Below are 114010 nucleotides of genomic sequence, written 5' to 3' on the forward strand. Positions count from 1 at the left end.
ATGCGGTTGGCTGGTGCGGTTGCCTGAGGCGCGCGGTGCGCGTCAGACGGCGAGCGCCTGAGCCCGGCGCTTCACCTCCGTGCCGCGATTCTCGCGCAGCGCCTGCGCCGGGGTGCCCGGCAGGGTGTCATCGGCGGTGAAGAGCCACTCCAGCATCTCGTCGTCGGCGAAGCCGTCGTCCCGGAGCAGCGTCAGCGTCCCGACGAGCCCCTTGACGACCTTGCCGTCCTGGATGAATTCGGCGGGCACCTGAAGCACCCTGTTCTCGCCACGGCGCACCGCGATCAGCTGGCCCTCCTTGACCAGCTGCCGGACGCGGGTCACCTCGACGCCGAGCTTTTCGGCGATGTCGGGGAGGGTGAGCCAGGCGGGGACGAGTCCATCGATGTTTGCGTCAATCTCGGTCACAGGACAAGCGTGCCACCTCCCACTGACAGCCGGTAGCCGGGCCTCGCCATCAGGGGCCCGCGGCACACCGGCGGGTGACCGGCCGGCCCAGGACCTGTCCGACCGGTCAGGGGCGGACGGGCCCTACCGCTCCGCGGACTTGAGGGGTAGGGACGCGTCCGCCGCCCGCTCCCGGTCGAGCAGCGCGCCCCGCTCGATGAGCTTGCGTCCCTGGGCCAGGTCCCGCGGGCGGCCGACCGCCAGCAATGCCACCAGCCGCCCGCCCCGCAGCCAGATCACCGACCAGGCGGCGCCGGCCGGATCGCCGCGCCACACCAGTTCGTCGGCGTCCACGTGGTGGCCCGCGTACTGCACGAACCGCCCGAACTGCTCGGACCAGAAGTACGGGACCGGGTCGTAGACCACGCCCTCCGCCTCTCCCAGGACGATGTTCTCGGCGACCGTGCGGGGCCCCTGGAGGGCATTGTCCCAGTGGTGGACCAGCAGCCGGGTGCCGTAGCGGGCCGACGGGAAGGAGGCACAGTCGCCGACCGCGTACACGTCGGGGACGGAGGTCCGCAGCTGCTCGTCGGCGAGGACGGAGCCGTCCGCGGGCGACAGGGCGACGCCGGAACCGGCCAGCCAGGCGGTGGCGGGGCGGGCGCCGATCCCGATGACGACGGCGTCGGCGGGCAGCACCGTGCCGTCCTCAAGGGCCACCTCGCCGGGGGCGACGGACGCGACCCGCGCGCCGGTGCGCAGCTCGGCCCCGGCGTCCGCGTACCAGTCGGTCATGTACGCGGCGACCTCGGCGGGCAGCGCGCCCGCCAGCGGGCGGTCGGCGGCCTCGACGACGGTGACCTCGCAGCCCGCCTCACGGGCCGCGGTGGCGAACTCGGCGCCGATCCAGCCCGCCCCGACGACCACGATCCGGTGCTGGGCGGCGAGCACCGGCCGCAGCCGCTCGGCGTCGTCCAGGGTGCGCAGCAGGTGGACGCCGGGCAGGTCCTCGCTGCCGGGCAGCGTGATCGGCTCGGCGCCGGTCGCGATCACCGCGTAGTCGTACGGGACCGGCCCCTCGGCGGTGTCGACCTCGTGGGCGTCCGGGCGCAGGTCGCGGACCGGGCTGCTGAGACGGAGGTCGATGCCGAGGGCGGCGAAGTCGACGTCGAAGGCGGAGCCGTCGGCCTTGCCGAGGAGCACCGCCTTGGACAGCGGCGGGCGGTCGTAGGGCGGGTGGGGCTCGTCGCCGAGGAGCGTGATCGCGCCGCGCCAGCCTTGTTCGCGCAGGGCTACGGCGGTCTGCACACCCGCGATTCCCGCACCGGCGATCACTACGCGCGGCGTGCGGTCAGGGGCCTGGGAAGACTTGCTCTGCTCGCTCACCCGATCACTCTAGGACGGCGGATGACGCGGCTCGCAGCAGCGCGCAAGGAGATCTCTGACACAGCGTCACAGACGGTCACGCGGGAGCCCGCCCTCCGGGACGGCGCCCGGCAGCGCCCGGCGGCGGCCCGCGACAGACCAGGACGCTCCCTTACGGGGCATCGCGACCCGTACTAGGGTGGCGGCTACACGCACTCGCGGGAGCCCGGACGGACCGGGCTGAGAGGGAGGCTGGCCGGCCTCCGACCGTACGAACCTGATCCGGGTCATGCCGGCGAAGGGAGGGGCTGGACGCCCATGCATCCATCTGCCACACCACCGAAACCGCCCGCGGCGCCTGCCGGGCACCCCGATGTCCTGGTCATCGGGGGCGGCATCATCGGGCTGGTCACCGCCTGGCGGGCGGCCGGCCGCGGTCTGCGGGTCGCGGTGGCCGACCCCGCGCCCGGCGGCGGCACGGCCCGCGTCGCGGGCGGCATGCTCGCCGCGGTCACCGAGCTGCACTACGGCGAGCAGACCCTGCTGGGCCTCAACCTCGCCTCGGCGCAACGCTATCCGCGCTTCACGGAGGAGCTGGAGGAGGCCGCCGGGCAGCGGATCGGCTACCGGCGCTGCGGCACCGTGGTCGTCGCACTGGACACCGACGACCGCGCCCACCTGCGCGAACTGCACGCCCTCCAGACCCGTTCGGGACTGGACTCGCAGTGGCTGACGGGGCGCGAGTGCCGCCGTCTGGAGCCGATGCTCGCCCCGGGGGTGCGCGGCGGCCTCCGGGTGGACGGCGACCACCAGGTCGATCCGCGGCGGCTGCTGAGCGCACTGATGGCCGCCTGCGAGCGCGCCGGGGTGGTCTTCCACCGCGACCGGGCGGTGCGGCTGACGACCGGCGACGGACGCGCCTCGGGGGCCGAACTCGCCGACGGGACACGGCTGTCGGCCGGCCAGGTCGTCCTGGCCGGGGGCAGCCACAGCGGCCGGCTCGCCGGGGTCCCCGCGTCCGTCCTGCCGCCGGTGCGGCCGGTAAAGGGGCAGGTGCTGCGGCTGCGGATGCCGGACGCGCTCCCGGGTGGCGCGGCGTTCCTGGCACGCACCGTACGGGCCGTCGTACGGGGCAACCCCGTCTACCTGGTGCCGCGGGAGAGCGGGGAACTGGTCCTCGGCGCCACCAGCGAGGAGCTCGGCTGGGACACCACCGTCACCGCGGGCGGGGTCTACGAGCTGCTGCGGGACGCCCATGAACTGGTGCCCGGGATCACCGAGCTGCCGTTGATCGAGAGCTGCGCCGGGCTGCGCCCCACCTCCCCCGACAACGCGCCGCTGCTCGGACCGACCGAGCTGCCCGGTCTCCACCTGGCCACCGGCCACTTCCGCAACGGCGTGCTGCTGACGCCGGTCACCGGTGAGGCGATGGCCGAGGTCCTGGCCACCGGGAGCCTCCCGGACGTGGCCCGCCCCTTCTCCCCCGCGCGCTTTCGCCCCACCGCCGAGGGCCCCGAGCGCGCCCGCGCCCTTGAGGAGCAGCCCGTATGACTGCCACAGGTGCCCCTGACACACCCGACGGCCCGGACACCCGCCAGGCCCCCGATGCCGCCACCGTTTCCGTGTCCATCAACGGTGAGGTCCGCCGGATTCCCGGCGGACTGACCCTCGACCGGCTGGTCGCGACGCTCTCCCGGGCCACCGGCGGAGTGGCCGCCGCGGTCAACGAGACCGTGGTGCCGCGCGACCGGTGGGCCGGCACCGCGCTCGGTGACGGCGACCGCGTCGAAGTCCTCACCGCCGTCCAGGGAGGCTGACCGTGGCCGACGACACCCTCACCATCGCCGGCACCGCCTTCCAGTCGCGCCTGATCATGGGGACCGGCGGAGCGCCCAGCCTCGACGTCCTGGAGCGCGCGCTGCTCGCCTCCGGTACGGAGCTGACCACGGTCGCCATGCGGCGGCTCGACCCGACCGTGCAGGGCTCGGTGCTGTCCGTGCTGGAGCGGCACCGCATCCGGGTGCTGCCGAACACCGCGGGCTGCTTCACCGCGGGCGAGGCGGTGCTCACCGCGCGGCTGGCCCGGGAGGCGCTGGGCACCGACTGGGTCAAGCTCGAAGTCGTCGCGGACGAACGTACCTTGCTGCCCGACCCGGTCGAGCTGCTGGACGCCGCCGAGATCCTCGTCGACGACGGCTTCACCGTGCTGCCCTACACCAACGACGACCCGGTGCTCGCCCGCAAACTGGAGGACGTCGGGTGCGCGGCGATCATGCCGCTCGGTTCGCCGATCGGCTCCGGGCTCGGCATCCGCAATCCGCACAACTTCCAGCTGATCACCGAACGGGCCGGCGTCCCGGTCATCCTGGACGCCGGCGCGGGCACCGCCTCGGACGCCGCGCTGGCCATGGAGCTGGGCTGCGCGGCGGTGATGCTGGCGTCCGCGGTGACCCGTGCGCAGGAGCCGGAGCTGATGGCGGCGGCGATGCGGCACGCGGTCGAGGCCGGCCGGCTGGCGCACCGCGCGGGCCGGATCCCGCGCCGGCACTTCGCCCACGCCTCCTCGCCCACGGACGGCGTGGCGGAGCTGGATCCGGAGCGGCCGGCGTTCTGACCAGCGGCTGCGCCGCTCAGGGGACCGGGTGGGCCGCCCCCACCCGGTCGGCGAACTCCCGCGGGGCGGCCGTGATCACCTGGTCGAGCAGGTCCCGGGACGCGATCAGCGCCTCGATGGACCCGGTGATCCGGTCGCGCTCCCGGTGGAGCTCGCCGACGAGGTCGGGGCAGGTCGGCACCAGCCGGCCGTCGCCCTCGTCGCGCAGGCAGGGCAGCACCTGCGCGATCGTCGCGGTGTTCAGTCCCGAGGTGAGCAGCGTGCGGATACGGCGGACCTGCGCCACGTCGGACTCCCGGTAGACGCGGTAGCCGCTGGGCAGCCGGTCGGGGCTGAGCAGGCCCTGCTCCTCGTAGTAGCGCAGCAGCCGCTCGGGGGTGGCCGTCCGCCGGGCCAGCTCACCGATCCGCAGCGTCGCCATCCGGCGTCCCCCTTCGTCCCGTTCCATCGCATGTGAACGCGTTCGAGCGCTTCTTCTCGCGGTGCGTTGCCGTCGCCCTCCTGGAGAGCAGACGGTGCCCCGCGCCCGTTTATTCCGGTGGTCCCTGCCGTTCCGGCCGAGCCTGCCCGCACCGCCGGCCCGGTCGCCGTTCCGCTGCGGTGCGCCGGGGCGGCGGCCGGGGCATTCGCGGTGTCCGTACTTGCTCGTAGACTCGTCTGCCGTGGATACGACGCTTCAGGACCCTTCCCCGGCCTACGGCGGGGGAGACCCCGTGGTGGGCCAGCTGCTCGACGGCCGCTATCGCGTCCAGGCGCGCATCGCCGCCGGGGGGATGGCGACCGTCTACCGGGCCTTGGACACCCGGCTCGACCGCGTGCTGGCGCTGAAGGTGATGCACCCGAGCCTGGCCGTGGACGGGGCGTTCGTCGACCGCTTCATCCGGGAGGCCAAGTCCGTCGCCCGGCTGTCGCACCCGAACGTGGTGGGCGTCTTCGACCAGGGCACCGACGGGACGTACGTCTACCTGGCGATGGAGTACGTCGCCGGCTGCACCCTGCGCGACGTGCTGCGCGAGCGCGGCGCCCTCCAGCCGCGGGCCGCGCTGGACATCCTGGAGCCGATCCTCGCCGCCCTGGGGGCCGCGCACCGCGCCGGCCTGGTGCACCGCGACATGAAGCCGGAGAACGTGCTCATCGGCGACGACGGCCGGGTCAAGGTCGCCGACTTCGGCCTGGTCCGCGCGGTCGACACGCACACCACCGCCTCCACGGGCTCGGTCCTGGGGACGGTCTCGTATCTCGCCCCCGAGCAGATGGAGCACGGCACCGCGGACGAGCGGGTGGATGTCTACGCCTGCGGTGTGGTGCTCTACGAGATGCTCACCGGCAGCAAGCCCCACACGGGCGGCTCCGCGGCGCAGATCCTCTACAGCCATCTGCACGACGACATCACCCCGCCCTCCGAGCTCGTGCCCGGCCTGGCACCCGAGCTGGACGACCTGGTCGCGCTGGCCGCCGCCCGCGAGCCGCAGGACCGCCCGCAGGACGCGGTGGCGCTGCTGTCCCGGTCGCGGTCGGCCCGCTCCCGGCTGACCGACGAGCAGCTGGATCTCGTACCGCCGCAGGCCAGGGACGTGCCCGCGGGCGGCAGCGACTCCGAGCCCACGAACGTGATACCGCGCCCCGCGGGTGTGCAGCTGGCGCTGCCCGCCGAGGGGGAGGCGGAGCTGAACCGCACCAGCCGGCTGGAGATGCCGCCGCCGGACGCGGCGCCGCCCGCCGAGCGGACCACGCGGCTGCGCCCGCCGCCCGCGCCGGCCCCGCGCACGGACCGGCTCCAGCGGCGCCGGATCCTCACGGTGCTCGCGGCCGTGCTGCTGGTCCTCGGCGTGGGCACGGGTGTCTGGTACATCAACTCCGGCCAGTTCACGACCGTTCCGGCGGTGCTGGACATGCCGCAGGCCAAGGCCGAGCAGACGCTCCGCGACGAGGGCCTGCGGGTGAAAGTGGTGCGCGGCTTCAGCCCGAACGTGCAGCGCGGCCACGTCATGGCCACGGACCCGGCGACCGGCCAGCGGATCCGCGGTACCGGCACGGTCACCGTCACCGTCTCCCGGGGCCCCGACAGCGTCGCGATCCCCGATCTGGCCGGCACCCCGGTCGCCGACGCCAAGCGCAAGCTGCGCGACCTCGGCCTGGTGCCGGGCACGGAGACACGGGAGTTCAGCGACGAGGTCGCCAAGGGGTCGGTGATCCGTACGGACCCGGCGGCGGGCAGCCAGCGGCGCCCCGACACGGCCGTGGGGATCACGATCAGCCGGGGCTCACCGGTGGACGTGCCCAAGGTGATCGGCAGCGCGCAGGCGGACGCCGAGGCGGCGCTGCAACAGGCCGGTTTCCGGGTGAAGATCGCCGACCAGCCGGTCTTCTCGCCGCAGGACCAGGGCACCGTCGCCCAGCAGTCGCCCGGCGCGGGCGCCACCCTGGGCAAGGGCGAGACGGTCACCCTCACCCTCTCCAAGGGGCCGGAGATGATCGCCGTCCCGGACGTCGGCGGCAAGAGCACCGCGGACGCCACCCGGCAGCTGACCGCCCTCGGCTTCAAGGTCGAGGTGCACAAGCCGCTGCTGTTCCCCCAGGACAGCGTCGACTCGCAGTCGGTCGCCCCCGGGGACAAGGCGCCCAAGGGCAGCACGATCACGATCCGGCTCAAGGGCGCGCTGTAGCGACCGGCCGCCGGACCGGGTGCCCCGCGGACGCCCGCGGGGCACCTGGCACCCTGGGAGGGTGAGTACTCCCCTGTCCCCCGAGGCCGCCGCCGGGCGCGCCCGCGCACGCAATCCGGTCGGCGGCCATGTGCCGGTGGCCGGCGGCCTGGCCAAGGTCGGCCTTCCGTACGCCCGTCAGATGGGCGGCGAGACCGTCCAGGTCTTCGTCGCCAACCCGCGCGGCTGGGCGACCCCGCCGGGCAGCCCCGAGCAGGACGAGGCGTTCCGCGCCGGCTGCGAACGGGAGGGGATTCCGGCGTACGTCCATGCGCCGTATCTGATCAACTTCGGCTCGCACACCGAGGCGACGGTCGACAAGTCCGTGGCGTCGCTGCGGCATTCGCTGCGCCGCGGCCGGGAGATCGGTGCGCTCGGCGTGGTCGTGCACACCGGCTCGGCGACCGGCGGCCGGCCGCGCGAGACGGCGCTGGCGCAGGTACGGGAGCGGATGCGCCCGCTGCTGGACGAGCTGACGCACGACGACGACCCCTGGCTGCTGCTGGAGCCGACGGCCGGTCAGGGCGCCTCGCTGTGCGCGCTGGCCGAGGACCTCGGCCCGTACTTCGACGCGCTGGACCGGCATCCGCGGCTCGGCGTCTGCCTCGACACCTGCCACGCCTTCGCGGCCGGGCACGACATGGCGGCCCCGGGCGGGATGAAGGCGCTGCTGGACGAGCTGGTGCAGGTCACCGGCGAGGGCCGGCTCAGACTGATCCACGCCAACGACTCCAAGGACGTGGTCGGCGCCCACAAGGACCGGCACGCCAACATCGGTGCCGGCCACATCGGCGCGGAGCCGTTCGCCGAGCTGTTCGGCCACCCCGCGACCAGCGGCGTCCCCCTGGTGATCGAGACCCCGGGCGGTCCGGAGGGGCATGCGGCGGACGTGGCCCGCCTCAAGGAGCTGCGCGGGCACTGACCCGCCGCCCGGTCCGCGCCGGCGCGGACCGGGGCCGGGGTCCGGGGCTCAGAGCTCCGGGCCCTCGCCCGGCTCCTCCTGGTACGAGTAGCGCTGCTCCCGCCACGGGTCGCCCAGGTTGTGGTAGCCGCGCTCCTCCCAGAAGCCGCGGCGGTCCGCCGTCATGTACTCGATGCCGCGGACCCACTTGGGGCCCTTCCAGGCGTACAGATGCGGCACGATCAGCCGGACCGGGAAGCCGTGTTCGGCGGTGAGCAGCTCCCCGGAGCGGTGGGTGGCGAAGATGCAGTCGTCCGCGGCGAAGTCCGCCAGCCGCAGGTTCGAGCTGAAGCCGTACTCGGCCCACACCATCACATGGGTGACGTCGGGCGCGGGCGGCGCCAGCTCCAGGATCGTGCGGGTCAGCACCCCGCCCCACTCGGCGCCCAGCATGCTGAACTTCGTCACGCAGTGCATGTCGGCGACGACGGTGGTATACGGCAGTGCCGTGAACTCCTCGTGGGTCCAGCAGTGCTTGGCGCCGTCCGCGGTGGCGCCGAAGGCCCGGAACTCCCAGCGTTCGGGGCGGAACTTCGGGACCGGACCGTAGTGCGTCACCGGCCACCCCCGCTGCAGCCGCTGCCCCGGAGGGAGCACAGGCTCCTCTTCGTGGCGTTCCGGCTGACCCATGCCCCCATGGTGTCAGACCCTGGAGGGTGCCGATGACCAGGAGGGACAGATTCGGGCATCTCCTACTAAGCGTGAACTTACTGGACTCTCCGCTCCGCGCGGTGCGAGGATGCGCGGCACCTTCCCAGTTCCCGCGCGAAAGGGGCCCGCAGCCATGCAGGGCGACCCCGAGGTCATCGAATTCCTCAACGAGCAGCTGACCGCCGAGCTGACCGCGATCAACCAGTACTTCCTGCACGCCAAGATGCAGGAGAACTTCGGCTGGCCCAAGCTCGCGAAGTACACCCGCGCCGAGTCCTTCGACGAGATGAAGCACGCGGAGATCCTGACCGACCGGATCCTCTTCCTCGAAGGGCTGCCCAACTACCAGCGGCTGTTCCACGTACGCGTCGGCCAGACCGTCACCGAGATGTTCCAGGCGGACCGGCAGGTCGAGGTCGAGGCCATCGACCGGCTCAAGCGCGGGATCGAGATCATGCGCGCCAAGGGCGACATCACCTCGGCGAACATCTTCGAGGACATCCTCGCCGACGAGGAGCACCACATCGACTACCTCGACACCCAGCTGGAGCTGGTCGAGAAGCTCGGCGAAGCGCTCTACATCTCCCAGCTGATCGAGCAGCCGAGCTGAGGCCCCGGCGCCATGCGCACCGGCCGGCCGACCCTGAGGGCTACGCGACCGCCCGGAGGCCCCCGGGCACCGGTGCGCCCGCCGCCGCGGCCGGCGGCGCACTCGCCGCGAGCAGCACGTCGGGCGCCTGACGCGGCGGCCCGGACTCCGCACGCAGCGCGTCGGGCACCGAACCCAGCGGCTCGGGCTCCGCTCCCAGCGCGTCGGGGGCGCCGTTGTCGATCAGCTCGCGCCGGGGGCACGCACCGCGGCCCAGGAGCGACTGGATGCGGCGCACACAGCTGCCGCAGTCGGTGCCGGCCTTGCAGGCGGAGGCGACCTGGCGGGGCGTGCAGGCGCCCCGCTCCGCGTGTTCGCGGACCTGCTGCTCGGTGATGCCGAAGCAAGAGCAGACGTACACGCGGTTTCACCTCCGTAAGGGCGGCCCACCCGATCCAGCTGATCTTGAGTGAGGTTACCCTTACCTTACCTGCGACCGCGCGGGCTGGACAACGCGACGCAACGCAGTGGGGGGGGGGGGGGGGGGGGGGGGGGGGGGGGGGGGGGGGGGGGGGGGGGGGGGGGGGGGGGGGGGGGGGGGGGGGGGGGGGGGGGGGGGGGGGGGGGGGGGGGGGGGGGGGGGGGGGGGGGGGGGGGGGGGGGGGGGGGGGGGGGGGGGGGGGGGGGGGGGGGGGGGGGGGGGGGGGGGGGGGGGGGGGGGGGGGGGGGGGGGGGGGGGGGGGGGGGNGCCAGGTCCAGCGACTGGCTGCGGTTGAGCCGCGGGTCGCAGGCGGTCTCGTAGCGCTGGTGCAGGTCGTCGACGAAGATCTCGTCGCCGCCGCCCACGCACTCGGTGACGTCGTCACCGGTCAGCTCGACGTGGATGCCGCCCGGGTGCGTGCCCAGGCTCTTGTGAACCTCGAAGAAGCCCTTGACCTCGTCCAGCACGTCGTCGAAGCGGCGGGTCTTGTGGCCCGAGGCCGCCTCGAAGGTGTTGCCGTGCATCGGGTCGCAGATCCACACGACCTGCGCGCCGGACGCGGTGACCTTCTCCACCAGGTCGGGCAGCTTGTCGCGGATCTTGTCCGCGCCCATCCGTGTGATGAAGGTGAGCCGGCCGGGCTCGCGGTGCGGGTCGAGCCGGTCGATGAGGGTGAGCGCGTCCTGCGGGGTCGTCGTCGGGCCGAGCTTCACGCCGATCGGGTTGCGGATCCGGGACGCGAACTCGATGTGCGCGCCGTCCAGTTGGCGGGTGCGCTCGCCGATCCAGACCATGTGGCCGGAGACGTCGTAGAGGTTGCCGGTCCGCGAGTCGACGCGGGTCAGCGCCGACTCGTAGTCCAGGATCAGCGCCTCGTGCGACGAGTAGAACTCGACGGTCCGGAACTCCTCCGGGTCCACCCCGCAGGCGTTCATGAAGTTCATCGCCCGGTCGATCTCGCGGGCCAGCGCCTCGTAGCGCTGCCCGGAGGGCGAGGACTTCACGAAGTCCTGGTTCCAGGCGTGCACCTGCCGCAGGTCGGCGTAGCCGCCGGTGGTGAAGGCCCGGACGAGGTTCAGCGTCGCCGCGGAGGCGTGGTACATCCGCTGGAGCCGCCGCGGGTCCGGGATTCGGGCCTCGGAGGTGAACTCGAAGCCGTTGACGGAGTCGCCGCGGTAGGTCGGCAGGGTCACGCCGTCGCGGGTCTCGGTCGGCTTGGAGCGCGGCTTGCTGTACTGGCCGGCGATCCGGCCGACCTTGACCACCGGGACGGACCCGGCGTAGGTCAGCACGGCGCCCATCTGGAGGAGCGTCTTGAGCTTGTTGCGGATGTGCTCGGCGGAGACGGCGTCGAACGCCTCCGCGCAGTCGCCGCCCTGGAGGAGGAACGCCTCACCCCGGGCGACCGCTCCCAGGCGCTCGCGCAGCTGGTCGCACTCGCCCGCGAAGACGAGCGGCGGATAGGACTCGAGCTCCGCGATCACATCGCGCAGAGCCTCTTGGTCCGGCCAGTCGGGCTGCTGCGCCGCGGGCAGGTCTCGCCAGGTGTTGCCACCGGCGTGGGTTTCAGCGTTCACGGTCACATCCCCCACATTACGGGGTCCCGCGGGGGTGTCCGTCCGGCATCCGGACTGTGAGACACCGTGTCCGGGACGTTCCGGTAGGGTTCCCGGCATGTGCACGCGACCGGCGATGAACCAGGACTGGTGGTGGACCGCTCATCCGGCGGCCCACTGATTCGCGCGCACATCCCACGATTTCGCGAAGGCCGCCCGAGGGGCGGCCTTCGGTGTTCCCACGGCCGTTCCCTCCGTACCGGAAGCACTCCCGGAAGGAACCGCCATGCACCCCGAGCCCCAGACCCGGCCCGCTGCCGCCGCGCTGGTCCAGCGGCTGCTGGACCCCGCCTGCCCGCCGTTCGCCCTCCTGCGCCGCCTCGCCCCCGGGCGGGACGGCACCGTCGTCGAGGCGCTGATCGGCGAGGTGACCGAGGTCGAGCGGCTGGCCGACATCCCGCTGGGAGAGGGGGTGCCGGACGCGCCGGTGACCGACGCGCTGGCGCTGGTCCCGTTCCGGCAGATCCGCGAGCGCGGCTTCCGGGCGCACGACGACGGCACCCCGCTCGCCGTGCTGCGCCCCGCCGAGTGCCACGAGCTGCCGCTGGAGGAGCTGCTGGCGGCGCTCCCGGCGCACGCCGTACGGGTCGAGGGCGGGGCGTTCGACGTGGCCGACGAGGCGTACGCGGAGATCGTCGAGCGGGTGGTGCGCGACGAGATCGGCACCGGCGAGGGCGCGAACTTCGTCATCCGCCGCACGTTCGAGGGCGAGATCCCGGACTTCTCGGCGGCGGACGCGCTGGCGCTGTTCCGGCGGCTGCTGGCCGGCGAGCGCGGGGCGTACTGGACGTTCGTGGTGCACCGGCCGGGGGTGCGCACACTGGTCGGCGCCAGCCCCGAGGTGCACGTACGGATGACCGGCTCGACGGTCGTGATGAACCCGATCAGCGGGACCTACCGCTACCCGGCGCAGGGGCCGACCCCGGAGGGCCTGCTGGCGTTCCTCGGCGACCGCAAGGAGGCCGAGGAGCTGTCGATGGTGGTGGACGAGGAACTGAAGATGATGTGCACCGTCGGCGACCGGGGCGGGGTGGTGGTCGGGCCCCGGCTCAAGGAGATGGCGCATCTCGCGCACACCGAGTACGAGCTGCGCGGGCGCTCCACCCTGGACGTACGGGAGGTCCTCAAGGAGACGATGTTCGCGGCGACGGTCACCGGTTCGCCGGTGCAGAACGCCTGCCGGGTCATCGAGCGGCACGAGCCGGTGGGCCCCGACGGGCACGGCCGCGGCTACTACGCGGGCGCGCTGGCGCTCATCGGGCGCGCCCCGGGGGACGGTGGCGCGGGGAGCCGGACGCTGGACTCGCCGATCCTGATCCGGACCGCCGACATCACCGGGGGAGGCCGGCTGCGGGTGCCGGTCGGCGCCACCCTGGTGCGCGCCTCGGACCCGCACGGGGAGGTCGCCGAGACGCATGCGAAGGCGGCGGGCGTGCTCACCGCGCTGGGGGTGCGGCAGGCGCCGGCACGCCCGGCGGACGGGGGCCGGCCGCCGCGGCTGGCCGACGACCCGCGGGTGCGGGCCGCGCTGGACGCCCGGCGTGCCGGGCTGGCGCCCTTCTGGCTCCGGATGCGGCCCGCCGCGCCGACCGCCGAGCTGCGCGGCCATGCCCTGGTCGTCGACGCCGAGGACACCTTCACCGCGATGCTGGCGCACCTGCTGCGCACCTCGGGGCTGACGGTGACGGTGCGCCGCTACGACGAGCCGGGGCTGCGCGAGGCGGCCCTCGCCCACCAGGGCCCGGTCGTGCTGGGCCCGGGGCCGGGCGACCCGTCCGACGCCGCCGACCCCAAGATGCGCTTCCTGCGCGCGCTGACCGCCGAGTTGCTCGCCGGACACCGCCAGGGTCTCCTCGGTGTCTGCCTCGGCCACGAACTCATCGCCGCCGAGCTGGGGTTGGAGATCGTCCGCAAGGAAGTCCCGTTCCAGGGCGCGCAGGAGCGGATCGACTTCTTCGGGCGGCCGGAGACGGTGGGCTTCTACAACACCTTCACGGCCCGCTGCGACGACCGTACCGCGGCCGAACTCGCCATGCACCGCGTCGAGTTGAGCCGGGACGAGGCGACCGGTGAGGTGCACGCGCTGCGCGGTCCGGGCTTCGCCGGGGTGCAGTTCCACCCCGAGTCGGTGCTGACCCTGGACGGCGCCTCGGTCACCGCGCAGCTGCTGGCAGCTGTCCTCGTGTGACCAGCATGTGCTCGCTGGTGCGGCCGGCCAGATGGTCCTCGACGTTGGCCACCGTGGTCTCGATGATCTGGCCGACCGCCTCTTCGGTGAAGTACGCCTGGTGCGAGGTGACCAGCACGTTCGCGAAGGTCATCAGGCGGGCGAGGGTGTCGTCGTTGATGACGTCCAGGGACTTGTCGAAGAAGAAGAGCCCGGCCTCCTCCTCGTAGACGTCCAGGCCGACGCCGGTGAGCCGGCCGGCCTTCAGCGTCTCGACCAGGGCCGCGGTGTCGACCAGCCCGCCCCGGCTGGAGTTGATCAGGATCGCGTCGTCTTTCATGGCGGCCAGCGCCGCCGCGTCGACGAGGTGCCGGGTGTCGCCGACCAGCGGGACGTGCAGGGTGATCAGGTCCGCCTCGGCGAACAGCCGCTCCCGGGGGACGTAGCGCATGCCGAGCGCCACGCACTCCGGGTTCTCGACGAGGTCCCAGCCGAGCAGGTTCATCCCGAAGCCGTGCGCGATCCGGGTGAACGCCTCGCCGATCCTGCCGGTGCCGGCCACGCCCGCGGTACGGCCGCGCAGATCGCGCCCCATCAGGCCGTCCAGCCGGAAGTCGAAGTTCCGGGTGCGGTTGGCAGCCCGTACGAGCCGCCGGTTCACTGCCAGCGCCAGTGCCCAGGCGAATTCGGCGACCGCGTAGGGCGAATACGAGGAGACCCGGCCGATGGTCAGGCCCAGATCGGCCGCAGCCTCCAGATCGATGTTGTTGAAGCCCGTGGAGCGCTGGGCGACCATCTTCGTGCCGCCGGCCGCGAGGGTCTGCAGCACCTCGGCGCTCAGATCGGCGTTGACGTTGGTGCTGACGACCTCGTATCCGTGGGCGATGGGGGCGGTGTCGCGGTTGAGGAAGACGTCCAGGCAGCGGACCTGGTGGTGGCCGTCGAACGCCTTCTCCAGCAGTGGCCGCTCGTCCGCCTGCACGCCGAATGCGACGATCTCCACGTTCCCTCCCGCCGGTGCGTGGTGTGCGGAAGCCAGAGCCCCGTAGAAGCAATGGGCCGGATATGTCGCGCATGGCGAATATGTCGCGTATGGCGAATATACGGCCCCTCGCCCGACGGTGCCGCCCGGGGGGAGAACGGCCCGGCTCTCAGCCGAAGAAAACCCCGACCTCGGCGTACAGCGCCGGGTCGACCGTCTTCAGCCTGGCGGTGGCGTCCGAGATCGGCACCCGGACGATGTCGGTGCCGCGCAGCGCGACCATCTTGCCGTAGTCGGCGTCCCGCACCGCGTCGATGGCGTGCAGCCCGAAGCGGGTGGCCAGCCAGCGGTCGAAGGCGCTCGGGGTGCCGCCGCGCTGGGTGTGCCCGAGGACGGTGGTCCGCGCCTCCTTGCCGGTGCGCACCTCGATCTCCTTGGCCAGCCACTCCCCCACACCGGACAGCCGGACGTGCCCGAAGGAGTCGGTGCTGCCGTCCTTGAGGACCATGTCGCCGTCCTTGGGCATCGCGCCCTCGGCGACCACCACGATCGGGGCGTAACTGGCCTTGAAGCGGGAGTCGATCCAGGCGCAGACCTGGCCGACGTCGAAGCGCTGCTCCGGGATGAGGATGACGTTGGCACCGCCGGCCAGGCCGGAGTGCAGGGCGATCCAGCCGGCGTGCCGGCCCATCACCTCGACGACCAGGACCCGCATATGGGACTCGGCGGTGGTGTGCAGCCGGTCGATGGCCTCGGTGGCGACGCCGACGGCGGTGTCGAAGCCGAAGGTGTAGTCCGTGGCCGAGAGGTCGTTGTCGATGGTCTTGGGCACGCCGACGCAGGGGATGCCGTGCTCCTCGTAGAGCCGGGCGGCGACGCCGAGGGTGTCCTCGCCACCGATCGCGATCAGCGCCTCGGCCTCCTGCTTGGCCAGCGTCTCCTTGATCCGGCGGACACCGTCCTCCTGCTTGAAGGGGTTGGTCCGCGACGAGCCGAGGATCGTGCCGCCCCGGGGCAGGATGCCGCGCACCGCCGGGATGTCCAGCGGGAGCGTGTTGCCCTCCAGCGGTCCGCGCCAGCCGTCCCGGAAGCCGACGAAGTCATACCCGTACTCCTGGGTGCCCTTGCGGACGATGCCCCTGATCACTGCGTTCAGACCCGGGCAGTCGCCGCCACCGGTCAGTACTCCGACCCGCATCGCTTCACCTACGTCCCGTCCATGGCCGCGCACGGCCGTCAATGAGCCAACCCTCGTCACGCTAATGGTGAGCTGGGTCACTCCGGGATGGGTGAGTCGCGGATTCCGCTTGTTCTCAAGGGAGTTGACGCGAGGCGTTCACCCGTACGAGCGGAAGCGGTCACCGCCGGGCGCCCGGGACGGCCGCCTCACACCCCGTCGAGGCCGCGCTCTATCGCGTACCGCACCAGCTCCACGCGGTTGTGCAACTGGAGCTTGCCGAGGGTGTTCTGGACGTGGTTCTGCACCGTGCGGTGCGAGATCACCAGCCGCTCGGCGATCTGCTTGTACGAGAGGCCCTTGGCGACCAGGCGCAGCACCTCGGTCTCACGGTCCGTCAACTGCGGGGCGCCCGGCTCGTCGGCGGTCGCCGGGACCGGCTCGGTGGCCAGCCGGCGGTACTCGCCGAGCACCAGGCCGGCCAGCCCCGGCGTGAACACCGGGTCGCCGGCGGCGGTGTGCCGCACCGCGTCCAGCAGTTCCTCCGTGCTCGCCGACTTCAGCAGATAGCCGGTCGCGCCGGACTTCACCGCCTCCAGGACATCGGCGTGCTCACCGCTCGCGGAGAGCACCAGCACCCGCAGCGACGGGTCGGCGCCGACCAGTTGCTTGCACACCTGGACGCCGGGCAGCCCCGGCAGGTTCAGGTCCAGGACCAGCACATCGGGCGCCACCGCCTGGGCCCGGCGCACCGCCTGGAGACCGTCACCGGCCGTCGCCACCACGTCGCACCCGGCCTGCGCCAGATCCCGGGCGACCGCGTCCCGCCACATCGGATGGTCGTCGACCACCATGACCCGCAGGGCCGTCTCTTCGCTCACACTCATGCCGAGACCTCGCTTCGCCCGCCCCCGCATTCCCGAGGCGCGCACCCCCTGATGACTCTCCCCCAGCCTTCGGCCGGGCGGACCCCCACGCTGCGCTCGCTCATGACTTCCCCCGTCGTTCTCCCCCGGGCGCGGCGCCCTTGGGAACCTTCAGCTCCACTTCCGTGCCCTGGCCGGGGACCGAGACCCACTCCGCGCTGCCGCCGAGGTCCCGCAGCCGGCCGCGGATCGACAGCGCCACCCCGAGGCGGCCCTCGCGCTCGGCGTCCGCGAGCCGCCCCTCGGGAATGCCGGGTCCGTCGTCGCGGACCGTCACGATCACCGCGTCCGGTTCGTCCTCCACCAGGATCCACGCGCGGGCATCGGCCCCCACGTGCACCCGTACATTGTCCAGGGCGGCACCGACAGCGGCGGCCAGCTCCGTCGCCGCGGCGGCCGGCAGCTCGACCGCCGTGCCGGGCCCGGAGAGCGTCACCCCGGCACCGGCGTACGGGGCGAGCAGCACCTGGAGGTCGCAGGGGCCGCCGGCGACAGGCGCCGTCGGCGGCGCGGTACGCAGTGCGCCGGCCGCGTCCGCGGTGGCCGCACCGGTCTGCGGGACCGCGCGCTGTGCCGGCACCAGCCCGCCGGAGACCAGGGTGCGCAGCGCCACCTCCTGCTCGCCGGCCATCCGCCCCAACTCGGCCGCCTCGCCGCCGATCGCGGCGCCGCGCCGCTGCACCATGGCCAGCACCTGGAGCACGCTGTCGTGGATGTCACGGGCCAGCCGCTCCCGCTCGCGGGTGGCGGCGTCGATCTGGAGCGCGCGGGCGAGGGTGCGCTCACTGGCGCGGGCCACCTCGACGACATAGCCGATGGCGACGCTGGCCACCCACACCAGCACCACGTTGTGGACGGTGTCCCGGGCCAGCTGCTCGCGCTCGACGAGGTTGGCCACCGCGACGATGCTGGAGGCCACCGCGGCCCACCGCCAGCCGCCCCTGATCGCGAAGCCCAGCACCGCGCCCGCCGTCCATATGGAGGGCAGCGTCGCCGCGCCGCCCATGATGCGGGCGTGGGTGTCGACCACCGAGGTCAGCAGGATGCCGCCGACCGCGAAGCAGAGGTCGGCGACCAGGAAGCGCCGGCTGCAGCGCTCCGGGGAGGTCGTACGGCGCCAGGTCAGCGCCGTCCACAGGGTGATCGCGCCCATGTAGGCGGCGGCACCCAGCGGGTGGGCGTACTTGCCGTACGACAGCGCGAACAGGCACAGGGCGTAGCCGAGGGTCAGGATGCGGTAGCCGGTGATCGCCCGCCACAGCGGGAGTTCGACGGACATCCGCAGCACCTTCGGGGGCCTTGTGCCCCTGGCTTCCCGGCCACCGGCCGCCGCGCCGGCCACGCCGCCGTCGACCGTCCGTATGTCGGCATCCGTCATTCCGGCCCCCACCCCTCGCCGGGGGCCACGCTGCCCCCGGCCTCGGCTCCGCCCGTCGGTCCCGTCTGTCCTGGCTATTCGGCGCCGGCCTGCGCGGCCCGCTCCGCATCGGCCTTCTTCTTCGCCTCCGCGGCCTTGGCCGCCTCGGCGATCTGCCGCTTGGCCGCCGTCGCGTAGATGTCGACGTACTCCTGGCCGGACAGCTTCATGATCTCGTACATCACCTCGTCGGTGACCGAGCGCAGGATGAAGCGGTCGTTCTCCATGCCCTGGTAGCGGCTGAAGTCCAGCGGCTTGCCGATGCGGATGCCCGGCCGGACCATCTTGGGCAGGATCTTGCCGGGCGGCTGCACCTTCTCGGTGTCGATCATCGCCACGGGGATGACCGGCGCCCCGGTGGCCAGCGCCACCCGTGCCAGGCCGCCCGGCTTGCCGCGGTAGAGGCGGCCGTCCGGGGAGCGGGTGCCCTCCGGGTAGATGCCGAAGAGCTCACCGCGCTCCAGCACCTCGATGCCGCTCTTGATCGCCGCCTCGCCCGCGCCGCGGGCGCCCGAGCGGTCGACCGGGAGCTGGCCCACGCCCTTGAAGAACGCGGCCGTCAGCTTGCCCTTCACCCCCGGGGAGGTGAAGTACTCGGCCTTCGCGATGAAGGTGACCTTGCGGTCCAGCACCGCGGGCAGGAAGAAGGAGTCCGAGAAGGACAGGTGGTTGCTCGCGAGGATCGCCGGACCCTCGGCGGGAACGTTCTCGATGCCTTCCACCCACGGACGGAACGCAAGCCTCAGCGGCCCGCCGATGGAAAACTTCATTGCGCCGTAGATCAACCGACTGCCTCCTGTGTGTGACGCAAAGACCTTAACCCCCTCGTGGGGCACCGCTCGCCGCGACCGGGCTACGAGGGGACGTCCCGGCCCGCCGGCGACCGCGCGGGCGTCCCGCAAGCACCGCCCACCGGTCCCCCGACCTGCCCCAGCGGCCGCGCAGGGCCTACCCCGTCGCGGTCACTCCGCGTACGCTGAGGTAACCCGCCAGCCCCTTATCGATCGGAGTTCCCCGGTGCCGCTCCTTCCCGGAGCCGAGCCGTTCCGCCGTGACGGCGGAGAGGTCGGCGTCCTCGTATGTCACGGCTTCACCGGTTCCCCCCAGTCCGTGCGCCCCTGGGCGGAATACCTTGCCGACCAGGGACTGAGCGTCACCGTCCCGCTGCTGCCCGGCCACGGCACGCGGTGGCAGGACATGCAGCTGACCACCTGGCAGGACTGGTACGCCGAGGTGGACCGGGAGCTGCGGGCGCTGACCGAGCGGTGCAGCAGGGTCTTCGTCTGCGGTCTGTCCATGGGCGGCGCGCTGGCGCTGCGGCTGGCCGCCAAGCACGGCGACGCCGTCAGCGGTGTGGCGGTGGTCAATCCGGGCAACAAGGTGCACGACACGGCGGCGCCGCTGCTGCCGGTGCTGCGCCATGTCGTGCGGTCGACCAAGGGGATCGCCAGCGACATCGCCAAGCCCGGTGCCGAGGAGGTCGGCTACGACCGGGTGCCGCTGCACGCCGCGCACTCGCTGCGCCGGTTCTTCCAGCTGGTCGACTCCGAACTCCCGCGCGTCACCCAGCCGTTGCTGGTGATGACCAGCCCGCAGGACCACGTCGTCCCGCCCGTCGACTCGGACCGCATCCTGAGCCGGGTGTCCTCCACAGACGTCCGGCACACCCTCCTGGAGCGCAGCTACCACGTCGCCACGCTCGACCACGACGCGGAGCGGATCTTCCGGGACAGCCACGCCTTCATCACCCGGCTCGCCCCGGAGGCGGGGCCGGCCGCGGTCCAGGAGGGGACGGCGGCCAGTGGCGGAGCGTAGCCCCCGCGACCCCCGGGACCCGCTGGACGAAGAGGCTGCCTGGGCCGAGATCGTCGCGGGCTACGGGGAGCAGCCGGAGTTCCCGGACCTGGACGGCGGGCGCGACGGCGGACGGGCACCGGACACGGCCGGCCGGGACGCGGACGCCGGCCGTAACGCGGACCCGGACGCCGGCCGGGACCCGGACGTCGGCCGGGACCCGGACGCGGACGCCGGCCGGCAGCCCGACGCCCCGTCCGACGACGGCGCCGCCGACTCCCCCGGCTCGCCCGGCAGCCCCGGTCCCCCTTCCCGGCCCGGCAGCTTCGTGGTCTTCGCACCCGGCGTGGGGCCGCGCGACTGGTCCGCGGCCGAACCCTCCGACGACGACTTCGACGCGACCGACGAGGGCCACTTCACCCCGCCCGAGCCGCCCCCGCTGCCGAGCCCCGACGTCACCACCAAGTTCGCCTGGATCGCGGTCCTCGGCGGCCCGCTCCTGCTGGTCGTGATGATGCTCCTGCAGCAGCCGGTGACGTGGTGGATCACCGTCCTCGGCATCGGCGGCTTCCTGGGCGGCTTCGCCACGCTCGTCGCCCGCATGAAGAACGACCGCGAGGAGGACGACGACCTCCCGGGCGGCGGGGCGGTGGTCTGAACCGCCCCCGGCCCGCGGTCCGTCCGGCGGCCGGGCTCCCTCAGGGCCGGTCCGGTGGGCCGGGGTCGGGCAGGGCATGACCGCCCGCGGGCACCCGCACGGCGGCCAGGACCGGCAGATGGTCCGAGGCACGGACGAGGTCGGCCTCGTGCACCCCGGGCAGCCCCCGCGGCACCCCGCACCCGAGGAACCGCACCCCGTCCGTGGCGAACACCGCGTCGATCCGCTGCCGCGGCTCGCGGGGTGTGGAGGTGAACTCGCCGCCCCACGGCTGGGCGGCCCAGCCGTCCCGCAGCACGCCCGCCACCCGGCGGAAACTCCGGCCGTCCGGGCGGTCGTTGAGGTCGCCGCCGGCCACCGCGTACGGCACGTCCAGCGCGGCCAGCCGGTCCAGCAGCAGCCCGGCCTGGCCGTAGCGCTCCCGGGCGTCGAGGCTGAGGTGGCAGCTGAGGACGCCGAGCCGGGCGCGGCCGAAGCGGAGCACCGCGGTGGCGAAACCGCGCTGATGGAGTCCGGGAGTGCGGGGCAGCAGGACGTCCTCGGTGCGCTCCACCCGGCCGCGGAGGGTGGCGAGGATCATCGGGCCGGCGGTCGTCGCACCGCCGGTGACGTACACCAGGCCGCTCGCGCGGGCCAGCCGATCGGCGGCCGTGCGCCAGCGGAAGAAGCGCGGGGCCTCCTGGACGAGGACGAGATCGGGGGCGCAGGCCCGGATGACCCGGGCCAGCGCCGCCCGATCGTCGCGCAGGGAGCGGATGTTGTAGCTGAGCACCCGGACGACCGCGGAGCCGTCCTCCGCGGTGCCGGACTCCGGAAGTCCCGTGCCCGACTCCGGAAGTCCCGCGCCGGGCCCGGGATGTGAGCCGCCGGGGGCCGGAACTCCCGTACCGGCCCCCGGACGTCCGGAGCGCTCGGCCACCACCCGTGTCAGCCCTGGCGGGCCAGGTCCGCCGCGCCGACCAGTCCGGCCTTGCCGCCGAGCTGCGCGGCGAGCACCTGGGCGTGGGGCCGGTACTGGTTGCCGACCAGCCAGCGGCGGAAGGACTTGCGGATCGGTTCGAGGACCAGCTCGCCCTCGTCCGAGACGCCGCCGCCGACGATGAACGCGGACGGGTCGAACAGCGAGGCCAGGTCGGCCAGGCCGGCGCCGGCCCAGCGGGCCAGTTCGCGGAACGAGTCGATGGCGACCGGGTCGCCCTGGCGGGCGGCCTGGCTGATGTGCCGGCCCTCGATGCCCTCGGGGGTGCCGTCGCCCAGCGCGAGCAGGACGGTGGCGTTCTCCGGGGTGGCGAAGGCGCGCTGGCGGGCGTACCGCAGCAGGGCGCGGCCGGAGGCGTACTGCTCCCAGCAGCCCTGGCTGCCGCAGCCGCAGAGCAGGCCGTCGGGGACGACCCGGATGTGGCCGAACTCGGCGGCGACGCCGAACCGGCCGCGGCGGAGCTTGTTGCCGATGATGATGCCGCCGCCCAGGCCGGTGCCGAGCGTGATGCAGATGACGTCGCTGTGGCCCTGGCCGGCGCCGAACCGGTACTCGCCCCAGGCCGCGGCGTTGGCGTCGTTCTCGACGACGACGGGGAGGCCGACGCGCTGCTCGACCTTGTCCTTGAGCGGTTCGTGGCGCCAGTCGATGTTCGGCGCGAACAGGACCGTGGCGCGCTTCTCGTCGACGTAGCCGGCGGCGCCGATGCCGACGGCCTCGACATGATGACCGGCTCCGACCGTGCGGACGGCGTCCGCGATGGCCTCGGTCAGCTCATCGGTGGCTTGCGGGGTCGGTACCTTGCACGTCTCAAGGATCGAACCCTCTTCGTCGACCACGCCGGCCGCGATCTTCGTGCCGCCGATGTCGACGCCGATGGTGAGTCCCATGTGTCCCTCAGTTTTTCGCTCGAACCCCGCCGGGACCCACCGTACCGGAGCCGGAGTCAGTCGAGATCGATCCGCTCGGTGCCCGACGGGCCGTCGTCGCGCGGATCGTCGTCCCGGCCGGCGGCCGGGCCCTCGGTCTGCTCGCCGGTGTCCGCGCCGCGGGTCCAGCGGCGCTCGCTGCTCTCCACCGCCGAGCGGTAGGCGGCGAGCAGCTCGGAGCCGGCCGCCGCGAGGTGGTCGAAGACGTCGGGGTTGCGCTCGATGACCGGCTCCACGGCGGCCTTGGCCTGCCGGAACAGCTGGTTGACGGCGCTCTGCGCGGCCATCCCGCCGAGCGCGCCGGGCAGCTGGATCCCGGCGAGCTTCTCGGTCACCGCCTCCGCGAGCTTGCGCAGTTCCTCGGCGGCGCTCCCCGGTTGGGGGCCGTAGGTGTCCCGGCGGCGGGCCTGCTCCGCCGCGAGGTCCTCGGCGCAGGCCGCCGACCAGGCGTCGGCGTCGGGCTCGGCCCTGCGGTCGGCGGGGCGCTCGGTGGCATCACTCATGACGAACTCCGTGGACTCCTGCGACGGGGCGGTGCTGCGAGGCGGTACAGCCGGTACGGCCGGGAAGCGCTGCCGCGCGGCACTGCGGGACGGGCTGTGCACGGCGGGTACACCTCCGACGGTACCCGAAGGGAGGTGGGCGGTTCAGTCGCTTGTGCCGCTCTGCGGCCACAGGTCCGGATCCGGGGTGAAGCGGATCTCCAGGACGCCGTCGCGCAGTCCGGCACCGGAGACGGTGCAGCGGCGCAGGGCGGAGGGGAGCGTGCGGATCCGCCGGAAGCGGCCGACGCTGACGACGATCTCGTCGCCGCGGCGCACCAGGCCCAGGCCCTCCCGGCGGGCGCCGGGCAGCGGCACCCGCCACACCAGGATGCCGTCGGCGGCCAGCCGGTCCTCGACGGTCCAGGGGTCGGGGTGGTCGGCGGGGAGGTCGGCTGCGGCCGGCCCGTCGAGCAGCCCGCCGAGTTCGTCGATGCCCTGCGGGTCGCGGCCCAGGTGCCGCACCTCGTGCACGGGGACGTCGGGGAACTCGTCGCGCAGCGCCTTGAGGGCGGTCTGCTGGCTGCCGGAGAGACCGGCCAGGAAGGGGTCCGCGGAGCCGGTGGGCAGCAGCCGGTTGACCAGCACGCCGTCGGTGCGGCGGCCGTGCAGCGCGAGTCCGGCGCGCAGGGTGCGCAGGGTGGCGGCGGCGACCGGGCCGGCCTCGGTGACCAGGCGTACGGAGGTGCCGGGGGCGTCCACCACCCGCTGGACGGCGGCGAGTTCGCTCTCCCAGCGCTCGGCGGCCTCGTACAGCTTCTGGGCCGGCATGGGGACGCCGGCGAGCTGGGCGAGCACCGGGCGCAGCGCGCGGGCCGCCTGGCGCTCGGGCGGCAGCAGGCGGCGGAGGTAGCGGCGGACCTGGGCGGGCAGGGCGAGCAGCCGGATCGTTTCAGCGGCCGGCGGCGCGTCGACGACCAGCAGCTCCCAGTCGCCCGAGGCGTGGGCGGTGCGCAGCGCGTGCAGCAGCGCGAAGGCTTCGGAGCCCGGGAGTTCGGTGAGTTCGTCCTCGTCCAGGGGGGCCGCGCCGAGCAGGTTGAGGGCCGCGCCGGCGCGCTCCTGGAAGGAGAGGAACTCCTGGCGGAAGCGGTCGGCGGGGTCGATCCGGCGGGCGTGCAGACCGGGGGCGGCGGCTATCGGGGCGGGCGCGTCCACACCGGGGCGGGCGCCCAGCACCACCTCCGGAGCACTGCCCTGGGTCGTGAGCAGCAGCGTCCGCGCGCCCTGCCGGGCACCGGCCAGGGCGGTCGCGGCGGCGAGCGTGGTGCGGCCCGCGCCGCCGGCGCCGGTGACGAGGACGGTCCGCACGCTCAGTTCTTCTCGGCCTCGTCGCCGGACGCCTGCGGGGCCGCGGGGCCGCTCTCGACGCGCTTCTTCAGCCCGGCCAGCGCCCGGTCGATGATGACCTTCTCGGCCTTCCGCTTGATCATCCCGAGCATCGGGATCTTGACGTCGACGGTGAGCTGGTAGGTGACCTCGGTGCGGGTGCCGCCCTCCAGTGCGGCGAGGCGGTACGAGCCGTCCAGGACGCGCAGCATCTGCGACTTGACCAGCGACCAGCTGACCTCGTTCTCGCCGGTCCAGGTGTAGGCGAGGGTGTGGTCGTCCTTGATGGCGCCGGCGTCCAGCACCAGGCGCACCTTCTCCGCGCGGCCCCGGTCGTCCTTGGCGAGCACCTCGGCTTCCTTGACCTCTCCGGTCCACTCCGGATAGCGGTCGAAGTCGGCGATCACTCCCATCACCTCGGCCGGTGCCGCCTCGATCGTGATGTTCGAGCTGGTGTGTTCGGCCATCGCCGTGACTCCTCCATGCCGATTCATGCCGGTCCCCGGACCGCTGAAACGCGGTGTCTGTGCTGCTGAAGGCTACCGCGCGGCGGAACCCGCACCGACACCAGCAGGCCCGGAACGACGGGCCGGACGGCCGCCGCCACCGGCCTCACCACTCCAGTACATAGGGCGTCCCGGTCGCATTGAAGTGCCCGACATTGACGCATTCCGTACTGCCGATCCGGGCCCTGCGGGCGAGCGGTTGGTGAACGTGCCCGAACAGGGAGTAGCGCGGCCTGGTGGTGCGGATGGCGTCCAGCAGGGCCGCGCTGCCGCGTTCGAAGCGGCGGGCGACGGTGTCGTAGCAGAGCTCGGGGACGTCCGGCGGGATGTGGGTGCAGAGCACGTCCACCTCGCCGACCGCCTCGACCTTGGCGGCGTACTCCTCGTCGCTGATCTCGTACGGGGTCCGCATCGGGGTGCTCAGGCCGCCGCCGACGAAGCCGAAGACCCGGCCGCCGATCTCCACCCGCTGGCCGTCGAGGACGGTGGTGCCGGGCCCGGCGTATTCGGGCCACAGGCGCGGCATGTCGACGTTGCCGTAGGTGGCGTACGTGGGGGTGGGGAACGCGGCGAAGAGGTCGGCGTACTGCCGTCGGACCGCGCCCTCGATGACCGCCTCGCGGCTCGCGCCCGTCCGGTCCAGCTCGCCCCACAGCCGGCGCCCCAGCTCGCGGGCCTCGTCGAAGCGGCGGGCGGTGCGCAGCTCGACCAGGGTGTCGGCGTTGGTGACCCCGAAGAGGTCGGGGAAGATGCCGCGCGAGTGGTCGGCGTAGTCGAGGAAGAGGACCAGGTCGCCGAGGCACACCAGGGCGTCGGCCCCGTTCCCCGCCGCGGCGAGGTCCCGGCTGTTGCCATGGACGTCACTGACCACATGCACGCGCATGGCGTCACCCTAGATCCCTCCGCCCGGAGGCGGGAGGCCGGTCCGGTGCCCCGCGGTTACTTTCGGGTCACCGTTGGCCTGGTCTAGTCTGCGCGGTGCAGTCTTATGACGTGTCCCCAGCATGTGACGCATCGAACATCTGGCCGCGACCCCCTATCCCAAAAGCAATACCGGTGGGTAACGTCCGGGCAGTCCAATACCCCCGCATGATCATGGACCGCAAGCCGGTGCGCACACAGCGTCGTGGCGCCGGCGCTTTCGAGGAGCAGCAGTCTTGCGCGAGTTCAGCCTTCCGGCCCTGTACGAGGTCCCCGCGGACGGCAACCTGACGGACCTTATCCGCAGAAATGCCGCGCAGCACCCGGATGTTGCGGTCCTGGGACGGAAGGTGAACGGCACGTGGCAGGACGTCACCGCCGTCGCCTTCCTCGCCGAGGTCCGCGCCGCCGCCAAGGGCCTGATGGCCGCCGGCATCCAGCCCGGCGACCGGGTCGGCCTGATGTCGCGCACCCGCTACGAGTGGACGCTGCTGGACTTCGCCATCTGGAGCGCCGGCGCCATCACCGTCCCCGTGTACGAGACCAGTTCCGCCGAGCAGATCCAGTGGATCCTCGGCGACTCGGGCGCGGTGGCCTGCCTGGTGGAGACGCCCACCCATGAGGCCACCGTCGAGTCGGTCCGCGACCGGCTGCCCGACCTGGCGAACGTCTGGCAGATCGAACGGGACGCGATTGCCCGGCTGCGGGCCGCCGGCGACGGCATCTCCGACAACGAGGTCGACGCCCGCAGCGCGCTGGCCGACGCGGACTCGCCCGCCACGATCGTCTACACCTCCGGCACCACCGGCCGGCCCAAGGGCTGCGTGCTCAGCCACCGCAGCTTCTTCGCGGAGTGCGGCAACATCGTCGAGCGGCTGCGCCCGCTCTTCCGCACCGGCGACTCCTCGGTCCTGCTCTTCCTCCCCATCGCGCACGTCTTCGGCCGGCTGGTCCAGGTCGCCTCGGTCATGGCGCCCATCAAGCTGGGCCACGCGCCGGACATCAAGAACCTCACCGACGACCTCGCCTCCTTCCGGCCGACGATGATCCTGGGCGTCCCCCGGGTCTTCGAGAAGGTCTACAACTCGGCGCGCGCCAAGGCCCAGGCCGAGGGCAAGGGCAAGATCTTCGACAAGGCGGCGGAGACCGCGATCGCCTACAGCCGCGCGCTGGACACCCCCGCCGGGCCGTCCTTCGGGCTGAAGTTCACGTACAAGGTCTTCGACCGGCTGGTCTACGGCAAGCTGCGGGCCGTCCTCGGCGGCCGGGCCGGCCACGCCATCTCCGGCGGTGCCCCGCTCGGCGAGCGGCTGGGCCACTTCTACCGCGGCATCGGCTTCACCGTCCTGGAGGGCTACGGCCTCACGGAGTCCTGTGCGGCCACCGCCTTCAACCCCTGGGACCGGCAGAAGATCGGCACGGTCGGCCAGCCGCTGCCCGGCTCCGTCGTCCGGATCGCCGACGACGGCGAGGTGCTGCTGCACGGCGAGCACCTCTTCAGCGAGTACTGGAACAACCCGACGGCCACCCAGGAGGCGCTGTCCGACGGCTGGTTCCACACCGGCGACATCGGCACCCTCGACGAGGACGGCTACCTCGCCATCACCGGCCGCAAGAAGGAAATACTGGTCACCGCGGGCGGCAAGAACGTCGCCCCCGCCGTCATCGAGGACCGCATCCGCGCCCACGCCCTGATCGCCGAGTGCATGGTCGTCGGCGACGGCCGCCCCTTCATCGGCGCCCTGATCACCCTCGACGAGGAGTTCCTCCCCCGCTGGGCCGAGGAGCACGGCCACCCGGCCGACGTGAAGCCCGCCGACATCGCCGGCGACCCGGAGCTGCTGGCCACCGTCCAGCGCGCGGTCGACGACGGCAACGCGGCGGTCTCCAAGGCCGAGTCGGTCCGCAAGTTCCGTATCCTGCCGAACCAGTTCACCGAGGAGTCGGGCCATGTCACCCCGTCGCTGAAGCTGAAGCGGAACGTGGTGGCCAAGGACTTCGCCGAGGAGATCGAGGCGATCTACCGGGGGTAGGCCGGTCCCCCGTCGGGGTCGCCGAGTGCCCAGAACCTCCGGAATCCGCCGTCGTGGCTGCTCGCCGCGGCGGCGGATTCCTGTGTGCGCCCCCGGGGTTGCCGTATCCGCCGCTCCCCACAGGGCACCCGCAGCACTTCCTACGGCAGTGCCTACAGCAGCGCCTTCAGCCGCTCCGCCAGCAGGTCCCAGCGCCACTTCTCCTCCACCCAGGCACGGCCGCGCTCGCCCATGGCGCGGCGCAGCTCCGGGTCCTTGAGGAGGGTGACGAGGCGTTCGGCGGTGGCCGCCGGGGAGCCGCCGGGGACCACCCAGCCGGTCTCGCCGTCCAGGACCGCGTCCGGAGCGCCGCCCGAGTCGCCCGCGACGACCGGGAGCCCGGTGGCGGACGCCTCCAGGTAGACGATGCCCAGGCCCTCCACGTCGAGGCCGCCGCGGCGGGTGCGGCAGGGCATCGCGAAGACGTCGCCCGCGCCGTAGTGGGCCGGCAGCTCCGCCCAGGGGACCGCGCCGGTGAAGCGGACCGCGTCGGCGACGCCCTTCTCCATTGCCAGGGCGTGCAGTTGCTCCTCGTACGGGCCGCCGCCCACGATCAGCAGCACCGCGTCCGGCACCTCCGCGACGATCGCCGGCATCGCCTCGATGAGGGTGTCCTGGCCCTTGCGCGGAACGAGCCGGGAGACGCAGACCACCACCGGGCGGCCGGCGAGCCCGAGGCGGGCGCGCACCGCGTCGCCGCCCGAGCCCGGGTGGAAGGTCTTCTCGTCGACGCCGGGCGGGAGTTGGACCATCCGAGCGGCGGCTTCCGGGGTGAGCGCGGCGGCGATCCGCGCGCGGGTGTACTCGCCGAGGTAGGTGAGGGTGTCGGTGCCCTCGCCGATCCGGCGCAGCAGCTGCCGGGCGGCGGGCAGCTGCGCCCAGCCCGCCTCGTGGCCGTGGGTGGTCGCCACGATGCGGCGGGCGCCGGCCGAACGGAGCGCCGGGGCCATCAGCCCCAGCGGGGCGGCGGCCCCGAACCACACCGAGGAGCAGCCGTGTTCGCGCAGCAGGGAGACCGCCCGCCGGGTCACCCGGGGCGTCGGCAACAGCATCGTCGTACGGTCCCGCACCACGGGGAACGGCTGCTCGGCGTCGAAGGCGGCGGTGGCCGCGCGGCCCTCCTCGCTCCGCTTCCAGGTCGAGGCGTAGACCACGACCTGTGAGGGGTCCAGCCGCAGCGCCATGCTGTGCAGGAATGCCTGGATACCGCCCGGCCGGGGCGGGAAGTCGTTGGTGACGATGAGGGTCTTGTGCACGGCGGTCTCTCGGCGGACGGGGTCGGTGGGCAGCGCCGGCGGGCGGTCCGGCTCCCGGCGGTACGGGCGGTTGGGCCCGACAGTACCGGGTAGGCGGCCGGCCGCGAGCGGCGCGCCCCGGCACACCCGACCGGCCCCCTCCCGGCACGCCCACCCGGCGGTCCGCGATGCGCGCGACCGGTCGGCGACGTCATCATGATCATGCAGGCAGGGCGGCCGACGACCAACGGGGAGACGATGAGCAGCACCGGAAGCAGGGCGCGCGCGGCGGGGCTCCTCCCGGTGGCGGCATGGGCCGCGACCCGGGCTTTCTTACTGCTGTGCGTACTGGGGGTGCTGGTGCTCCCCGGCCCGGACGTCACCACCGACGTCTCGATGATCTACCAGGGCTGGTCCGAGGTCCTGAAGTCCGGCAGCTTCCCCCTGGACGACGTGACCTGGCAGTACCCGCCGGCCGCCACCCTGCCGGTCCTCGCCCCCGGCCTGCTGCCCTTCCTCCCCTACGCCACCGCGTTCGCCGTACTGGTCCTGGCCGCCGACGCCGCGGTGCTGGCGCTGCTGCTGCGCGCCGGGCGCCGGGCCGGGCACCGCACCGCCGGCGCCTGGGTGTGGACCGTCGGCGTCGCGCTGCTCGGCCCGACCGCGTACGCCCGCTACGACCTGATGGTCACCGCGGTGGCCGTCGCCGCCCTGTACGCGGGGGTCCGGCGGCCCCGGGTCGCGGGCGCCCTGATCGCCTTCGGCACGCTGCTGAAGGTCTGGCCGGCGCTGCTGCTGGCCGGGGCGCCGCTGCGCGGTCGCCGGGCGCGCGCCCTGTGGGGCCACGCGGCGGGCTGGGCCGCCGGGCTGACGCTGTGCGCCGTGGCGCTGGCGCCGGGCGCGCTGGCGTTCGTCACGTTCCAGCGCGACCGGGGTACGGAGATCGAGTCGCTGGGCGCACTGGTCTTCCACATCGCCCGGCACTTCGGCTGGGGCGGCGAGGTGCTGCTCAACTACGGCTCGGTGGAATTCCTCGGCCCCGGCGTCCCGTTGGTCAGCGCCCTGGCACTGGCGCTGACCGCCGCCGCCGGGGGCTGGCTGGTGCTGTGGCGGCTGCGCACCCGGGAGCTGACCGCCGCGGTGCTCCCCGACGCCGCGTTCACCGCCGCCCTGCTGTTCACCACCACCAGCAGGGTGATCAGCCCGCAGTACCTGCTGTGGCTGGTCGGGCTGGCCGCGGTGTGCCGGACCGTACGGGGCAGCCGGCAGGGGTGGCCGGCGGCCCTCGTCCTCCTGGCGACCGGGGTGACCCTGCTGGAGTTCCCGATCTGCTTCTCGGAGGTGGTGGGCAGCACCACCCAGGGCATCACCCTGCTGCTGCTCCGCAACGGCCTGCTGGTGGCCGCGTCGCTGAGCGCCTGCCGCCGGCTGTGGGCCGCCACCCACGGCGGCCGCGACGCCACGGTGCGCGCCGGGGTACCGGGCGCGCGCCCCGCGGTCACTTCAGCTGGCGCTGCACATACGCGCGCCACATCGCGGTGAACTCGGCCAGCCCGACGCCGAGTTGATCCCGCAGCGCGCGGTCCACCGCCGCGGTGCGGGCGGGCTGCCGGTCGCCGCCGCCCACCGCGGGCGACGGGGACGCCGCCGGGGCCGCGGGGCCGGCCGTCCGCGCCTCCATCGGCGCCTTCACGGCCCCCGCCGCCGTATGGATCCCGCGGCGCCCGGTGTCCCGGTAGAAGGCGATCAGCCGGGCCTCGCCCCACTTCTCGGCGATCATCCGGCAGGCCAGCCAGCCGCCCTCGTACGCCGTGGCCAGCCGCTCCGCGCCCGCCCGGAAGCCGAAGTCGCCGTCGGTCGGTAGCCGCCGGGGCGGCCGGCCGGCGGCCACCGCCCGGGAGAGCTCGGGCGCGGTCGCCGCCGGCCGGCGGTGCACACCGCGATAGGCGACCCAGTCCGCGAAGCCCTCGGAGAGCCACAGCGGGGTGGCGGGCGAGGTGAGCGTGCGGGTGGCGACATGGGTGGTCTCGTGGGTGAGGACGACGGTGCGGCCCAGGTCGTTGAGCTCCTCGTACGCGTCCGGGTTGACGATCACCCGGTCCGCGGGGGCCGCCGGCGAGGCGCCCGCCTCGCCGGTGGTGACGGCCGCGATCCCGGTGTACGCGGTCGGGTCGTCGCCGCCCATCAGCTGCGCCATCCGCGCGAGGCTGTCCGGCGCCTCCACCACCACCTTCCCCGCCCACTTCCCCTTCCAGGCCGCGGAGACCGCGGGCACCGCCGCGTCCACCCGGTCCGCCAGATCCCGCAGCCGCGCCGGGTTGCCGGTACCGCCCAGGACCAGGCTGTACCGGCCCCGCACCACCCGCACCGGGCCCTGCTCCCACAGCTGGCCGGTGCCGCTGCGGCCGTCCGCCGCGCCGTCCGTGTCGGAGGAGACCAGCCAGCGGCCGGAGCGCTCGGTCAGGGTCAGGTACTGGAGGGAGGTGACCGGGGCGGTGTCGAAGCCCCTGAGGCGGTAGCTGAGCCGGACCTGCGCGGCCAGCCGCCGGTCGGTGCCGCCCTCCGGGAGCGTGAAGGCACCGGTGGAGACCAGGTCGTAGTGCCAGTCGGCGACCGGCACCGCCGCGAGGTTGCCGATGACCTGCCGCTGCCGGCCGCGGAACGCGGCGGCCCGGGGGTCGACGGTGGCCAGGAAGGCCGCGGCGTCGTGCCGCCGGACGGCCGCCGCCCGGGCGTCCAGCATCTGCTGGGCACCGGGGTACTCGTCGGTCGGCCGGGTCGAGGGCGCGCAGCCGACGAGCTGGGCGACCAGCACCGCGGCGCACCCGGCCGCCGTTGCGGCCGACCACGGCCGCGCGCGTCGCGCCCTTTGCTCCGGCATGCGCCCGATCGTACGGGCGGCCCGGCCGGCGCAAAAACGCTGGGCGCGGGCCTCAGGGCCGGGTGACGGACGAGACCGGCATCATGCCGACCGGGTCGTAGCGGACCTTGGCGCCGGGGTAGGGCGCGTGCACGACCTGCCCGTTGCCCACGTACATCCCGACATGGCTGGCGTCCGAGCGGTAGATGACGAGGTCGCCGGGCTGCGCCTGGGACAGCGGGACCCGGTGTCCGGAACCGCTCTGGGCCTGCGAGGTGCGCGGCAGGGAGACGCCGGCCTGGGCGTAGGCCCATTGGGTGAGTCCGGAGCAGTCGAAGGCCGAGGGGCCGGCGCTGCCCCAGGAGTACGGGGAGCCGATCGCGGCCCGGGCCGCGGAGACCGCCGCCGCGGCCCGGCCGGAGCCCGGCACGATCCCGGTGAGGTCCGGGATGAACTCGTCGCGGCCGTCGCTCCGGGAGGCCCGGTCGTAGGCCGCCCTGGCGTCCCGTGGGAGGGCGTTCAGCAGCCGCTGCGCGGTGGCCAGCTTGCGCTGGACCTCCTTCTTCTGGCGCGCGACCTCCTCGCGGCCGGCCTCCAGCTGCACCAGCTTCCCGGCGGTCTCCCGGCGCTGCTGCTCCAACGCCCGTGTCGCGGACTGGAGTTGGCGCAGCTCGCCGACCCGGGTGCCGTTCAGCCGGTCGAGCGCGGACGCCTTCTCCAGGTAGCTGTCGGGCCGTTCGGAGAGCAGCAGCCGCACGGCGGGGTCGATGCCGCCGGCCCGGTACTGGGCTGCGGCCAGCGCACCGAGCCGGTCACGCATCCGGTTGACCCGTTCCTGGGCGCGCGCGGTGCGGTCCTGGAGGGCCGCCACCTCGTCCCGCAGTTCCCCGGTCCGGGCGTTGGCGGCGTTGAACTTCTCGGTGGCCCGCTCCGCCTCCTCGTAGAGCTTGCCCACCTGGGCGGCGGCGCTCTCCCGGCCGGCGGACGGCTGCTGGGCGGGGTCGGCGCTGGCGGGGTGCGCCGACAGCGCGGCGGCCGCGGTCGCCAGGGCGGCGGACAGGACGGTGACCGACGCGAAGGTGGTCTGGCCGCGCTGCGAGGTACGGCGATGGGACACCACGAGGGCCGCACTCCTTCCGTGTGCAGCCCCTGCCGTCCGGGCGGGACGGTCGGTGATCCGGCAGCTGCGAGGGCAGACAGTAACCGCGCCGCGGGGCACCGACCAAAGAGGGCTTTACGCCCCCGAAAAGCCGCTCCGCCGGTGACTTCGCAGGTCACCGGCGGAGCGGAAGGTCAGCCGTGAAGGCCGCAATTCGCCCGATCGGGCGGCAGGTTGCGACGGTTGTGAGGTTTTTCAGACCCGCACGCCGAACTGGAACGGCATGTTGTTGATCGACTCGTAGCGCACCACGGCACCCGGCTTCGGGGCGTGCAGCACCATGCCGTTGCCGGCGTAGAGGCCGATGTGGTGCAGGTCGCCGAAGAAGAGCACCAGGTCGCCGGGCTTGAGGGCGCTCTCGGAGCCGATCCGGGTGCCGGCGTTGGCCTGTTCCTGCGAGGTGCGCGGAATCGACGCACCGGCCTGCGCGTACGCCCACGACGTCAGGCCCGAGCAGTCGAACGAGGACGGGCCGGTGGCCCCCCAGACGTAGGGCGAACCTATCTTGGACTGGGCCGCGGACAGCGCGGCGGCACCGCGCTGCGAGGCCGGCACGTCGTTGCCCAGGTCGACCCGGTCGTTGCTGCGGTTCGCCCGGTCGTTCGCGGCCTGCATGGCCGCCCGCTCCTTGGCGGTCATCGTGTTGAGCAGCTCCTGCGCCTTGGCGAGCTTGCCCTTGATCTCGTCCTTCTTGTCACCGAGCGCCTTGCGGGTCTCGGAGAGGTCCTTGATCTTGCTCGCGGCCTCGGCGCGCTCCTGGGCGAGCCGGCGCTGCTTGTCCGCGATGGTCTTCAGCTGGTCGGCCTGCTTGCCGCTCAACTGGTCGAGGGTGGCGGCCTTTTCGAGGAACGTGTCCGGGTCGCCGGAGAGGAACAGCTGGACCGAGGGGTCGATGCTGCCGCTGCGGTACTGGCCCGAGGCGACCGCGCCCAGGCCCTTGCGCAGCTGGTTCAGCTCGCCCTGGCCGCGGGCGACCTTGTCCTGGAGGTCATCGACCTCTTTCTGGAGCTTGTCCTGCTGCTCCTTGACGCCGTCGTACTTCTCGGTGGCCGCTTCCGCGTCGCTGTAGAGCTTGTCGACCTCGGACTTGACGTCCTGCTTCGACTGGCCCGGGTCGGCGTGTGCCGCCTGGGACGACAGGGCGACGGCCGCCGCTGCGGTGGCGGTGAGCACGGTCACGCGAGTACGGCTCGGCTGCTTGGGTCGACGGTGGGACGCCACGGGGGCGAGCTCCTTCTTCCTCCAGCCGCCTACCGGGAAGTGGGGGGGGTGAGACCCCGGCTCCGCGCGAACGCCGCGGACTCGGCGGTACCTTCACTGACCACCCCGGTTGGATGATCACCCTTATGAAGGTTCGAGGCCGACCTTAGTAACCGAGCTGTGATCGCTTCAAATCCTCACGGGAAAAATCTGCGCCACAGGCCCCAACTTTTACCAACATCACACGGGCCGTAAGCGGTACTTGACGCTCCGGTACGAATCGCAAGCGATTTTTCACAGCCCGATCACAAGCCGAGTGTGAAATGTCAGGTTCGTGCAAGTCGCTTGAGCAACAGGGCCGATGCGACCGGCCGGGCACCCGCCTTGGCGACGCCGTCGGCCACCTCCCGGTCCGTGGAGACCACCACGACCGGCCGGCCGGGCGGCTCGGCCCGTACCAGCTGGCGGATCAACTCGTCGGCCGTCACGCCCGGTTTGCTGAACAGCACCCGCACCCCGCGCGGCGGCGCCAGCAGCACCGGCGCGGCCAGCTCCGCCCCGTCGAAGACGCAGGTCATCTCCGCGCCGGTCTGCGCGGCCAGCACCGCGAGGCCGCCCAGCAGCCGCAATCGCTGCTTTTCCAACGGCATGGTCGGATAGCCGGTTTTGGTGACGTTGTAGCCATCCACCACCAAATGCGCCTGGGGCAGGGCCAGTAGCTGGTCCAGCAGCGCCGGGTCGGTCTCGGAGAGCGCCCGGGTCGCGATGTCCTTCGGCGTCATCCGGCCCGGCGCGACCGCGTCGACGGTGTCCGCCGGGCGGGCGGTGGCCGGCGGCAGGGCCAGCTCGCGGCGCAGCCCCTGGGCCGCGTCCAGCACGGTGTCCAGCAGCAGCCGCAGCCGCATGTCCTCGACGCTGCGCCCCTCGCGGGCCGAGCGCCGGCTGGTCTCCAGCGCCGCCTCGACCTCCGCGATCCGCGCCCTGAGCCGGCGCACCTCGCTGTCCGCCGCGGTCCGCTCGGCCGCCGCCCTCTCCCGCGCCTCGACCACCGCGGCCTCGGCCTTGCGGGCCGCCGCCTCGCCGCGCTTGACGTCGCTGAGCGCGCTGCGCAGCTTGCGCTGCAGCGACTCGTTCTCCTTGCGGGCCGCCTCCAGGTCCGCCCGGACCCGGTCCGCGTCCGTACGGGCCTCGCCGCGCGCCTGGACCAGTTCCTCGCGCAGCCGGGACAGTTCCCGCTCGGCCTCCTCACCGGCCCGTTCGGCGCGCGCCCGCTGCGCCTCCTCGCCGGCCGCCGCGACCAGCTTGACCCAGCCCTCGGGACGCAGCACGTACGCCGCCGCGGCGACATCGAGCGGATCGGCGGCGGCGGGCGGGGTGCCGTGCTCCAGGGCCTCGGCCAGCTCGGGCTGGGACTCGCGCAGCTTCCCGGCGATCCGCTGCCGGAAGACCGGGTCGCTCTCCAGCGCCGCGGCCATCGCGTTGCCGGCGAACTTGGCCCGACGAGTCGGGGTGAAACGGGCGTACTGCCGCAGCGGTGGCGGAAGTTCGGCGATCGTCAGGGCGCCGAACGACTCCGCGGTGAGCGCCACGACGCGGCGCCGTACGCCCTCGGGCAGCGGCTGGTCGAGCACGTCGTCGGCCATCCCCTCGGGGGCGTCGTCACGCTCCGCTCCCGGCTCCCCTTCTGGACGTTCCACCACTGCTGCATCGCTCCGATCTCAGGCGCTCGCGCCCGGACGGTCCACCAGCTCGATCTGGTCGACCGCGTTGCACCAGCGGCAGCGCACGGACTCGACGCTCTCGCTGAGGACCTCGCGCTCCTCCACCTTCGGCTCTCCCGCCAGGTCCAGGTGCACGTACTCGACCACCTTGGACCGGCGGGTCACATCGAAACGGGTGAGATTGCCGCACAGCGTGCAGCGCCACCGCGTCTCGGCCGTCGGCAAGGGAACAGCCATGGTGTCGTCCTCTTTCGTGCTCGTCGGGCTCGTCCTGGGGTCGGTTCACGCGGTACGCCGTCGGACTGCGGAACTACGCAACGTACTTCCTGTAACCCTACGGCCTGACGGGGGGCCGGTGCGGGCCCGCCCGGGAGGCGGGACGCGGCGAGGCGCTCTGTCCCGATTCACCACATTGCGTCATGATCACTTCATGACGGCGCCGGCTCACCCCGCCCGCTCGCAAAGAGCGGTGTTCTCCCGGATGACGAACGTGCTGATCGGACTGTGCTGCGCGGTCTTCGCGCTCGGCCCGGCCTCGGGCCTGCTGCGGATATACGGCACCGGCGACGCCCTGCTGCGGGCCCAGACCAGGTACTTCGAGCGCTGGGGCGTGATTCCCCTCGATCTGTGGAGCGGCTCGGCGAAGGCCCTGATCACCCCGCTCACCGCGCTGTTCGTGCACGGAAGCTGGCTGCATCTGCTCGGCAACATACTGTTTCTGTACGTCTTCGGCGGGATGACCGAGACACGGATGGGCCGGCTCCCGTTCACCGTCTTCTACCTGACCGTCGGCTATCTGGCGCTGCTGGGATACGCCGCCGCGCACGCCTCCTCGGACCAGACACTGGTCGGCGCCTCCGGCTCGATCTCCGGCGTCCTGGGCGCCTTCCTCTTCCTCTTCCCGCGGGCCCGGGTCACCAGCGTCTTCCCGTTCCTGTTCTTCCTGCCGCTGCGCTTCCCCGCCTGGCTCGTCCTGCTCTTCTGGTTCTTCCTCCAGTGGCAGGCGGCCCGGCACGACCCCTCGGGCCCCGGCGTCGCCTACCTCGCCCATGTCGTGGGATTCGCGCTCGGCTTCCTCTACGCCTGGGCCCGCTACGGGAGGGATACTGTGGGGGCGACCAGGGACAACCGGCCCGCGACCGAGGGAGAGAGCCAGCCGTGATCACGTCGATCGTGCTCATCAAGACCAGCGTGGACCAGATCCCGGAGATCGCGGAGAAGATCGCCGCACTGGAGGGCGTCAGCGAGGTCTACTCGGTCACCGGCGCGCACGACCTCATCGCGATGGTCCGGGTCGCCGAGCACGACCAGCTCGCGGACGTCATCCCCGGCCGCATCAGCAAGGTCCCCGGCGTCGCCTCCACCGAGACGCACATCGCCTTCCGCACGTACTCCCAGCACGACCTGGAGGCGGCGTTCTCCATCGGTCTGGAGGCGTAGCCGCTGCGCTTGGCTTTGCTTCCCACGTTGTCGGCTTTCCCGCCGTGGGGGTTTGTCGCCGTTGCGCCTGCGGCGGGCGGGGCCGCTGCGCGGGGCTGTCGGGTGCGGTGACGGTCCTCCGGGGCAGGGTGTCCGGACTGCTTCGCTTGACGTCCGGACACCCCACCCCTCCGGCCCGCCCCCTCCCGTGAGTGGGTGAGAAAAAACGGGTCGGGCGCGCGTGAGGGGGACCGTGCCGGTTCAGAGGGGGACCGTGCCGGTTCATGGGTGGAGGGAAACCGTCAGCGGACCACTCGGGCCAGCCCCCACCCACCGTTTCTTCCCTCCCCCCACGGGAGGGGGCGGGCCGGAGGGGGTGGTGTGCAGGACGTAAAGCGAAGCAGTCCTGCATGCCGCCCCCGGAGGACCGCCACCGCACCCGAAAGCCCCGCGCAGCGGACAACACCCCGCGCCGAAGGCGCAACAAAGAGCAACCCGCACGGCGGGAAAGCCGAACACGTGGGGCGGGCCCCATCCGCTCAGATGGTCACGTTGGAAGGCCCGCGCAGCTTCCGTNACAACACCCCGCGCCGCAGGCGCAAAAGCCAGCAACCCCCACGGCGGGAAAGCCGACAACGTGGGAAGCAGGCAAAGCGCAGCGGAACGGCGGGAAAGCCAAAAACGTGGGAAGCAAAGCCAAGCGCAGCGGACGGGTGGGATTTAGACCGCGCTCCGCGCGGGTACGCAACGGCCGTCCTCCGTGCGGTAGTTCCAGCGAGCGCCGTTCGTCACCAGTTCCCTGACCGCGCGGACGAACCGTTCGACGTGCTCGTCGGGGGTCCCGGCGCCGAAGCTGACCCGGATCGCGTTCAGCGACTTCTCCCCCGGGGCCGCTTCCGGGGCGCCGCACTCCCCCGGCTCCTGCGGCTCGCCGCCCAGCAGGGTGCGGACGAGCGGGTGCGCGCAGAAGAGGCCGTCGCGGACGCCGATGCCGTACTCCGCGGACAGCGCCGCCGCGAAGTGCGAGCTGTTCCAGCCCTCGACCACGAACGAAAGGACGCCCACCCGCGGCGCGTCATCGCCGAAGAGGGAGAGCACCCGGACCTCCGGAACGTCGGTCAGGCCCGCCCGGACACGGGCGATGAGCTCCTGCTCGCGGGCGACCAGCCCGGCGAAGCCGGCCTCGGTCAGTGCCTGGCAGGCGGAGGCGATGGCGTAGGCGCCGATGACGTTCGGCGAGCCGGCCTCGTGCCGGGCCGCGGTGGTGTGCCACTCGACGTCCACCCCGCCGTCGGTGCGCCGCGCGACCTTCCGACTGGCACCGCCGCCGGCCAGGTACGGCTCGGCCTGCTGGAGCCAGTCGGCGCGGCCGGCCAGCACGCCGGCGCCGAACGGTGCGTACAGCTTGTGGCCGGAGAACGCGACCCAGTCGACGTCGAGTTCCGCGATGTCCACGGGGTGGTGCGGCGCGAGCTGGGCCGCGTCCAGCACGATCCGCGCGCCGTGGGCGTGCGCGGCGGCGGCCAGTTCGCGGACCGGCCACAGTTCACCGGTGACGTTCGAGGCGCCGGTGACGCAGACCAGTGCCGGGCCGTAGGGCTCGCGGGCGGCCAGCGCCTTGTCCAGGGTGTCCACCGCCTGCCGCGGGGTGCGCGGCGCGTTCAGATAGGTCACCGCGAGGTCCGCGCGGTGCTCCCAGGGCAGCAGCGAGGCGTGGTGCTCGGTCTCGAAGACGAACACCCGGGTGCCCTGCGGGAGCGCGGCGGCCAGCAGGTTCAGCGAGTCGGTGGTGGAGCGGGTGAAGACGACCTGGTCGCCCTCCCGTCGCCCACCACCGCCCTTGCCGGACTGGGCTTCGCCCAGGTCCCCTTCGATGCGGCAGCCGAGGAAGTCGGCGACCGTCTTCCGGGCGTTCTCGAAGAGGTCGGTGGAGAGCTGGGAGAGGTAGCCGGCACCGCGGTGGACGCTGCCGTAGTACGGGGCGTAGGCGGCCACGTCGTCCCAGACCCGCTGGAGCGCCGGGGCGCTGGCGGCGTAGTCCAGTGCGGCGTAGTCGACCTCGCCGCCGGTCACCAGCGGGACGAGGACATCGCGCCCCAGCACGGGCAGCGGGGCACAGACGGAGGGGTCGGCGGCAACGGCGGAAACGGACATGGCGAACTCCCGTGAGAGACAGGCGAATTCGCTGCGGGCGGGCGCATCGGCAGGCGTGTGCAGGAACGCCGGAGCGCACGGCGGCGCCGCAACGTGAAGGAAAACCCTCGGCAGAAGAGGAGGGAAGGGGTGCGGAAGGGGGGCCGGCGGGCCCTATCGCATTCGCTGCATCACGGAAAGGACTCCCTCGGGGACCAGGATCCCTGGCGAGGGATCCGCGCTTGCCGCAGACCTCGCTGCCTGCGACCTGGTCATCACCCGGGGCACCCCGCCACGGAAGGAGGGTTGCCGGACAGCGGGCCGGGGCCTGTGTCGCTGTCACTCGTGACCTGGGCTGAATCATGCCACACGATCAACACGGCGCAAGTCCCGGTCCGTATCCCGGACCGGGACCTGCGTCACGTGGCCGTCCGCGTCAGGCGTTGCTGGCCGCCACCCAGCGCTCCAGCACCCGCTTGGCGGCGCCCGAGTCGATCGCCTCGGCGGCCTTCGCGAGACCGGTCCGGATCTGCTCGGTCAGCGGGGCGTCCGACGGCTCCAGCGCCGCCAGCGCCGCCGCGGCGTTCAGCAGGACGGCATCGCGGACCGGCCCGGTCTCCCCGTCCAGCAGCCGGCGGGCCACGTCCGCGTTGTACGACGCGTCGGCGCCGCGCAGCGCCTCCACCGGCACCAGCTCGATGCCGACGTCCCGCGGGTCGAAGGGCTCCTCGCGGACCGTGCCGTCGCGCACGATCCACACCCGGGAGGTGGCGGTCGTGGTCAGCTCGTCCAGCCCGTCGTCGCCGCGGAAGACCAGCGCCGAGGAGCCGCGCTCGGCGAGCACCCCGGCCAGGATCGGCGCCATCCGGGCGTCCGCGACGCCGGTCGCCTGGGCGCGGACCCCGGCGGGATTGGTCAGCGGGCCCAGCACGTTGAACGTGGTCCGGATCCCCAACTGCCCGCGGGCGGCGGCCACATGGCGTAGCGCGGGGTGGAACTTGGCCGCGAAGCAGAAGGTGATCCCGGCCTCCTCGGCGACCTCCACCACCCGTTGCGGGCTCAGGTCCAGATTGACGCCCAGCTTCTCCAGGACGTCGGAGGCGCCGCTGGCGGACGAGGCGGCCCGGCTGCCGTGCTTGACGACCTTGGCGCCGGTGCCGGCGACCACGATCGACGACATGGTGGAGATGTTGACCGTCTTTGCGCCGTCACCGCCGGTGCCGACGATGTCCACGCTGGGACCGGGCACCTCGATCAGGCTGGCGTGCGCGTACATCGCCCGCACCAGCCCGGTGATCTCCGCGACGGTCTCGCCCTTGGCGCGCAGCGCGACCGCGAAGCCGGCGATCTGCGCGTCGGTGGCCTGGCCGCGCATGATCTTGTCCATGACCCAGGCGGTGTCGTCGGCGCCGAGGTCGCGGCCTTCCAGGAGGGCGTTCAGCACGGCCGGCCAGGAGTGGTCCGCCACGCTGCCGCCGCCTGCCGGGGTCACAACGTTCATGGTCCACGCTCCTGGTTCGTCTGCTGCGTATGCCGTCACCCTATCGAGCCCCGGGCATGCCGAAGGGCCCCGTCCTCTTCGTGGACGGGGCCCTCTGGGTGGCGTACTACCGGCGGTGCGCGCGGTGGCGCCCGCAGGGATCAGTGGTGGCCGTGGCCGCTGGTGATCTCCTTGTACTCCTCGACGGTGGGCTTCGGGATGACGTTGTCCTCGCCGTAGTAGCCCTTGGAGAGCTTGGCGCGCAGCTTCTCCGTGCGCTTGAGCTTGCGCCGGACACCGTTCTCGTCGACCTCGGGGCCGAGCGCGACCGGCTCGGGCTGCTCGTGCTGCGTCAGAAGGTGCAGCTGCTCCTGGTCGAGCGGCTCGTGCACCTCGATGAACTCACCGTGCGGCAGGCGCTTGATGATGCCGGACTCGCGTCCGTGCAGCACCTTGTCCTTGTCGCGGCGCTGGAGGCCCAGGCAGATCCGCTTGGTGGCGATGAAGGCCAGCACCGGCCCGACGAAGAACGCGATCCGGACGAACCAGGTGATCGAGTTGATCGACAGGTGGAAGTGGGTGGCCCACAGGTCGTTGCCGCCACCGATCAGCATCACGAAGTACGCGACCAGCCAGGCCACACCGAACCCGGTGCGGGTGGGCACGTTGCGCGGACGGTCCAGGATGTGGTGCTCGCGCTTGTCGCCGCGGACCCAGGACTCGACGAACGGGTAGACCGCGATGGCGACCAGGACCAGCGGGAAGACCAGGATCGGGATGAGGACACCGAAGTTGATGGTGTGGCCCCAGAAGTTCCACTCCCAGCCCGGCATGACACGCACCAGGCCCTCGGCGAAGCCCATGTACCAGTCCGGCTGCGCACCGGTGGACACCTGGTCCGGCCGGTACGGCCCGATGGCCCACACGGGGTTGATGCTGGCGACCGCGGCGATCACCGCGATGACGCCGAAGACCAGGAAGAAGAAGCCTCCGGCCTTGGCCATGTAGACCGGCAGCAGCGGCATGCCGACGACGTTGTTGTTCGTCTTGCCGGCGCCCGGGAACTGCGTGTGCTTGTGGTAGATGACGAGGATCAGGTGGGCCACCAGCAGGCCCAGCATGATGCCCGGCAGCAGCAGCACGTGGATCGTGAAGAACCTCGGGATGATGTCGTGCCCGGGGAACTCGCCGCCGAAGATGAACATCTGCAGGTACGAGCCGATCAGCGGCATCGCCAGGATGACGCCCTCGATGAACCGCACACCGGTGCCGGAGAGCAGGTCGTCGGGGAGCGAGTAACCGGTGAAGCCGGTGAACATGCCCAGCACGAACAGCAGGAAGCCGAAGAGCCAGTTGACCTCACGCGGCTTGCGGAACGCGCCGGTGAAGAACACCCGCATCATGTGGACCATCATCGCGGCCAGGAAGACCAGCGCGGCCCAGTGGTGGATCTGCCGGATGAGCAGACCACCGCGGACGTCGAAGCTGATGTCCAGCGTCGACTCGAACGCCTGGGTCATCTTGATCCCGTGCATCGGCACGTAGGACCCGTGGTAGGTGACCTCGGCCATGCTCGGGTGGAAGAACAGCGTCAGGTAGACACCGGTCAGGATGATGATGACGAAGCTGTAGAGCGCGACCTCACCCAGCATGAAGGACCAGTGGTCCGGGAAGATCTTGCGCATGTTGGCCTTGGCGAGGCTGTAGATGCCCAGCCGGCCGTCCGCCCAGTCGGCGATCCGCTCGCCCCGTGGTGCCTGCCCACGGCGCGCAGTGGTCGCGGTTGTCTCGTTACTCATCCGCGCTCCCAGAAGCTCGGGCCGACGGGCTCCGCGAAGCCGCTCGCGGCCTCAAGGAAGCCGTCCTTCACCGTGATGTGCAGCTGCGGCAGGGCGTGCCCGGCCGGACCGAAGATCACCCGACCGCCGTCGGAGAGGTCGAAGGTCGACTGGTGGCAGGGGCAGAGCACGTGGTGCGTCTGCTGCTCGTACAGGCTGATCGGGCAACCGACGTGGGTGCAGATCTTCGAGTACGCGACGATGCCCTCGTGCGACCAGGCCAGTTCGTGCTTGTCCTTGATGTTCTGCGGCTGGATCCGCACGAGCATCAGGGCGTCCTTGGCGATCTTCTCGTTGAACTCCTCGTCGCTCTCCTCCAGGCCCTCGGGCTTGGCGAAGGTGAGGGAGCCCACCGCGATGTCCTCGGGACGCAGCGGGAGGTTGGTGGACTGGTTGACCAGGCGGATGCCCTTCTTCCAGCCCGTGGTGCGCAGCTTCTTCTCGGGCAGCGGGCCCAGGTCGCGCAGCAGGACGACGCCGGAGAGCGGCACCAGGGCCAGCGCGCCGAACATCGTGTTGCGGATCAGCTTGCGACGGCCGAACTGCGACTCCCGGGCACCGTCCGCGAAGTCCGCCAGGACCTTGGCCTTGACCTCGGGCGCGGCCGCGATCGGGTGCCGCTCGTCGGCGACCTCCTCGTCGGACATCAGCGTGCGGGCCCAGTGGACCGCGCCGGCGCCGATGCAGAAGAGCGCCACACCCAGGGTCAGACCGAGCGCGAAGTTCAGCCCACTGACGTGGCCGATCGGGAAGATGTAGACGATCTTGTCGATCGGGATCGCCACGTACGACGCGATGAAGGCGACGGTGGCCAGCATGGACACCACGAAGAGGAACGCCACGGTGCGCTCGGAGCGCTTGGCGGCCCGCTCGTCGATGTCCTGGACGCGGTGCTCGTGGGGCGGCAGCCCCGGGTCGGCGAAGGGGTTGTCCGCCTTCGCCAGCGCACCTTCGTGAGCCGTCTCCCGCTCACTGGGAAGGTTTTCTTCTGTCTCACTCATGACTTCTTGGCCTTCGTAGTCCGGGCTGCGACCCAGATGGCGACCGCGACACACGCACCCAGGCCGAAGATGTAGCCGAAGAGTCCTTCGGTCACCGGGCCCAGACCACCGAGTTCCATGCCGCCCGGGCTCGCGGACTTATCGCTGTCGACGGCGCCGAGGTACGCGACAATGTCCTTCTTGTTCTGCTTGCTCAGCGTGCCGTCACCGAAGGAGGGCATGTTCTGCGGGCCGGTCTCCATGGCCTCGTAGATGTGCTTCGGGTCCACGCCCTCAAGCGTCGGTGCGTACTTGCCGTTGGTGAGGGCGCCGCCCTTGCCGGTGAAGTTGTGGCACTGCGCACAGTTGGTGCGGAACAGTTCGCCGCCCTTGCCGATGTCGGCCCCGTCGGCGCTGTACTGCGACTTGTCGGGGACGGACGGGCCGGGACCGAGCGACGCGACGTAGGCCGCGAGCTGGTCGATCTGGGCGTTGTTGTAGATGTTCCGCTTCCGCGGCACCTGGGCGCCGGGCTGCTGGGCGGGCATACGGCCGGTGCCCACCTGGAAGTCGACGGCGGCGGCGCCCACGCCGACCAGGCTCGGGCCGTCGGAGCTGCCCTGACCGCCGGTGCCGTGGCAGCTTGCGCAGCCCACGGCGAAGAGCTTCTTGCCCTCCTTGATGGCAAGAGACTGGGCGGTGTCATCGGCCTGAGCCTTGTCCGCCGGCGCGAACGCGGCGTACAGCCCCCCAGTGACCGCCAGCGCGAAGAGTAGGACGACGAGCGCCGCCAGCGGATGGCGCCGTCGTGCGGAGAGCTTTTTCACGGATTACCCCGGTGTCAGGATCTTCTGCGTCGATGCTTTGGCTATGTCTGTCTGAAATGCGGGCCCGGCAACAGGCCCGGTACCGGTTACCGGATCAGGTAGATCGTGGCGAAGAGGCCGATCCAGACGACATCGACGAAGTGCCAGTAGTAGGACACGACGATGGCCGCGGTGGCCTGCGTGTGGGTGAACCTCTTGGCCGCGTACGTCCTGCCCAGGACCAGCAGGAAGGCGATCAGACCGCCCGTCACATGCAGTCCGTGGAAACCGGTGGTCAGGTAGAAGACCGAGCCGTACGGGCCGGACGAGAGCGAAAGGCCCTCGTGCTTGACCAGCTCGGTGTACTCGAAGACCTGACCGCCGATGAAGATGGCACCCATGATGAAGGTGATCACGAACCAGGTCCGCAGCTTCTTGACGTCGCCGCGCTCGGCGGCGAAAACGCCGAGCTGACACGTCAGCGAGCTGAGCACCAGGATCGTGGTGTTGGTCGCGGAGAACGGAAGATTCAGCGCATGGGCGGATTCCTTCCAGTACGCCTCGCCCGTCACCGATCGAAGGGTGAAGTACATCGCGAAGAGGGCCGCGAAGAACATCAGCTCGGAACTCAGCCAGATGATGGTTCCGACGCTGGTGAGGTTCGGCCGATTGACCGACGGGTGCGCGTGCCCGGTTTCTACTGTCGTTGCTGTCGCCACGACCGACATTATGTCGGTCGCTTATCCCGCCCTCACTCCGGGGGGTGCCGTTCGGTGTGTCAAGGCCGTATGCCCTGCTCGTACGGACCTCCGCGGCGGTCGCCCGAAGGGGGGAAGCGCGCCCCGCGGCACCGCTCGCCGCCCCTGGAGACCCCGGTCCTGACAGGCCGTCGGGCGCATCCCGGATGCGTCCGGCATCTCCTGCCGGGGCCCCGTCCGGGAGTAGCATCGCGCAACGGTTTGACCAAGCCGTACCGCTACGAAAGTGGAGGAACGATGCAGGCGACTGCCACGGTGCTGGTCTACAGCGACAACGCCAACACCCGCGAGCAGGTCCGGCTGGCGGCCGGGCGGCGGCCGGCCCCCGATGCCCCGGAGATCGAGATCCTGGAGTGCGCCACCGCACCGGCCGTCCTGGAGGCCCTGGAGCAGGGCGGCATCGACGTCTGCGTGCTGGACGGCGAGACCGCGCCGGCGGGCGGTATGGGCGTGTGCCGGCAGATCAAGGACGAGATCTTCCAGTGCCCTCCGGTGCTGCTGCTCATCGGCCGCCCGCAGGACGCCTGGCTGGCCACCTGGAGCCGCGCGGACGCCGCGGTGACCCATCCCGTCGACCCGGTGGCGTTCGCCGAGGCGCTGGCCGGGCTGCTACGCCGCCGTCAGCTGGCGCAGGCCGTGGCGCCGGTCTGAGCGGGGCGCTGAGCGGCCGCTGAGCGGCCTTCAGAACTGCGGGCGCAGCCGGGCGTCAGCGGCGGGGTTCTGCTCCCGCTCGGCCGCGCCTGTGGTGGTGGAGGCCCTGTTCTTGAGGGCGCTGCCGTCCCGCCATTCCTTCCACGGCATGTTCCAGTCGCCGAAGCCGTTGTCGAACGGCGACATGGTGGCGCCACCGCTGTTGACGACCTTGACGACGTCGCCGACCCGGACGGTGTTGAAGAACCACTGGGCGTTGCCGGTGGACATGCCGGTGCAGCCGTGGCTGACGTTGGCCGCGCCCTGGGAGCCGACCGACCACGGGGCGGCGTGCACGTACTCCCCGCTCCAGGTCACCCGGGTGGCCCAGTAGACCGGCAGGTCGTAGGAGTCCGAACTTCCGGCGGCGATGCCCACGGTGGCACTGCGCATCCGCACGAAGCTCTCCTTGCCGAGCACGACCTTGACGCCGTTGCGGGTGGAGAAGCCGGGCTTGCCGGTGGTGACCGGGATGGTGTTGATCGACTTGCCGTTGCGCAGCACGGTCATCTGGTGCGCGGCGGCGTCAGTGACGGCCTCGACCCGGTCGCCGGTGGTGAGCCGTACGGGCTTGGCGGGGCCGCCGTAGAGCCCGCCGGAGATCTTCAGGCCGTCGAGGTTGCTGTGGACGGCGATGGTGGCGTGGGCGGGCCAGTACTCCTTGGGGCGGAAGTGCAGCTTCTTGCCGTCCACCCAGTGCCAGGCCCCCTCGACACGCGGTGTGGAGTCGACCTTCAGGGCGCTCTCGACGACGGCCCGGGCCTTGGGGTCGGTGACCGGCTTGCTGAGTTCGGCGGTGACCGGCTGGCCGACGCCGTACTCGCCGCTCTGCGGGCCGAACTTGACGGTCAGCCGGTCGTCCGCGTCCTTGGTGTTGACCACCAGGGTCTTGCGGCCCGGGGTGCCGTCCTCCTCCTCGGTACTGACCTGCACCGAATAGCGCGTGCCGGCGGCCAGCGGCACGGTGGTGCGCCAGTGCTTGCCGTCCGCGCTCAGCTCCCCCCGGACGTAGCGGCCGGTGGCGTCGGTGGCGGTCACATCCGTGATACGCGCCTCGTCCCCTTTGACCGCGAGTTCGAGGGGCTTGTCGGGGTCCGCCTTCTTCCGTCCGTCGGCCGGGGTGTTGGCCGATATCTGGTCACTCGCGTCGTAGGGATCGGTCGAGAGTGTTTCCGACGCCGAGCCCCCGCACGCGGCAGTGCTCACCGCGAGGGGCACGAGCAGAAGGCCGCAGCTCAGCACCGTCCGGGTTCGAGGTCTGTGGTTCATACCCCAAACGTACGAAGAACCGCCCGTACCGGCGCGCTGGAGGACTGCAAACGGGTCTGTCCCGTGGGGCCGAACGGAGTGGGCCCGGACACCTGATGGGGTGTCCGGGCCCGGCCTTACAGCGTGTCTGCCGCGCGCAGCGCGGAGGGTGCGTTACTGGGTGCGGTTCTCACCGCGGTAGTACTCGAACACCCAGCCCCAGAGGGCCACGAGGATCACCGGCAGGGAGAAGTACAGCAGCCAGAAGCCGAAGACCACTCCCATGAAGGCGAGCGCGCCGCCGATGCCCAGGAAGAGCGGCTGCCAGCTGTGCGGGCTGAAGAAGCCCAGCTCACCGGCGTCGTCCGCGACCTCGGCGTTCTCGTTGTCCTGTGCGCCCGCGTCGACCCGCCGGGCCGTGAAGGCCAGGTAGTAGCCGACCATGATGCACAGGCCGAAGGCGAGGAACAGCGCGGTGGTGCCCGCCGGCTCCTTCGACCAGACGCCATAGACGATCGCCATGGCCAGGACGAAGACGGCGAGCCAGATGAACATCTTGCCCTGGATCTTCACTTGCCCGCCTCCTTGCCGCCGGCCAGCGCCTTGTCACCCTCGTGGCCGTTGTGCAGCGCGTCCAGCGCCGCGATCTCCGGGTGGTGCAGGTCGAACGCCGGGGATTCGGACCGAATACGCGGCAGGGTGAGGAAGTTGTGCCGCGGCGGCGGGCAGGACGTCGCCCACTCCAGCGAGCGGCCGTAGCCCCAGGGGTCGTCGACCTCGATCTTCTCGCCGTACTTGGCGGTCTTCCAGACGTTGTAGAGGAACGGCAGGATCGACATGCCCAGCAGGAACGAGCTGATCGACGAGATGGTGTTCAGCGTGGTGAAGCCGTCGGCCGCGAGGTAGTCCGCGTAACGCCGGGGCATGCCCTCCGCGCCCAGCCAGTGCTGGACGAGGAACGTGCCGTGGAAGCCGACGAACAGCGTCCAGAACGTGATCTTGCCGAGCCGCTCGTCGAGCATCTTGCCGGTGAACTTGGGCCACCAGAAGTGGAATCCGGCGAACATCGCGAAGACGACCGTGCCGAAGACGACGTAGTGGAAGTGCGCCACGACGAAGTACGAGTCGGAGATGTGGAAGTCCATCGGCGGCGAGGCCAGGATGACGCCGGTCAGACCACCGAAGGTGAAGGTGATCAGGAAGCCGATCGCCCAGAGCATCGGCGTCTCGAAGGACAGTGAGCCCTTCCACATCGTGCCGATCCAGTTGAAGAACTTCACACCGGTCGGGACCGCGATGAGGAATGTCATGAAGGAGAAGAACGGCAGTAGTACGCCGCCCGTCACATACATGTGGTGCGCCCACACCGTGACCGAGAGACCGGCGATGGAAATCGTCGCGGCGATCAGACCGATGTAACCGAACATCGGCTTCCGGGAGAAGACCGGAATGACCTCGGAAATGATGCCGAAGAACGGCAGGGCAATGATGTACACCTCTGGATGGCCGAAGAACCAGAAGAGGTGTTGCCAGAGCAGTGCTCCACCATTTGCCGCGTCGAATACATGGGCACCGAATTTACGGTCCGCCTCCAGGGCGAACAGCGCGGCGGCCAGCACCGGGAAGGCGAGCAGGACCAGCACACCGGTCAGCAGCACGTTCCATACGAAGATCGGCATCCGGAACATCGTCATGCCGGGAGCGCGCATGCAGATGATGGTGGTGATGAAGTTGACCGAACCGAGGATCGTGCCGAAGCCGGAGAAGGCCAGACCCATGATCCACATGTCGGCGCCGACGCCCGGCGAACGCACCGCGTCCGAGAGCGGCGAGTACGCGAACCAGCCGAAGTCCGCCGCGCCCTGCGGGGTGAGGAAGCCGGCGACCGCGATGAGCGAGCCGAAGAGGTAGAGCCAGTAGGCGAACATGTTCAGCCGCGGGAACGCCACGTCGGGCGCGCCGATCTGCAGCGGCATGATCCAGTTCGCGAACCCGGCGAACAGCGGCGTCGCGAACATCAGCAGCATGATCGTGCCGTGCATCGTGAACGCCTGGTTGAACTGCTCGTTCGACATGATCTGCATGCCGGGACGGGCCAGTTCGGCGCGCATGAGGAGCGCCATGACGCCGCCGATGCAGAAGAAGGCGAACGACGTGGCCAGGTACATCGTGCCGATGGTCTTGTGGTCAGTGGTGGTGAGCCACTTGACGGCAGCGATACCGGGTTGCTTCTTGCGTACGGGCGGTGCTGCCGGAGCCGTATCGGCGGCGGCACCCTGAGGTTCGTTGAGGATGCTCACTGGTTCTTGGTCTCCGCATTCCTGGCGTGATCAGTCTGCTTGATACCCGCCGGCAGATACCCGGTCTGACCCTTCGCCGCCAGGTCCTTCAGGTGCTGCCGGTACTTGGCAGGCGAAACGACCTTGACGTTGAAGAGCATCCGGGAGTGGTCGACACCACACAGTTCGGCGCACTTGCCCTTGAACGTGCCCTCCTTGTTGGGGGTCACCTCGAAGACGTTGGTGTGCCCGGGGACGACGTCCATCTTCATCAGGAACGGCACCACCCAGAAGTCGTGGATGACGTCACGGGAGGTCAGGATGAACTGGACCGTCTCGCCCTTCGGCAGCCACAGCGTGGGACCCGGGTTTCCGGTCTGCGGGTTGCGCGTGGCCGGGGTTCCCGTGTCGTAGACGCCGTCGGCGTTCGCCGGGACACCCTTCTTCCACTTGTCCGGAATGGCCGCCAGCTCCGGAGAGTTGATGTTCGTGGTCGCGTTCTTGCCGCCCACGTTCTCCAGGTAGTTGAACGCCCAGCTCCACTGGAAGCCCACGACGTTGATGACGTGGTCCGGCTTCTTGGAGGTCTTGAGGAGCGCGCTCTCATCGCGCGCGGTGAAGTAGAAGAGCACCGCGATGATGATGAACGGGACGATGGTGTACAGCGCCTCGATCGGCATGTTGTACCGCGTCTGCGCAGGGACCTCCACCTTGGTCCTGCTGCGGCGGTGGAAGATCACGCTCCAGATGATCAGGCCCCACACCAGCACGCCCGTTGCGAGGGCGGCGGCCCAGGAGCCCTGCCAAAGAGAGAGGATCCGCGGCGCCTCGTCGGTGACGGGCGTCGGCATGCCGAGGCGGGGGAAGTCCTTGTATGTGCAACCAGTCGCGGTCGCCAGGACCAGGCCCGCAGCAAGCACCTGCGGCAGCTTCCGCCGCATCGGGCGCCGCGACGAGCGGTCGGAGCCGTTGGGACTCACGTAGCGCCTTCCCGAGAGTCTCGCCCGCGCGGTCGGCTGCGGCCTTACTCGCTGGTCGGTCGCCGCCCTGCGTCGGGCAGGGGTTTGGATGTTTATGCGGACCAAACCCTACTGGACGCTATTTGGGGTCGCGCGGGGAGGGTGCCCAACGCGCCGCGCCGCACCCCTAAGGGGTGGCCGAGTGCTCCGCGGCCCGTCCGCCGGGGCCCCGATCAGCCGCCCCCACCAGGCATCTGACGGCCTGCCCGGCAGCGCGGCGGCCGGTGTTCTACCGTCTCGTACGTGCCCTACTTCGACGCCGCCTCGGCCGCCCCCCTGCACCCCGTCGCCCGGGAGGCGCTGCTCGCCTCGCTCGACGAGGGGTGGGCCGACCCGGTCCGCCTCCACCGCGAGGGACGGCGGGCCCGGATGCTGCTGGACGCCGCGCGGGAGGCCGCCGCCGAGGCGGTGGGCTGCCGGCCCGACGAGTTGACGTTCACCCCTTCGGGGACGCACGCGGTGCATTCGGGCATCTTCGGCACGCTGGCCGCCCGCCGACGTGCCGGCCGCCGGCTGGTGCACTCCGCCGTCGAGCACTCCGCCGTCCTGCACGCCGCCGAGGTGCACGAGGCGGCCGGCGGGACGCTGACCGAGGTGGCGGTGGACCGTACGGGCCGGGTGGCGCCCGGGGAGGTCGCCGCGGCGCTGGGTGCGGACGCCGCACTGGTCTGCGTCCAGTCGGCCAACCACGAGGTGGGGACCGAGCAGCCGGTGGAGGAGGTGGCCGGGCTGTGCCGGGAGGCCGGGGTGCCGCTGCTGGTGGACGCGGCGCAGTCGCTGCCCTGGGGGACGGTGCCGGGCGCCTGGTCCGTGCTGGCGGCGAGCGCCCACAAGTGGGGCGGGCCGCCCGGGGTGGGGCTGCTGGCGGTCCGTAAGGGAACCCGGTTCTCGCCCCAGGGGCCGTTGGACGAGCGGGAGTCGGGCCGCAGCCCGGGGTTCGGGAACCTCCCGGCGGTGGTGGCCGCGGCGGCGTCCCTGCGCGCGCTGCGGGCGGCGGCGGAGTCCGGGCCGGACGAAGCGGCCCGGCTGCGGGGGCTGGTGGAGCGGATCCGGACGCGGGTGCCGGAACTGGTCCCCGACGTGGAGGTGGTCGGCGATCCGGTGCACCGACTCCCCCATCTCGTCACCTTCTCCTGCCTCTACGTCGACGGGGAGGCCCTGCTGTACGAGCTGGACCGCTCGGGATTCTCCGTATCGTCCGGTTCGTCGTGTACGTCCAGCACGCTGACGCCCAGCCATGTGCTGCGCGCGATGGGCGTGCTGTCGGAGGGGAACGTCCGGGTCTCGTTGCCGTACGGCACCGGCGAGGCGGATGTGGAGCGGTTCCTGGAGGTGCTGCCGGAGGCGGTGCGGTCGGTCCGGGAGCGGTTCGGGGTGCCGGTGCGGGAGGAGCCCGCGGCGGCGGCAACGACAGCGGCGGAGACGGTGGGGGCAGCGGCGGAAGAGGGGCCGGGCGGGGTGGTGGTCGACGCGCTCGGCAGGCGCTGCCCGATTCCGGTCATCGAGCTGGCGAAGGCGATCGGCGGCGTGCCGGTCGGCGGGACCGTGACGGTGCTGTCGGACGACGAGGCTGCGCGGCAGGACATCCCGGCCTGGTGCGCGATGCGCGGCCAGGAGTACGTGGGCGAGCAGCCCGCGGAACGCGGCGCCGCATACGTGGTGCGGCGCCGCGGCTGACCCGGCGGCTCAGACCAGGTGCTGCTGGACCTCGGCGGCGGCCTCGTGGCCGTACGCCTTGGTGAAGCGGTCCATGAAGTGGCTGCGGTGCAGCTCGTACTCCTGGGTGCCGACGGTCTCGATGACCAGCGTCGCCAGCATGCAGCCGATCTGGGCGGCGCGCTCCATGTCGACGCCCCAGGCCAGACCTGCCAGGAAGCCGGCCCGGAAGGCGTCGCCGACGCCGGTCGGGTCGGCCTTGGTCTTCTCCTCGGGGACGCCGACCTCGATGACCGGCTCGCCGACCCGCTCGATACGGACGCCGTTGGAGCCGAGGGTGGTGACGCGCGTGCCGACCTTGGCGAGGATCTCCTCGGCGGTCCAGCCGGTCTTGGTCTCGATCAGCCCCGCCTCGTACTCGTTGTTGAAGAGGTAGGTGGCGCCCTCCATGAGGGTGCGGATGTTCTCGCCGTCCATGCGGGCGATCTGCTGCGAGAAGTCGGCGGCGAACGGGATCCCGCGGGTGCGGCACTCCTCGGTGTGCCGGATCATCGCCTCCGGGTCGTCCGCGCCGATCAGCACGAGGTCCAGGCCGCCGACCCGGTCGGCCACCGCCTGGAGCTCGATCAGCCGGGCCTCGCTCATGGCGCCGGTGTAGAAGGAGCCGATCTGGTTGTGGTCCGCGTCGGTCGTGCAGACGAAGCGGGCGGTGTGCAGGACCTCGGAGATGCGCACCGATCGGGTGTCGACGCCGTGCCGGTCGAGCCAGGCCCGGTACTCCTCGAAGTCGGTGCCGGCGGCGCCGACCAGGACCGGCTTGATGCCGAGCTGGCCCATGCCGAAGCAGATGTTGGGGGCGACCCCGCCGCGGCGGACGTCGAGTTGGTCGACCAGGAAGGAGAGGGAGACGGTATGCAGCTGATCGGCGACCAACTGGTCGGCGAAGCGGCCGGGGAAGGTCATCAGGTGATCGGTGGCGATGGAGCCGGAGACTGCGATACGCACGGCGGGTCTGCTCCTGCGGAAGGCGTGAGGTTGGCGGACGGAGGGCAACGCTACCCGGCGGGTCGGCCTGCACCTGCCCAATCCAGGACACTCGGATCCGCCGAAACTACCCAATAGTAGGTCTTTCTCGTCGAACGTGGGGTGCGTACGGTTCCTCGTATGACCAAGCCTGTGAAAGCCGTCACACACCCCGGCCCCTCCGCCGCCTCGGTGCAGGAGCCGGAGTCGCTGGACCAGCTCCGCGGGGACTGCGCGCGGATGGCCGCGCACTGGACGGGCGGGCGGCGGTCCGCGCCCGCACCGGGCCGGCCCTGCGACCTGCACGGGATCCGGGTCCCGGCGAAGTCCGCCGCACTCGTGGACGGGATGTCCGAGTACGGCGACTGAGGCGCACGGAACCGCCCGCGCACCCGCTCCGTCCCATCGGCGTGCACCCCGCCCCGGGGTGGCACGTCAGATGTTCTGCGGAGCCGAAGGAGCGAAGCGGTGAACACCGAGGACAGTACGGATACCCCGGACACGCCGGACACCCCGGAAGCCACCGGTCGGCGGCGGACGCCGCTGGTGGTCGCCTCGGTGGCCGCCGCGGTCCTGCTGGCCGGCGGCGGCGCGGCGTACTGGGCCGCCTCCGCGTCCGGCGGCGCGGCCGGCCCGACAGGGGCCCACGCGCAGGGCAGTCCGCCGCCGCTGACGCTGGACGACCGCACGGGCGGCGCGGGGGGCTCGATAGCCGTCGGGGAGCCCGCCCCGGGCGGGGCGCACTACAAGGTGGTGGGCACGCTGCCCGGGGGGCCGGGGTCCGCACCCGTGTACCGCCCGCAGGGCGCGGTCGACCGGCAGGCCGTGGAACGGCTGGCGAAGGCACTGGATGTGACCGGAAAGGTCCGCTCGGAGGGCGCCACCTGGAAGGTCGGCGCGCTGCCCCAGGACACCCACGGTCCCAGCCTCGAAGTGAACAAGACCGGCTCGGGCGCCTGGACGTACCGGCTCACCCCGGGCCGGATGATGTGCCCGCTGCACATCTCGGGCGGCTCGGACGGCACGGCCCCCACGGTGCCTGGCTGCCCCTCGTACCGCGGCGGCGCGGACACCGGGGCGACGGCGGACGACGGCGGCGCGGTGTCGGAGGCGAAGGCCGAGGCGGCGGCGCGGCCGGTGCTGGCGGCGCTCGGCCAGCAGAACGCCCGGCTGGACGCGCGCGGGCTGGTCGGCGCGGTGCGGACGGTGCGGGCCGATCCGGTGGTCGGGGGGCTGCCGACGCTCGGCTGGCAGAGCGCGTTCCAGGTCGGCGCGGACGGCAAACTCGTGGGCGGCAGCGGGCAGTTGGCACAGCCCGCCAAGGGCGCGGACTACCCCGTGCTGAGCGCACAGAAGACGCTGGACCGGATGAACGCGCAGGGCGGCCGCACGCCGGCCGAGGTGACCGGCGCGGTCTTCGGGCTCTCGGCGCAGTACGCGGACGGCGGCCAGGTGCTGGTCCCGTCGTGGCTGTACACGGTGCGCCGGGCGGACGCCGGGAAGGGGCAGGACGCGACCTCGACCCTGGCCCGGGTCGCGGTGGACCCGAAGTACCTGCGGCGGCCGGACGGCGGCCCGCAGCCGTCGGGGAAGCCCGGCCAGACGGCGATGCGGCTGGAGCGCTACTCCGCCGGCGGTGACGGCAGGACGCTGACCGTGCACTTCTGGGGCGGGGTGTGCAGCACCTACGACGCGAGCGCCCAGGAATCCGCCACGGCGGTGCGGATCACGGTCACCGGGAAGGACACGCACCCCGGTCAGATGTGCGTGAAGATCGCCAAGGACTTCACCAAGACGGTGACGCTGCGGCAGCCGCTGGACGGCCGGAAGGTGGTCGACGCGACCTCGGGCAGCGCGGTGGCGGAAAAGCCCGAGACCCCGGAGAACGCGGGGAACCCGGCGCAGTAGGCCGGGCCGGCGGCGGGTACGGATACGACACGGGCGGCGCTCCTTCGGCGAGCGCCGCCCGTGTGCGTCGTGGACCCGGGCCCCTTAGCTGAAGGAGTCGCCGCAGGCGCAGGAGCCGGTGGCGTTCGGGTTGTCGATCGTGAAGCCCTGCTTCTCGATGGTGTCGACGAAGTCGATGGAGGCGCCGCCCAGGTAGGGAGCGCTCATCCGGTCGGTGACGACCTTGACGCCGTCGAAGTCCTTGACGACGTCGCCGTCGAGCGAGCGCTCGTCGAAGAAGAGCTGGTAACGCAGGCCGGAGCAGCCGCCGGGCTGAACCGCCACCCGCAGCGCGAGGTCATCCCGACCTTCCTGCTCCAGCAGGCTCTTGACCTTCGACGCCGCCGCGTCGGACAGGATGATGCCGTCGGTGACGGTGGTCTCGTCCTGAACGCTCATCTACATCTCTCCCGGGTTGTACGGACGGCTTGCCAGCGGTTACCTACAGGTCCAACCGGTGGCTTCCCGGATTAATTCCGGCTGCGCGTGACGTGTTCTGCTCTTTCTTCATGCTCGCACACCGGCGCGCGGACGCGGCCTGCCGCCCGCGGCTGCTGGGCCGGAGGGCTGATGCGTCACATCGACACGATGGCCATCGTCAAAGTGACGTGAAGCGGCTATGATAGATAGCGTCAAATAGACGAAAAGGCATGTGTCTAAAGAGCTGTCTGCAGAGAAGAGAGGGTGCGTGTCGTGACCACCGCCCAGCCCCTGGACGTCCAGCCGACCCCGCTGGCGCTGCTCCTCCTCGGCCGCGAGGCCGACCCGAAGAGCGAGCGCGGCGTGGAGTGCCCCGGCGATCTGCCGGCCCCCTCCGACCCCGACCTCGTCGAGCGCGCCCGCGCGGCCAAGGCGAAGCTCGGGGACCGGGTCTTCGTCCTCGGGCACCACTACCAGCGCGACGAGGTCATCGAGTTCGCGGACGTGACCGGCGACTCCTTCAAACTCGCGCGGGACGCCGCGGCCCGGCCGGACGCCGAGTACATCGTCTTCTGCGGTGTGCACTTCATGGCCGAGTCCGCGGACATCCTCACCGGCGACGGCCAGCAGGTGATCCTCCCCGACCTGGCCGCGGGCTGCTCGATGGCCGACATGGCCACCGCCGAGCAGGTCGCCGAGTGCTGGGACGTGCTGACCGAGGCGGGCGTCGCCGAGCAGGTCGTGCCCGTCTCGTACATGAATTCCTCCGCGGACATCAAGGCGTTCACCGGCAAGCACGGCGGCACGATCTGCACCTCCTCGAACGCGAAGCGGGCGCTGGACTGGGCCTTCGCGCAGGGCTCGAAGGTCCTCTTCCTGCCGGACCAGCACCTGGGCCGTAACACCGCCGTACGGGACATGGGCATGTCCCTGGACGACTGCGTGGTCTACAACCCGCACAAGCCGAACGGCGGGCTGACCGGCGACGAGCTGCGGGCCGCGAAGATGATCCTGTGGCGCGGCCACTGCTCGGTGCACGGCCGCTTCTCGCTGGACTCCGTCAACGACGTCCGCGAGCGGATACCGGGCGTGAACGTCCTGGTCCACCCCGAGTGCAAGCACGAGGTCGTCGCGGCGGCGGACCAGGTCGGCTCGACGGAGTACATCATCAAGGCCCTGGAGGCCGCGCCCGCCGGTTCGAAGTGGGCGATCGGCACCGAGCTGAACCTCGTCCGCCGGCTGGCCAACCGCTTCGCCTCCGAGGACAAGGAGATCGTCTTCCTCGACAAGACGGTCTGCTTCTGCTCGACCATGAACCGCATCGACCTGCCGCACCTGGTCTGGGCGCTGGAGTCCCTGGCGGACGGCAAGGTCGTCAACCGCATCCAGGTCGACAAGGAGACCGAGAGCTTCGCCAAGCTGGCGCTGGAGCGGATGCTGGCGCTGCCGTAGCCGGCCGGCGGCCCGTCCCCCGCGGAACGGTCCGGTCAGTCCGTCCCGACCCACTGCCGGGACGGACCGACCGTGATGCGGTGCGCGTCGCGCGGCGGGCTGCCGTCCGCGAGCCAGTCGCGGAAGGCCGCCGAGACCTCGTCCCACAGGCGGCGCGGGCCGAACTGCTCGGTCTCGTACGTCTCGTGGCCGGGGACGTACTCGACGGTGGCCCAGGACGTGCGGGCGTCGTCGAAGAGCCAGTAGGTGGCCTCGTCGCTGCCGTCGTCGGCGGGGTACAGGAGCGGCCAGGCGTCCCGTACGCGCAGGCCGACGGCGAAGCGGGCGTCGAGGTCGTTCTCCAGGATGCGGGGGTCGATGGCGGTGCGCGCGGTGTCGCCCCGTTCGCTGTGGTACCAGTCCTCGACGCGGCCGTACGAACGGCGCTGCTGCCGGGCCCACATGAAGGCCGGGCGGCCCGAGAAGCCGCCGGTCGCCTCGCCGTCGTGGACGGTGAGGGTGGCGAAGGAGAAGGAGTGGAACGAGGAGCCCCACGGGGTGAGGATCGTTCCCTCGTCGGCGGTCTGGGCCACCCAGGCGTAGGGGATGTCGCGGACCGTGCAGGTGGCGATGACCCGGTCGTAGCGGGCTCGTTCGGGGACGCCGGCGAGGCCGTCGCCGCAGACCATGTGCGGGCGCAGACCGGCCCGTTGGAGGTTGCGGCGGGCGATGTCGTACAGGGCCCGGTCGGTCTCGACGGTGGTCGTGCGGTCCTCGCCGAGGCGGTGCGCGAGCCAGGCGGCGTGGTAGCCGGTGCCGGTCCCGATCTCCAGGACCGCGTCCCCGTCCTGGACGATGTCGTCCATGGTCAGCATCAGGGACGGCATGGAGGTCGAGCAGGTGGGGAAGCCGACCTGCCCGTCGTCCCGCTGCTCACCGTCGTTGTGCTGGGTGATCAGCGGCAGGTCCGCGTAGACCATGCGCCGCCACTCGTTCTCGTCGAGGGAACGGGAGACGGTGCGGCCCTCCACTTCGAACGTGTCGGGGACGAAGTGGGCGCGGTCGACGGCGGCGACCGTCGGCGCCCAATCCGGCGTCAGGGCACCCTTGTTGCGCAGGATCTCCAGGAGCCGGCTCGGCGAGGACATGGCGGGCCGCCCGGCTACTTCTTCTTGGGCGGGTCGCTCACCGGCTTGTTCCACTGGCCGTCGGACTCTTTCGGGCTCTGCCGCTTGTCGCCGTCCCGGCCGTCCCGGCCGTCTCCGTGCTTACCCATGAAGTCCCCCTTCCGGGATGCGGATGCCTCCCGCGACGGCGGTACCCGGGGGCCGGGATCGCTAACCACGGGGCAGCGGGGCGGCGGAGATTCCTGGCCAGAGGTCATGCGGTGTCAACTGCCCCGGGCGTTCACCGGTTACCCGGCGGCCGCATCCGGAAACGACGAGCCCCCGCGCCTCGCGGGGAGGCGGCGGGGGCTCGGTGCGCGCCGGTCGTCAGCGGGCCGGGGGCGTCACACCCCGGCCGGCTCCGGCTGCCGGTCGGTGTCGGCGGGCGCCGGCGGGGTGCCGTCCTTCTCCGCCCTCTTCGCCGCCTTCTTCTTCGCCCGGCGCTCCTTGCGGAGTTCGATCATCGCGTAGAGCGTCGGGACCAGGAGGAGGGTGAGGAGGGTGGAGGTGATCAGGCCGCCGATGACCACGACCGCCAGCGGCTGGGAGATGAAGCCGCCGTCGCCGGTGATGGACATCGCCATCGGGAGCAGCGCCATGATCGTCGCCAGTGCCGTCATCAGGATGGGGCGGAGGCGGTGCCGGCCGCCCTCGATGACGGCCTCGACGACGCCGTAGCCCTGCGCGCGGTACTGGTTGATCAGGTCGATCAGCACGATGGCGTTGGTGACCACGATGCCGATGAGCATCAGCATGCCGATCATCGCCGGGACGCCGAGCGGGGTGCCGGTGGCGACCAGCAGGCCGATCGCGCCGGTGGCCGCGAACGGGATCGAGATCAGCAGGATCAGCGGCTGGATGATGGACTTGAACGTGCCCACCAGCAGCATGAAGACGATCGCGATGGCCGCGAGCATGGCCAGGCCGAGCGAGGAGAAGGCGTTGCTCTGGTCCTGCGAGACGCCGCCGATGGTCGCGGTGGCGCCGGACGGCAGCTTCAGGGCCTTGATCCTGCTCTGGAGCTGGGTGGAGACCGCGCCGGTGTTGTCGCCGGTGGGCTTGGCGGTGATGGTCGCCGAGCGGGCACCGTCGATACGGGTCATCTGGACGGGACCGGGGACGGTCTTGACGGTGGCGAGGTCGCCCAGCTTCGCCATCCCGGCCGGGGTCGGGATCGGCAGGTCCTTCAACTGGGCCTCGGTGGTGGCCGGGTGGGCCGACTTGATCACCACGTCGCGTTCGGTGTCGTCCAGGACGGCCTTGCCGCTGGGCGTGCCGCCGACCGCCTGGGCGACGGCCGCGCCGAGGGTGGTCTGGTTGTAACCGGCCGCGGCGGCCTTGTCGTTGGGCGTGACGGAGATCCGCGGCACGCTCTGCGAGAGGTCGCTCTGGACGTCGGTGACGTGGTCGAGGCCCGCGACGGCCCTGCGGACCTGCTCGCTGGCCTGCTTGAGGACGGCGGGGTCGCCGGCCTTGACGACCACGCTCAGGTTCTGGTTGCCGAAGCCGGCGCCGCCCGCGGTGACGGTGGTGTCGCCGATGGACGGGCCGAGCCTGGCCAGGCCGACCCGCAGGTCGTCGGTGACCCTGGCGGAGTCCGCGGCGTCCGTCAGCTTGACCTGGTAGCTGGCCTGGTTGGCGCCGGTGCCGCCGCCGAAGGCCGCCATCATGCCGGAGGAGCCGACGGTGACTTGGTAGTCCTTGACGTCCTTGGTGTCGGCGAGCAGCTGCTCGATCTTCTTGGCCTGGGTGTCGGCCGCGCCGAGGCTCGTACCGGGCTTCAGCTCCTGCTTGATGCTGAGGGTGTCCTGCTTGCCCTGGTCGAAGAAGTTGGTCTTCAGCAGCGGGCCCATGCCGAAGGTGCCGACGAGGATCACCACGGCGATCAGCACGCTGGTGAAGCGGCGGCGGGTGGCGAAGCGCAGGACCGGGACGTACAGGCGCTGGAGCGGGCTGCGGGTCTCCTTCTCCTCGGCCGCGCGGCGCAGCGCCTCGGGGTCGGTGCCCTCGGGGATTTCCGGGGCGCGCAGGAACCAGTACGAGAGGACCGGCACCACCGTCAGGGAGACCAGCAGCGAGGACAGCAGCGCGACGGTGACGGTGATGGAGAAGGAGCCGAAGAGGGCGCCGACCATCCCGCCGACCACACCGATCGGGAGGAAGACCGCGACGGTGGTGAGGGTGGAGGAGGTGATCGCGCCGGAGACCTCCTTGACGGCGGTGAGGATGGCCTCGCGGCGCTCCTCGCCGTAGCCCAGGTGCCGCTTGATGTTCTCCAGGACGACGATCGAGTCGTCGACGACGCGGCCGATCGCGATGGTCAGCGCGCCGAGGGTGAGCATGTTGAGGGAGAGGTTCCCGGTCCACAGCACGATCAGCGTGATGACCACGGACAGCGGGATGGAGACCGCGGTGACCAGGGTCGAGCGCAGGCTGAGCAGGAAGACCAGGATCACGACCACGGCCATGGCCAGGCCGAGCAAGCCCTCGGTGGTCAGCGACTCGATGGACTTGGAGACCTGCGGGCCCTGGTCGGAGGCGATGGTGACGCTGGTGCCGGTGCCGAGGTCCTGGCGGATCGTGCTCAGCTTGCCCTTGACCGCGTCGGAGATGGCGACGGCGCTGCCGTCCTGGTTCATCGTCACGGTGACGGAGAGGCTGGGCCTGCCGTCGGTGCGGGTGAGGGAGGTCGGGGTGGCCGACGTCTCCTGGACGGTGGCGACGTCACCGAGCCGGACCGCCTTGCCGCCCTGACCGCCGGCCATGCCGCCGGCGCCCGCGGACGGGGCGACCATCAGGTCCTTGATCTGCTGGACGGAGGTGAACCCGGCGCCGACCTGGACCGTCTTGCTCTGCCCGTTCTCGGCGAACGCGCCGGCCGGCACCGACGTACCGCCGGCCTGGAGGGCCTGGCCGAGCGCCGCGGGGTTCAGCCCGGCGGCGGCGAGCTTCTCGTTGTCGGGGGTGACCGCGACGATCCGGTTCTGGACCCCGCTGACGTTGACCTGGCCGACCCCGTCGATGTTCTTCAGGTCCGGGACGACGCTGCGGTTGAGCTGGTCGGCAAGCGTCTGCTGGTCCTTCGACGAGGACGAGACGGCGAGCACGACGGTGGGCAGGTCGTCCGTACCGCCCGACACCACCTGCGGGTCGACGTCCTTGGGCAGTTTCGCCCGGGCCCGGTTGACGGCCTGCTGGACGTCGGCGACGAGGGTCTTGGAGTCGTTGCCGTAGTCGAACTGCGCCATGATGACGCCGGAGCCCTCGCTCGACGTCGAGGTGACGCTCTTGATGCCGTGGACCGCCTGGATGCCGTTCTCCAGCGGCTCGATCACCTGCTTCTCGACGACATCGGGCGACGCACCCTGGTAGGGCGTGATCACGGACACCATCGGCAGGTCGATGGACGGCAGGAGCTGCTGTTTGAGCTGCGGGATCGCGATGGCGCCGAAGGCGATCGCGACGATCGACATCAGCGCTATCAGGCCCCGTTGTACGAGGCTGATTCGGGACAGCCAGGACATGGGTGGGGTCTCTCTTCTGTTCAGAAAAGTCCGGGAGGCCGGACGACGTCGGCGGGGGCCCTCGCGGACCCGCGGGAAGGGCCGGCACCGGCCCACCTACACCCTCCGCCACGACCAGGCGGGTTTTCCTCGCTCGCAGGTCGGTTTCCGGTCAGCGGCCGTACCGCGTTCGGAGTACGGACCGCTCCACCCTCACTGCACCCGTGGGCGTACGAGTCCCGACTCGTAGGCGACGACCACCAGCTGGGCACGGTCGCGGGCGCCGAGCTTGGCCATCGCGCGGTTGACGTGCGTCTTGACGGTGAGCGGGCTGACCTCCAGCTGCTCGGCGATCTCGTCGTTGGACAGCCCGCCGGCCACCAGGACCAGCACCTCGCGCTCCCGTCCGGTGAGCGTGGCCAGCCGCTCGAAGCCCGGCCCCGCGGGGCCCTCCTCGCCCGAACCGTCGCCCTGCGCAAGGAACTTGGCGATCAGCCCCTTGGTCGCCGCGGGCGACAGCAGCGCCTCCCCGGCCGCCGCGACCCGGATCGCGCCCAGCATCTCGTCCGGTTCGGCGCCCTTGCCGAGGAAGCCGCTGGCCCCGGCCCGCAGCGACTGGATGACGTAGTCGTCGACCTCGAAGGTGGTCAGGATGACCACCCGGACACCGGTCAGCTCCGGGTCCTGGCTGATCATGCGGGTGGCGGCCAGGCCGTCGGTGCCGGGCATCCGGATGTCCATCAGGACGACGTCGGGGCGCGCCGCGCGCGTCAGCTCGTACGCCTGCGCGCCGTCGGACGCCTCCCCCACCACCGTCATGTCGGGTTCGGAGTCGACCAGGACGCGGAACGCGCTACGCAGCAGCGTCTGGTCGTCGGCCAGCAGCACCTTGATCGTCATCGCGTCGCCCTCGTGGTCATGTCGTCTCGCCCGCTCGGGCGCCGTTCAGTGGCAGGGTGACCCGCACCTGGAAGCCGCCGGTCGGGCGCGGCCCGGTGACGACCGTGCCGCGCAGCGCGAAGACCCGCTCGCGCATCCCGATCAGACCATGGCCGCCGCCGCTGCCGTGCGGCTCCCCCTCCTCGCCCGCCGCATCCGCCGCGCCGCCGGTGCCGTCGTCGTGAACGGTCACGGTCAGCGCGCTCTCCGAGCGGACGATCCGCACCGCGGCGCGGGCGCCCTCGCCGGCGTGCTTGCGGACGTTGGTCAGCGCCTCCTGGACGACCCGGTAGGCGGTGAGGTCGACGGAGGCGGGCAGGGGGTGCGGGGCCGCCTGGAGCTCCAGGTCCACGGGGAGGCCGGCGCGGACGAAGCCGTCGATCAGCTGGTCCAGGACGCCGAGGCCCGGCGCGGGCTCGGTCGGCGCCTTGGGGTCGTCGGACTGGCGCAGCAGGCCGACCGTGGCGCGGAGTTCCTCCAGCGCCGAGCGGGACGCCTCGCGGACGTGGGCGAGGGCCTGCTTGGCCTGGTCGGGGCGGTTGTCCATGACGTGCGAGGCGACCCCGGCCTGGACGTTGACCAGGGCGATGTGGTGGGCGACGACGTCGTGCAGCTCGCGGGCGATGCGCAGCCGCTCCTCGGCGACCCGGCGGCGGGCCTCTTCCTCGCGGGTGCGCTCGGCGCGTTCGGCGCGCTCGCGGATGGCGTCCACGTACGCCCGCCGGCTGCGGACCGCGTCGCCGGCCGCCGCCGCCATGCCCGTCCAGGCGAAGATCGCCAGGTTCTCCTGGGCGTACCAGGGCTGGTGCCCGAAGAACATCGCGGCGGCGGTCAGCACGACGACGGTCAGCGCGCCGACCCGCCAGGTGGTGGGCCGGTCGGTCCGGGACGCCAGGGTGAACAGCGCGATCACCGCGGAACCGGCCACCGGGACGCGCGGCTCGCTGGACTGCGCGAGGATCTCGACGACGGTCAGCCCGCAGGTCGCGGCCAGGACCGTACGGGGCATCCGGCGGCGCAGCACCAGCGCGCCGGAGCCGAGGGCGGCCAGCACCACGGTCGTGGCCGTCAGGTGGCGCAGGCCGAAGCGGGGGAAGTGCGGGCCGTGCGCACCGTGCGGCGCGGCCACCGCCCCGCACAGGATCGCCACGAACGCCACCACCGCCACGGCGACGTCGACCGCGAGCGCATGCGTCCGGTGCCACTGGCGCAGGCGCGCGACCCGGGTGGCGTCCGGGGTGCCGCTCGCCGCACCGCAGCGCGCCGCACCGCCCCTCGGGGCGGGGGCAGGGGCGGGCGGCAGCGACGGGAAGCGGCGGCGCGCAGCGCTTCGTGCGGGGGTGGTGGCGGGCGACGGGCGGGCGGTCACAAGAGGAAACGGTAGCGCCCCGGTCTCCCTGAGGGGCCGGGGCGCTGTCCGTAGTGCGCTGGGATGGAGCTGCCGGGCAGCGGGTCAGCCCGGGATCAGGCCGTCGTCGCTGAGCATCTCGCGGACCTCGGTGAGCGTGGCGTCCGGGCCCGGCAGGATCAACTCGGAGGGCTCCAGGGCATCGTCCGGAAGCGGGGTGCCCAGGCGGCGGACCGCGTCCAGCAGCGCCGCGAGGGTGCGCCGGAAGCCTGCCTCGTCGCCGCTCTCCATCTCGGCGAGCAGTTCGTCGTCCAGTTTGTTGAGCTCGATGAAGTGGGAGTCGTCCAACTTCACCTGGCCCTCCCCCATGATCCGTACGATCACGACGGTCTCCCTCGGTGCGGTCGGCGGTTCCGGCGGCGGTCGCTGCGGCGATCACCAACGTGATCGCCGGGAGGCTCACCGCCGCCGTCCCTCACTGCTTGTCGAGACGCGGGTGCCCCTGCTGCGGGGCCTGCTGGGCGGCGCCGCCCGGGCCGCCCTCGATGGCCTGCTGCTGGGCGGACGGGCCGCCCGCCAGCTCGGCCTTCATACGCTGCAGCTCCAACTCGACGTCGCTGCCGCCGGACAGCCGGTCCAGCTCGGCGGTGATGTCGTCCTTGGCCATGCCGGTCGGGTCGTCCAGTGCGCCGGAGGCCATCAGCTCGTCGATGGCACCGGCCCTGGCCTGGAGCTGCGCGGTTCGGTCCTCGGCGCGCTGGATCGCCAGGCCGACGTCGCCCATCTCCTCGGAGATGCCGGAGAACGCCTCGCCGATCCGGGTCTGCGCCTGGGCCGCCGTGTACGTGGCCTTGATCGTCTCCTTCTTCGTCCGGAAGGCGTCGACCTTGGCCTGCAGCCGCTGCGCGGCGAGCGTGAGCTTCTCCTCCTCGCCCTGGAGCGTCTGGTGCTGCGTCTCCAGGTCGGTGACCTGCTGCTGCAGCGCGCTGCGCCGGGTCAGCGCCTCGCGGGCCAGGTCCTCGCGGCCGAGCGCCAGCGCCTTGCGGCCCTGGTCCTCCAGCTTGGCGGACTGGCCCTGGAGCTGGTTGAGCTGCAGCTCCAGGCGCTTGCGGGAGGTCGCCACGTCGGCGACGCCGCGGCGTACCTTCTGCAGCAGTTCGAGCTGCTTCTGGTACGAGTAGTCGAGGGTCTCGCGCGGGTCTTCGGCCCGGTCAAGGGCCTTGTTGGCCTTCGCGCGGAAGATCATCCCCATCCGCTTCATGACACCATCGCTCATGGGCCTCGCGCGCCCCCTTCTGACCGACTTGCATCGGGCTTAGGCTCCAGCACATCTACAGACCCCACAGTACGGGCCTTGGTTCCATTACCGCACTGTTCGGGCCCGGATGCGCTCCTCCTCCAGGACGATCAGACCGTCCGGCTTCTCCCGCCCAGGGAGTAGGGCGAGCCCGGGGAATCTGTGAGACGCCCGGCCCGTCCCGTTATGTCACCGCTCCGTGGTCGGTGCCGTTGCCGGATCGTTCCCCGTCGGCCCGTGGCCCATTCACGACGACCACGTACTCTTGGGTGTTGTGTTCCGAAGCCGTTCGAAGGATGGGCAGGCCGCGACCTCCAAGGTGACCGCGGACCAGCCCCAACAGCCCCGCGACCCGCAGGCCCCCAAGGGTCGCCCGACGCCCAAGCGCAGCGACTCCCAGTCGCAGCGCCGCTCGCGTGCGCAGACGCCGACCAACCGCAAGGACGCCGTCAAGGCCCAGCGGGAGGCGCGCCGTACCGACATGGCCCGCCAGCGCGAGGCCCTGGCCAACGGCGACGAGCGCTATCTGCCGGTGCGCGACAAGGGACCGGTGCGCCGGTTCGCGCGCGACTACATCGACTCGCGCTGGTGCGTCGCGGAGTTCTTCCTGCCGATGGCCGTGGTGATCCTGGTGCTCACCATGGTCCGGGTGCCGTCGATCCAGAGCATCGCGCTGCTGCTGTGGCTCGTGATCATCGTGCTGATCGCCATCGACTCGGTGGTCATCTGGGTCCGGCTGGGCGCGCGGCTCAAGGAGAAGTTCCCCAAGGAGAACCTCAAGGGCGCCAAGGCGTACGCGATCATGCGGACGCTCCAGATGCGGCGGCTGCGGTTGCCCAAGCCGCAGGTCAAGCGCGGCGAGCGGCCCTGAGCCCGAGGGCTCAGGGCATCCTGCGACGGCGGACGGCGCCGGGCTGGGTCAGCCGGCGTCGGTCGGCGTCACCCGGCCTCGGTCGGCGTCACTCCGCGTCGGCCTCCGCCTCCGCGTGCAGGCTCATCGGCGCCGCATAGATCTCGGTGCCGTCCTCGAAGAGCCGGACCTGGTCGACGCCGCCGTTCAGCAGGGTCCGCCACTCCTCGCCGATCCAGGATTCGGCGTCCCCCTGGGTGGTGAACTCCTCCGGTTCCACCGAGGGCACCGCCTCCGAACCGTCCGCCTTCTCGAACCGCCACGTCCACGCCATGTGCGCCTCCTGGATCCCACCGGGTACGTCGTCGTACGTCGTGCTTCCGGGCCGAGCTTCCGTGCTTGATCGAAAGCCTATCGGCCGTGTCGAGGGGTGCCCCCGCGCGCTGACCGCCGCGGGACGCGAGAAACTCGGCGGGTGGACCTGACTCTCCTCGGCACCGGGGCCCCGCAGGGGCTGCCGCGCCCCGACTGCCCATGTGCCGCCTGTGCGACCGCCGTCGGCGACGAGGCGCGGGCGGCGACCGCGCTGCTCGTCGACGGTGTGCTGCTCATCGATCTGACGCCGGGGCCGGCCTTCGCCGCCGCCCGCGCCGGCCGGTCGCTGGCCGGCGTGCGGCAGGTGCTGCTCTCGCATCCGCACGACGGCCCGGCGCTGGAGGTGCCGGCCGGGCTGCCGCAGCCGGTCCGGGTCGCGGACGGGCGGGAGCTGGCCCTGCTGGGCGGGCACCGGGTGCGGGCGATCGCGGTGGACGTACCGGGGACGGGTTACGAGGTCGCGGGCGGGGACGGCGAGCGGCTGCTGTACCTGCCACCGGGGGCCGCGCCCGCCGGAACGGTCGCCGGGAACGGCGACTATGACGCGCCCGCCGGCGCCGGGCCGTACGACCTGGTGCTGCTCGACGTCCTGGCCCGGCCGGACGCGCTGGCCCGCCTGCGGGCGAGCGGGGCGGTGGACGCGGCGACGGACGTGGTCGCGGTGCACCTCGACCACAGCGTGCCGCCCGGTCCCGAACTGCACCGCAGGCTGGCCGCGTTGGGCGCCCGCACGGTGCCGGACGGCGGCTCGCTGGTGGTCGGCGAGTACCACGCGGTGCCCGATCTGCCGCGCCGCACGCTGGTGCTGGGCGGCGCGCGCAGCGGGAAGTCGGTGGAGGCCGAGCGGCGGCTGGCGGCGTTCCCCGACGTGCTCTACGTGGCCACCGGCGGCACCCGGGACGGGGACGAGGACTGGGCGCAGCGGGTGGCGCTGCACCGCGAGCGGCGCCCCGGCAGCTGGCGCACGGTGGAGACCTGCGACCTGGTGCCGCTGCTCGCCGACGCCCCCGGGCCGGGTGCGGACCCCGGCAACGGGCGGCCCGCCGCCGGGGCGCCGCTGCTCATCGACTGCCTGGCGCTGTGGCTGACGCATGCCATGGACGAGGTGGGGGCCTGGGACGACGCGGCCTGGGAGGCCGGCGGGCGGCGGGCCCTGCGGGAGCGCTGCGACGCGTTGGTCGCGGCCGTCCGGGCGACCCGTCGGCGGGTGGTGGCGGTCAGCAACGAGGTCGGCTCGGGGGTGGTGCCGGCGACCGCGGCGGGCCGCCGCTTCCGCGACGAACTGGGGCGGCTGAACGCCGCGTTCGGCGCCGAGTGCGAACAGGTGCTGCTGGTCGTCGCGGGCCAGGCGCTCACGCTGCGCGGCTGACGGCGGCGCCCTGTCCCGCGGCCGGCGTCCGCCCGTACACGGCCGGCGGGATGCGGTACCCGACGACCCGACAGCCCGACGGCCTGCCGGCGCGGCCCGGCTGACGATCCGTCGGCGCAGCTTCCCGGAGGCGCGCGCCCCTCCGCGCCCCGTTGCCGGTAATCTGCGCCCAATGAGCGCCCTGAACCTCGATGACTTCGCCCAACTGATCGAGCGCCCCGACGCGGGTGTGCGCCGCGACGCCGAGGAGCGGCGGACCCGGCTGGCGGTGCCGCCGGGGGCGCTGGGCCGGCTGGACGAGCTGGGCGGGTGGCTGGCCGCGGTACAGGAGCGGGTGCCGGTGCGGCCGATCGAGCAGCCCCGGGTGCTGCTGTTCGCCGGGGACCACGGGGTGGCGCAGCTGGGCGTGTCGGCTCGGCCGGCCGGCGGGACCGCGGACCTGGTGCGGGCCGTGCTGGACGGGGCGAGCCCGGCGGCGGTGCTGGCGCGCGGCGCCGGGGTGCCGGTCCGGGTGGTGGACATGGCGGTGGACTGCGAGCCGGCGGAGCTGCCGGAGGAGGTCACGCGACACCGGGTGCGGCGGGGTTCGGGCCGGATCGACGTCGAGGACGCGCTGACGGCACAGGAGGCCGAGGCGGCGTTCCGGGCCGGTATGGCGATCGCCGACGAGGAGGCGGACGCCGGCTGCGACCTGGCCGTCCTGGGCGATCTGAGCGTCGGCGGCACGACCGCGGCCGGCACCCTGATCGCGGCGCTGTGCGGCACGGACGCCTCGGTGGTCACCGGGCGCGGCGGATGGCCGATCGACGACCTGGCCTGGATGCGCAAGTGCGCGGCGATCCGGGACGCGCTGCGCCGGGCCCGGCCGGTGCTCGGCGACCAGCTGGAGTTGCTGGCCGCGGTCGGCGGCGCGGACCTGACCGCGATCACCGGGTTCCTGCTGCAGAGCGCGGTGCGCAAGACGCCGGTGATCCTGGACGGCGTGGTGTCCGCGGCCTGTGCGCTGGTCGCGCAGCGGGTGGCGTTCCGCGCGCCGGACTGGTGGGTGGCCGGGCAGGCGAGCGGCGAACCGGCGCAGGCCAAGGCACTGGACCGGATCGCACTCAACCCTCTCCTCGATCACGGCGTCACAGCTGGAGAGGGGACCGGGGCGCTGCTCGCCCTGCCGCTGGTACGGGCCGCGGCGGCCCTGGCCGCGGAACTGCCGGAACGCGACGGAACCGCCGGGCCGGTGCGCCGCTGACCGGCGCCGGGCCGGCGGTGGCTCCCCATAAGATCGTGCTTTACACGCTTTTATCGGGAGACTTCGCTTGAGTCCGGAGGAAGACCGCCCTCGCGGCCGTTGGTCACAGCGCGGTGCCGCGTTCGGCATCTGGTATCTGCGCACCATCACTTTCGTCAATTTCCTCAGTGCGGTGTGGGTGTCGTTCGGCAATGACATCCGGCGGCACAACGTCGAGGAGTTCTTCACCCCGTATCTGCTCACCGCCGGTTTCGCCTCCGGTGCCTTTTCCCTGTTCCTGGCGGTGACACTGCGGCGGCGCAAACGGGCTTCCTGGATCCTGAATCTGGTGCTGTCCGGACTGTTCCTGCTGGTGCTCCTTTTCGCGATGGTGGCCGCACCGGAATTCCGCGCGCACGCCCAGAACTGGGTGTCGCTGGTGCTGACCCTGCTGTTCGCGGCCTCGCTGGTCGCCGGGCGGCGGGAGTTCTACGCCAGGGGCGACCGGGCGAATCCGAGGCGCGCGGCGCTGACCGCGGCCGGCGGGCTGCTGGCCGCCTCGCTGCTGGCGGCACTGCTGGTGACGGCCACCAACGGCGCCGCCGCCGGGTCGTCCACGTTCGTCGAGCGCTGGCGGTACGGGCTGATGCGGCTGGTGTCGCTGGCCGCCGACGACCGCAGGTTCCCCGGGATCTCCACCCCGAACTGGGTCGATGTCGTGATCAACGTGCTCAGCACGGCGCTGCTGGTGGCCGTCCTGTGGGCGGCGTTCCGGACCGTCCGCAGCACCGACCCGATCACCGCGGACGACGAGGAGCGGTTGCGGGCCCTGCTGGCGCGGCACGGCGACCGGGACTCGCTGGGGTACTTCGCGCTGCGCCGCGACAAGAGCGTGCTGTTCTCCCCCAGTGGCAAGGCGGCGGTGACCTACCGGGTGGTCGGCGGGGTGTCGCTGGCCTCCGCGGATCCGCTGGGCGACCCCGAGGCGTGGCCGGGCGCGATCGCGTGCTGGCTGGCCGAGGCCCGGGAGCACGGCTGGGCGCCCGCGGTGATGGGCGCGAGCGAGGAGGGCGGCACCGTCTACGCCCGGCACGGACTGGACGCGCTGGAACTCGGCGACGAAGCGATCGTGGAGACCGCGGAGTTCACCCTCGGCGGCCGGGCGATGCGGACCGTGCGGCAGGCGTACCACCGCATCGAGCGGGCCGGCTACACGGTCCGCATCCGGCGGCACGAGGACATCCCGCCAAAGGAGCTGGCGCAGTTGCTGCGGCTGGCGGACGACTGGCGGGACGGGGAGACCGAGCGCGGTTTCTCGATGGCGCTGGGGCGGCTCGGGGATCCTGGTGACGGGCGCTGCGTGATGCTCGAATGCAGCGACGCGGAAGGCCGGTTGCGGGCGCTGCTGAGTTTTGTGCCGTGGGGCGAGAAGGGCCTGTCGCTGGATCTGATGCGGCGTGACCGGGAGTCCGAGAACGGGCTGATGGAGTTCATGACGCTGGAGCTGATCCAGCGCGCGAAAGAGGTGGAGATCACTCAGATCTCACTCAACTTCGCGATGTTCCGGTCCGTCTTCGAACGTGGGTCGCGGCTCGGCGCGGGTCCGGTGCTGCGCCTGTGGCGCTCACTGCTCAGTTTCTTCTCCCGGTGGTGGCAGATCGAATCGCTGTATCGCGCCAACGCGAAATACCGGCCGATCTGGGAACCCCGGTACATGCTCTTCGAAAAGAGCACGGATTTGCTGCGGATCGGTATTGCCGCGGGCCGCGCCGAGGGCTTCCTCGAAGCGCCCGGCCTGCCGAAGTGGCTGAACCGCAAGCACCTGGAGAACGTGAGATGAGCAAGGCCGGAGCGGGCCGACGGGAGGTATCCGCTCTGCGTCGCGCCGCCGGCGCCGAGTGGGGCCCGCTCCTGAGCACCGTGTGGTCGGCGCTGACCGCGGCGAAACTGCGGGCGCTCCCCATGACGCTGGGCGCGGTGGCGCTGACGCTGGTCCTCCAGTTCGTGCAGAACCAGTCGTGGGGCTACCACGCGGTCCAGAACATCGGCTCCGTCCAGGCGTACGAGCATCTGTGGCTGGCGCTGCTGCGGACACCGCTGTCGCTGTTCGTCCCGGCCCTGGACCTCCCGGTGTGGGGCGCGCTGGCGCAGGTCCTGGCGGTCTTCGGCATCGCGGAGATCTGCATCGGCTGGCGGCAGACGCTGCTGGTCGCGTACGCCGCCACGCTCGCCGGGACGATGTACGCGCGGATCGGCCTGTGGATCGGCCCGGGCGGCCCGATCGGGCTGCCGGACTCGGACAAGTTCGTGGTGGACACCGGCCCGTCGGCGGCGGTGGTGGGCCTGGCGGTCTTCGTCTGCTGGCGCTACCGGGCCCGCTTCACGTGTGTGGCGGTGGTCGTCGCGATGCTCGTCGAGGTCGCGTTCATCAAGAACAACCTCGCGGGCAAGGAGCATGTGGCGGCGGTGCTGGTGGTGCTGGTGCTGTGTGTGGCCTGGGACTGGTGGCGCCCGCGCAAGCCGCTGGACACCCAGTACGCCAGCGGCCGGGAGCACCCCTGGTAGGCGCGCCGCGGCGCCCCGATAGCCTGCCGCGGTGACCGACGCCGCGCCCTCCACTCCCCCGTTGCCCGCACCGCCTTCGCCCGCCGACGCCCTGCGGTTCGCGTTCGGCACGCTGACCGTGCTGCCCGTGCGGGTCGGTCGCTGGGACCGGGCGGCAGCTCGCGGCGGGATGCTGTGCGCGCCGCTGGCCGGGCTGGTCGTCGGGCTGTGCGCGGCGGCGCTCGGCGGGGCGCTGCTGCTGCTCGGCGGCGGCCCGCTGCTGGCCGCGGTCGGCAGCGCGGCGGTGCCCGCGGTGCTCACCCGCGGACTGCATCTGGACGGGCTCGCGGACACCGCCGACGGGCTGGGCAGCGGCAAGCCCGCGGACGAGGCGCTGCGCATCATGAAGCGGTCCGACATCGGCCCGTTCGGGGTCGTCACGCTGCTGTTCTGCCTGTTCGCACAGGTGGCGGCGGTGTCCCGGCTGTACGCGGCGGGCTGGGCGTACGGCGCGGCCGGGGTCGCGGTGGCGGCGGTCACCGCGCGCTGCGCGCTGACCCTGGCGTCCCGTACGGGGGTGCCGGCGGCCCGCCCCGAGGGGCTGGGCGCGGCGGTCGCGCAGACCGTTCCGGTGCGGGCCGCGCTGGGGTGCGCGGCGCTGGTGACGGCCGGATGCGCAGCGGCGGGCGGGGTGTTCGGGCTGTCCGGGGCGCTGCACACCGGGCTCGCCGTCGTGCTCGGGCTGGCGGCCGGGGAGTTGCTGCTGCGGCACTGCCGGCGGCGGTTCGGCGGGGTGACCGGCGATGTCTTCGGCGCCCTCGCGGAGAGCGCGGGGCTCGCGGCACTGGTGGTACTGGCCCTGGGCTGACGGCCCGTGGGACGGCCAACCGCCCCCGAGGAAGCGCCGGTTCCGCGTCCGAAGGTGCGCCTTCCGGCCATCCGGTCCCGGCCCGGTACCGCGGCCGGCCGGGCCTGGCGGCGCCACCGAGCGTAGGCTCGGCCGCAGCAGCGCGCTATGCGCGAAACGGAATCCCCGGACGGAACAGGACCTTCATCACCGTGACTGCACTGACCCTCAGTACTTCTTCCGCCGCAACGGTGCGTGCGGATGCCGTCGTCGTCGGCGTGGCCAAAGGCGCCAAGGGCGTCGTGGTCGCCCCCGGCGCCGAAGCCGTGGACAAGGCGTTCGGCGGCAAGCTCGCCGCCGTGCTGGAGACCCTCGGCGCGACCGGTGCCGAGGGCGAGGTGACCAAACTGCCCGCCGCCGACGGCGTCAAGGCGCCGGTCGTGCTGGCGACCGGCCTCGGCGACGCGCCGGCCAAGGGCGAGGCGTACGGGAACGAGGCGCTGCGGCGCGCGGCGGGCAGCGCGGCCCGGGCGCTGGCCGGCACCAAGAAGGCCGGCTTCGCCCTGCCGGTCGAGGACGCCGAGGCCGCCGCCGCGGTGGGCGAGGGCGCCCTCCTCGGCGCGTACTCCTTCACCGCGTTCCGTAGCAACGGCCAGAACGGCAAGGCCGCCAAGGGCAGGAAGGACGACACCAAGTCGGCGCCGCTGGGCGAGGCCGCAATCCTCGGCGCCAAGCCGCGCGACAAGGAGTTCAAGGCCGCCGCCGAGCGCGCCCAGGCGCTGGCCGCCGAGATCAACCGCGCCCGCGACCTGATCAACACGCCCTCCAACGCACTGGACCCGAAGCAGTTCGCGGCCGAGGCGCAGGCCGCGGCCAAGGAGTTCGGCCTCCAGGTCGAGGTGCTGGACGAGAAGGCGCTCAAGAAGGGTGGCTACGGCGGTCTGACGGGCGTCGGCCAGGGCTCCGAGGCGCCGCCGCGGCTGGTGCGGATCGCCCACACGCACGCCGACGCGGAGAAGACGCTGGCGCTGGTCGGCAAGGGCATCACCTACGACTCGGGCGGCATCTCGCTCAAGCCGGCCGGCCACAACGAGACCATGAAGTGCGACATGAGCGGTGCCGCCGCGGTGTTCGCCGCGGTGGTGACCGCCGCCCGGCTGGACCTCCCGGTGAACGTCACCGGCTGGCTGGCGCTCGCCGAGAACATGCCGTCCGGCTCCGCCACCCGCCCCGGCGACGTGCTGACCATGTACAGCGGCAAGACCGTCGAGGTGCTCAACACCGACGCCGAGGGCCGGCTCGTCCTGGCCGACGCGCTGACCCGGGCCTCGGAGGAGTCGCCGGACGCGATCGTGGACGTGGCGACGCTGACCGGCGCGATGGTGCTGGCGCTGGGCCACCGCACCTTCGGGATCATGGCCAACGACGACGCCTTCCGCACCGCGATCCACGAGATCGCGGAGGAGGTCGGCGAGCAGTCCTGGCCGATGCCGATGCCGACCGAGCTGCGCAAGGGGATGGACTCCCCGGTCGCCGACATCGCCAACATGGGTGACCGGATGGGCGGCGGCCTGGTCGCCGGGCTCTTCCTGAAGGAGTTCGTCGGCGAGGGCATCACCTGGGCGCACCTGGACATCGCCGGCCCCGCCTTCCACGAGGGCGCGCCCTGGGGCTACACCCCCAAGGGCGGCACAGGCTCCTCGGTGCGCACCCTGGTGCGGCTGGCCGAGCGCACCGCCGCCGGCGACCTCGGCTGACGCCGGTCGACTCACGGCCGACTCACGGCCGTTTCGCCGGAAATGCCCCTGCGGCCCCGGGCCACGCGCCCGGGGCCGCAGCGCGGTCCCGTATCGTCGCTTACCACAGCGGCCCGGCCGCCCGGCCACGTTCGCCCTCAACGAAATTCGCACGTCCGCATGGCTGGGTAAACCCGTCCGGGCAGCGGATCGGCCGTCCGGAGCCCGGCCCGGCGTCCCGGCTTCGTTGAACAAGTGCGAAGATGGGTTCTCGGCAGGACAGGGCCCCCCTTACCCAGGGCCGAGTTAAAGCGGCCGAACAACAGCCGCGGTCCGGTCATCGACGACCGGCTCCGGCGCATCCATGCATGGAGGACGTGACGTGGCGAACGACGCCAGCACCGTTTTCGACCTAGTGATCCTCGGCGGCGGTAGCGGCGGTTACGCCGCCGCGCTGCGCGGGGCGCAGCTGGGTCTCGACGTCGCCCTGATCGAGAAGGGCAAGGTCGGCGGCACCTGCCTGCACAACGGCTGCATCCCCACGAAGGCTCTGCTGCACGCCGGTGAGATCGCCGACCAGGCTCGCGAGAGCGAGCAGTTCGGTGTCAAGGCCACTTTCGAGGGCATTGACATCCAGGCGGTCCACAAGTACAAGGACGAGGTCATCTCGGGCCTGTACAAGGGCCTGCAGGGCCTGATCGCCTCCCGCAAGGTGACGTACATCGAGGGCGAGGGCCGGCTGTCCTCCCCGACCTCCGTCGCGGTGAACGGTCAGCAGGTCCAGGGCCGCCACGTCCTGCTCGCGACGGGCTCCGTGCCGAAGTCGCTGCCGGGCCTGGAGATCGACGGCAACCGCATCATCTCCTCGGACCACGCGCTCACGCTCGACCGCGTCCCGCAGTCCGCGATCATCCTGGGCGGCGGCGTGATCGGCGTCGAGTTCGCCTCGGCGTGGAAGTCCTTCGGCACCGACGTCACCGTCATCGAGGGCCTCAAGCACCTCGTCCCGGTCGAGGACGAGAACAGCTCCAAGCTGCTGGAGCGGGCCTTCCGCAAGCGCGGCATCAAGTTCAACCTCGGCACCTTCTTCGACAAGGCCGAGTACACCGCCGACGGCATCCGGGTCACCCTCGCCGACGGCAAGACCTTCGAGGCCGAGGTGCTGCTGGTCGCGATCGGCCGCGGGCCGGTCTCCGCCGGTCTCGGCTACGAGGAGCAGGGCGTCGCGATGGACCGCGGCTACGTCCTGGTCGACGAGTACATGCAGACCAACGTGCCGACGATCTCGGCCGTCGGCGACCTCGTCCCCACCCTCCAGCTCGCGCACGTCGGCTTCGCCGAGGGCATGCTGGTGGCGGAGCGGCTGGCCGGTCTCAAGACCGTGCCGATCGACTACGACGGCGTCCCGCGCGTGACGTACTGCCACCCCGAGGTCGCTTCGGTGGGCATCACCGAGGCCAAGGCCAAGGAGCTGTACGGCGCCGACAAGGTCGTCGCTCTGAAGTACAACCTCGCGGGCAACGGCAAGAGCAAGATCCTCAAGACCTCGGGCGAGATCAAGCTCGTCCAGGTCAAGGACGGTGCCGTGGTCGGCGTCCACATGGTCGGTGACCGTATGGGCGAGCAGGTCGGTGAGGCCCAGCTGGTTTACAACTGGGAGGCCCTGCCGGCCGAGGTTGCGCAGCTCGTACACGCGCACCCGACGCAGAACGAGGCCCTCGGCGAGGCCCACCTGGCCCTGGCCGGCAAGCCTCTCCACTCCCACGACTGATTCCAGTCCCGGGCGCGACCACATCCGCACTTTCCGTAAGGAGCAACAGAAACCATGGCGGTTTCCGTAACCCTGCCGGCGCTCGGCGAGAGCGTCACCGAGGGCACCGTCACCCGCTGGCTGAAGGCCGAGGGTGAGCGCGTAGAGGCCGACGAGCCGCTGCTCGAAGTGTCCACCGACAAGGTCGACACCGAGATCCCGGCCCCGGCCTCCGGCGTGCTGGCCTCCATCAAGGTGGCCGAGGACGAGACCGTGGAGGTCGGCGCCGAGCTGGCCATCATCGACGACGGCACCGGTGCGCCGGTCGCCGCTCCGGCCCCGGCCGCCGCCGCGGCGCCCGCCCCGGCTGCCCAGCCCGAGCCCGCCGCGGCTCCGGCGCCGGCGCCGGCCCCCGTCGCCGCGCCCGCCGGCGCCTCCGGCACTGATGTTCTCCTCCCCGCGCTCGGCGAGAGCGTCACCGAGGGCACCGTCACCCGCTGGCTGAAGGAGGTCGGCGAGGAGGTCTCCGAGGACGAGCCGCTGCTGGAGGTCTCCACCGACAAGGTCGACACCGAGATCCCGGCGCCGGCCTCCGGCGTCCTGCTGGAGATCGTGGTCGGCGAGGACGAGACCGCCGAGGTCGGCGCCAAGCTCGCGGTGATCGGCATCAAGGGTGCGGCTCCGGCCGCTGCCCCGGCTCCGGCCGCCCCGGCCCCGGTCGCCGCTCCGGCGCCCGCCCCGGCACCGGCACCCGCGCCCGCTCCGGCGGCACCCGCCCCGGCCCCGGCCCCGGCCCCCGCGCCGGCCCCGGCCCCCGCGCCGACTCCGGCCCCCGCGCCGGCTCCGGTTGCGGCTCCGGCTCCGGTCGCGCCGGCCCCCGTCACCCCCGTCCCGGCGGCCGGTGAGGGCGAAGGCGCGTACGTCACTCCGCTGGTGCGCAAGCTGGCGCAGGAGAACGGCGTCAACCTCGCCACGGTCAAGGGCACCGGTGTCGGTGGCCGGATCCGCAAGCAGGACGTCATCGCCGCCGCCGAGGCCCTCAAGGCCGCCGTCCCGGCCCCGGCCGCGCCGGCCGCCGCCGCCAAGCCCGGCGCTCCGGTCATCGAGGCGTCGCCGCTGCGCGGTCAGACCGTCAAGATGCCGCGGATGCGCAAGGTCATCGGCGACAACATGATGAAGGCGCTGCACGGCCAGGCGCAGCTGACCTCCGTGGTCGAGGTGGACATCACCGCGATCATGCGGATGCGCAACAAGGCCAAGGACGCCTTCGCGCAGCGTGAGGGCGTCAAGCTCTCCCCGATGCCGTTCTTCGTCAAGGCCGCCGTCCAGGCGCTGAAGGCCCACCCGGTCGTCAACGCCCGGATCAACGAGGACGAGGGCACCATCACCTACTTCGACACCGAGAACGTCGGTATCGCGGTGGACGCGGAGAAGGGCCTGATGACCCCGGTCATCAAGGGTGCGGGCGACCTGAACATCGCCGGCATCGCCCGTAAGACGGCGGAGCTGGCGGGCAAGGTCCGGGCCAACAAGATCACCCCGGACGAGCTGTCCGGCGCGACCTTCACCATCAGCAACACCGGTTCGCGCGGCGCCCTGTTCGACACCGTGATCGTGCCCCCGAACCAGGTCGGCATCCTGGGCATCGGTGCCACCGTCAAGCGCCCGGTGGTCATCAACCACCCGGACCTCGGCGAGACCATCGCGGTGCGCGACATGACCTACCTCGCGCTCTCCTACGACCACCGTCTGGTGGACGGCGCCGACGCCGCCCGCTACCTGACCACGGTCAAGCAGATCCTGGAGGCCGCGGAGTTCGAGACCGAGATCGGTCTCTGACACCCGCGTAAGCCATAGCCGTGCAAAGGGGCCGGCCCCGGTTCGTTCCTGACGAGCCGGGGCCGGCCCTTGTGTGTGTCCGCATCCCGGATAATGGCCCCCACCGGCCTCTTTGCCCCATGGGGCCCTACACGCTCTGAAGGAGCAATTCATGACCCCGCCCGTCGTCCATTCGCTGCGCGAGCAGATCCGCGAGCACATCCTTGAGGGGATCGTCAGCGGCCGCTGGCAGCCGGGCGAGCGGATCGTGGAGCGGCGGATCGCGGTCGAGCTGGAGGTCAGCCAGACCCCGGTGCGCGAGGCGCTGCGGGAGCTGGAGTCGCTCCAGCTCATCGAGTCCGCGCCGAACAAGGGCGTCCGGGTGCGGAATCTGACCGCGGACGACCTCAAGGAGAGCTACCCGGTGCGGGCCGGGCTGGAGCAGGTCGCCGCGGAGCTGGCGGCCGGACGGCTGGCGGAGGACACCGCGGCGCTGGAGCGCGAGGTGGCGGCGCTGCGCGAGGCGGACGCGACGGGCGACGGCGAGGCGCAGGTCCGGCACACGGTGGCCTTCCACCGGGAGATCGTGCGGGCGGCCGGGAACGCGGTGCTGCTGCACACCTGGGAGTCACTGGGCGTCGAGGTCTGGACGACGCTCTCCATCCGCTGGTTCAGCCCGGAGCCGCGCTCGCACGCCCAGGACCACCAGGAGATCGTGGACGCCTTCCGGCGGCGCGACCCGAAGATCGGGACGTTGCTGAAGGCGCATGTGCTGAGCTGCGCGCCGCGCGTGTGAGACCCCGGCCGGCCGCGCTCGCGGCGGGTCACGGCGGTGGCGGCCCCGCCGGTTCCATGGCGTACCGGCGGGGCTCCGGGGTGTAACGGAGGGGGGCTCCGGAGCTGGCACGCGGTGCCCCGCAATGCGGCACCCCGTGCCGACCTGCGGTTATTCGCCCGGAGAGCGTTGATCGATCATCGATCAGAGGCGTATCGTCGACTGCTGGGGCGCGACACCCCTGCCTGCCGAATGCCTGCCGAACTCGCATTCCCACCCGTCCGGAAAGGGGCCACCCATGCCCGATCCCGTGCGCCTGCCGTACAGCCAGCTCGACCAGCTCCCGGACCTCGATCCCGAGGAGACGGCCGAATGGCGCGAGTCGCTGGACGCCGTCGCCGAGGCAGCGGGCCCGCATCGCGCCGCGTACCTGATGCGCCGCGCCCTGGAGCACACCGCGCGCACCGAGGGCACCGACCTGCCGTCGCTGCTGGAGACGGACTACGTCAACACCATCCCGACCTCCGCCGAGCCCGCGTTCCCGGGTGACGAGGCGCTGGAGGCCCGGATCACCGCCTGGAACCGCTGGAACGCCGCCGCCATGGTCACCCGCGGCTCCAAGCTCGGCCTCGGCGGCCACATCGCCACCTTCGCCTCGGCGGCCTGGCTCTACGAGACCGGCTTCCAGCACTTCTTCCGCGGCAAGGACGGCGACGGCAGCGGCGACCAGCTCTACATCCAGGGCCACGCCTCCCCCGGCATCTACGCCCGCGCCTTCCTCGAAGGCCGGCTCACCGAGGACCAGCTCGACCACTTCCGCCAGGAGGCCGGCGGCGAGGGCCTGCCCTCGTACCCGCACCCGCGCCGCCTCCCCTGGCTGTGGGAGTTCCCCACCGTCTCCATGGGCCTGGGCCCGCTCTCCGCGATCTACCAGGCGCGCTTCAACCGCTACCTGGAGCACCGCGGCATCAAGGACACCGCCAACTCCCACGTCTGGGCGTTCCTGGGCGACGGCGAGATGGACGAGCCGGAGTCGACCGCCGCACTGGCGCTGGCCGGCCGCGAGGGCCTGGACAACCTGACCTTCGTCATCAACTGCAACCTGCAGCGCCTGGACGGCCCGGTCCGCCCCAACTTCAAGATCGTGCAGGAGCTGGAAGCCCAGTTCCGCGCCGCCGGCTGGAACGTCGTCAAGGCCCTCTGGGGCCGGGCGTGGGACGAGGTCTTCGCGCTCGACACCGACGGCGCGCTGCTCCAGCGCCTCCGCGAGACCCCCGACGCGCAGTTCCAGACGTACGCCACCCGCGACGCCGCCTACCTGCGCGAGCACTTCTTCGGCGCGAGCGCGTCGCTGCGGGCCCTCGCCGAGAAGCTCTCCGACGCCAAGCTGCTGGAGCTGTTCCAGACCTCCCGCGCCGGGCACGAGCCGCGCAAGGTGTACGCCGCCTACAAGGCCGCCGTCGAGCACAAGGGCGCGCCGACCGTCATCCTGGCGCAGACCGTCAAGGGCTACACCCTCGGCACGGGCTTCGAGTCCCGCAACGCCAACCACCAGATGAAGAAGCTGACCCTGGCGGAGTTCCGCGCGATGCGCGATCTGCTCGAACTCCCCATCCCGGACAGTGCGCTGGAGGGCGACGTGGTGCCGTACTGGCGCCCGGCCGAGGATTCGCCCGAGATGCGGTACCTGCGCTCGCGGCGCACCGCCCTCGACGGCCCGGCCCCGGCCCGCAAGGTCGTGGCCAAGCCGCTGCCGATGCCCGCCGACAAGACCTTCGACGCGCTGAAGAAGGGCTCCGGCAGCCAGGAGATCGCCACCACCATGGCGTTCGTCCGGCTGGTCAAGGACCTGATGCGGGACAAGGAGACCGGCCGGCGCTGGGTTCCGATCGTCCCGGACGAGGCCCGTACCTTCGGTATGGAGTCCCTCTTCCCGACGGCCGGCCTCTACTCCCCCAAGGGCTCCACGTACGACCCGGTCGACCGCGACCAGCTCCTCTGGTACAAGGAAGCCAAGGACGGCCAGATCCTCAACGAGGGCATCACCGAGGCCGGTTCGCTCGCCGACTTCACCGCCGCCGCGACGTCGTACGCGACGCACGGCGAGCCGATGATCCCCTTCTACATCTTCTACTCGATGTTCGGCTGGCAGCGCACCGCCGACCAGTTCTGGGCGCTGGCCGACCAGTTGGGCCGCGGCTTCGTCATCGGCGCCACCGCCGGCCGCACCACGATGACCGGTGAGGGCCTCCAGCACGCCGACGGCCACTCCCACCTGATCGCCTCGACCAACCCGGCGGCGGTCTCGTACGACCCGGCGTTCGCGTACGAGGTGGCGGTGATCGTCAAGGAGGGGCTGCGCCGGATGTACGGCCCCGACGCCGAGGACGTCTTCTACTACCTGACGGTCTACAACGAGACCAAGGTGCAGCCGGCCATGCCGGAGGGTGTCGAAGGGGGCATCCTCAAGGGCCTGTACCGCTACCGGCAAGCCGTCTCCATAGAGGGCGCCGACGTCCCGCGGCTCCAGCTGCTGGCGTCGGGCACCGCCATCCACTGGGCCCTGGAGGCGCAGCAGCTGCTGGCCGCCGACTGGGGCGTGGCCGCGGACGTCTGGTCGGCCCCGTCCTGGACGGAGCTGCGCCGCGACGCCCTGGAGTGCGACGCGGCCCGCCTGGAGGGCGAGGACCGCGTCCCGTACGTCACCCGTGCGCTGGCCGGTGCCCCCGGCCCGGTCGTCGCGGTCAGCGACTGGATGCGGGCGGTCCCGGACCAGATCGCCCAGTGGGTCGAGCAGGACTGGACCTCCGTCGGGACGGACGGCTTCGGCCTCTCCGACACCCGGGAGGCGGCCCGCCGGCACTTCGGCGTGGACCCGCAGTCGCTGGTGGTCCAGGCGCTCGCGGCGCTGGCCCGGCGCGGCGACGTCAAGCCGGAGACGGTCAAGGAGGCCCGGGAGCGCTACGGGCTGTGACACCGCGCGCGGTCCCGCCCTGGTGACCGCGCCCACCGGACGCGGGCGGCCCCGGCCGACACCGGGCGCCGCCCGCCCGCCAACTCCCGTGCGAAGAACACCTCCCGCGCCCGGGGTCTTCGCACGGGGCTCGCTCACCTCCTCGCCCGCGGGGCGTTGTCAGTGGTGCCCGGCATGATGGATTCATGCGTGCCGCACGGCTGATCAGGATGGTGTTGCTGCTCCAGTCCCGGCCGTCGATGACGGCCGGTGAGCTGGCGCGGGAGCTGGAGGTCTCGGAGCGCACGGTCACCCGGGACGTCCTGTCGCTCTCGGAGGCCGGCGTACCCGTGTACGCGGACCGCGGCCGGGCCGGCGGCTACCGCCTGATAGGCGGGTACCGCACCCGGCTCACCGGCCTCGGCCGCAGCGAGGCGGAGGCGCTCTTCCTGTCCGGAGTGCCCTCCGCCCTGCGGGAGATGGGCCTGGGGGACGCCGCGTCCGCCGCCCGGCTGAAGGTGTCCGCCGCGCTGCTGCCCGAGCTGCGGGACGCCGCCTCGGGCGCCGCCCAGCGGTTCCATCTGGACGCGCCGGCCTGGTATCAGGAGCCGGAGACGCCCCCGCGGCTGCCCGCGATCGCCGACGCGGTGTGGGACGACCGCCGGCTGACGGTCCGATATCTCCGCAAGGACCGTGAAGTAGCACGGGAGTTGGAGCCGTACGGGCTCGTGCTGAAGGCGGGCGTCTGGTATCTGGCGGCCCGCGCGTGCGACGGCCGGCCCGCGGCGGCGAGCGGGCCTGGGGCGCCGCGGGACGCGCCCCCGCCGGGCGACGGCCGGCGGTCGGCGGGCTTCCGGGTCTATCGGGTCGACCGGTTCACCGCCGTCGAGGCGGGCGGGGCGGCCGACCGGGCCGAGCCTTCCGCAGGATCCGAGGAGACCGGCGGCACCGCGGGGGCCGCCCCGCGGCCGGGGCGCACCGGCGGACGCTTCCGGCGCGACGAGGGGTTCGATCTGCCCGCGTTCTGGGCCGAGCGCGCCCAGGAGTTCGCCCGGTCGCTGCTGCGCGAGGAGGTGGTCCTCCGGCTCTCCCCGCAGGGCGTGCGCCAACTCCCGTACGTCACCGAGCGGATCGCGGCCCGGGAGGCGATAGCGGCGGCGCTGGCGGCCGGCGGTCCCGACGGGCGGGGGCGGCTGACGGTCAGCCTCGCCGTGGAGTCCGCGGAGGTCGCCTACTCCCAGCTGCTGGCGCTCGGCCCGGAGGGCGAGGTGCTCGCGCCCTCCGGGCTGCGGGAGCGGTTCGCCGCGGCCGCCCGGCGGACGGCGGCGCTCTACGCCCCGCCGGGAGAGGAGGGTGCCGCGGCCGGCGTGCGGTAGTCCTCCGGTCCCGCGTCCCTGCCGCCCAGCACGACGTCCTCGAAGTAGCCGAAGCAGTCGGGCCGGGTGCCGTCCGCGTCGGTGAAGCCGTACTCCTTCGCCAGCTGGCCGCTGGAGAGCGAACGGCCGCTCCAGCGCGCCTTGTCCGGGTCGCCGGCCAGCGCCCGCACCGCGCGGCCGATCAGGGCCGGGGATTCGGCGATGGCGAAGTGCGGCTCCTTGGCGATCGCGTCGCGCCAGGTCTCCTCCGTGACACCGAAGCGGTCCAGCATCTCCTCGGAGCGCAGGAAGCCGGGGGTGAGCGAGACGGCGGTGCCGCCGTACTCCTTCAGCTCGGCGGCGAGTCCGAAGGCGATGCGGTGCGGGACGTTCTTGGTGATGTCGTAGCAGAGGCTGCCGCGGTAGGTGCGGTTGAAGGAGGCGGTGCCGTCGGTGACCTCGACGACCAGTCCGCCCGGGCGCCGGATCAGCAGCGGCAGCGCGTAGTGGCCGGCGATGACGTGCGAGTCGACGCCGAGCCGGAACATCCGCAGCCCGCCCGCGAGATCGAGGTCCCAAACCTTGGTGTCGAACTCGATCAGGTGGTCGCCGCCCCAGAGGCTGTTGACCAGGACGTCCAGCCGGCCCTGCTCGCGGTCGATGCGCTCGACCAGCGCCTCGACCTGCTCCGGCTCCAGATGGTCGGTCGGTACGGCGACGCCGGTGCCGCCCGCCCGTCGCCCACCACCGCCCTTGCCGGAGGCCCTACGGGCCGCCTCTCCTGCCGCGGTCACCAGCTCCGCGGTCTGCTCGATCGTCTCGCTGGCCCGGCCGACCTCGCTGACCCGCTGCCGGGTCGTCCGCCCGGTCACGTACACCACCGCGCCGGCGCGGCCCAGCTCCACGGCCATCGCCCGGCCCGCGCCCCGGGTGGCCCCGGCGACCAGCGCCACCCGCCCCGTCAGATCGGCGGCCGGCAGCAGCCCGCCGGGGTCCGCCGCATCCCTGCGGCCCGCCGCGTCCGTCCGCCCCGCCGCTCCCGTACGCTCCGCCGGTTCCGCCCGGGTCGCCGGTTCGTTGTGCGCCACGTTCGCCACTCCTCGCTGTCAGGTGTCCCGCATCCGTACGCCGCGACCCTGACAGCGAATCCCGACACCTTCTGTCGGGATTCAGCAGACATCTCGGCGGCAACGGCGACGGCGCAGGCGACGCGCCGGCCCGCCGCCGCTCACGGCCGGAGGGCGCGCACGCTCCCGCCGTCCCGCAGCCGGCCGGCGACCTGCGCCCGGGCGTCCTGGGCGGCCGGTACGGCGAGCGTCGGCGCCTCGGCTCTGGCCCGGACGCCGCCCGTGACGTCGATGCCGCCGACCTGGCTGCTGCCCGCCGCGAGCAGGTACCACTTCCCGGATTTCGCCTGCCAGTGGACATCGCTCAGGACGTGCCGGCCGAAGCGGCTGCACACCGCCGTGTCGACCGCCCGGCCGGTGATCCGCCCCGGGTCCCCCTGCCCGCCGGCGGGCGGCTGGAACTGGACCATGGCCCGGCCGGGTCCGCGCCAGGTGTCGGCGCGGTTGCAGACCCAGGTCGCGGTGCCGGCGTTCTCCGGGAGGGCCTGCTGTGCGTACGCCCAGCTGTTGACGGACCGTACGCCGGTGCCGCGCAGCGACCGCAGGGTGCAGGCGGTGCGGGCCCAGCTGCGCAGCGCGGCGGGACCGGTGGCCTCGCCCGAGCCGGCCCCGCCCGCGGACGGCGGCGGCAGGTACGTCAGATGCACCGGCGCGAGTTCGCCGAGGTCGGTCACCAGGAAGGAGCGGTTGTCGTCGATCCGCGGCGACGAGTGGAACTCGGCCACCGGCCAGTGCCCGCAGGTCCCGCCCGCCTCGGGCGGTGTCGCGATGCGGTCGGTGACCCCGTCCGGGGCCAGGTGCAGCCCGTGCGGCGGGGCGTCCGGGGCGAGCAGGTCCCGCGTCGCGACCTCGGAGACCCACGGAGCGATCAGATAGCGCATCCACCCGGCGCCGCGGCCGATCACCAGCCCGGCGCCGGAGGTGAGGTCCGCGTCGTCGACCCGGGCGAAGTGCAGGGTGGGCGAGGCGCCTTCGGGTTCGGCGTAGCGCACCAGCCGCTCGCCGTCGTGGAAGACGACCACCATGACGTTGTCGATCAGCCCCGCGTAGAGCAGCCGCGGCGGTTCGGCGGGCGGCCGGGTGGAGGTGCCGGGGGTCGTGGTGATCCGGGCGTCGGCGGGCGGCGCGGCCCACACCCGCAGCGCCCGCGCCAGCAGTTCCCTGTTGCCCGCCTCACGGCCCCGCGGCGGCCAGGCCGTGAAGTCCACCCGCGAGGTCCTCGCCCACTGCTCGTTGGGGGCGCGCAGCAGCCGGCCGGGGTCCAGGGCCTGCCGGGCGGGGGTCGCGGCCCGGTCTCCCCCGGCACCGCCGGGCAGTGCCAGCGCGACCGCGCCCACCGCCAGGGCGGCCACCATCACGGCCGCCGCGCGCACCCGCTGACGGCGGCGCAGCAGATCTGTCGGCCGGGCCTGCACCGTGCAGGGGTCGAACTCCCCGGAGTTCAGCAGCGCCGCGGCCCGCGCCCCGGTCTGCCGGTCCAGTTGCCCGGCCGCCCGCAGCGCCGCGTCCGGGTCCGGGACCCCGGCCCGCTCCAGTACGGCGCGCGCCGCCTCCGCGTCCAGCCCCTCCAGGTGCCACAGTCCCAGGGCGGCCCGTACCGGCGCCGGGACGGCCGACAGCGCCTGGTCCAGGGCGAGTTCGTCGGCGCCGCCGGCGCGCGGGAAGAGCCGCAGCCCCCAGACGAACGGCACCGGCGGCAGCAGCACGGCGAGCCCCTGGCGGTTCTCGTACGCCAGTGCCAGCTCCAGGGTTCGCCGGCGCACCAGGTCGTAGCCGGACCCGGCTTCGGCGCCGCGCTGGGCGGGCAGCGCACCGGCCGGGCGGCGCAGTCCGGGCCGCGGCAGCGCCCGCTGCACCAGGCCGTGCGCGGTCAGCACCTTGCGGTGGCGGCCCATTGACGGTGGCAGTACGAGATAGGCGAGGCGGACGAGCCGTGGGTAGTGCTCGACGATGGCCGCCTCGGCGCGTTCGACGTCGGCCCGGGTTCGTTCGTCCATGGGCATGGCTGGAAAGCGCCCTTCGCGAAATTGGGGAGTGCTGTGGGGGATCTGGAGGATCTGCCGTCGTTGCAAGCCGCACAACGAGGGAAGCTTGGCACGGTCACCCGGCGGATCCCCGCTCCCGACACCACGGTTCACCGGACCGTGCAGCACCCCGCAGCATCCGGGGGACTCCGCGTGCGAGCCGGGTCGGCAGGGCGGATCATGGAGCGGTGATGGACGAGATGGAGTTCTGGGAACTGGTCGACGGTTCCCGCGCGACCGCCGGGGGCGACCCCGAGGAGCAGGCCGACGCCCTGGTCGAGCGACTGCTCGGACTCGACCCGGACGACGTCGTGGACTTCGCCCGCCACTTCGAGTCCCGCTACAACCGGGCGTACGCCTGGGACCTGTGGGCCGCCGCCGCGCTGCTGCTGGACGGCGCCAGCGACGACGTCTTCGACTACTTCCGCTGCTGGCTGATCGGCCAGGGGCGGGAGGTCTTCGAGGGCGCGCTGCACGACCCGGACCACCTCGCCCACCTGCTGGACGACTTCGACGAGGAGGTGGACGGCGACGCCGAGGAGCTGGGCTACGCGGCCGACGAGGCATACGAGCAGCTGACCGGCACCGTGATGCCCGAGCTGGGCCTGCCCCCGGCGCCGCCCGAACCCCTGGGCACGTACGTGGACTTCGAGGACGACGCGGCGCTGGCCGAGCGCTTCCCCCGCCTCTGGGAACGCTTCCGGGGCTAGTGGGCCGGGTCGCTGCGCGCCGGTCGCCGACTGCGGGCAGTATGGCCCCATGCGCATCGCGATCACCGGCTCGACCGGTCTCATCGGCACGGCCCTCGTACGGTCCCTGCGCACGGACGGCCACGACGTCGTCCGGCTCGTCCGCCGGGCGCCGCGGGCGGCCGGCGAGGTGCGCTGGGACCCCGAGGGGCAGCAGGTCGACACCGCCGGGCTGGCCGGCTGCGAGGCGGTGGTCCACCTCGCCGGCGCGGGCGTCGCCGACCACCGCTGGACCGCCGCGTACAAGCAGCGGATCCGCGACAGCCGGGTGCACGGCACCCGGACCCTGGCCACCGCGCTGGCCTCGATGGACACCCCGCCGCGGGTCTTCGTCTCCGGCAGCGCGATCGGCTACTACGGCGACACCGGCGACCGGCGCACGGACGAGAGCGGGCCGGCCGGCCACGGCTTCCTGCCGGAGGTCTGCGTGGACTGGGAGGACGCCGCCCGGCCCGCCGCGGACGCCGGCATCCGGACGGTCTTCGCCCGTACCGGACTCGTCGTGGCGGGCTCGGGCGGAGCCTGGGGGCGGCTGTTCCCGATCTTCCGCCTGGGGCTGGGCGGCCGGCTCGGCGACGGCAGCCAGTACTGGAGCTTCATCTCCCTCCAGGACCACATCGCGGCACTGCGCCACCTCGTCACCACCGAGGAGCTCTCCGGCCCGGTCAACCTCACCGCGCCGGAGCCGGTCACCAACCGCGAGGTGACGGCGGTGATGGGCCGTGTCCTGCACCGCCCCACGCTCTTCACCGTCCCGGCGCCGGCGCTGCGGCTCGTGCTGGGCGAGTTCGCCGAGGACGTGCTGGGCAGTCAGCGGATCGTCCCGCGGCGGCTGCTGGACTCCGGCTTCGGCTTCGCGCACCCGCGGATCATCGACGCCGTGCGGGCCGCACAGCAGTCGTAGGAGCGGCCGTACGGACCTCGTGGCGCAGGGCGCGCCGGTGCGCCCCCGGGGCGCCCCTGTCGGCCGCGCCGTCGCCTTTTTACGGTCCTCGGACAGACCGCTCGGCATCCCCGACGGCAGCACCGGGCATGACAACGGGTGCGCCGCCGCTGGGACCGACATCGGGAGGGGCATGTGCTGCGCACCGCATCGGCCGTGGACGTCGTCATCGTGGGAGCCGGCCCGGCCGGTCTCGCCGCCGCCCGTCATCTGACCGGGGCCGGAGTCTCGGTCACCGTCCTGGAGGCCGGGCCACGGATCGGCGGCCGGTCCACCACCGACGAGTTCGACGGCTTCCGGCTGGACCGCTGCGGCCGTCCGCTGGCCGTCTCCCCGGTGGCGCTGCGCCGTACGCCGGGGCTGGGCGAGCTGGCGCTGCGCCCGTTCGCGTCCGGGCTGGCCCTCCACAACGGCCAGCGGTCGCAGCGGATCAGCCCGCTGCGGTGCACAAGGGGCGCACTGTCCGCAGCGCGCGCCCTCTCGCGCGCCGACCGCCGTACAGACCGGGCCGCCGCCGCTGCCCCGTCCGCCGACCGCTCCGTCTGCGACGCGCTGGCCGGCCGCCCGTCCTTCCCGCCGCGCACCCACGACACGTTCCTGCGACCGCTGCTGCGGGCGCTGCTCTGCGATCCGCGGCTGCGGGTCTCCAGCCGGGGCGCCGCCCAAGTGCTGCGCGCCTTCGCGGAGGGGCGGCTCGCCCTGCCGGCCGGCGGCGCCTCGGCCGTCCCGGAGCTACTGGCGGCCGGTCTGCCGCCCGGTACGGTCCGGACGTCCGTCCAGGTCACCTCCGTCGCCACCAACGGCGTCAGCACCCGCGAGCACGGGCGGATACCCTGCCGGGCGGTGCTGGTGGCGACCGGCGCGCGCGACGCCGCCGAACTGCTGCCGGGACTGCGGCTGCCCGCCTTCCACCCGGTGACCGTGCTGCACCACACCGCGGGCGTCCCCGTCGGGACCCGCGGCGCGCCCGGCCGCGACACCGCGCTGATCCTGCCGACGGACGGCGCCATCGGCTTCAGCTACCTCGCCGGCGCGATCGACCCGTCCCGTACACCGCCGGGCCGGACGCTGATCACCACCGCCGTGCTGGGCCCCGCCGCGTCACTGCCGGTCTCCGTCCTCGACAAGACCGTACGGCCGCAGCTCGACCGGATCCACGGCGCCCGGACCGACGACTGGCAGCTGCTGACGGCCCATCACAACCCGTACGCGGTACCGGCGATGCCCGCACCGCACGACCCGCAGCGCACCGTGCGGGTACTGGCCGGACTCTACGTCTGCGGCGACCACCGCGACACCAGCACCCTCCAGGGCGCCCTCCGCTCCGGCCGCCGCGCCGCCCGCGCACTGCTCCAGGACTTCGGCCTCCCCGCCCACCCGGCACCAGACCCCGTCCGGGCGGCGGCATAGGGCCCCGAGCGAGCCCCGGTCCGCCGCCCCGGCCGTCCGCGACGGCATGGGTCGGCGTGGGTCGGCGTGGTCAGCCCAGCGCCGCCACCCGGTCCCGGTACCCGCGCACCGCCGCCGCGTCCCGGTACGGCTCCAGGCGGCGCTCGAAGTCCCGGACGTACTCATGGGCCCGCACGGAGCGCATCTCGGACGCCTGGAGGGCCGCCTCGGCGCCCAGGGTGCACGCCTGCTCCAGCTCGCCCAGGCCCAGCCGCGCGGTGGCCAGCACCACCCGGCAGAAGAGCCGGCTGCGGGCGAAGCCGGCGGCGCGCAGTTGGAGGGAGCGCTCGGCGTGCTGGGAGGCCGCGCGGTACTGCTGGAGATCGCGGTGGCAGTGCGCCAGCTCGTCGGCGAGCTGGGACTCGTCGAAGAACCGCGCCCAGTACGGGGTCTCGTCGCCGGGGCGGGCGCTCTCCAGGGCGCGTTCGGCGCGGGCCAGCGCGGCGGTGCAGGCCCGGACCTCGTTCAGGATGCCGTGGCCGCGCGCCTCGGCGGCGTGCAACAGGGCCTGGACGGTGGGCGGGGCACCGCTGCCGATGCCCTGCTGGGCGACCCGCGCCAGCTGGACGGCCTCCCTGCCATGGCCCAGATAAACGGCCTGCCGGCTCATCGTCACCAGGACGTAGGAGCCGTACGCCCGGTCGCCGGCGGCCTGGGACAGCCGCAGGGCCTGGACGAAGTACCGCTGCGCCAGCCCGTGCGCGGCGATGTCGTACGAGGTCCAGCCGGCCAGCCGGGTCAGGTCGGCGGCGGCGGCGAACAGCCGCCGGCCGGTGGCCTCCCCGTACGTGCCGCGGAGCATCGGCTCGGCCTCGTGCTCCAGATACCGCACCAGGGCCTGCCGGGCGTGGCCGCCGCCGTAGGCGTGGTCGAGGGCGCGGAACAGCTCGCCGACCGAGCGCAGCGCCGCGATGTCCCCGGAGGAGACCCGGCCGCCCTGGGTGCGGTCGACGCGGTCGGCCCCCCGCTGCCGGGGCACCGAGATCCGGCCCCCCTGGAGGGGCACCCGGTCCACGCCGTCGGCGGCCGGCTCCCCGTGCGCGACGCGCTCGTCGGGGCGGCCGATCAGCCAGTCCCGGCTGGGCACCACCAGCCCGGCCGGGGTGAAGGCGATCTTGCGGAGTTCGGCATGGCTCCCGGAGTCCTTGCGCCACAGCCCGCTGACGATGTCCACCGCCTCGCTGGGGGTCGAGGCGAATTCGAGCCCGGCGTACACCGGCGCGCAGGCGTCCAGGCCGAGGTCCTGTGCGGACAGCCGGCGCCCCAGCCGACGGGTGAACACCTCCGCGATCAGTGCCGGGGTGGTGCCTCTCGGCTGCTGGCCGCGCAGCCAGCGGGTCACCGAGGTCTTGTCGTAGCGCAGGTCGAGGCCGTGCTCGATACCGAGCTGATCAACCCGTCTGGCCAGCCCTGCGTTGGAGAAGCCCGCCTCGGCGATGAGCGCGGCGAGCTGGCGGTTGGGCGTGTGGTGCGGGGGTCGTTCCGTCATCAGCTTTACCGGTCTCCTGCCTTCCGGGCCGGGCCGCCGGGCTCGACTGACCTTGTCCGGCATGCTCTTCGCCCTTGTGGAACGGCGTGAATGTAACGGCCTTCGGCGCCGTTCTCGCGGCCTGCGCCCCGCGTTCATCCGATCGTGTGAGCAGGGCACGGGCGCGTCAGCGGACGGGCGGCGCACCGGCCGCCTGCGGGGGGCGCGCACGGCGGCCGTACAGTTGCAGAGGCGCAGGAGGCACCGGAAGTGCATCAGAAGTGGCATCAAACGTCGCAGTGAAGTGCGACAGAGGTTCGAAGAGGAGCTGCCGTGACTGCGATCTCTCGGGGGGAGACCCCCGCACCCGAGGGGCTGCGTTTTGTGCATCTGGGCTTCGGGGCGGACGCCGTCGAGTATGAGTCGGCGTGGCAGGAGCAGCGGCGGGTCCACGCCGCCCGGTTCGCCGACGAGGTCCCCGACATCTGTCTCCTCCTGGAACACCAGGCCGTCTACACGGCGGGCCGGCGTACCTCCGCCGACGAGCGCCCGCTGGACGGCACCCCGGTCGTCGACGTGGACCGCGGCGGGAAGATCACCTGGCACGGCCCCGGCCAGCTGGTGGGCTACCCCATCCAGAAGCTGCCGCGCCCGGTCGACGTGGTCGCGCACGTCCGCCGCCTGGAGGAGGCGCTGATCCGGGTCTGCGCCGAGTTCGGCGTCGACGCCACCCGGGTCGAGGGCCGCAGCGGCGTATGGGTCCTGGGCGACGCCATCGGCGCGGCCGAGGAGCGGGCCGCGCTGGGCGGCCTCCAGCTGGACTTCGACCCGCGGACCGGCGACGAGCTCTTCGACCCGCGGCTGAACGGCCCCGAGTACGCGCCGTCCAACGCCGGCCAGCGCCGCGAGGACCGCAAGCTCGCCGCGATCGGCATCCGCGTCGCCAAGGGCGTCACCATGCACGGCTTCGCGCTGAACGTGAACCCGGACAACACCTCGTTCGACAAGATCGTGCCGTGCGGCATCCGGGACGCCGGGGTCGCCTCGCTCGCCGGCGAGCTGGGCCGTGAGATCACCATCGCCGAGGTCCTGCCGGTCGTCGAGAAACACCTGCGGGACGTCCTGGAGAACGCCGAGCTCCTCCCCCGCGCCGTCTGAACCCACCCCCACCCCGCAGCCACCGCCGCGGGAATGCCGCCCTCCCCTCCGAGGTTGGCACTGCACCACCCGCACGTGGAAATGCGTGCGATTTGACGGGCGTACCCTGGTGTACGCCGAAGAATCGAAGTTGTTAGGGAGCCGACGTGTCCGCAGTCGCACCCGACGGTCAGCCAATGCCGAAGCCCGACGGCCGGCGATTGCTGCGCCTTGAGGTCCGCAACAGCCAGACCCCCATCGAGCGCAAGCCCGAGTGGATCAAGACCCGGGCCAAAATGGGCCCCGAGTACAACCACCTCCAGGGCCTGGTCAAGAGTGAGGGACTGCACACGGTCTGCCAGGAGGCGGGCTGTCCCAACATCTTCGAGTGCTGGGAGGACCGCGAGGCGACCTTCCTCATCGGCGGCGACCAGTGCACCCGCCGCTGCGACTTCTGCCAGATCGACACCGGCAAGCCGCAGGCGCTGGACCGCGACGAGCCCCGCCGGGTCGCCGAGTCGGTGCAGACCATGGGCCTGAAGTACGCCACGATCACCGGCGTCGCCCGCGACGACCTGGAGGACGGCGGCGCCTGGCTCTACGCCGAGACCGTCCGGCAGATCCACGCCGCGATGCCCGACACCGGCGTCGAGCTGCTGATCCCCGACTTCAACGCGGTCCCCGAGCAGCTCGCCGAGGTCTTCTCCTCCCGCCCGGAGGTGCTCGCCCACAACGTCGAGACGGTCCCGCGGATCTTCAAGCGGATCCGCCCCGGCTTCCGCTACGAGCGGTCGCTGGAGGTCATCACCAAGTCCCGCGAGGCCGGCCTGGTCACCAAGTCCAACCTGATCCTGGGCATGGGCGAGACCCGCGAGGAGATCAGCCAGGCGCTCCAGGACCTCCACGACGCGGGCTGCGAGCTGATCACGATCACCCAGTACCTCCGCCCGTCGGTGCGCCACCACCCCATCGAGCGCTGGGTCAAGCCCGCCGAGTTCGTGGAGCTCAAGGAGGAGGCCGAGGAGATCGGCTACGCCGGCATCATGTCCGGCCCGCTGGTCCGCTCCTCGTACCGGGCCGGCCGCCTCTACCAGCAGGCCGTCGAGCGGCGCGAGGTCGAGGCGTCCAGTCAGGCGGTTTGAGGCGCCCGACGCGCCATCTTGTGAAACGTGGCACATGCTGAGAGAACGCGGCCCGCACTCCCCCAGGCTGGAGGGCGTGGGGGCCGCGTCAACGTTTCATAGGTGTTTGACCGGCAGGTCATCCGTTGGTAACACCCTTCAGTGACGATGGATGCACGCACCGCAAGACACCTCCCACACGTACTGCTCCTGTCCGTCCGACCGTCAGAGGGAGACCATCACCATGGAGGCCGCGCAGCTCCGCGCCACCGCCCGCCCCATCCCCTCCGTCACCGGTGCACTGCGTGCCGTCGAGGCCGTCCTGCTGGCCGGCGGCCAACGCACCGCCCGCCGCAACGCCTGGACGTCGGTCCTGGAGGACCGCCGCCGCGCCAAGGACCGGACCGACGCCCAGTACGTACTGGAGGCCGCGGCGACCGGTCGTCCGCGCGCCACGTAAACTTCGCTGTATGGCGAGGAAGGCAAACTCAGACGGCGCTGCCGGCGCTGAGAACCCCGGGCGACTGAAGCAGATCGCCCTGACCTACAAGATGACCCGTCGGGTCGACTCCAAGGTCGGTCTAGTCGTCGCTGGCGTGGGCATCGTCGTATTCGGCGTTCTCCTCGCCATCGGCTTCGTGATCGGCCACCCCATCTACGCGGGCGTCCTGGGCTTCGTCCTGGCCTTCCTCGCGATGGCGATCGTCTTCGGACGGCGCGCCGAGCGGGCGGCCTTCGGGCAGATGGAAGGCCAGCCCGGCGCGGCGGCGGCGGTCCTGGAGAACGTCGGCCGCGGCTGGACGATCACCCCGGCGGTCGCGATGAACCGCAGTCAGGACGTGGTCCACCGGGCCGTCGGCAAGGCCGGCATCGTGCTGGTCGGCGAGGGCAACCCGAACCGGCTCCGCGGCCTGCTGGCCGCCGAGAAGAAGCGGATGGCGCGCACCGTCGCCGACGCCCCGGTGCACGACGTCATCGTCGGCGACGGCGAGGGCCAGGTCCCGCTCAAGAAGCTGCGGACCCACCTGCTCAAGCTGCCGCGTGTCCTGCCCGGCGCCCAGGTGACCGCGGTCAACGACCGGCTGCGCGCGCTGGGCGACCTGATGAGCAACATGCCGGTGCCGAAGGGCCCGATGCCGAAGGGCATGCGGATGCCCAAGGGCGGCGGCAAGACGCGCTGACCGCTCGCGACGCGCCGGAAACATGGTGAAGCCCCGGAGCCTGGCTCCGGGGCTTCACCGTGTCCAGCACTGTCCGGGAGAAGAGCACTTCGCTGCATCCCGGAGAGCCGCATCCAGGAGAAAAGCCGGGCAGCAACCCGCCGCTCCCCCTCCTCCTACCGCTCCCACGACCTGCGACCTGCGACGGGAACCGCATACGGCATACGGCACAACGCACACCGCACACGGCCAACCGATCCGGCGATCAGGCGATCAGCACCGCGCCCACGGATCAGATCCGCACCTGCACGGAACGGCTCAGCCGGTCGTGCAGCCCCCGTCCGTCCCGGTCCCAGACCACGGCCGGGATGACGACGACGAGCAGCAGCGTGCGCAGCAGCACCCGCGGCAGCGAGATCCGGCCACCGCCCTCGGCGACCACCCGCAGGCCCAGCAGCCGCTTGCCCGGTGTGAAGCCGACCGTGCCGACCGTCAGCACGCTGAGCACGGCGAACACCACCAGCGCCCAGTTGCTCGCCGACTGCGCCTTGCCGCCGCTGAGCAGCCCGTACGCAATGAGCAGGCACAGCGCCCAGTCGATGAAGAGCGCGCCGAGACGGCGGCCGACCCGCGCGATCGATCCCGGCCCCTCCTCGGGCAGCCCGAGGCGCTGCCCGCGGTAGCCGAAGTCGACGCCCATGTCCTCGGCTGCCGCGCGGGGCCCGGAGATCCACGATCCGATTGCTTGCCTGTTGTCCACTCGTCCACGGTACTGCGACCGCATACGTTCCCCTCGCGGAGGGCTGCCGCGGGCCTCGCACACCGGCTCGACGGGGCTCCGAGGGCGCACACTGGGAGACGGGGGCGACAGCGTGCCGGTTAACCTCGGCGAAACAAATGGGTCATGCTTGGGAAATCCCGCCTGCCTATGGTCGGGCAAGCGCGCCACCGCACATGGACGCGCTCCGAGTAGCAACCCCGGGTCCGCCGGCCGGCCGACCGGGCTAGGAGGAGTTGGATGTTCCAGAACGCCGACGACGCGAAGAAGTTCATCGCGGATGAGGACGTGAAGTTCGTCGACGTCCGTTTCTGCGACCTGCCGGGCGTGATGCAGCACTTCACGATCCCCGCTGCGGCGTTCGACCCGGACGAGGAGCTGGCGTTCGACGGTTCGTCGATCCGCGGCTTCCAGGCGATCCACGAGTCGGACATGGCGCTGCGCCCGGACCTGTCGACGGCCCGCCTGGACCCGTTCCGCCAGGAGAAGCACCTCAACATCAACTTCTTCATCCACGACCCGATCACGGGCGAGCAGTACAGCCGCGACCCGCGCAACATCGCCAAGAAGGCCGAGGCGTACCTCGCCTCCACCGGCATCGCGGACACCGCGTACTTCGGCCCCGAGGCGGAGTTCTACGTCTTCGACTCGGTCCGCTTCGAGACCTCCGCGAACCAGGGCTTCTACCACATCGACTCCGAGGCCGGCGCCTGGAACACCGGCGCCCGCGAGGACAACCGCGGCTACAAGGTCCGCTACAAGGGCGGCTACTTCCCGGCCCCGCCGGTCGACCACTTCGCCGACCTGCGTGCCGAGATCTCCCTGGAGCTGGAGAAGTCCGGCCTCCAGGTCGAGCGCCAGCACCACGAGGTCGGCACCGCCGGCCAGGCGGAGATCAACTACAAGTTCAACACCCTGCTCGCCGCCGCCGACGACCTGATGCAGTTCAAGTACATCGTCAAGAACGTCGCCTGGCGCAACGGCAAGACCGCCACCTTCATGCCCAAGCCGATCTTCGGCGACAACGGCTCCGGCATGCACGTCCACCAGTCCCTGTGGCAGGGCGGCGCGCCCCTCTTCTACGACGAGCAGGGCTACGCGGGCCTCTCGGACACCGCCCGCTACTACATCGGCGGCATCCTCAAGCACGCCCCCTCGCTCCTGGCGTTCACCAACCCCACGGTGAACTCCTACCACCGCCTGGTCCCCGGCTTCGAGGCCCCGGTCAACCTGGTCTACTCGCAGCGCAACCGCTCCGCCGCCATGCGGATCCCGATCACGGGCTCCAACCCCAAGGCCAAGCGCGTCGAGTTCCGCGCCCCGGACCCGTCCTCGAACCCGTACCTCGCGTTCTCGGCCCTCCTCCTGGCCGGCCTCGACGGCGTCAAGAACAAGATCGAGCCCGCCGAGCCCATCGACAAGGACCTCTACGAGCTCGCCCCCGAAGAGCACGCGGGCGTCCCCCAGGTCCCGACCTCCCTCCCCGCCGTCCTCGACGCACTTGAGGCCGACAACGAGTACCTCCAGCAGGGCGGCGTCTTCACCTCCGACCTGATCGAGACCTGGATCGACTACAAGCGCACCAACGAGATCGCCCCGATCCAGCTCCGGCCGCACCCGCACGAGTTCGAGCTGTACTTCGACATCTAAGAGCTGGCGCCCGGCGACCTGGGCGCAAGCCTGAAACACCAGCTGTGACCTGTGGAAACTCTTCTCGTGAGTTCTCGTGGGTCACAGCTGTTTTCCGCCCTCTTGTGCACCGCCCGGCCGCTTCTCTGACTCGGTGTCAGAAACGACACGAGGGCCGCTACCCCATATCCGGGGTAGCGGCCCTCGTGGCTTGGCCGGCCTCCTGTGGCGACACCCATCGGTGGTCAGGGCGCGGAGGGTCGCATCCGGTGGTACGGGTCGACTCGTATCGGCACACGATCGGTCCGCTGATACGCGGGACGGGTGGACTCGTCCCACGCAGAGAGTCGTCCCCGCGCTGACCTGCGCGGCGACGAGTGGGACGAGTGAGTCCGGGTTACGGGGCAGTGGGCGCGGGCGGAGGGCAGTAACGCATCCAGGCGTCGGTGAACTGGCTGTGTGAGAAGCCCTTGCGCTGACCAATGTCTCCGAAGCGGTGGTTGGCGGACCTGATCTGGTAGTCGGCCAGGAGGAGTTGCAGGCCGCGTGCGCTCAGCCCACCGTTGCCGTACTCGGCCCAAGGCCCTTCCGTATCGGCTCGTAGGGCGGCGAGCAGGCTCTCGGTGGGCAGCGCGTCGGGGTTGCCGTAGGACGCGAAGGTCTACCGGATGTCCGTCAGGATGCGGATCTTCAGGCCGCCGTGGTCCTCCTCCTGACGCGCGGATGCGGGGTGCCCCCCGTTCAGGCCGAAGCCTCGGCGCTCCTCGATGTGCTCCCGAGTGGTTGCGTGCTGCCGCAGGGGGCGGGTCAGTGGGTGGGGTGCTGGGCGTAGGGCGGGAGGGGCGGTTCGGTGAGTTGGGGGAGCGTCGGGGCGGTGGATCTGATCAGGAGGGCGGCGGCGAGGCCGGCGAGGAGCGTGATGCCGACCGACCACCACAGGGCGGTGGTGTAGCCGCCCAGCGTTGCCCTGGTGATGTATTCCGCCAGCTGCGGCGGAACCCCCCGCGGGTTCAGGATCCGGCCGTTCCGGGCCGCACCGGCGAAGTTCTGCCCGAGACCGGGTACCCGTTCCATGCCGGCGGCGATGGCCGAGGACAGGATGCTGCTGAACAGGGCTGCGCCGAGCGCCCCGCCCACCTGGTTGGCCGTGCCGGTCACTGCCGAGCCCCCGCCGGAGTCAGAGGCAGCAAGGCCGGCCGTGGCGAGGGAGAGGAGCGGCATCAGGGCCATGCCGAGGCCGAGGCCGGCGAGGAGCGTGCCGGGCAGGACCAGGGCGCCGTACTGGCTGTCGGGCGTGAGGAGAGCCAGCAGCACCAGGCCGAGCGTGGTGAGCAGCAGACCGGGCGCGATCAGGTTGCGCGGTGCGATGCGGTGCAGCAGGCGGGCGGAGATCTGGGTGGAGCCGATGACGATCGCCACGGCCATGGGCAGGATCGCGAGGGCGGCCTGACTCGGGGCGTAGCCGCGGACGTTCTGGAGGTACCCCGTCAGGGTCGGGAAGAGGGCGAACGTGCCGACGCCGGCCAGGAACAAGGTGACGAAGGAGCCGACGCGATCGCGGTCCCTGCTGGCGTACGGGGGGGGAGGAGCGCGGTGGCCGCGCTGGTCTGCCACCAAGCGAAGGCGATCAGCAGGACGGTGCCGAGCGCGAGCAGGGCCAGCACCAGGAGGTCGGTCCAGCCGCGCGAGCCCGTCTGCTCGAAGCCGTAGATGAGGGCGGCGATCCCGCCGGAGCCGAACAGCAGGCCCGGCGCGTCGAAGCGGGGGCCGGTACGGACCGGGCGGTCATGGACCAGGGTGGCCGCACCGATCACGGCGATCAGGGCGAGGGGGACGTCGACGAACAGGCACCAGCGCCAGCCCAGGGATTCCAGCAACCGGCCGCCGGTGAACAGCCCCACCGTCGAGCCACCGACGGCGATCGCGGCGTAGACCCCGAACGCCCTGCCCCGGGCCTTCGGTTCGGGGAAGTCGGATGCCACCAGGGCGAGTGCGGTCGGCGTCAGCAGCGCGGCGAAGACGCCCTGTAGGGCGCGGGCCGCGACCAGCATGCCGGAGCTGGCGGCCAGGCCGCCGACCGCGGCGGCCGCCGCGAAGCCGACCAGACCGGTGATCAGCATCCGTTTGCGGCCCACGAGGTCCGCGAGATGCCCACCGAGCAGCAGCAGCCCGCCGAAGGCCAGTTCATAGCCGGCGAACAGCCAGTTCAGGTCGGTGGCGCGGAGGTGCAGATCGGCCATGATCGCCGGCACCGCCAGGCGCAGGGACGCCGCGTCGAGCAACACGAACAACTGCACGAAGGCGACCACCGCCAGGCCCCACCAGCGCCAGGGGTGCGGGGCCGACGGGTCCTGGGCGAGCGGCGGGGACGGAGCTGCGGGCCAGGTGTGGGAGGCCATGCCCGGGGGTGGTCCGAATCCCTGCGGGGGGACGGCGTACGCCGGGGCCGTGGGCGCGTACGCGGGCGGCAGGGGTGCCGACGGCTGCGGCTGCGGCTGCGGCTGCCCGGACGGGATGCGCGGGTCCGCGACGGGCACCGGCGCGCCGGCGGGCGCGGGACCGGGCGTGCCGGCGGTCGTCTCGGGGGCGAAGTCCAGCAACTGCGCGGCATGACGGCCGAGTTGGGCCAGCACCGCGCCCGGCAGCCACTCCCCGTCCGTGCCCGTGTCCTTGTCCGTGCCCGTGTCCTTGTCGGTGTCCGCGTCCTTGTCCGTGCCCGCGTCCGACGCCGTGCGGGCCGCGACCTGCTGGAGGGTGGGCCGCCCGGCCGGGTTCTTGTCGAGACACCGGCGTACGAGGTCGAGCAGCGGCTCCGGTACGCCGGTCAGGTCCGGCTCCTCCTCGGCGATCCGGAAGAGGTGGGCGTTCAGCCCGGTCTCCGTGGCGCCGAAGAGCAGGCGTCCGGTGGCGGCGTAGACGAGGACGGCGCCCAGGCAGAACACGTCGCTGGCAGGGGTGAGTTCGAGACCGCGCACCTGCTCGGGCGACATGAAGCCGGGGGAGCCGATCAGCATGCCGGTGCGGGTGTGCAGGCTGTCCCCGGCGAGGCTGTCCATGGCCCGCGCGATACCGAAGTCGATCACGCGCGGCCCGTCCACGGTCACCAGCACGTTGGACGGCTTGAGGTCCCGGTGGATCAGGCCCGCCCCGTGCACCGCCTGCAGGGCGAGGGCGAGGCGGTTGGCCAGCACCCGCACGGAGTTGTCGGGCAGCGGCCCGAAGTCGTTCGCCACCACGGTGGTCAGGTCGGGCCCCGGGATGTACTGGGTCGCCACCCAGGGCACCGCTGCCTCCGTGTCGGCATCGAGCACGGCCGCCGTCCAGGAGCCCCCCACCTTCCGGGCGGCCGCCACCTCACGGGCGAAGCGCCTGCGGAACTCCGGGTGTTGTGCGTGCTCGGCCTGGACGACCTTCACCGCGACGGTCCGCCCGGCTTCCGAACGGCCCAGATAAACCAGGCCCATACCGCCGGCGCCCAGGCGGGCGATCAGGCGGTACGGGCCTATGCGCGTCGGGTCTGAGGAGATCAACTGGTCCACGGTGGAAAGGTAATCCACGGCGCGGGCCGCGGCACCGGATTCCGCGCTTCCTCGTCATCCTTCCTGGCGTGGAGTCCAGAACGCTGTATCGATCCAGCGATACAGCGATACAGCGATACAGCGATACAGCGCTGCATCGCTGGATCGCGGCGCCGTTGGATCGCTGGACGGCCGCGCCGCTGGCCCCTGCGCCGCTGTTCGAGAGCGGCCGGGGGGCCGGGGGACCGACGCGCGCCGGCCCGGGGCGTGTGGCGCTCCGGGCCGGCAGTCGGAGCAACTGAGCGGGCTGGGTCAGCAGTTGTCGTAGATCAGGGCGCGGACCAGGCGGCAGGTGGTGTCGGAGGGGCGGTGGACGCCGATGGCGAGGGCGGTGGTGCGGATCTTGCCGTTGGTGGCGTGCTCGGGGCGGTAGACGCCGGTGTCGAGCAGGGCTATCGCCAGGCGCATCGCCTTCAGGCGGCGGTTGTGGGATTCGTACCGCTCACGGGGCCATCCGGCGGGGAGCGGTTTCCTGGGCAGCGGGTGGGTCGGGAGAGGCTTCGTCATGAGTGTGGCTGCGGCCATCCGGCAGACCTCCTGGAGCGTTGAGAACCCTCACTTACTGGTTCCCATTTTACCGCCGGGCACTGACAAAAGCCGCTGGCCAGGGGGGATTTGACGGCCGCGGGCGGCGGTGGCGCGGGCGGGTTTCAGGGAGCCGTCGCGGCCGTCGCGCGCAGGCGCTTCTTGTCGGGCTTGCCCACCGGGGTCAGCGGGATGGTGTCCAGGACGTGGACCGCGGCGGGGGCGTACAGGGCGCCCTTGTGCGCGGTGACGTAGGCGCGGAGGGCGGACAGCGAGACGTCGTCGGCGGAGTGGCCGGGGGCGGGGACAATGGCGGCGTGCACCTCCTCGGCGTCGTCGGGGGTGCGGACGCCGTAGACGGCGGAGTCGGCGACGGCGGGGTGGGCGTGGAGGAGGTCCTCGATCTCCGCGGGGTGGACGTGGCCGCCCACGACGATGATGACGTCCTTGAGGCGGTCGACGAGGTAGAGGCGGCCCTCGGCGTCCAGGTGGCCGACGTCGCCGGTGCGCACCCAGCCGTCGCGCAGGACCTGCGCGGTGAGTTCGGGCTGCTTCCAGTAGCCGGACATCGCCCCGGTGGAGCGTACGTGGACCTCGCCGGGCTCTCCCGGCGGCAGGTCCCGGCCGTCCGCGTCGCGGATGGCGAGGGTGACGCCGGGCAGCGGGCGGCCGACGGTCATCGGGCCGTCGGCGGCGAGGGCGGTGTGGTCCGCGGGGCCCGCCTCGGTGATCGACATCGCCTCGGACTGGCCGTACCAGCCGTAGAGGACCGGCCCGAAGACCTCCGCCGCGCGGCGCATCCGGGACGGGGAGGCGACGCAGCCCCCGTAGGTGATGCGGGTGAGGGAAGCGAGGTCGGTGGTGGGGAGGGTGGGGTCGTCGAGGAGGCGGTAGAGGAGCGGGGGCAGCAGCCAGAGGTGGGTGATGCGCTCGCGGGGGATGGCGGCCAGGACGGCGGTGGGGTCGAAGCGGCGGTGGAGGACGACGCTGCCGCCTGCCGCGAGGGTGAAATCGGCCATGATGCCCGCCAGGTGGGCGAGCGAGGTGCAGGCCAGGAGGCGGGGCGGGTCGCCGGCGCCTTCCAGGCGGAGGCCGCCGAGCATCTCGGCGAAGGAGGCGTGGGCCATCCGGACTCCCTTGGGGATACCGGTCGTTCCGCCGGTGTGGCGGATGCACCAGTCGTCCTCGGGTCGGGCGGCGGCGGCCACGGTGGGGGTGGCGGGGAGGGCGGCACAGGCGGCGAGGAGGTCGGGGCCGAGGGGCACCCGGTCGCCGGGCGTACCGGGCGCCGCGTCGTCGGTCTGCTCCCCTGAGGGGCCGGGCAGCGGGCCGAGGGTCATGACCTGGGGGCGGGGACCGGTGAGATGGCCGAGCAGGGCGCGGGCCGTGTCGCGCAGCGCCGGGTCGACCACCAGCAGCGCGGTCTCCACGCTCTCGGCGATACGGGCCAGGGTCTCCGCGGCCATGCCGTCGTAGAGGAACACCACCCGCGCGCCGATGAGGTTGGCGGCGTACCGGGCGGCGAGCACCTCCGGGAGGTTGCCGCTGAGGAGGGAGACGGTCTCGCCGCGGCCGATGCCGCGGCCGGCGAGGACGGCGGCCATGCGGTGCACGGTGGCGTGTAAGGCGCCGGCGCTGACGTCGGGGCGGCCGTCGGCGGGGGTGAGGACGGCGCGGACCGGGTCGCGGGCGAGGGCGGCCAGGACGGTGTCGACGTAGCTGGTGAAGACGGGGGTGGGGGCGGGGGCCGGGCTGGCTGCCATGCGGGGCTCCTTCGGTGCGGACGGAGAGGGGCGGGTGGGGCCGGGGCGGGTACCGGTGGACCGGGCCGGGTGCGGGCGGCCTCCGGCGCCTCCGACGGTAGGCCGGTTCGTTCCTGCCTTCCATGGCCAGTATCGCCAGGTGGTGAGGGCTGGTCGGGCATAAGGCGGCCCGGGGCCCTGTCTGCCCGCCCGCGGCGCGGCAGGCGGGCAGGCAGGCAGACAGGCAGGCGCCAATTCCGCGGCCGTGTACGGGAGTTCGGAAACGGCGGGTGATATATGGTGAATTCTCACAGAATGCGGCGATGTCCGACTGGGTAACCTGCGGTTCACATACGGGCAACGGACGGGAAACGGCCTGTTGCGAGAGTGCAGCGGTACGCCCGCACGCGTACCCGCACCGACCCGTATAAGAGGACCCCGTGACCATCAAGGCCGAGTACATCTGGATCGACGGCACCCAGCCGACCGCCAAGCTCCGTTCCAAGACCAGGATCCTGGCGGACGGTTCCGAGCTCCCGCGGTGGGGGTTCGACGGGTCCAGCACCAATCAGGCCGAAGGCCACTCTTCGGACCTCGTGCTGGAGCCGGTGTTCAGCTGCCCGGACCCGATCCGCGGCGGTGACCACCTGCTGGTGCTGTGCGAGGTGCTGAACACCGACCTCACGCCGCACTCCTCCAACACCCGGGCCCTGCTGCGTCCGGTGGCGGAGCGGTTCGCCGCGCAGGAGCCGATCTTCGGCATCGAGCAGGAGTACACCTTCCTCAAGGGCGAGCGCCCGCTGGGCTTCCCCGAGGGCGGCGGCTTCCCGGCCCCGCAGGGCGGCTACTACTGCGGTGTCGGCGCCGGCGAGATCTTCGGCCGGGAGATCGTCGAGAAGCACCTCGACCTGTGCCTGGCGGCCGGCCTCGGCCTGTCCGGCATCAACGCCGAGGTCATGCCCGGCCAGTGGGAGTTCCAGGTGGGCGCGCTGCCGCCGCTGGAGGTCGCGGACCACATGTGGGTGGCGCGCTGGCTGCTGCACCGTACGGCCGAGGAGTTCGGCGTCTCCGCGTCGCTGGACGCCAAGCCGGCCCGGGGCGACTGGAACGGCGCGGGCGCGCACACCAACTTCTCCACCCGCGCGATGCGCGAGGGCTATGACGCGATCATCACCGCCTGCGAGGCGCTGGGCGCGGACGGCAAGCCGCTGGAGCACGTCCGCGAGTACGGCACCGGTATCGAGGAGCGGCTGACCGGCGCCCACGAGACCGCCCCCTGGGACCAGTACTCCTACGGCCCCTCCGACCGCGGCGCCTCGGTGCGCATCCCGTGGCAGGTCGAGGTCGAGAAGAAGGGCTACATCGAGGACCGGCGGCCGAACGCGAACGTGGACCCCTACGTGGTGACGCGGCTGATCGTGGACACCTGCTGCACGGAGCTGGAGCGCCGCGAGCAGGTGTGACGCCCGCGCCCGAACCGCGGTGGCGCGGGCGTGAGGTGGGGCCGGACCCGGCGGGTCCGGCCCCTTCGCATGCCCGCACCCGGCGCCGGACGGTCGCCGGTCGCGGGCGCGCGGGGCCGGCTGTCAGTGGCGGGTGGCACGCTGGGGTCATGCTTGCGATCACCGCCAAGACCGAGAGCGGGCCGGCCGTCGCGCGGCCGACCGCGGACCAACTGACCGCCCTGCTGCGGCGGATCGGCGCCGAGGACGACCACTTCGTCGTCGTCGAGCGGCTGCCCGACGAGGACCAGGTGTTCGTGCAGACCTGGCGGGAGGGCGACGGGCCGTTCGCCGTGGAGTTCCGCGACGGCGGGCCGGACCGGCACTTCACGGCTGAGACCGCCGACGCCGACGAGGTCATAGCGGTCTTCCTGGCGTGGGCGCGCGGCGCCGAGACCTGGCGCACGGCGCTCGACTGGCGGCCGGCGGAGCTGTATTCCACGCCCGGTCTGGACCCGGAGACCCGCGAGCAGGCCGAGGAGCAGGCCCTTGAGGACATCCGGTCCGGCTTCTGGACGTTCGAGGACGTCGTGCAGGGCGTGTGCGACGCCTTCGATACCGAGGAGACGCCGGTCACCCGGGACGAGGCGCGGCGGATCGTCGCGGGCCTGTGGGAACGGCGGTTGGCCGAACAGACGGAGTGGCCCGAGATAACGGACGCCGACCGGGTCGAGCGGGCGTTCACCGCGCTGGACGCGCAGGGGCTCACCGCCCGGATGCACTTCACCTGCTGCGGCAACTGCGCGCTCGGCGAGATCGGCGCCGAGCGCGCCGAGGCCGACCGCGGCTTCGTCTTCTTCCACCACCAGGACACCGCCGCGGCGGCCGGGGGACACGGTCTTTCGGTGCGGTACGGCGCGTACGAGGATGGCGGGGCGGACCGCGCCGAGGTAGGGCGGACAGTGGCGGACGCGCTGACCGGCGCCGGTCTGACGGTGGAGTGGGACGGCGATCCGGACACGGTCGTCGAGATCACCCCGCTGGACTGGCGCAGGCGGCTGCCGGCGGGGAACTGAGCGGAGCGGAGGGACCGGCGTGGGGACGCGGGGGCGAGCGGTGCGGCGCGGGGCGCTGCCGTGGGCGGCACCGCTGTATGTCGGGGTGCTGCAGTTCGGGGCGTATGCCACCGGCCGGCTGCCGGGGCGGCGGCGTGCGGAGCTGCTGCGCGCGCACTCCACCAACGTCGCCAATCTGCGGGCCGGCCGGTGGGGCACCCTCGCCACCAGCGCGGCGTTCGTGGAGGAGCCGCTGCCGGCGGTGTACGGCGCGGCGCTGCTGGCCACCCTTGGTACGGCCGAGGCCCGTTGGGGCGCCGGGCGCGCCGCGGGGGTGTTCGCGGCCGGGCACGTCGGCGCCAGCCTGCTGGTGTACGCGGGCCTGCGCGCCCGGCGGGGCTCCTGCTCCGGCGGCACCGCGCGGGCCGTCGACGTCGGGGCGAGCTACGGCTTCTGTGCCACGCTCGGCGCCCTCGCGGCGACGGTCCCGCACCGGGGCGCGCGGCTGGCGGCGGTCGGGGCTCTGCTGGTGCCGGCCGCGGTGCCGGTGGTCCGCCGCGGCCGGACGTTCACGGACGCGGGGCATCTGGCGGCGCTGGCGCTCGGGATGGCGATGGGCGCCACTGGGGTCGCGGGGGCGGATTTCGGCCACCGCGCGCGGCGCCTCGGGGCGGCCCTGAGGGGCAACTCCGGTGCGGGGAAGGGAAGTCGGGGGCGGGACCTGGCCGGTCCCGCGGGTGGTGCGGCCGGCGTGCGGCGGGATCGCGTCACCGCGGAGGTGGTGTGAAGGACAGAACAACGGCTGTCTGGTTCAATAGGCCCATGGCCAGCCTTACCGACACCGCGACGGGTCGCAGCGACCTTGAGCCTTTCTGGCCGTCCCGGCAGGCGCACGCATTCGACCGTCTGTGTTGCCGCGCGCACTGAGCGCGGGCCCGCACCTTTTCCTCCCGACACCGCTGACCGGTGTCTCCAGCCCTGCCCGCGCGCACGACGTCCCCCGACGATCCCCTGCGCGAAAGAGCTGACTTCCGATGACGAATCTCCGTACCGTTCCCGCCGGTTCCGCCACGGCCGCCGTTCCGCACCCGTCGCAGCAGCGTCACCGGTTGCGCGCGGTGCCCTCCGACGAAGCCACCGCCGGGAGCAACGCCCGCCCCGCCGCCGTCCCGGGTGCCGCGGCGCCGCGCCACAGTGCGCAGCAGGTCGCCGAGCTGCTGAACTCCGGCGCCACCTGGCTCCCGGCGCCGGAGCACAGCCTGCCCGCGCTGCCCGGCCAGCCGCCGATGGTCGGCTACCTCGTCCTCGTTCCGGCCGAGGCGGCCCCCGCCCCACAGCCGCCCGCCGACCCCGCACCGCCGGGGTGGACCGGCGACGAGACCGTACGGATCGACCCCGAGCGGCGGACCGCGCAGGTCCGGGGCCGGCAACTGGACCTGACATACCTCGAATTCGAGCTGCTGGCCCATCTGGTCGCGCATCCGCACCGGGTGCACACCCGCGACCAGTTGGTGACCACGGTGTGGGGGTACGGGCATGTCGGCGACGGGCGCACCGTCGACGTCCATGTCGCCCGGCTGCGACGGAAGCTGGGCGTCGAGCACCGGTCGTCGATCGTGACGGTGCGGCGGGTCGGGTACAAGTACGTGCCGAGCGCCTAGGTGCGGCGGCCGGTGAGGGTGCTCAGGCCCCCTCACCGCCGCCCCGCAGCAGCGGGCAGCGGCGGTGCAGCGTGGACGCCCCGACGGCCACCAGCAGCCCGACGCCGGAGGCCAGCAGCAGGCCCTTGACCGGGGAGTCGGTGAGCGCCGCGCCACCGAGGCCGCCGAGCGCCGTGCTGAACAGCGCCCAGATGCCCGCGCCCAGCGCGTCCAGGGCGACGAAGCGGCGCGGCGGGAAGCGGACGCTGCCGGTGGAGAGGGTGGCGACCACCCGTCCACCGGGGAGGAAGCGGCCGGCGACGATCAGCACGGCGGCGTGCCGTTCGACCAGGGCGCGGGCGCGCAGATGCCGGGCCCGGCCGCGTTCGCCGCGCAGCAGCAGGGCGATCGCGCGCGGGCCCGCGTAGCGGCCCACGACGTAGCCGAGGCAGTCGCCGGCCAGCGCCCCGACCGCCGCGACGCCCGCGAGCAGGGCGAGCGGCGGCAGGTCGGGGCCGATGAGCACGGCGACCAGGACGACGGTGGTCTCGCTCGGCATGAACGGGAGCAGGGCGTCCAGCCCGGCGATCAGCAGGACGGCGAGCCAGAGCCAGGGGGAGCCGAGCAGGGCGTGCAACGGGTCGGTGAGGCGGTCCAGTTGGTCGAAGAGGCTGAAGGCGAGCGGGGTCGCGGGGACGGGGGCGAACCGGTCAGGCATGCTGGCGGAGGGGCGGGCCGGTGGTCGGCGGCGGTGCCTGCGGCGCGGGCCGCGGCGGCCGGATCGCCGCCGCGGCCGGCCGTACGGTGCCGCCGCGGAGGACGGCGTGTTCGGCGCGGGCCGCCAGTTCCCTGCGGTCCAGGGCGGTGCCCGCGGTGGGCAGTGCCGGGTGGGCGGTGAGGCGTACGGCCAGTGCGCGGGCGGTCAGGACGCGGCGCAGGGAGGCCGCGAAGGTGTCGTCGCCGCAGAACGCGGCCACGGTGCTGGGCCGGCCCTGCTGGGTGTAGCTGACCGTGAGCGGGCGGACCGGTGCGCCGGCGTCCAGGGCGGCCTGGAAGGTGGCGCGGCGGAAGGCGCCCCGGTCGGCGGTGCACCAGGTGGTGGCCTGGGGGAAGACCGCCACCGAGCGGCCGGCGGCGAGCAGGTCGGACAACTCCCGTACGGTGTGCGGGAGTCTGCGGGGGCTGGTGCGGTCGATGAAGTGCGTGCCGGCCCGGCGCGCCAGGCCGCCGACGACCGGCCAGCGGCCGACCTCGCGCTTGGCGAGGAGGGTCGTGGGTTCGGCGGCGAGCAGCGCGACGATGTCGAGCCAGGAGATGTGGTTGAGGACGGTGAGGGTACCGGGGCCGCCGGCTCCCGTCCCGGCGGCCGCCAGCGCGCCGGCCCCCTCCGCCTGGATCCCCTCCGCTTCGATCCCCAGTGCCGCCAGCAGCGCCCGGGCGTGCGCGCGCAGCCGTACCGGATCCGCCAGGAGGTCGCCGTCGGCCAGCACGCGGCGCACCGCGGTGGCGAACGCGGCGGCGCGGCGGGCGGTTTCGCGGGCCGGGACGCGCGGGGCGGCGTGGCCGGCGCAGTGCGGGGTGCAGACGGACCGGACGTCCCAGGGGCCGTTCACCGGTCCCCCAGGAAGAAGCGGCGGTAGCGGTCGCCGAGGCGCTCCATGTCCAGGACGACGAAGAAGTCGGCGGTGCCGAACGCCGGGTCGTGGGCGGGGGCGCCGCCGATCCACGCGCCGATCCGGAGGTAGCCGCGCAGTAGCGGCGGGAGCTGGGCGAGCGAGGGGCGCTCGGGCAGCGGGCCGGTGGGGCGCCAGGGGCGGTGCGGGGTGACCCGGAGCCCGGCCGGGGCGGGGTAGCGGGTGAGGGCCAGCGCCCAGGCGTGGCCGGCGGCGGTGCCCCCGTCGGCGAGCGGGACGGAGGCGCAGCCGGCGAGGTAGCGGTGGCCGGAGAGCAGGGTGTAGCGGGCGAGGGCGGCCCACATCACGTTGATGACGGCGCCGCCGCGGTGGTCGGGGTGGACGCAGGAGCGGCCGGCCTCGATGAGGGAGGGGCGCAGCGATTCGAGTGCGGAGAGGTTGAACTCGCCGTCGGAGTAGAGGCGTTGGCTGCGCCCCGGGGGCAGCAGCCGGTAGGTGCCGACGACGGCGCCGGTGGGGGTGTGGGTGACGACGAGGTGGTCGGCGAGGTCGTCGACGGCGTCGATGTCGTGGCCGGGGAGGGGGGTGTCGAGGGCGGCGCCCATCTCCTCGCCGAAGACCTGGTGGCGGAGGCGCTGGGCGGCCCGGATCCGGTCGGGGGTGTCGGCGATCTCGGCGGTGTAGTCGGGAGAGGGGGCGGCGTCCGTGGCCGCGGCGTCCGCGGTGGGAGAGGTGAGTCCGGGGCTGCCGGCGGACGCGGTGGGTGCCATGCTCATCAGAGCCTCCGTAGGTGCTGCTGGTTACACCCCGTCGGGGTGTACATACCCAATGACCTGGCGTTCTCCTACACGGCAGACTGTCCCCGTGTGCGGCGGCCGAGCGCGTGAAGCCCAGGGAGCGTGCGGATGAGGCTCCGCAGAACACTGGTCGCCGCGGCTTGGGTGGCTCGGGGTCCGTCCGATGGGGCGGGGCCGGGCGGGCGGCAGCCGTGGACGCGCTGCGACCCGGTCCGCCCGACCGCCTCCGCGTCGCCAACTCCGGTGGCGGGAACCGCGGTACGGCCCGGTTGTGCGGCTGGAAGGTCGTCCGGGCGCCGCGTACGCTGACCGGCACGTTCACGAGCAAGGGGAGCAACGACATGGGCACCGCAGCCGACAAGGAATGGCTCTACGGCCTCGACATCTCCGACGCCGCCTGGCAGCGCCCGCCCGGGGAGGACCCCGACGTGGAGGCGGTGGAGATCGCGTTCCTGGAGCGCGGCGCGGTCGCGATGCGCAATTCCACGGACCCGGACGTGGTGCTGCGCTTCACCAAGGCGGAGTGGGAGGCGTTCGTCCTGGGCGCCCGGGACGGGGAGTTCGACCTCTCGCGGTGAGGCCACGGGCGTGCGGAGCCGCCCCGGTGGCCGGGGTCGCCGGGTGCCGCCCGGCGGCCCGGACCGGGGCGCGGCCCGGCCCGGGTGGCCGGGGGCAGGCGCCTCGGTCACCCGTCCGGGCGGCCCGGCACCCCGGTGACCATCACAGGATTCACTCGTTCCACGGAACGTGGAGCAGCAGCAGGCGGCAACCCCGCGTCCGGACCGCACCTCCCCCGGCAGCCCGGCGGAGGCCGGTGAGGCCATCGACGTCGAGCAGGCCGAGGCGGCGCTGGTCGAGCACTACCCCCGGCTGGCCCGGCTGGCGTATCTGGTCCTGCCGCCGGGCCCGAGCCGCGGCCGGCGGGTGCTGGCCGCACACGGAGTGGTGCAGCGGGCCCTGCCGCGGCGGCCGGGCCCCGGGTCCGGTCCCGGTCTGCCCGCCCAGCGCGACGGCGCGGCGGCGGCCGTCGACCCCGGTTACGCGCTCATGCGGCTGCGGGTACTGCGCACCGCACTCGCCGCCGGGCGGCGGCGTCTGCCGCCGGCACCGCTCCCCCAGGTCTGGGGCCTGCGGCTCTTCCCCCGCTCCGGCGGCGCCGACGAACTCGCCCTGGACCAGGCGCTGTCCGCGCTCTCCGCACCGGGCCGGGCGGCGTTCGTCCTGCGCGACCTGGAGCGGCTGACGGCGCACGAGGCGCGCCGGGTGCTGGAGGCCGCGGGGGTCGCGGACTCCCGGGCGGCTCTGGCGGAGGCCGACGGGGCGGCGGTGCCGGCCGGGAGCCGGGACCGGGCGCTGCTGGAGTCGGTGGAGTTCGACCCGTGCGCCCTCCAGGCCCGACCCACGGATCTGCTCCGGCGCCGGCAGCACGGCCGGGCGGCGCTGGCCGCGAGCGCGGCGGTGCTGGTGTGCGGGGCGCTGCTGGGGATGCCGGGCGACGGCTGGGGGCCGGACGGTGCCGCGGCGCCGCCGTACGCGGGCAATGCCGCGTCCGAAGCCGCCCTGGAACCGGGCAGGTTGGCGCTCACCCCGGCGGACGCCTGGAAGACCGCGGCGCGTCAGGACTTCGCCGCCTGGCCGGCCCGCGGCGACCGGACCGGCGACCGGGCACTGCTCCGGCGGGCGCTGGCGGTCTGGGCGCGGCCCGGGGCCGGCGTACCGGTCACGGCGACGCCCGGCACCCCGACGGGGCCCGCGGCCGGGCCGCCGCAGCTGCTGTTCGCGGGCGTGGTCGACCACGCGGTGGTGGTGCTCTTCCACGACGGCCTGCGGGCGGTGCGCTACGCCGAGGCGGCGGACGGCCAGGGGCAGGACGAGGGCTCCGGTGCGGCGCTGGACTTCGCGCGGACGGACGGCGCGGCGGCGGAGTCGGCACTCGCTCTGGTGGCGGGCCGCACCCAGGGCAACGTCCGCTATCTGACGGCCCCTTGGGTGTGGTCCGTACGGCTGGTCGATCTGCTGAAGCCGGACGCGGCGGGCGAGCCGATCCCGATCGGCCCGGACGGTCTGACCGCCCCCGTACCGACCCCGCGCGACGGGTCCGACTGCACCACGTGGCCGGCGCTGCGGGCGGTCGGCGGAACGGACGGGCAGCCGGGCGGCCCGGCGGCCGGGGAGCTGCTCACCGACCTCGGGGAGCTGACGCCGGCCCGGCTCACGTACGGGCGGCCCACCGCGCCGGGCGAGGTCTCGGGCCCGGAGGCCCGTACGGCCTGGGCGCGTACCGCCTGCCAGCTGCCCGGGGCGCGACTGCGGGGCGTACAGACCGTGAACACCTGGCGGTTCGCGCGGCAGTCGCTGCCCGGGGGTGCAGGCGAGGCGGCCTGGCTGTGCACCCGGGCGGAGACCTGGCGCGGGGCGGGCAGCCGGACGATGGCGCAGTTCCAGCCGCCCGAGCCGGCCGACCGGCGGTACGCGCCGGGCGCGGTGACGGCGCGGGCCGAGGGCGGTACGGCCTGCGGGCCGCGGGCGCCGCAGGTGCTGGCCGGGGTGCTGTGGAAGACGAAGGGGGGCGCGTGGTGGCTGCTGGCGGCGGGCAGCGACCGGGTCACGTCGATCACCGCGAGCGGCGGGGTGCGGGGGCACGCGGCGGGGCGGCTGCTGGCCCTCCCGGCGAAGCCGGACGCCCGGACGGATCTGAAGGGCGGGCTGGCGGGCGGCGGCCAGGTGGGGACGTTGCGGTGAGGTGAGCGGCGGGGGGCGGGGCGTGGGCCGCCGCTGTGAGCTTTCCGCGTCCAGGGGGTATCGACATTCCTTACCCGTCAGTACATTGACGCCATGTCTAATACGGCCCCGCTGCGGCCCCAGCCGGTCGCGTCCCAGCACACCCCGCTGAAGGCCCGGAACGTGGCCTTCGACTGGGCAGACACCCCCCTGCACTGGATCCCCGGCGATCCGTCCAGCACTCACACCATCAACGTCCTGCACCTGCTGCTGCCGGCCGGCGAGCGCTGGTTCGTGCACGTCTACAAGCAGGTGCTGCCCTACATCCGGGACGAGCGGCTCCGGGCGGACGTGATCGGGTTCATCGGCCAGGAGGCGATGCACTCGCAGGCGCACGACGACGTCCTGCCGCGCCTCAAGGCGCTGGGCCTGGACCCGACCCCGTACACCGCGCAGGTCGACTGGTTCTTCGAGAAGCTGCTCGGCGACCGGACACTGCCGCCGGGCAGGGCCCGTCAGTGGTGGCTGATGGAGCGGGTCGCCCTGATCGCCGCCATCGAGCACTACACCGCCTTCCTGGGCAACTGGGTGCTCAACGCCGAGGCGCTGGACGCCAAGGGGGCCGACCCGACGATGCTCGACCTGCTGCGCTGGCACGGCGCGGAGGAGGTCGAGCACCGCTCGGTGGCCTTCGACCTCTTCGTGCATCTGGACGGCGGCTACCGGCGGCGGGTGCGCACCTGGGCGGCGGCCTTCAGCGCCCTGATGTTCCTGTGGCAGCGCGGCACCCGGTTCTTCATGGAGAACGACCCCACGCTGATCGACGGCAGGGCCGCCGTGAAGGACTTCCTCCGGGGCGGACGGCAGGGCGTACTGCCGACCACCGGGGCGATGCTCCGCTCCATACCCCAGTACCTGAGCCGGGCGTACCACCCCTCGCAACACGGCAGCACCGAGCAGGCGATCGCCTATCTCGACCGCTCGCCCGCCGCGACCGCCGCCGCTGCCCCCGGAGGAGCCTGAGATGCCCGCCCGCTCCATCACGTCGATATCCGCACCGGTTCGCACGTCCCCGCCTCCGCGTACCCGCGCGCTCCCCCGCCTGCGCACCGTGCTGCTGGCCGCCGGGGCCGCGGTGGTCGTCCGGCGGGCGCTGCGGCGGCGGATCCGGCGGTCGCCGCTGTGGCCGCTGCCCGCCCTGGAGCAGCCGATATCGGGCCGGGGCCGGGAACGAGGCCGGGGCCGGGCGGCGCCGCTGCGGCTGCGGGTGGCCGAACGGACGGCGGCGGCCGACGGGGTGGTGGCCCTCCGCCTGGAGGGCGAGCGGCTGCCCGGCTGGGAACCGGGCGCGCACATCGACCTCGTACTGCCGTCCGGAACCGTGCGCCAGTACTCGCTGTGCGGCGAACCGGCCGACGCCGTACGGGCGGACGGCGGTGCGTACACCATCGCCACCCGGCTCATCGAGGACGGCCGGGGCGGTTCGCGCGAGGTGCACGAGACGCTCCACGAGGGCACGACGGTCGCGGTGCGCGGACCCCGCAACCGCTTCCCCCTGGACGAGTGCCACGCCTACCTCTTCATCGCGGGCGGTATCGGCATCACCCCGATCCTCCCGATGGTGCGGCACGCCGAGGCGGAGGGGATTCCGTGGCGCCTGGTGTACGCGGGACGGTCGCGGGCGTCGATGCCCTTCCTCGAAGAGCTCGAAAAGCTGGCGGGGACTGGGCAGTTGACCGGGGCCGGTGGCGGGCGGCTGACGGTGGTCGCGGAGGACACGGCGGGGCGGCCCGACCTGGCCGCGGCACTCGCCGACGCGCCCCCGCACGCCGCCGTGTACTGCTGCGGCCCCGAGCCCCTGATGGACGCGGTAGCCGAGCTGCTCCCGCACGGCCCCGAGGGGCTGAGCCTGCACATCGAACGCTTCGCCCCACGGACGGGCCCGGGGTCCGGTCCGGGGGCCGCGGACGGCCCGGGTGAAGGTGGGGGCGAAGACGTCGCGTTCGAGGTGGAGTTGCGCCGCACCGGCCGTACGGTCACGGTCCCGGCGGACACCAGCGTGCTGCGCGCCCTCCGCGAACAGGCCCTCCCGGACCTGCCCTACTCCTGCGAGCAGGGCTTCTGCGGCACCTGCCGACAGCGGGTCCTGGCCGGAGAGGTGGACCACCGCGACGAACTCCTGACGGACGCGGAACGCGAGGACTCGCTGCTGGTCTGCGTCTCGCGGTCGGCCCGGGGGGAGGGGCTGGTGCTGGACCTGTAGGGGCGGGCTCCAGATATTCCCGGCCGCAGTTTTCCCCCGCCGCAGCTTTCCCCGCCGCACGTTTTTCCCCGCCGCCCACCCCCCTTCGGGGGGTGGGCGGGTGAGGTGCGGGTG

Annotated in this window: 98 protein-coding genes, 2 pseudogenes and 2 riboswitches; of the genes and pseudogenes, 46 read left to right on the forward strand and 54 right to left on the reverse strand. The window is 72.8% G+C overall.

The features are described from left to right. Window positions 1-42 precede the first annotated feature (42 nt). Together ACO1BR_RS01460 and ACO1BR_RS01465 are read right to left on the reverse strand one after the other, a co-directional pair. Window positions 43-408: an Rv2175c family DNA-binding protein gene (locus ACO1BR_RS01460; RefSeq protein ID WP_426793167.1), complete on the reverse strand. Its 366-nt coding sequence runs from the start codon at window positions 406-408 to the stop codon at window positions 43-45. Window positions 409-531: 123 nt separating this feature from the next. Continuing rightward, window positions 532-1773, reverse strand: coding sequence for an NAD(P)/FAD-dependent oxidoreductase (locus tag ACO1BR_RS01465; protein WP_426793168.1), 1242 nt, complete (start codon window positions 1771-1773; stop codon window positions 532-534). A 187-nt stretch (window positions 1774-1960) separates the two neighbouring features. Next, window positions 1961-2073, forward strand: a riboswitch (TPP riboswitch). Here ACO1BR_RS01465 and thiO point away from each other — a divergent pair. The 3 genes from thiO (at window position 2071) to ACO1BR_RS01480 (ending at window position 4366) form a co-directional block, all read left to right on the forward strand. After that, a complete protein-coding gene (thiO, locus tag ACO1BR_RS01470) occupies window positions 2071-3303 on the forward strand; it encodes a glycine oxidase ThiO (RefSeq protein ID WP_426793169.1) in 1233 nt (410 codons plus the stop codon). Its footprint overlaps the riboswitch before it by 3 nt. Continuing rightward, window positions 3300-3569 (forward strand): sulfur carrier protein ThiS, encoded by a 270-nt coding sequence (gene thiS, locus ACO1BR_RS01475; protein WP_426793170.1) that lies wholly within the window; start codon window positions 3300-3302, stop codon window positions 3567-3569. Before thiO ends, thiS begins: the two co-directional genes overlap by 4 nt. A 2-nt stretch (window positions 3570-3571) precedes the next feature. Beyond that, on the forward strand, window positions 3572-4366 hold the full coding sequence (locus ACO1BR_RS01480) for a thiazole synthase (RefSeq protein WP_159504293.1): 795 nt from the start codon (window positions 3572-3574) through the stop codon (window positions 4364-4366). A 16-nt stretch (window positions 4367-4382) separates the two neighbouring features. Here ACO1BR_RS01480 and ACO1BR_RS01485 read toward each other — a convergent pair whose 3' ends face one another. Then, window positions 4383-4787, reverse strand: coding sequence for a MerR family transcriptional regulator (locus ACO1BR_RS01485; RefSeq protein ID WP_426793171.1), 405 nt, complete (start codon window positions 4785-4787; stop codon window positions 4383-4385). Window positions 4788-5028: 241 nt separating this feature from the next. Here ACO1BR_RS01485 and pknB point away from each other — a divergent pair, with 241 nt between their 5' ends. Both pknB and ACO1BR_RS01495 read left to right on the forward strand, forming a co-directional pair. Continuing rightward, a complete protein-coding gene (gene pknB, locus ACO1BR_RS01490; protein ID WP_426793172.1) occupies window positions 5029-7032 on the forward strand; it encodes a Stk1 family PASTA domain-containing Ser/Thr kinase in 2004 nt (667 codons plus the stop codon). Between the two features lie 61 nt (window positions 7033-7093). Then, window positions 7094-7993 (forward strand): deoxyribonuclease IV, encoded by a 900-nt coding sequence (locus tag ACO1BR_RS01495; RefSeq protein WP_426793173.1) that lies wholly within the window; start codon window positions 7094-7096, stop codon window positions 7991-7993. A 48-nt stretch (window positions 7994-8041) separates the two neighbouring features. On the opposite strand, the gene ACO1BR_RS01500 is transcribed toward ACO1BR_RS01495, so the two are convergent. Continuing rightward, a complete protein-coding gene (locus ACO1BR_RS01500) occupies window positions 8042-8662 on the reverse strand; it encodes a sulfite oxidase-like oxidoreductase (protein ID WP_426793174.1) in 621 nt (206 codons plus the stop codon). A gap of 154 nt (window positions 8663-8816) precedes the next feature. On the opposite strand from ACO1BR_RS01500, the gene bfr reads away from it, so the two are divergent. Beyond that, window positions 8817-9293, forward strand: coding sequence for a bacterioferritin (gene bfr / locus ACO1BR_RS01505; protein WP_426793175.1), 477 nt, complete (start codon window positions 8817-8819; stop codon window positions 9291-9293). Between the two features lie 40 nt (window positions 9294-9333). On the opposite strand, the gene ACO1BR_RS01510 is transcribed toward bfr, so the two are convergent. Together ACO1BR_RS01510 and ACO1BR_RS01515 are read right to left on the reverse strand one after the other, a co-directional pair. Beyond that, window positions 9334-9693, reverse strand: a complete 360-nt coding sequence (locus tag ACO1BR_RS01510) for a (2Fe-2S)-binding protein (RefSeq protein WP_426793176.1) — start codon at window positions 9691-9693, stop codon at window positions 9334-9336. A gap of 329 nt (window positions 9694-10022) precedes the next feature. Further along, window positions 10023-11336: pseudogene (locus ACO1BR_RS01515) on the reverse strand (class II 3-deoxy-7-phosphoheptulonate synthase); the annotation flags it as partial. A gap of 259 nt (window positions 11337-11595) precedes the next feature. Between ACO1BR_RS01515 and ACO1BR_RS01520 the strand changes: the two are divergent. Then, complete coding sequence (locus ACO1BR_RS01520) at window positions 11596-13557, forward strand: anthranilate synthase family protein (RefSeq protein WP_426793177.1); 1962 nt, start codon at window positions 11596-11598, stop codon at window positions 13555-13557. Here the strand turns inward: ACO1BR_RS01520 and ACO1BR_RS01525 are convergent. The 5 genes from ACO1BR_RS01525 to ACO1BR_RS01545 all read right to left on the reverse strand — a co-directional run bounded on the left by ACO1BR_RS01525 (window position 13523) and on the right by ACO1BR_RS01545 (window position 18808). After that, complete coding sequence (locus ACO1BR_RS01525) at window positions 13523-14539, reverse strand: 2-hydroxyacid dehydrogenase (RefSeq protein WP_426793178.1); 1017 nt, start codon at window positions 14537-14539, stop codon at window positions 13523-13525. The genes ACO1BR_RS01520 and ACO1BR_RS01525 overlap by 35 nt on opposite strands. Before the next feature lie 148 nt (window positions 14540-14687). After that, on the reverse strand, window positions 14688-15716 hold the full coding sequence (locus ACO1BR_RS01530; protein WP_426793179.1) for a 6-phosphofructokinase: 1029 nt from the start codon (window positions 15714-15716) through the stop codon (window positions 14688-14690). 188 nt (window positions 15717-15904) lie between these two features. Continuing rightward, window positions 15905-16582 carry a response regulator gene (locus ACO1BR_RS01535; protein WP_426793180.1) on the reverse strand — a complete coding sequence of 226 codons (678 nt, stop codon included), beginning with the start codon at window positions 16580-16582 and terminating at the stop codon, window positions 15905-15907. A gap of 100 nt (window positions 16583-16682) precedes the next feature. Further along, window positions 16683-17999, reverse strand: coding sequence for a MacS family sensor histidine kinase (gene macS / locus ACO1BR_RS01540; RefSeq protein ID WP_426793181.1), 1317 nt, complete (start codon window positions 17997-17999; stop codon window positions 16683-16685). Window positions 18000-18073: 74 nt separating this feature from the next. Further along, window positions 18074-18808, reverse strand: coding sequence for a lysophospholipid acyltransferase family protein (locus ACO1BR_RS01545; protein WP_426793182.1), 735 nt, complete (start codon window positions 18806-18808; stop codon window positions 18074-18076). Window positions 18809-19055: 247 nt separating this feature from the next. Between ACO1BR_RS01545 and ACO1BR_RS01550 the strand changes: the two genes are divergently transcribed. Continuing rightward, window positions 19056-19853 carry an alpha/beta hydrolase gene (locus tag ACO1BR_RS01550; protein WP_426793183.1) on the forward strand — a complete coding sequence of 266 codons (798 nt, stop codon included), beginning with the start codon at window positions 19056-19058 and terminating at the stop codon, window positions 19851-19853. Continuing rightward, window positions 19840-20490, forward strand: a complete 651-nt coding sequence (locus ACO1BR_RS01555; protein ID WP_426793184.1) for a hypothetical protein — start codon at window positions 19840-19842, stop codon at window positions 20488-20490. The genes ACO1BR_RS01550 and ACO1BR_RS01555 overlap by 14 nt, the downstream gene beginning before the upstream one ends. Before the next feature lie 40 nt (window positions 20491-20530). Here ACO1BR_RS01555 and ACO1BR_RS01560 read toward each other — a convergent pair whose 3' ends face one another. The 6 genes from ACO1BR_RS01560 to ACO1BR_RS01585 form a co-directional block, all read right to left on the reverse strand. Beyond that, window positions 20531-21262: an endonuclease/exonuclease/phosphatase family protein gene (locus ACO1BR_RS01560; protein ID WP_426793329.1), complete on the reverse strand. Its 732-nt coding sequence runs from the start codon at window positions 21260-21262 to the stop codon at window positions 20531-20533. 155 nt (window positions 21263-21417) lie between these two features. After that, a complete protein-coding gene (locus ACO1BR_RS01565; RefSeq protein WP_426793185.1) occupies window positions 21418-22359 on the reverse strand; it encodes an ROK family glucokinase in 942 nt (313 codons plus the stop codon). Window positions 22360-22415: 56 nt separating this feature from the next. Then, window positions 22416-22901, reverse strand: a complete 486-nt coding sequence (locus tag ACO1BR_RS01570; RefSeq protein WP_426793186.1) for a DUF5304 domain-containing protein — start codon at window positions 22899-22901, stop codon at window positions 22416-22418. A gap of 144 nt (window positions 22902-23045) precedes the next feature. After that, window positions 23046-24248, reverse strand: coding sequence for an ArsA family ATPase (locus ACO1BR_RS01575; RefSeq protein ID WP_426793187.1), 1203 nt, complete (start codon window positions 24246-24248; stop codon window positions 23046-23048). Window positions 24249-24250: 2 nt separating this feature from the next. Beyond that, the gene (locus tag ACO1BR_RS01580; protein ID WP_426793188.1) at window positions 24251-24733 is read right to left on the reverse strand and encodes an SRPBCC family protein; all 483 of its coding nucleotides are present in this window, start codon (window positions 24731-24733) and stop codon (window positions 24251-24253) included. A 145-nt stretch (window positions 24734-24878) separates the two neighbouring features. After that, window positions 24879-25655, reverse strand: coding sequence for a metallophosphoesterase family protein (locus ACO1BR_RS01585; protein WP_426793189.1), 777 nt, complete (start codon window positions 25653-25655; stop codon window positions 24879-24881). A 274-nt stretch (window positions 25656-25929) separates the two neighbouring features. Here ACO1BR_RS01585 and ACO1BR_RS01590 point away from each other — a divergent pair, with 274 nt between their 5' ends. Beyond that, window positions 25930-27726, forward strand: coding sequence for an AMP-dependent synthetase/ligase (locus ACO1BR_RS01590; RefSeq protein WP_426793190.1), 1797 nt, complete (start codon window positions 25930-25932; stop codon window positions 27724-27726). A 152-nt stretch (window positions 27727-27878) separates the two neighbouring features. On the opposite strand, the gene ACO1BR_RS01595 is transcribed toward ACO1BR_RS01590, so the two are convergent. Beyond that, the gene (locus ACO1BR_RS01595) at window positions 27879-29021 is read right to left on the reverse strand and encodes a glycosyltransferase family 4 protein (RefSeq protein ID WP_426793191.1); all 1143 of its coding nucleotides are present in this window, start codon (window positions 29019-29021) and stop codon (window positions 27879-27881) included. 237 nt (window positions 29022-29258) lie between these two features. Between ACO1BR_RS01595 and ACO1BR_RS01600 the strand changes: the two genes are divergently transcribed. Beyond that, window positions 29259-30542, forward strand: coding sequence for a glycosyltransferase 87 family protein (locus tag ACO1BR_RS01600; RefSeq protein WP_426793192.1), 1284 nt, complete (start codon window positions 29259-29261; stop codon window positions 30540-30542). Here ACO1BR_RS01600 and ACO1BR_RS01605 read toward each other — a convergent pair. From ACO1BR_RS01605 to ACO1BR_RS01625, 5 genes are all read right to left on the reverse strand, one after another. Continuing rightward, entirely contained in the window at window positions 30499-31881 is a 1383-nt protein-coding gene (locus tag ACO1BR_RS01605) for a hypothetical protein (protein WP_426793193.1), read from the reverse strand. The genes ACO1BR_RS01600 and ACO1BR_RS01605 overlap by 44 nt on opposite strands. A gap of 52 nt (window positions 31882-31933) precedes the next feature. Beyond that, entirely contained in the window at window positions 31934-32980 is a 1047-nt protein-coding gene (locus ACO1BR_RS01610) for an NlpC/P60 family protein (RefSeq protein WP_426793194.1), read from the reverse strand. 234 nt (window positions 32981-33214) lie between these two features. After that, complete coding sequence (locus tag ACO1BR_RS01615; protein ID WP_426793195.1) at window positions 33215-34240, reverse strand: NlpC/P60 family protein; 1026 nt, start codon at window positions 34238-34240, stop codon at window positions 33215-33217. A 305-nt stretch (window positions 34241-34545) separates the two neighbouring features. Next, window positions 34546-35862, reverse strand: a complete 1317-nt coding sequence (locus ACO1BR_RS01620; RefSeq protein WP_426793330.1) for an NYN domain-containing protein — start codon at window positions 35860-35862, stop codon at window positions 34546-34548. A gap of 75 nt (window positions 35863-35937) precedes the next feature. Continuing rightward, window positions 35938-36177 carry a hypothetical protein gene (locus ACO1BR_RS01625; RefSeq protein ID WP_159504267.1) on the reverse strand — a complete coding sequence of 80 codons (240 nt, stop codon included), beginning with the start codon at window positions 36175-36177 and terminating at the stop codon, window positions 35938-35940. A 244-nt stretch (window positions 36178-36421) separates the two neighbouring features. Between ACO1BR_RS01625 and ACO1BR_RS01630 the strand changes: the two genes are divergently transcribed. Continuing rightward, window positions 36422-37102: a rhomboid family intramembrane serine protease gene (locus ACO1BR_RS01630; RefSeq protein WP_426793331.1), complete on the forward strand. Its 681-nt coding sequence runs from the start codon at window positions 36422-36424 to the stop codon at window positions 37100-37102. After that, window positions 37099-37380, forward strand: a complete 282-nt coding sequence (locus ACO1BR_RS01635) for an Lrp/AsnC family transcriptional regulator (RefSeq protein ID WP_189298191.1) — start codon at window positions 37099-37101, stop codon at window positions 37378-37380. Before ACO1BR_RS01630 ends, ACO1BR_RS01635 begins: the two co-directional genes overlap by 4 nt. A gap of 699 nt (window positions 37381-38079) precedes the next feature. Here ACO1BR_RS01635 and ACO1BR_RS01640 read toward each other — a convergent pair. The 6 genes from ACO1BR_RS01640 to ACO1BR_RS01665 all read right to left on the reverse strand — a co-directional run bounded on the left by ACO1BR_RS01640 (window position 38080) and on the right by ACO1BR_RS01665 (window position 45324). Then, window positions 38080-39513 (reverse strand): aminotransferase class V-fold PLP-dependent enzyme, encoded by a 1434-nt coding sequence (locus ACO1BR_RS01640; RefSeq protein WP_426793196.1) that lies wholly within the window; start codon window positions 39511-39513, stop codon window positions 38080-38082. 212 nt (window positions 39514-39725) lie between these two features. Continuing rightward, a riboswitch (SAM riboswitch) is annotated at window positions 39726-39843 on the reverse strand. An 85-nt stretch (window positions 39844-39928) separates the two neighbouring features. Continuing rightward, window positions 39929-40993, reverse strand: coding sequence for an anthranilate phosphoribosyltransferase (gene trpD, locus ACO1BR_RS01645; protein WP_426793197.1), 1065 nt, complete (start codon window positions 40991-40993; stop codon window positions 39929-39931). Window positions 40994-41133: 140 nt separating this feature from the next. Further along, window positions 41134-42771, reverse strand: a complete 1638-nt coding sequence (locus ACO1BR_RS01650; protein WP_426793198.1) for a cytochrome b — start codon at window positions 42769-42771, stop codon at window positions 41134-41136. Then, on the reverse strand, window positions 42768-43811 hold the full coding sequence (locus ACO1BR_RS01655) for a Rieske 2Fe-2S domain-containing protein (RefSeq protein WP_426793199.1): 1044 nt from the start codon (window positions 43809-43811) through the stop codon (window positions 42768-42770). Before ACO1BR_RS01655 ends, ACO1BR_RS01650 begins: the two co-directional genes overlap by 4 nt. Continuing rightward, on the reverse strand, window positions 43808-44617 hold the full coding sequence (locus tag ACO1BR_RS01660; protein WP_426793200.1) for a c-type cytochrome: 810 nt from the start codon (window positions 44615-44617) through the stop codon (window positions 43808-43810). The genes ACO1BR_RS01655 and ACO1BR_RS01660 overlap by 4 nt, the downstream gene beginning before the upstream one ends. An 86-nt stretch (window positions 44618-44703) precedes the next feature. Further along, complete coding sequence (locus tag ACO1BR_RS01665) at window positions 44704-45324, reverse strand: aa3-type cytochrome oxidase subunit III (protein ID WP_159504260.1); 621 nt, start codon at window positions 45322-45324, stop codon at window positions 44704-44706. Between the two features lie 267 nt (window positions 45325-45591). Here ACO1BR_RS01665 and ACO1BR_RS01670 point away from each other — a divergent pair, with 267 nt between their 5' ends. Beyond that, window positions 45592-46005, forward strand: a complete 414-nt coding sequence (locus tag ACO1BR_RS01670; protein WP_426793201.1) for a hypothetical protein — start codon at window positions 45592-45594, stop codon at window positions 46003-46005. A 30-nt stretch (window positions 46006-46035) separates the two neighbouring features. On the opposite strand, the gene ACO1BR_RS01675 is transcribed toward ACO1BR_RS01670, so the two are convergent. The 4 genes from ACO1BR_RS01675 to coxB form a co-directional block, all read right to left on the reverse strand. Continuing rightward, window positions 46036-47313, reverse strand: coding sequence for an Ig-like domain-containing protein (locus ACO1BR_RS01675; protein WP_426793202.1), 1278 nt, complete (start codon window positions 47311-47313; stop codon window positions 46036-46038). Between the two features lie 153 nt (window positions 47314-47466). Continuing rightward, the gene (locus ACO1BR_RS01680) at window positions 47467-47865 is read right to left on the reverse strand and encodes a cytochrome c oxidase subunit 4 (protein WP_426793203.1); all 399 of its coding nucleotides are present in this window, start codon (window positions 47863-47865) and stop codon (window positions 47467-47469) included. After that, window positions 47862-49592 carry a cytochrome c oxidase subunit I gene (gene ctaD, locus ACO1BR_RS01685; protein ID WP_426793204.1) on the reverse strand — a complete coding sequence of 577 codons (1731 nt, stop codon included), beginning with the start codon at window positions 49590-49592 and terminating at the stop codon, window positions 47862-47864. Before ctaD ends, ACO1BR_RS01680 begins: the two co-directional genes overlap by 4 nt. After that, complete coding sequence (gene coxB, locus ACO1BR_RS01690) at window positions 49589-50551, reverse strand: cytochrome c oxidase subunit II (RefSeq protein ID WP_426793205.1); 963 nt, start codon at window positions 50549-50551, stop codon at window positions 49589-49591. The genes ctaD and coxB overlap by 4 nt, the downstream gene beginning before the upstream one ends. A 282-nt stretch (window positions 50552-50833) precedes the next feature. Between coxB and ACO1BR_RS01695 the strand changes: the two genes are divergently transcribed. Continuing rightward, entirely contained in the window at window positions 50834-52267 is a 1434-nt protein-coding gene (locus tag ACO1BR_RS01695; RefSeq protein ID WP_426793206.1) for a cysteine desulfurase/sulfurtransferase TusA family protein, read from the forward strand. A gap of 9 nt (window positions 52268-52276) precedes the next feature. Here the strand turns inward: ACO1BR_RS01695 and ACO1BR_RS01700 are convergent, their stop codons facing one another. Next, on the reverse strand, window positions 52277-53251 hold the full coding sequence (locus ACO1BR_RS01700; protein WP_426793207.1) for a carbohydrate kinase family protein: 975 nt from the start codon (window positions 53249-53251) through the stop codon (window positions 52277-52279). Window positions 53252-53410: 159 nt separating this feature from the next. Between ACO1BR_RS01700 and ACO1BR_RS01705 the strand changes: the two genes are divergently transcribed. Then, entirely contained in the window at window positions 53411-53638 is a 228-nt protein-coding gene (locus tag ACO1BR_RS01705; protein ID WP_426793208.1) for a hypothetical protein, read from the forward strand. Between the two features lie 99 nt (window positions 53639-53737). Beyond that, window positions 53738-55177, forward strand: a complete 1440-nt coding sequence (locus tag ACO1BR_RS01710) for a hypothetical protein (protein ID WP_426793209.1) — start codon at window positions 53738-53740, stop codon at window positions 55175-55177. Between the two features lie 84 nt (window positions 55178-55261). Here ACO1BR_RS01710 and erpA read toward each other — a convergent pair whose 3' ends face one another. Next, complete coding sequence (gene erpA / locus ACO1BR_RS01715) at window positions 55262-55615, reverse strand: iron-sulfur cluster insertion protein ErpA (protein ID WP_043264013.1); 354 nt, start codon at window positions 55613-55615, stop codon at window positions 55262-55264. A gap of 294 nt (window positions 55616-55909) precedes the next feature. On the opposite strand from erpA, the gene nadA reads away from it, so the two are divergent. After that, entirely contained in the window at window positions 55910-57088 is a 1179-nt protein-coding gene (nadA, locus tag ACO1BR_RS01720) for a quinolinate synthase NadA (RefSeq protein ID WP_426793210.1), read from the forward strand. A gap of 35 nt (window positions 57089-57123) precedes the next feature. Here the strand turns inward: nadA and ACO1BR_RS01725 are convergent, their stop codons facing one another. The 6 genes from ACO1BR_RS01725 to ACO1BR_RS01750 form a co-directional block, all read right to left on the reverse strand. Further along, complete coding sequence (locus ACO1BR_RS01725; RefSeq protein ID WP_426793211.1) at window positions 57124-58215, reverse strand: methyltransferase domain-containing protein; 1092 nt, start codon at window positions 58213-58215, stop codon at window positions 57124-57126. A gap of 362 nt (window positions 58216-58577) precedes the next feature. After that, a complete protein-coding gene (locus ACO1BR_RS01730; protein ID WP_426793212.1) occupies window positions 58578-61757 on the reverse strand; it encodes an efflux RND transporter permease subunit in 3180 nt (1059 codons plus the stop codon). 192 nt (window positions 61758-61949) lie between these two features. Further along, window positions 61950-62636: a response regulator gene (locus ACO1BR_RS01735; protein WP_426793213.1), complete on the reverse strand. Its 687-nt coding sequence runs from the start codon at window positions 62634-62636 to the stop codon at window positions 61950-61952. Window positions 62637-62652: 16 nt separating this feature from the next. Further along, entirely contained in the window at window positions 62653-63888 is a 1236-nt protein-coding gene (locus tag ACO1BR_RS01740; RefSeq protein WP_426793332.1) for a sensor histidine kinase, read from the reverse strand. A gap of 240 nt (window positions 63889-64128) precedes the next feature. Further along, complete coding sequence (gene pspAA / locus ACO1BR_RS01745; RefSeq protein ID WP_426793214.1) at window positions 64129-64407, reverse strand: PspA-associated protein PspAA; 279 nt, start codon at window positions 64405-64407, stop codon at window positions 64129-64131. Between the two features lie 91 nt (window positions 64408-64498). After that, window positions 64499-65299 carry a PspA/IM30 family protein gene (locus ACO1BR_RS01750; protein ID WP_426793215.1) on the reverse strand — a complete coding sequence of 267 codons (801 nt, stop codon included), beginning with the start codon at window positions 65297-65299 and terminating at the stop codon, window positions 64499-64501. Between the two features lie 295 nt (window positions 65300-65594). Between ACO1BR_RS01750 and ACO1BR_RS01755 the strand changes: the two genes are divergently transcribed. Further along, the gene (locus ACO1BR_RS01755; protein WP_426793216.1) at window positions 65595-66191 is read left to right on the forward strand and encodes a DUF3043 domain-containing protein; all 597 of its coding nucleotides are present in this window, start codon (window positions 65595-65597) and stop codon (window positions 66189-66191) included. 88 nt (window positions 66192-66279) lie between these two features. Here the strand turns inward: ACO1BR_RS01755 and ACO1BR_RS01760 are convergent, their stop codons facing one another. Then, window positions 66280-66504, reverse strand: a complete 225-nt coding sequence (locus ACO1BR_RS01760; RefSeq protein ID WP_426793217.1) for a hypothetical protein — start codon at window positions 66502-66504, stop codon at window positions 66280-66282. 141 nt (window positions 66505-66645) lie between these two features. Between ACO1BR_RS01760 and ACO1BR_RS01765 the strand changes: the two genes are divergently transcribed. The 11 genes from ACO1BR_RS01765 (at window position 66646) to ACO1BR_RS01815 (ending at window position 82935) form a co-directional block, all read left to right on the forward strand. After that, window positions 66646-67914: a bifunctional adenosylcobinamide kinase/adenosylcobinamide-phosphate guanylyltransferase gene (locus ACO1BR_RS01765; protein ID WP_426793218.1), complete on the forward strand. Its 1269-nt coding sequence runs from the start codon at window positions 66646-66648 to the stop codon at window positions 67912-67914. Window positions 67915-68086: 172 nt separating this feature from the next. Further along, the gene (gene cobT / locus ACO1BR_RS01770; protein ID WP_426793219.1) at window positions 68087-69157 is read left to right on the forward strand and encodes a nicotinate-nucleotide--dimethylbenzimidazole phosphoribosyltransferase; all 1071 of its coding nucleotides are present in this window, start codon (window positions 68087-68089) and stop codon (window positions 69155-69157) included. A 67-nt stretch (window positions 69158-69224) separates the two neighbouring features. Further along, a complete protein-coding gene (locus ACO1BR_RS01775) occupies window positions 69225-70976 on the forward strand; it encodes a phosphatidylglycerol lysyltransferase domain-containing protein (RefSeq protein WP_426793220.1) in 1752 nt (583 codons plus the stop codon). Further along, window positions 70973-71701 carry a hypothetical protein gene (locus ACO1BR_RS01780; protein WP_426793221.1) on the forward strand — a complete coding sequence of 243 codons (729 nt, stop codon included), beginning with the start codon at window positions 70973-70975 and terminating at the stop codon, window positions 71699-71701. Before ACO1BR_RS01775 ends, ACO1BR_RS01780 begins: the two co-directional genes overlap by 4 nt. Window positions 71702-71732: 31 nt before the next feature. Beyond that, the gene (locus tag ACO1BR_RS01785; protein ID WP_426793222.1) at window positions 71733-72548 is read left to right on the forward strand and encodes an adenosylcobinamide-GDP ribazoletransferase; all 816 of its coding nucleotides are present in this window, start codon (window positions 71733-71735) and stop codon (window positions 72546-72548) included. A gap of 191 nt (window positions 72549-72739) precedes the next feature. Continuing rightward, window positions 72740-74284 (forward strand): leucyl aminopeptidase, encoded by a 1545-nt coding sequence (locus ACO1BR_RS01790; protein ID WP_426793223.1) that lies wholly within the window; start codon window positions 72740-72742, stop codon window positions 74282-74284. Between the two features lie 361 nt (window positions 74285-74645). Then, entirely contained in the window at window positions 74646-76034 is a 1389-nt protein-coding gene (lpdA, locus tag ACO1BR_RS01795) for a dihydrolipoyl dehydrogenase (RefSeq protein ID WP_426793224.1), read from the forward strand. A gap of 54 nt (window positions 76035-76088) precedes the next feature. Further along, entirely contained in the window at window positions 76089-77852 is a 1764-nt protein-coding gene (sucB, locus tag ACO1BR_RS01800) for a 2-oxoglutarate dehydrogenase, E2 component, dihydrolipoamide succinyltransferase (protein WP_426793225.1), read from the forward strand. A 151-nt stretch (window positions 77853-78003) separates the two neighbouring features. Next, on the forward strand, window positions 78004-78627 hold the full coding sequence (locus ACO1BR_RS01805; RefSeq protein ID WP_159504235.1) for a GntR family transcriptional regulator: 624 nt from the start codon (window positions 78004-78006) through the stop codon (window positions 78625-78627). A gap of 277 nt (window positions 78628-78904) precedes the next feature. Continuing rightward, window positions 78905-81580 (forward strand): pyruvate dehydrogenase (acetyl-transferring), homodimeric type, encoded by a 2676-nt coding sequence (gene aceE, locus ACO1BR_RS01810; RefSeq protein WP_426793226.1) that lies wholly within the window; start codon window positions 78905-78907, stop codon window positions 81578-81580. Between the two features lie 185 nt (window positions 81581-81765). Continuing rightward, window positions 81766-82935, forward strand: coding sequence for a helix-turn-helix transcriptional regulator (locus ACO1BR_RS01815; RefSeq protein WP_426793227.1), 1170 nt, complete (start codon window positions 81766-81768; stop codon window positions 82933-82935). Here the strand turns inward: ACO1BR_RS01815 and ACO1BR_RS01820 are convergent. Then, the gene (locus ACO1BR_RS01820; protein WP_426793333.1) at window positions 82890-83825 is read right to left on the reverse strand and encodes an SDR family oxidoreductase; all 936 of its coding nucleotides are present in this window, start codon (window positions 83823-83825) and stop codon (window positions 82890-82892) included. The genes ACO1BR_RS01815 and ACO1BR_RS01820 overlap by 46 nt on opposite strands. Before the next feature lie 317 nt (window positions 83826-84142). Beyond that, window positions 84143-86038 carry a hypothetical protein gene (locus ACO1BR_RS01825; RefSeq protein ID WP_426793228.1) on the reverse strand — a complete coding sequence of 632 codons (1896 nt, stop codon included), beginning with the start codon at window positions 86036-86038 and terminating at the stop codon, window positions 84143-84145. Between the two features lie 218 nt (window positions 86039-86256). Between ACO1BR_RS01825 and ACO1BR_RS01830 the strand changes: the two genes are divergently transcribed. The 3 genes from ACO1BR_RS01830 to ACO1BR_RS01840 all read left to right on the forward strand — a co-directional run bounded on the left by ACO1BR_RS01830 (window position 86257) and on the right by ACO1BR_RS01840 (window position 89167). After that, window positions 86257-86775, forward strand: a complete 519-nt coding sequence (locus tag ACO1BR_RS01830) for a DUF4240 domain-containing protein (RefSeq protein WP_426793229.1) — start codon at window positions 86257-86259, stop codon at window positions 86773-86775. A gap of 49 nt (window positions 86776-86824) precedes the next feature. After that, window positions 86825-87718 carry a TIGR01777 family oxidoreductase gene (locus ACO1BR_RS01835; protein ID WP_426793230.1) on the forward strand — a complete coding sequence of 298 codons (894 nt, stop codon included), beginning with the start codon at window positions 86825-86827 and terminating at the stop codon, window positions 87716-87718. 174 nt (window positions 87719-87892) lie between these two features. After that, window positions 87893-89167: an FAD-dependent oxidoreductase gene (locus tag ACO1BR_RS01840; RefSeq protein WP_426793231.1), complete on the forward strand. Its 1275-nt coding sequence runs from the start codon at window positions 87893-87895 to the stop codon at window positions 89165-89167. Between the two features lie 70 nt (window positions 89168-89237). Here ACO1BR_RS01840 and ACO1BR_RS01845 read toward each other — a convergent pair whose 3' ends face one another. Further along, window positions 89238-90695 (reverse strand): regulator, encoded by a 1458-nt coding sequence (locus ACO1BR_RS01845; protein WP_426793232.1) that lies wholly within the window; start codon window positions 90693-90695, stop codon window positions 89238-89240. 312 nt (window positions 90696-91007) lie between these two features. Here ACO1BR_RS01845 and lipB point away from each other — a divergent pair, with 312 nt between their 5' ends. The 4 genes from lipB (at window position 91008) to ACO1BR_RS01865 (ending at window position 94113) form a co-directional block, all read left to right on the forward strand. Next, the gene (lipB, locus tag ACO1BR_RS01850; protein WP_426793233.1) at window positions 91008-91832 is read left to right on the forward strand and encodes a lipoyl(octanoyl) transferase LipB; all 825 of its coding nucleotides are present in this window, start codon (window positions 91008-91010) and stop codon (window positions 91830-91832) included. Between the two features lie 176 nt (window positions 91833-92008). Further along, the gene (gene lipA / locus ACO1BR_RS01855; protein ID WP_426793234.1) at window positions 92009-92953 is read left to right on the forward strand and encodes a lipoyl synthase; all 945 of its coding nucleotides are present in this window, start codon (window positions 92009-92011) and stop codon (window positions 92951-92953) included. 223 nt (window positions 92954-93176) lie between these two features. Then, entirely contained in the window at window positions 93177-93392 is a 216-nt protein-coding gene (locus ACO1BR_RS01860; RefSeq protein ID WP_426793334.1) for a hypothetical protein, read from the forward strand. Window positions 93393-93402: 10 nt separating this feature from the next. Continuing rightward, entirely contained in the window at window positions 93403-94113 is a 711-nt protein-coding gene (locus ACO1BR_RS01865; protein ID WP_426793235.1) for a DUF4191 domain-containing protein, read from the forward strand. 271 nt (window positions 94114-94384) lie between these two features. On the opposite strand, the gene ACO1BR_RS01870 is transcribed toward ACO1BR_RS01865, so the two are convergent. Then, the gene (locus ACO1BR_RS01870; RefSeq protein WP_426793236.1) at window positions 94385-94852 is read right to left on the reverse strand and encodes an RDD family protein; all 468 of its coding nucleotides are present in this window, start codon (window positions 94850-94852) and stop codon (window positions 94385-94387) included. 258 nt (window positions 94853-95110) lie between these two features. Between ACO1BR_RS01870 and glnA the strand changes: the two genes are divergently transcribed. After that, window positions 95111-96520, forward strand: coding sequence for a type I glutamate--ammonia ligase (gene glnA / locus ACO1BR_RS01875; protein WP_159504224.1), 1410 nt, complete (start codon window positions 95111-95113; stop codon window positions 96518-96520). 376 nt (window positions 96521-96896) lie between these two features. Here glnA and ACO1BR_RS01880 read toward each other — a convergent pair. From ACO1BR_RS01880 to ACO1BR_RS01900, 5 genes and pseudogenes are all read right to left on the reverse strand, one after another. Beyond that, window positions 96897-97139: pseudogene (locus ACO1BR_RS01880) on the reverse strand (DUF3631 domain-containing protein); the annotation flags it as partial. 167 nt (window positions 97140-97306) lie between these two features. Further along, a complete protein-coding gene (locus ACO1BR_RS01885) occupies window positions 97307-98032 on the reverse strand; it encodes an MFS transporter (RefSeq protein ID WP_426793237.1) in 726 nt (241 codons plus the stop codon). Further along, window positions 97987-100038, reverse strand: coding sequence for a bifunctional serine/threonine protein kinase/MFS transporter (locus ACO1BR_RS01890; protein WP_426793238.1), 2052 nt, complete (start codon window positions 100036-100038; stop codon window positions 97987-97989). The genes ACO1BR_RS01885 and ACO1BR_RS01890 overlap by 46 nt, the downstream gene beginning before the upstream one ends. Before the next feature lie 291 nt (window positions 100039-100329). Further along, a complete protein-coding gene (locus tag ACO1BR_RS01895; protein WP_426793239.1) occupies window positions 100330-100602 on the reverse strand; it encodes a hypothetical protein in 273 nt (90 codons plus the stop codon). Between the two features lie 125 nt (window positions 100603-100727). Beyond that, a complete protein-coding gene (locus ACO1BR_RS01900; RefSeq protein WP_426793240.1) occupies window positions 100728-102365 on the reverse strand; it encodes an AMP-binding protein in 1638 nt (545 codons plus the stop codon). A 419-nt stretch (window positions 102366-102784) separates the two neighbouring features. Between ACO1BR_RS01900 and glnII the strand changes: the two genes are divergently transcribed. The 4 genes from glnII to ACO1BR_RS01920 all read left to right on the forward strand — a co-directional run bounded on the left by glnII (window position 102785) and on the right by ACO1BR_RS01920 (window position 106502). Continuing rightward, complete coding sequence (gene glnII / locus ACO1BR_RS01905; protein WP_426793241.1) at window positions 102785-103807, forward strand: glutamine synthetase; 1023 nt, start codon at window positions 102785-102787, stop codon at window positions 103805-103807. 149 nt (window positions 103808-103956) lie between these two features. Then, a complete protein-coding gene (locus ACO1BR_RS01910) occupies window positions 103957-104862 on the forward strand; it encodes a DUF6891 domain-containing protein (protein WP_426793242.1) in 906 nt (301 codons plus the stop codon). Between the two features lie 19 nt (window positions 104863-104881). After that, the gene (locus tag ACO1BR_RS01915; protein ID WP_426793243.1) at window positions 104882-105628 is read left to right on the forward strand and encodes a rhomboid-like protein; all 747 of its coding nucleotides are present in this window, start codon (window positions 104882-104884) and stop codon (window positions 105626-105628) included. A gap of 247 nt (window positions 105629-105875) precedes the next feature. Further along, a complete protein-coding gene (locus ACO1BR_RS01920; protein ID WP_426793244.1) occupies window positions 105876-106502 on the forward strand; it encodes a winged helix-turn-helix domain-containing protein in 627 nt (208 codons plus the stop codon). A gap of 22 nt (window positions 106503-106524) precedes the next feature. On the opposite strand, the gene ACO1BR_RS01925 is transcribed toward ACO1BR_RS01920, so the two are convergent. The 3 genes from ACO1BR_RS01925 to ACO1BR_RS01935 are packed head-to-tail and all read right to left on the reverse strand — an operon-like array spanning window position 106525 to window position 108891. Next, window positions 106525-107199 carry a DedA family protein gene (locus tag ACO1BR_RS01925; protein ID WP_426793245.1) on the reverse strand — a complete coding sequence of 225 codons (675 nt, stop codon included), beginning with the start codon at window positions 107197-107199 and terminating at the stop codon, window positions 106525-106527. After that, window positions 107192-108094: a lysophospholipid acyltransferase family protein gene (locus ACO1BR_RS01930; protein ID WP_426793246.1), complete on the reverse strand. Its 903-nt coding sequence runs from the start codon at window positions 108092-108094 to the stop codon at window positions 107192-107194. Before ACO1BR_RS01930 ends, ACO1BR_RS01925 begins: the two co-directional genes overlap by 8 nt. Beyond that, window positions 108091-108891: a GNAT family N-acetyltransferase gene (locus tag ACO1BR_RS01935; RefSeq protein WP_426793247.1), complete on the reverse strand. Its 801-nt coding sequence runs from the start codon at window positions 108889-108891 to the stop codon at window positions 108091-108093. Before ACO1BR_RS01935 ends, ACO1BR_RS01930 begins: the two co-directional genes overlap by 4 nt. A gap of 362 nt (window positions 108892-109253) precedes the next feature. Between ACO1BR_RS01935 and ACO1BR_RS01940 the strand changes: the two genes are divergently transcribed. The 4 genes from ACO1BR_RS01940 to ACO1BR_RS01955 all read left to right on the forward strand — a co-directional run bounded on the left by ACO1BR_RS01940 (window position 109254) and on the right by ACO1BR_RS01955 (window position 113896). Further along, a complete protein-coding gene (locus tag ACO1BR_RS01940) occupies window positions 109254-109490 on the forward strand; it encodes a DUF397 domain-containing protein (RefSeq protein WP_426793335.1) in 237 nt (78 codons plus the stop codon). 169 nt (window positions 109491-109659) lie between these two features. Continuing rightward, window positions 109660-111654 (forward strand): hypothetical protein, encoded by a 1995-nt coding sequence (locus ACO1BR_RS01945; RefSeq protein ID WP_426793248.1) that lies wholly within the window; start codon window positions 109660-109662, stop codon window positions 111652-111654. A 93-nt stretch (window positions 111655-111747) separates the two neighbouring features. Next, window positions 111748-112656, forward strand: coding sequence for a metal-dependent hydrolase (locus ACO1BR_RS01950; RefSeq protein WP_426793249.1), 909 nt, complete (start codon window positions 111748-111750; stop codon window positions 112654-112656). A gap of 1 nt (window position 112657) precedes the next feature. Beyond that, window positions 112658-113896, forward strand: coding sequence for a PDR/VanB family oxidoreductase (locus ACO1BR_RS01955; RefSeq protein WP_426793250.1), 1239 nt, complete (start codon window positions 112658-112660; stop codon window positions 113894-113896). Window positions 113897-114010 lie beyond the last annotated feature (114 nt).

Origin of the sequence: Streptomyces sp. YGL11-2, assembly GCF_050054615.1 — a bacterium.
Taxonomy (GTDB): Bacteria; Actinomycetota; Actinomycetes; order Streptomycetales; family Streptomycetaceae; genus Streptomyces.

Coding starts and splice junctions, on each gene's coding strand:
- thiO (WP_426793169.1), top strand. CDS start 2,071: ATGCATCCATCTGCCACACCACCGAAACCGCCCGCGGCGCCTGCCGGG.
- thiS (WP_426793170.1), top strand. CDS start 3,300: ATGACTGCCACAGGTGCCCCTGACACACCCGACGGCCCGGACACCCGC.
- ACO1BR_RS01485 (WP_426793171.1), bottom strand. CDS start 4,787: ATGGCGACGCTGCGGATCGGTGAGCTGGCCCGGCGGACGGCCACCCCC.
- ACO1BR_RS01500 (WP_426793174.1), bottom strand. CDS start 8,662: ATGGGTCAGCCGGAACGCCACGAAGAGGAGCCTGTGCTCCCTCCGGGG.
- bfr (WP_426793175.1), top strand. CDS start 8,817: ATGCAGGGCGACCCCGAGGTCATCGAATTCCTCAACGAGCAGCTGACC.
- ACO1BR_RS01520 (WP_426793177.1), top strand. CDS start 11,596: ATGCACCCCGAGCCCCAGACCCGGCCCGCTGCCGCCGCGCTGGTCCAG.
- ACO1BR_RS01530 (WP_426793179.1), bottom strand. CDS start 15,716: ATGCGGGTCGGAGTACTGACCGGTGGCGGCGACTGCCCGGGTCTGAAC.
- ACO1BR_RS01535 (WP_426793180.1), bottom strand. CDS start 16,582: ATGAGTGTGAGCGAAGAGACGGCCCTGCGGGTCATGGTGGTCGACGAC.
- macS (WP_426793181.1), bottom strand. CDS start 17,999: ATGACGGATGCCGACATACGGACGGTCGACGGCGGCGTGGCCGGCGCG.
- ACO1BR_RS01545 (WP_426793182.1), bottom strand. CDS start 18,808: ATGAAGTTTTCCATCGGCGGGCCGCTGAGGCTTGCGTTCCGTCCGTGG.
- ACO1BR_RS01565 (WP_426793185.1), bottom strand. CDS start 22,359: ATGGGACTCACCATCGGCGTCGACATCGGCGGCACGAAGATCGCGGCC.
- ACO1BR_RS01570 (WP_426793186.1), bottom strand. CDS start 22,901: ATGAGTGATGCCACCGAGCGCCCCGCCGACCGCAGGGCCGAGCCCGAC.
- ACO1BR_RS01580 (WP_426793188.1), bottom strand. CDS start 24,733: ATGGCCGAACACACCAGCTCGAACATCACGATCGAGGCGGCACCGGCC.
- ACO1BR_RS01585 (WP_426793189.1), bottom strand. CDS start 25,655: ATGCGCGTGCATGTGGTCAGTGACGTCCATGGCAACAGCCGGGACCTC.
- ACO1BR_RS01600 (WP_426793192.1), top strand. CDS start 29,259: ATGAGCAGCACCGGAAGCAGGGCGCGCGCGGCGGGGCTCCTCCCGGTG.
- ACO1BR_RS01605 (WP_426793193.1), bottom strand. CDS start 31,881: ATGCCGGAGCAAAGGGCGCGACGCGCGCGGCCGTGGTCGGCCGCAACG.
- ACO1BR_RS01620 (WP_426793330.1), bottom strand. CDS start 35,862: ATGGCCGACGACGTGCTCGACCAGCCGCTGCCCGAGGGCGTACGGCGC.
- ACO1BR_RS01625 (WP_159504267.1), bottom strand. CDS start 36,177: ATGGCTGTTCCCTTGCCGACGGCCGAGACGCGGTGGCGCTGCACGCTG.
- ACO1BR_RS01630 (WP_426793331.1), top strand. CDS start 36,422: ATGACGAACGTGCTGATCGGACTGTGCTGCGCGGTCTTCGCGCTCGGC.
- ACO1BR_RS01640 (WP_426793196.1), bottom strand. CDS start 39,513: ATGTCCGTTTCCGCCGTTGCCGCCGACCCCTCCGTCTGTGCCCCGCTG.
- trpD (WP_426793197.1), bottom strand. CDS start 40,993: ATGAACGTTGTGACCCCGGCAGGCGGCGGCAGCGTGGCGGACCACTCC.
- ACO1BR_RS01650 (WP_426793198.1), bottom strand. CDS start 42,771: ATGAGTAACGAGACAACCGCGACCACTGCGCGCCGTGGGCAGGCACCA.
- ACO1BR_RS01655 (WP_426793199.1), bottom strand. CDS start 43,811: ATGAGTGAGACAGAAGAAAACCTTCCCAGTGAGCGGGAGACGGCTCAC.
- ACO1BR_RS01665 (WP_159504260.1), bottom strand. CDS start 45,324: ATGTCGGTCGTGGCGACAGCAACGACAGTAGAAACCGGGCACGCGCAC.
- ACO1BR_RS01670 (WP_426793201.1), top strand. CDS start 45,592: ATGCAGGCGACTGCCACGGTGCTGGTCTACAGCGACAACGCCAACACC.
- ACO1BR_RS01675 (WP_426793202.1), bottom strand. CDS start 47,313: ATGAACCACAGACCTCGAACCCGGACGGTGCTGAGCTGCGGCCTTCTG.
- ACO1BR_RS01705 (WP_426793208.1), top strand. CDS start 53,411: ATGACCAAGCCTGTGAAAGCCGTCACACACCCCGGCCCCTCCGCCGCC.
- erpA (WP_043264013.1), bottom strand. CDS start 55,615: ATGAGCGTTCAGGACGAGACCACCGTCACCGACGGCATCATCCTGTCC.
- ACO1BR_RS01725 (WP_426793211.1), bottom strand. CDS start 58,215: ATGTCCTCGCCGAGCCGGCTCCTGGAGATCCTGCGCAACAAGGGTGCC.
- ACO1BR_RS01730 (WP_426793212.1), bottom strand. CDS start 61,757: ATGTCCTGGCTGTCCCGAATCAGCCTCGTACAACGGGGCCTGATAGCG.
- ACO1BR_RS01735 (WP_426793213.1), bottom strand. CDS start 62,636: ATGACGATCAAGGTGCTGCTGGCCGACGACCAGACGCTGCTGCGTAGC.
- ACO1BR_RS01750 (WP_426793215.1), bottom strand. CDS start 65,299: ATGAGCGATGGTGTCATGAAGCGGATGGGGATGATCTTCCGCGCGAAG.
- ACO1BR_RS01760 (WP_426793217.1), bottom strand. CDS start 66,504: ATGGCGTGGACGTGGCGGTTCGAGAAGGCGGACGGTTCGGAGGCGGTG.
- cobT (WP_426793219.1), top strand. CDS start 68,087: ATGAGCGCCCTGAACCTCGATGACTTCGCCCAACTGATCGAGCGCCCC.
- ACO1BR_RS01780 (WP_426793221.1), top strand. CDS start 70,973: ATGAGCAAGGCCGGAGCGGGCCGACGGGAGGTATCCGCTCTGCGTCGC.
- sucB (WP_426793225.1), top strand. CDS start 76,089: ATGGCGGTTTCCGTAACCCTGCCGGCGCTCGGCGAGAGCGTCACCGAG.
- ACO1BR_RS01805 (WP_159504235.1), top strand. CDS start 78,004: ATGACCCCGCCCGTCGTCCATTCGCTGCGCGAGCAGATCCGCGAGCAC.
- aceE (WP_426793226.1), top strand. CDS start 78,905: ATGCCCGATCCCGTGCGCCTGCCGTACAGCCAGCTCGACCAGCTCCCG.
- ACO1BR_RS01815 (WP_426793227.1), top strand. CDS start 81,766: ATGCGTGCCGCACGGCTGATCAGGATGGTGTTGCTGCTCCAGTCCCGG.
- ACO1BR_RS01820 (WP_426793333.1), bottom strand. CDS start 83,825: ATGGCCGTGGAGCTGGGCCGCGCCGGCGCGGTGGTGTACGTGACCGGG.
- ACO1BR_RS01825 (WP_426793228.1), bottom strand. CDS start 86,038: ATGGACGAACGAACCCGGGCCGACGTCGAACGCGCCGAGGCGGCCATC.
- ACO1BR_RS01830 (WP_426793229.1), top strand. CDS start 86,257: ATGGACGAGATGGAGTTCTGGGAACTGGTCGACGGTTCCCGCGCGACC.
- ACO1BR_RS01835 (WP_426793230.1), top strand. CDS start 86,825: ATGCGCATCGCGATCACCGGCTCGACCGGTCTCATCGGCACGGCCCTC.
- ACO1BR_RS01845 (WP_426793232.1), bottom strand. CDS start 90,695: ATGACGGAACGACCCCCGCACCACACGCCCAACCGCCAGCTCGCCGCG.
- lipA (WP_426793234.1), top strand. CDS start 92,009: ATGCCGAAGCCCGACGGCCGGCGATTGCTGCGCCTTGAGGTCCGCAAC.
- ACO1BR_RS01860 (WP_426793334.1), top strand. CDS start 93,177: ATGGAGGCCGCGCAGCTCCGCGCCACCGCCCGCCCCATCCCCTCCGTC.
- ACO1BR_RS01865 (WP_426793235.1), top strand. CDS start 93,403: ATGGCGAGGAAGGCAAACTCAGACGGCGCTGCCGGCGCTGAGAACCCC.
- glnA (WP_159504224.1), top strand. CDS start 95,111: ATGTTCCAGAACGCCGACGACGCGAAGAAGTTCATCGCGGATGAGGAC.
- ACO1BR_RS01895 (WP_426793239.1), bottom strand. CDS start 100,602: ATGGCCGCAGCCACACTCATGACGAAGCCTCTCCCGACCCACCCGCTG.
- ACO1BR_RS01900 (WP_426793240.1), bottom strand. CDS start 102,365: ATGGCAGCCAGCCCGGCCCCCGCCCCCACCCCCGTCTTCACCAGCTAC.
- ACO1BR_RS01910 (WP_426793242.1), top strand. CDS start 103,957: ATGCTTGCGATCACCGCCAAGACCGAGAGCGGGCCGGCCGTCGCGCGG.
- ACO1BR_RS01920 (WP_426793244.1), top strand. CDS start 105,876: ATGACGAATCTCCGTACCGTTCCCGCCGGTTCCGCCACGGCCGCCGTT.
- ACO1BR_RS01925 (WP_426793245.1), bottom strand. CDS start 107,199: ATGCCTGACCGGTTCGCCCCCGTCCCCGCGACCCCGCTCGCCTTCAGC.
- ACO1BR_RS01935 (WP_426793247.1), bottom strand. CDS start 108,891: ATGAGCATGGCACCCACCGCGTCCGCCGGCAGCCCCGGACTCACCTCT.
- ACO1BR_RS01940 (WP_426793335.1), top strand. CDS start 109,254: ATGGGCACCGCAGCCGACAAGGAATGGCTCTACGGCCTCGACATCTCC.
- ACO1BR_RS01950 (WP_426793249.1), top strand. CDS start 111,748: ATGTCTAATACGGCCCCGCTGCGGCCCCAGCCGGTCGCGTCCCAGCAC.
- ACO1BR_RS01955 (WP_426793250.1), top strand. CDS start 112,658: ATGCCCGCCCGCTCCATCACGTCGATATCCGCACCGGTTCGCACGTCC.